90 protein-coding genes and 5 pseudogenes are annotated in these 93823 nt (G+C 62.0%); 48 read left to right on the top strand and 47 right to left on the bottom strand.

Translation table 11 applies throughout. The annotated features are described in order from the left end of the window. From G0Q01_RS11125 to G0Q01_RS11115, 3 genes are all read left to right on the top strand, one after another. Window positions 1-251: histidinol dehydrogenase (locus G0Q01_RS11125; protein WP_203594984.1), on the top strand; the 251-nt coding region annotated here is incomplete at its 5' end. Window positions 252-379: 128 nt separating this feature from the next. After that, window positions 380-1435, top strand: a complete 1056-nt coding sequence (locus G0Q01_RS11120) for a LacI family DNA-binding transcriptional regulator (protein WP_164198151.1) — start codon at window positions 380-382, stop codon at window positions 1433-1435. After that, window positions 1436-2404, top strand: coding sequence for a cupin domain-containing protein (locus tag G0Q01_RS11115; RefSeq protein ID WP_203594983.1), 969 nt, complete (start codon window positions 1436-1438; stop codon window positions 2402-2404). Window positions 2405-2530: 126 nt separating this feature from the next. Here the strand turns inward: G0Q01_RS11115 and G0Q01_RS11110 are convergent, their stop codons facing one another. The 4 genes from G0Q01_RS11110 to G0Q01_RS11095 form a co-directional block, all read right to left on the bottom strand. Then, the gene (locus tag G0Q01_RS11110) at window positions 2531-3496 is read right to left on the bottom strand and encodes a pirin family protein (protein ID WP_164213371.1); all 966 of its coding nucleotides are present in this window, start codon (window positions 3494-3496) and stop codon (window positions 2531-2533) included. A 128-nt stretch (window positions 3497-3624) separates the two neighbouring features. Then, the gene (locus tag G0Q01_RS11105; RefSeq protein WP_164213370.1) at window positions 3625-3924 is read right to left on the bottom strand and encodes a GNAT family N-acetyltransferase; all 300 of its coding nucleotides are present in this window, start codon (window positions 3922-3924) and stop codon (window positions 3625-3627) included. Window positions 3925-4038: 114 nt separating this feature from the next. Next, on the bottom strand, window positions 4039-4644 hold the full coding sequence (locus G0Q01_RS11100) for an alpha/beta hydrolase (protein ID WP_164213369.1): 606 nt from the start codon (window positions 4642-4644) through the stop codon (window positions 4039-4041). A 5-nt stretch (window positions 4645-4649) separates the two neighbouring features. After that, the gene (locus G0Q01_RS11095; protein WP_164213368.1) at window positions 4650-5582 is read right to left on the bottom strand and encodes a VOC family protein; all 933 of its coding nucleotides are present in this window, start codon (window positions 5580-5582) and stop codon (window positions 4650-4652) included. Between the two features lie 114 nt (window positions 5583-5696). Here G0Q01_RS11095 and G0Q01_RS11090 point away from each other — a divergent pair, with 114 nt between their 5' ends. From G0Q01_RS11090 to G0Q01_RS11080, 3 genes are all read left to right on the top strand, one after another. Then, the gene (locus G0Q01_RS11090; protein ID WP_164213367.1) at window positions 5697-6602 is read left to right on the top strand and encodes a LysR family transcriptional regulator; all 906 of its coding nucleotides are present in this window, start codon (window positions 5697-5699) and stop codon (window positions 6600-6602) included. Between the two features lie 746 nt (window positions 6603-7348). Continuing rightward, on the top strand, window positions 7349-7588 hold the full coding sequence (locus G0Q01_RS11085) for a hypothetical protein (protein ID WP_164190818.1): 240 nt from the start codon (window positions 7349-7351) through the stop codon (window positions 7586-7588). Between the two features lie 111 nt (window positions 7589-7699). Continuing rightward, window positions 7700-8239 (top strand): DUF421 domain-containing protein, encoded by a 540-nt coding sequence (locus tag G0Q01_RS11080; RefSeq protein ID WP_164213366.1) that lies wholly within the window; start codon window positions 7700-7702, stop codon window positions 8237-8239. A gap of 56 nt (window positions 8240-8295) precedes the next feature. On the opposite strand, the gene G0Q01_RS11075 is transcribed toward G0Q01_RS11080, so the two are convergent. From G0Q01_RS11075 to G0Q01_RS11055, 5 genes are all read right to left on the bottom strand, one after another. Then, complete coding sequence (locus G0Q01_RS11075) at window positions 8296-8919, bottom strand: exopolysaccharide biosynthesis protein (protein WP_164213365.1); 624 nt, start codon at window positions 8917-8919, stop codon at window positions 8296-8298. Further along, window positions 8920-9276, bottom strand: coding sequence for a hypothetical protein (locus G0Q01_RS11070; protein WP_164213364.1), 357 nt, complete (start codon window positions 9274-9276; stop codon window positions 8920-8922). A 63-nt stretch (window positions 9277-9339) separates the two neighbouring features. Further along, a complete protein-coding gene (locus G0Q01_RS11065; RefSeq protein WP_164190978.1) occupies window positions 9340-9765 on the bottom strand; it encodes a CBS domain-containing protein in 426 nt (141 codons plus the stop codon). A gap of 23 nt (window positions 9766-9788) precedes the next feature. Then, on the bottom strand, window positions 9789-10055 hold the full coding sequence (locus G0Q01_RS11060) for a hypothetical protein (RefSeq protein ID WP_164213363.1): 267 nt from the start codon (window positions 10053-10055) through the stop codon (window positions 9789-9791). Window positions 10056-10204: 149 nt separating this feature from the next. After that, window positions 10205-10540, bottom strand: coding sequence for a hypothetical protein (locus G0Q01_RS11055; protein ID WP_164190814.1), 336 nt, complete (start codon window positions 10538-10540; stop codon window positions 10205-10207). A gap of 139 nt (window positions 10541-10679) precedes the next feature. Between G0Q01_RS11055 and G0Q01_RS11050 the strand changes: the two genes are divergently transcribed. After that, window positions 10680-11189, top strand: coding sequence for a superoxide dismutase family protein (locus G0Q01_RS11050; RefSeq protein WP_164190970.1), 510 nt, complete (start codon window positions 10680-10682; stop codon window positions 11187-11189). Window positions 11190-12233: 1044 nt separating this feature from the next. Here G0Q01_RS11050 and G0Q01_RS11045 read toward each other — a convergent pair. The 10 genes from G0Q01_RS11045 to G0Q01_RS11000 all read right to left on the bottom strand — a co-directional run bounded on the left by G0Q01_RS11045 (window position 12234) and on the right by G0Q01_RS11000 (window position 24540). After that, complete coding sequence (locus G0Q01_RS11045; RefSeq protein WP_164213362.1) at window positions 12234-13919, bottom strand: alpha-glucosidase; 1686 nt, start codon at window positions 13917-13919, stop codon at window positions 12234-12236. Continuing rightward, window positions 13916-15628: an alpha-amylase family glycosyl hydrolase gene (locus tag G0Q01_RS11040; RefSeq protein WP_164213361.1), complete on the bottom strand. Its 1713-nt coding sequence runs from the start codon at window positions 15626-15628 to the stop codon at window positions 13916-13918. The genes G0Q01_RS11045 and G0Q01_RS11040 overlap by 4 nt, the downstream gene beginning before the upstream one ends. 258 nt (window positions 15629-15886) lie before the next feature. Continuing rightward, window positions 15887-16675: a hypothetical protein gene (locus G0Q01_RS11035; protein WP_164213360.1), complete on the bottom strand. Its 789-nt coding sequence runs from the start codon at window positions 16673-16675 to the stop codon at window positions 15887-15889. Between the two features lie 90 nt (window positions 16676-16765). Further along, entirely contained in the window at window positions 16766-17656 is an 891-nt protein-coding gene (locus G0Q01_RS11030; RefSeq protein WP_164213359.1) for a diacylglycerol kinase family protein, read from the bottom strand. A gap of 45 nt (window positions 17657-17701) precedes the next feature. Beyond that, window positions 17702-18547, bottom strand: a complete 846-nt coding sequence (locus G0Q01_RS11025) for an inositol monophosphatase (protein ID WP_164213358.1) — start codon at window positions 18545-18547, stop codon at window positions 17702-17704. Window positions 18548-18649: 102 nt separating this feature from the next. Then, window positions 18650-19240: an exopolysaccharide biosynthesis protein gene (locus G0Q01_RS11020; protein WP_164190950.1), complete on the bottom strand. Its 591-nt coding sequence runs from the start codon at window positions 19238-19240 to the stop codon at window positions 18650-18652. A 31-nt stretch (window positions 19241-19271) separates the two neighbouring features. Continuing rightward, on the bottom strand, window positions 19272-20402 hold the full coding sequence (gene otsB, locus G0Q01_RS11015; protein WP_164213357.1) for a trehalose-phosphatase: 1131 nt from the start codon (window positions 20400-20402) through the stop codon (window positions 19272-19274). A 636-nt stretch (window positions 20403-21038) separates the two neighbouring features. Next, on the bottom strand, window positions 21039-23069 hold the full coding sequence (locus tag G0Q01_RS11010) for a pyrroloquinoline quinone-dependent dehydrogenase (protein WP_164213356.1): 2031 nt from the start codon (window positions 23067-23069) through the stop codon (window positions 21039-21041). Window positions 23070-23382: 313 nt separating this feature from the next. Then, a complete protein-coding gene (locus G0Q01_RS11005; protein ID WP_164213355.1) occupies window positions 23383-23979 on the bottom strand; it encodes a BON domain-containing protein in 597 nt (198 codons plus the stop codon). 60 nt (window positions 23980-24039) lie between these two features. Continuing rightward, window positions 24040-24540 (bottom strand): ferritin-like domain-containing protein, encoded by a 501-nt coding sequence (locus G0Q01_RS11000; protein ID WP_164213354.1) that lies wholly within the window; start codon window positions 24538-24540, stop codon window positions 24040-24042. Between the two features lie 212 nt (window positions 24541-24752). Here G0Q01_RS11000 and G0Q01_RS10995 point away from each other — a divergent pair, with 212 nt between their 5' ends. The 5 genes from G0Q01_RS10995 (at window position 24753) to G0Q01_RS10975 (ending at window position 29100) form a co-directional block, all read left to right on the top strand. Then, entirely contained in the window at window positions 24753-24941 is a 189-nt protein-coding gene (locus tag G0Q01_RS10995) for a DUF3008 family protein (protein ID WP_164213353.1), read from the top strand. 31 nt (window positions 24942-24972) lie between these two features. Beyond that, window positions 24973-25881, top strand: a complete 909-nt coding sequence (locus tag G0Q01_RS10990; protein WP_164213352.1) for a complex I NDUFA9 subunit family protein — start codon at window positions 24973-24975, stop codon at window positions 25879-25881. 53 nt (window positions 25882-25934) lie between these two features. Then, window positions 25935-27695: a thiamine pyrophosphate-requiring protein gene (locus G0Q01_RS10985; RefSeq protein ID WP_164190910.1), complete on the top strand. Its 1761-nt coding sequence runs from the start codon at window positions 25935-25937 to the stop codon at window positions 27693-27695. A gap of 91 nt (window positions 27696-27786) precedes the next feature. Continuing rightward, window positions 27787-28215 carry a glucose dehydrogenase gene (locus tag G0Q01_RS10980; protein ID WP_164190907.1) on the top strand — a complete coding sequence of 143 codons (429 nt, stop codon included), beginning with the start codon at window positions 27787-27789 and terminating at the stop codon, window positions 28213-28215. A 153-nt stretch (window positions 28216-28368) separates the two neighbouring features. Then, a complete protein-coding gene (locus G0Q01_RS10975; RefSeq protein ID WP_370526714.1) occupies window positions 28369-29100 on the top strand; it encodes an SDR family oxidoreductase in 732 nt (243 codons plus the stop codon). A gap of 27 nt (window positions 29101-29127) precedes the next feature. Here G0Q01_RS10975 and G0Q01_RS10970 read toward each other — a convergent pair. The 4 genes and pseudogenes from G0Q01_RS10970 to G0Q01_RS10955 form a co-directional block, all read right to left on the bottom strand. After that, window positions 29128-29688, bottom strand: a pseudogene (locus tag G0Q01_RS10970) (exopolysaccharide biosynthesis protein). Window positions 29689-29750: 62 nt separating this feature from the next. Continuing rightward, complete coding sequence (locus G0Q01_RS10965; protein WP_164213351.1) at window positions 29751-30524, bottom strand: SDR family oxidoreductase; 774 nt, start codon at window positions 30522-30524, stop codon at window positions 29751-29753. Between the two features lie 13 nt (window positions 30525-30537). Then, window positions 30538-31707 (bottom strand): zinc-dependent alcohol dehydrogenase, encoded by a 1170-nt coding sequence (locus G0Q01_RS10960; RefSeq protein WP_164213350.1) that lies wholly within the window; start codon window positions 31705-31707, stop codon window positions 30538-30540. A gap of 1 nt (window position 31708) precedes the next feature. Beyond that, complete coding sequence (locus G0Q01_RS10955) at window positions 31709-32326, bottom strand: SRPBCC family protein (protein WP_164213349.1); 618 nt, start codon at window positions 32324-32326, stop codon at window positions 31709-31711. A 482-nt stretch (window positions 32327-32808) separates the two neighbouring features. Between G0Q01_RS10955 and G0Q01_RS10950 the strand changes: the two genes are divergently transcribed. Beyond that, window positions 32809-33459: a phosphoribosyltransferase gene (locus G0Q01_RS10950; protein ID WP_164190895.1), complete on the top strand. Its 651-nt coding sequence runs from the start codon at window positions 32809-32811 to the stop codon at window positions 33457-33459. Here G0Q01_RS10950 and G0Q01_RS10945 read toward each other — a convergent pair. The 9 genes from G0Q01_RS10945 to G0Q01_RS10905 form a co-directional block, all read right to left on the bottom strand. Next, window positions 33436-34698 (bottom strand): cytochrome P450, encoded by a 1263-nt coding sequence (locus G0Q01_RS10945; protein ID WP_164190892.1) that lies wholly within the window; start codon window positions 34696-34698, stop codon window positions 33436-33438. The genes G0Q01_RS10950 and G0Q01_RS10945 overlap by 24 nt on opposite strands. A gap of 380 nt (window positions 34699-35078) precedes the next feature. Continuing rightward, complete coding sequence (locus G0Q01_RS10940; RefSeq protein ID WP_164190884.1) at window positions 35079-35822, bottom strand: TIGR04290 family methyltransferase; 744 nt, start codon at window positions 35820-35822, stop codon at window positions 35079-35081. Beyond that, window positions 35819-36826: a UDP-glucuronic acid decarboxylase family protein gene (locus G0Q01_RS10935; protein WP_164190880.1), complete on the bottom strand. Its 1008-nt coding sequence runs from the start codon at window positions 36824-36826 to the stop codon at window positions 35819-35821. The genes G0Q01_RS10940 and G0Q01_RS10935 overlap by 4 nt, the downstream gene beginning before the upstream one ends. Further along, window positions 36823-37905: a glycosyltransferase gene (locus G0Q01_RS10930; protein ID WP_164190876.1), complete on the bottom strand. Its 1083-nt coding sequence runs from the start codon at window positions 37903-37905 to the stop codon at window positions 36823-36825. The genes G0Q01_RS10935 and G0Q01_RS10930 overlap by 4 nt, the downstream gene beginning before the upstream one ends. After that, on the bottom strand, window positions 37902-39002 hold the full coding sequence (locus G0Q01_RS10925; protein ID WP_164190872.1) for a glycosyltransferase: 1101 nt from the start codon (window positions 39000-39002) through the stop codon (window positions 37902-37904). The genes G0Q01_RS10930 and G0Q01_RS10925 overlap by 4 nt, the downstream gene beginning before the upstream one ends. Beyond that, on the bottom strand, window positions 38999-40108 hold the full coding sequence (locus tag G0Q01_RS10920) for a glycosyltransferase (RefSeq protein ID WP_164190868.1): 1110 nt from the start codon (window positions 40106-40108) through the stop codon (window positions 38999-39001). The genes G0Q01_RS10925 and G0Q01_RS10920 overlap by 4 nt, the downstream gene beginning before the upstream one ends. A gap of 4 nt (window positions 40109-40112) precedes the next feature. Beyond that, complete coding sequence (locus G0Q01_RS10915) at window positions 40113-41195, bottom strand: glycosyltransferase family 4 protein (RefSeq protein WP_164213348.1); 1083 nt, start codon at window positions 41193-41195, stop codon at window positions 40113-40115. Continuing rightward, a complete protein-coding gene (locus tag G0Q01_RS10910; RefSeq protein ID WP_164213375.1) occupies window positions 41192-43174 on the bottom strand; it encodes an SDR family NAD(P)-dependent oxidoreductase in 1983 nt (660 codons plus the stop codon). The genes G0Q01_RS10915 and G0Q01_RS10910 overlap by 4 nt, the downstream gene beginning before the upstream one ends. Continuing rightward, entirely contained in the window at window positions 43168-44280 is a 1113-nt protein-coding gene (locus G0Q01_RS10905; protein WP_164213347.1) for an NAD(P)-dependent oxidoreductase, read from the bottom strand. The genes G0Q01_RS10910 and G0Q01_RS10905 overlap by 7 nt, the downstream gene beginning before the upstream one ends. Before the next feature lie 248 nt (window positions 44281-44528). On the opposite strand from G0Q01_RS10905, the gene G0Q01_RS26820 reads away from it, so the two are divergent. The 3 genes from G0Q01_RS26820 to G0Q01_RS10885 all read left to right on the top strand — a co-directional run bounded on the left by G0Q01_RS26820 (window position 44529) and on the right by G0Q01_RS10885 (window position 47887). Continuing rightward, on the top strand, window positions 44529-46535 hold the full coding sequence (locus G0Q01_RS26820) for a Gfo/Idh/MocA family oxidoreductase (protein ID WP_235940069.1): 2007 nt from the start codon (window positions 44529-44531) through the stop codon (window positions 46533-46535). 272 nt (window positions 46536-46807) lie between these two features. Continuing rightward, the gene (locus G0Q01_RS10890; protein ID WP_164213346.1) at window positions 46808-47308 is read left to right on the top strand and encodes a sigma-70 family RNA polymerase sigma factor; all 501 of its coding nucleotides are present in this window, start codon (window positions 46808-46810) and stop codon (window positions 47306-47308) included. A gap of 201 nt (window positions 47309-47509) precedes the next feature. Beyond that, window positions 47510-47887: a beta-lactamase hydrolase domain-containing protein gene (locus G0Q01_RS10885; protein ID WP_370526713.1), complete on the top strand. Its 378-nt coding sequence runs from the start codon at window positions 47510-47512 to the stop codon at window positions 47885-47887. A gap of 21 nt (window positions 47888-47908) precedes the next feature. Here G0Q01_RS10885 and tnpB read toward each other — a convergent pair whose 3' ends face one another. From tnpB to G0Q01_RS10865, 4 genes are all read right to left on the bottom strand, one after another. After that, window positions 47909-48217, bottom strand: a complete 309-nt coding sequence (gene tnpB, locus G0Q01_RS10880) for an IS66 family insertion sequence element accessory protein TnpB (protein WP_255455619.1) — start codon at window positions 48215-48217, stop codon at window positions 47909-47911. Further along, entirely contained in the window at window positions 48177-48572 is a 396-nt protein-coding gene (locus G0Q01_RS10875) for a transposase (RefSeq protein ID WP_164213343.1), read from the bottom strand. Before G0Q01_RS10875 ends, tnpB begins: the two co-directional genes overlap by 41 nt. Before the next feature lie 163 nt (window positions 48573-48735). After that, on the bottom strand, window positions 48736-49593 hold the full coding sequence (locus tag G0Q01_RS10870; protein WP_164213342.1) for a DUF305 domain-containing protein: 858 nt from the start codon (window positions 49591-49593) through the stop codon (window positions 48736-48738). Next, on the bottom strand, window positions 49569-50204 hold the full coding sequence (locus G0Q01_RS10865; RefSeq protein WP_164213341.1) for a cytochrome c: 636 nt from the start codon (window positions 50202-50204) through the stop codon (window positions 49569-49571). The genes G0Q01_RS10870 and G0Q01_RS10865 overlap by 25 nt, the downstream gene beginning before the upstream one ends. A 222-nt stretch (window positions 50205-50426) precedes the next feature. On the opposite strand from G0Q01_RS10865, the pseudogene G0Q01_RS27315 reads away from it, so the two are divergent. The 4 genes and pseudogenes from G0Q01_RS27315 to G0Q01_RS10845 form a co-directional block, all read left to right on the top strand. Next, window positions 50427-50510: pseudogene (locus G0Q01_RS27315) on the top strand (metal-sensing transcriptional repressor); the annotation flags it as partial. Window positions 50511-51310: 800 nt separating this feature from the next. Beyond that, window positions 51311-51808 (top strand): hypothetical protein, encoded by a 498-nt coding sequence (locus G0Q01_RS10855; RefSeq protein ID WP_164213340.1) that lies wholly within the window; start codon window positions 51311-51313, stop codon window positions 51806-51808. Window positions 51809-51816: 8 nt separating this feature from the next. Then, entirely contained in the window at window positions 51817-52263 is a 447-nt protein-coding gene (locus tag G0Q01_RS10850) for a DUF421 domain-containing protein (protein WP_164190850.1), read from the top strand. 144 nt (window positions 52264-52407) lie between these two features. After that, a complete protein-coding gene (locus G0Q01_RS10845) occupies window positions 52408-53301 on the top strand; it encodes an SDR family oxidoreductase (protein WP_164213339.1) in 894 nt (297 codons plus the stop codon). A 491-nt stretch (window positions 53302-53792) separates the two neighbouring features. Here G0Q01_RS10845 and G0Q01_RS10840 read toward each other — a convergent pair whose 3' ends face one another. Genes G0Q01_RS10840 through G0Q01_RS10830 form a run of 3 tightly spaced genes read right to left on the bottom strand, consistent with a single transcriptional unit; the run spans window position 53793 to window position 56051 of the window. Next, on the bottom strand, window positions 53793-54944 hold the full coding sequence (locus G0Q01_RS10840) for a DUF3618 domain-containing protein (RefSeq protein WP_164213338.1): 1152 nt from the start codon (window positions 54942-54944) through the stop codon (window positions 53793-53795). Further along, window positions 54937-55332 (bottom strand): phage holin family protein, encoded by a 396-nt coding sequence (locus G0Q01_RS10835; protein ID WP_164190847.1) that lies wholly within the window; start codon window positions 55330-55332, stop codon window positions 54937-54939. Before G0Q01_RS10835 ends, G0Q01_RS10840 begins: the two co-directional genes overlap by 8 nt. Further along, the gene (locus G0Q01_RS10830; RefSeq protein ID WP_164213337.1) at window positions 55332-56051 is read right to left on the bottom strand and encodes a hypothetical protein; all 720 of its coding nucleotides are present in this window, start codon (window positions 56049-56051) and stop codon (window positions 55332-55334) included. The genes G0Q01_RS10835 and G0Q01_RS10830 overlap by 1 nt, the downstream gene beginning before the upstream one ends. A 194-nt stretch (window positions 56052-56245) precedes the next feature. Here G0Q01_RS10830 and G0Q01_RS10825 point away from each other — a divergent pair, with 194 nt between their 5' ends. The 4 genes from G0Q01_RS10825 (at window position 56246) to G0Q01_RS10810 (ending at window position 59741) form a co-directional block, all read left to right on the top strand. Continuing rightward, entirely contained in the window at window positions 56246-58351 is a 2106-nt protein-coding gene (locus G0Q01_RS10825) for a catalase (RefSeq protein ID WP_164213336.1), read from the top strand. Between the two features lie 131 nt (window positions 58352-58482). Then, complete coding sequence (locus tag G0Q01_RS10820; RefSeq protein ID WP_164213335.1) at window positions 58483-58980, top strand: hypothetical protein; 498 nt, start codon at window positions 58483-58485, stop codon at window positions 58978-58980. A 106-nt stretch (window positions 58981-59086) separates the two neighbouring features. Then, on the top strand, window positions 59087-59413 hold the full coding sequence (locus G0Q01_RS10815) for a BON domain-containing protein (protein ID WP_164213334.1): 327 nt from the start codon (window positions 59087-59089) through the stop codon (window positions 59411-59413). Window positions 59414-59474: 61 nt separating this feature from the next. Beyond that, a complete protein-coding gene (locus G0Q01_RS10810) occupies window positions 59475-59741 on the top strand; it encodes a hypothetical protein (protein WP_203594980.1) in 267 nt (88 codons plus the stop codon). Here G0Q01_RS10810 and G0Q01_RS10805 read toward each other — a convergent pair. Beyond that, the gene (locus G0Q01_RS10805) at window positions 59736-60332 is read right to left on the bottom strand and encodes a hypothetical protein (protein ID WP_164213333.1); all 597 of its coding nucleotides are present in this window, start codon (window positions 60330-60332) and stop codon (window positions 59736-59738) included. The genes G0Q01_RS10810 and G0Q01_RS10805 overlap by 6 nt on opposite strands. A 643-nt stretch (window positions 60333-60975) precedes the next feature. Between G0Q01_RS10805 and G0Q01_RS10800 the strand changes: the two genes are divergently transcribed. From G0Q01_RS10800 to G0Q01_RS10790, 3 genes are all read left to right on the top strand, one after another. Continuing rightward, the gene (locus G0Q01_RS10800; RefSeq protein ID WP_164213332.1) at window positions 60976-61989 is read left to right on the top strand and encodes a PRC-barrel domain-containing protein; all 1014 of its coding nucleotides are present in this window, start codon (window positions 60976-60978) and stop codon (window positions 61987-61989) included. 187 nt (window positions 61990-62176) lie between these two features. Beyond that, window positions 62177-63607: a trehalose-6-phosphate synthase gene (locus G0Q01_RS10795; RefSeq protein WP_164213331.1), complete on the top strand. Its 1431-nt coding sequence runs from the start codon at window positions 62177-62179 to the stop codon at window positions 63605-63607. Window positions 63608-65567: 1960 nt separating this feature from the next. After that, the gene (locus G0Q01_RS10790; protein ID WP_203594979.1) at window positions 65568-66563 is read left to right on the top strand and encodes an aldo/keto reductase; all 996 of its coding nucleotides are present in this window, start codon (window positions 65568-65570) and stop codon (window positions 66561-66563) included. Between the two features lie 40 nt (window positions 66564-66603). Here G0Q01_RS10790 and G0Q01_RS10785 read toward each other — a convergent pair whose 3' ends face one another. Continuing rightward, window positions 66604-67182, bottom strand: a complete 579-nt coding sequence (locus G0Q01_RS10785; RefSeq protein ID WP_164213330.1) for a response regulator — start codon at window positions 67180-67182, stop codon at window positions 66604-66606. Between the two features lie 197 nt (window positions 67183-67379). Here G0Q01_RS10785 and G0Q01_RS10780 point away from each other — a divergent pair, with 197 nt between their 5' ends. Continuing rightward, window positions 67380-68435 (top strand): PAS domain-containing protein, encoded by a 1056-nt coding sequence (locus tag G0Q01_RS10780; protein WP_164213329.1) that lies wholly within the window; start codon window positions 67380-67382, stop codon window positions 68433-68435. Window positions 68436-68703: 268 nt separating this feature from the next. After that, window positions 68704-68946, top strand: coding sequence for a hypothetical protein (locus tag G0Q01_RS10775; protein WP_164197071.1), 243 nt, complete (start codon window positions 68704-68706; stop codon window positions 68944-68946). Between the two features lie 228 nt (window positions 68947-69174). On the opposite strand, the gene G0Q01_RS10770 is transcribed toward G0Q01_RS10775, so the two are convergent. Next, window positions 69175-69795, bottom strand: a complete 621-nt coding sequence (locus G0Q01_RS10770; RefSeq protein WP_164197070.1) for a flavodoxin family protein — start codon at window positions 69793-69795, stop codon at window positions 69175-69177. Window positions 69796-70010: 215 nt separating this feature from the next. Between G0Q01_RS10770 and G0Q01_RS10765 the strand changes: the two genes are divergently transcribed. From G0Q01_RS10765 to G0Q01_RS10740, 6 genes are all read left to right on the top strand, one after another. Continuing rightward, window positions 70011-70223, top strand: coding sequence for a hypothetical protein (locus G0Q01_RS10765; protein ID WP_164197069.1), 213 nt, complete (start codon window positions 70011-70013; stop codon window positions 70221-70223). A gap of 20 nt (window positions 70224-70243) precedes the next feature. Further along, window positions 70244-73396 (top strand): molybdopterin-dependent oxidoreductase, encoded by a 3153-nt coding sequence (locus G0Q01_RS10760; protein ID WP_235940063.1) that lies wholly within the window; start codon window positions 70244-70246, stop codon window positions 73394-73396. Window positions 73397-73399: 3 nt separating this feature from the next. Continuing rightward, complete coding sequence (gene fdh3B / locus G0Q01_RS10755; RefSeq protein ID WP_164197068.1) at window positions 73400-73996, top strand: formate dehydrogenase FDH3 subunit beta; 597 nt, start codon at window positions 73400-73402, stop codon at window positions 73994-73996. Next, window positions 73993-75216, top strand: a complete 1224-nt coding sequence (locus G0Q01_RS10750; RefSeq protein ID WP_164197067.1) for a formate dehydrogenase subunit gamma — start codon at window positions 73993-73995, stop codon at window positions 75214-75216. The genes fdh3B and G0Q01_RS10750 overlap by 4 nt, the downstream gene beginning before the upstream one ends. Window position 75217: 1 nt before the next feature. Continuing rightward, window positions 75218-75388: a hypothetical protein gene (locus G0Q01_RS10745; protein ID WP_164197066.1), complete on the top strand. Its 171-nt coding sequence runs from the start codon at window positions 75218-75220 to the stop codon at window positions 75386-75388. Between the two features lie 94 nt (window positions 75389-75482). Next, a complete protein-coding gene (locus tag G0Q01_RS10740; protein WP_164197065.1) occupies window positions 75483-75728 on the top strand; it encodes a hypothetical protein in 246 nt (81 codons plus the stop codon). 58 nt (window positions 75729-75786) lie between these two features. On the opposite strand, the gene G0Q01_RS10735 is transcribed toward G0Q01_RS10740, so the two are convergent. Beyond that, window positions 75787-76038 (bottom strand): hypothetical protein, encoded by a 252-nt coding sequence (locus G0Q01_RS10735; protein WP_164197055.1) that lies wholly within the window; start codon window positions 76036-76038, stop codon window positions 75787-75789. On the opposite strand from G0Q01_RS10735, the gene G0Q01_RS10730 reads away from it, so the two are divergent. From G0Q01_RS10730 to G0Q01_RS10670, 13 genes and pseudogenes are all read left to right on the top strand, one after another. Then, window positions 75982-76758, top strand: coding sequence for a formate/nitrite transporter family protein (locus G0Q01_RS10730; protein WP_164197064.1), 777 nt, complete (start codon window positions 75982-75984; stop codon window positions 76756-76758). The genes G0Q01_RS10735 and G0Q01_RS10730 overlap by 57 nt on opposite strands. A 390-nt stretch (window positions 76759-77148) precedes the next feature. Next, window positions 77149-77640, top strand: a complete 492-nt coding sequence (locus tag G0Q01_RS10725; RefSeq protein WP_164197063.1) for an MgtC/SapB family protein — start codon at window positions 77149-77151, stop codon at window positions 77638-77640. Window positions 77641-77765: 125 nt separating this feature from the next. Further along, entirely contained in the window at window positions 77766-78692 is a 927-nt protein-coding gene (coxB, locus tag G0Q01_RS10720; RefSeq protein ID WP_164197062.1) for a cytochrome c oxidase subunit II, read from the top strand. 7 nt (window positions 78693-78699) lie between these two features. Next, the gene (locus tag G0Q01_RS10715; RefSeq protein WP_164197061.1) at window positions 78700-81255 is read left to right on the top strand and encodes a cbb3-type cytochrome c oxidase subunit I; all 2556 of its coding nucleotides are present in this window, start codon (window positions 78700-78702) and stop codon (window positions 81253-81255) included. Beyond that, window positions 81255-81671 (top strand): hypothetical protein, encoded by a 417-nt coding sequence (locus tag G0Q01_RS10710; RefSeq protein WP_164197060.1) that lies wholly within the window; start codon window positions 81255-81257, stop codon window positions 81669-81671. Before G0Q01_RS10715 ends, G0Q01_RS10710 begins: the two co-directional genes overlap by 1 nt. Then, complete coding sequence (locus G0Q01_RS10705; protein ID WP_164197059.1) at window positions 81665-82243, top strand: cytochrome c oxidase assembly protein; 579 nt, start codon at window positions 81665-81667, stop codon at window positions 82241-82243. The genes G0Q01_RS10710 and G0Q01_RS10705 overlap by 7 nt, the downstream gene beginning before the upstream one ends. Continuing rightward, window positions 82240-83349 (top strand): c-type cytochrome, encoded by a 1110-nt coding sequence (locus tag G0Q01_RS10700; RefSeq protein ID WP_235940061.1) that lies wholly within the window; start codon window positions 82240-82242, stop codon window positions 83347-83349. The genes G0Q01_RS10705 and G0Q01_RS10700 overlap by 4 nt, the downstream gene beginning before the upstream one ends. A gap of 18 nt (window positions 83350-83367) precedes the next feature. Continuing rightward, complete coding sequence (locus G0Q01_RS10695; RefSeq protein WP_164213372.1) at window positions 83368-84426, top strand: IS5 family transposase; 1059 nt, start codon at window positions 83368-83370, stop codon at window positions 84424-84426. A 286-nt stretch (window positions 84427-84712) separates the two neighbouring features. After that, window positions 84713-86812 carry a catalase gene (locus G0Q01_RS10690; protein ID WP_164197058.1) on the top strand — a complete coding sequence of 700 codons (2100 nt, stop codon included), beginning with the start codon at window positions 84713-84715 and terminating at the stop codon, window positions 86810-86812. A 128-nt stretch (window positions 86813-86940) separates the two neighbouring features. Further along, complete coding sequence (locus G0Q01_RS10685) at window positions 86941-87810, top strand: Ku protein (protein ID WP_164213328.1); 870 nt, start codon at window positions 86941-86943, stop codon at window positions 87808-87810. A 1-nt stretch (window position 87811) separates the two neighbouring features. Further along, complete coding sequence (gene ligD, locus G0Q01_RS10680; RefSeq protein WP_164197056.1) at window positions 87812-90244, top strand: DNA ligase D; 2433 nt, start codon at window positions 87812-87814, stop codon at window positions 90242-90244. A gap of 171 nt (window positions 90245-90415) precedes the next feature. After that, a pseudogene (locus G0Q01_RS10675) lies at window positions 90416-90562 on the top strand (IS256 family transposase); the annotation flags it as partial. A 131-nt stretch (window positions 90563-90693) separates the two neighbouring features. Next, window positions 90694-90939 (top strand): annotated as a pseudogene (locus G0Q01_RS10670) (IS21 family transposase); the annotation flags it as partial. Here G0Q01_RS10670 and G0Q01_RS10665 read toward each other — a convergent pair. The 4 genes and pseudogenes from G0Q01_RS10665 to G0Q01_RS10650 form a co-directional block, all read right to left on the bottom strand. Further along, a pseudogene (locus G0Q01_RS10665) lies at window positions 90938-91303 on the bottom strand (transposase); the annotation flags it as partial. The pseudogenes G0Q01_RS10670 and G0Q01_RS10665 sit on opposite strands and share 2 nt — an antisense overlap. Before the next feature lie 139 nt (window positions 91304-91442). Next, window positions 91443-92411: a YihY/virulence factor BrkB family protein gene (locus G0Q01_RS10660; RefSeq protein WP_235940058.1), complete on the bottom strand. Its 969-nt coding sequence runs from the start codon at window positions 92409-92411 to the stop codon at window positions 91443-91445. Window positions 92412-92466: 55 nt separating this feature from the next. Further along, on the bottom strand, window positions 92467-93624 hold the full coding sequence (locus G0Q01_RS10655; RefSeq protein WP_164196789.1) for a DUF3618 domain-containing protein: 1158 nt from the start codon (window positions 93622-93624) through the stop codon (window positions 92467-92469). Continuing rightward, window positions 93617-93823, bottom strand: a 207-nt coding sequence (locus G0Q01_RS10650; RefSeq protein ID WP_164213327.1) for a phage holin family protein, incomplete at its 5' end; no start/stop codon positions are given. The genes G0Q01_RS10650 and G0Q01_RS10655, both read right to left, overlap by 8 nt.

The raw sequence follows: 93823 nt of genomic DNA, 5'->3' as shown, positions 1-93823 counted from the left end.
CGTTGCCCACCAAGAAGGCCGGGCGATACACCGGCGGGCTCTGGGTCGGCAAGTTCCTCAAGACCCACAGCTACCAGCGCGTGACCACCGACGCGGCGGCGACCCGGGTCGCCGCGTATGGCTCGCGCCTGTGCATGCTGGAGGGCTTCGCGGGTCACGCGGAGCAGTGCAATCTGCGCGTGCGGCGTTATGGCGGGATCAGCGTGCCCTACGCCGCGGCCGCCCCTGTTCTGCCCGAGGCCGCCGAGTGACCCAGCGTCGTCCAACAAGCCCTTCCGGCCACAAGACAATCGGGGCACCCGTGCCTATGATGCGCGGGCCCTCCCGGACCTGTGGCCGGGACGGCGCAACGTTGGACGACACGCAAGGGGCGCAGACGATGACGATCGAGAAGGTGACGATGGCTGACGTGGCCGAAAGGGCTGGCGTCAGCCGGTCGGCGGTCAGCAGGTACTTCACTCCGGGAGCCTCGGTGTCGAAGAAGACTGCCGAGAAGGTCCGCATCGCCGCAGAGGAGCTGGGCTTCCGGCCCAACGTCCTGGCGCGGTCGCTGATCACCGGGCAGAGCCGGATCATCGGTCTCGTGATCGCTTACCTCGAGAACTACTTCTACCCCGAGGTGCTGGAGAAGCTGTCCAAGGCGCTTCAGGCGCGCGGCTATCACGTACTGGTCTTCATGTCCTCGCAGGGCTCGGAGACGGTAGATGACGTGATCCAGGAAATCCTCGATTACCAGGTCGCTGGCCTTGTGACGGCCTCGGTGTCGCTGTCGTCGGAACTATCTACTCGCTGCGCCGGTCTCGGCGTGCCGGTGGTGCTGTTCAACCGCGCCCAGGATGGGGCGGGCGTAACCTGCGTGACCTCTGACAACGTCGAAGGCGGCCGGCAGGTGGCGCGGTTCCTGACCGAAGGCGGGCATGGCCGTATTGCCTATGTCGCGGGCTGGGAAGATGCCTCCACCCAGCGCGACCGCGAGGCCGGCTTTCTCGCGGGGTTGACCGAGGCCGGGCAGACGCTCTTTGCCCGCGCGGTCGGCAACTACGAGGCGGGCGCCGCCAAGGCGGCGGCGCGCGCGCTCTTTGCTGGCAAGTCCGAGGCGGAACGGCCCGACGCGGTCTTTGTCGCCAATGACCACATGGCTTTTGTGGTCATGGACGTTCTGCGCTTCGAGCTGGGTCTGAAGGTCCCGGGTGACGTCTCGGTGGTGGGGTTCGACGACGTGCCCCCCGCTGCCTGGCCCGCCTATGACCTGACCACCGTGCGGCAGGATGCCGAAACCATGGTGGCGCGTACCGTAGACCGTCTGCTTGCACAAATCGAGACGCCTGACACGGCGTCTTCGGAGCCGATCCGCGTGCCCGCACCGCTCGTGCTGCGCGCATCGGCACGCATACCGAAGGGTTGGAGCCAACCCGAACCACCACAGGAGACTTGAATGACCACCCCCCTGGACATGGACGCCCGCCTCGTACGCTACGGTGAGTTGCAACCCTGTCGCACCGCCTTCATCGACGCCCACACGCCCGGCTCGGACCAGAAGGAAAACTTTACCATCATCGGCGGCGGCGTGTCGGAAAGTGCCGACCAGCACGTGCACATCAGCCTGCCGCACGGGTTCAACATTGGCGCGGCAGGCCAGCCGCCGCATTGCCGCAACTCGCTGCACTCGCACCGCACAGCCGAGGTGTTCTTTGTGCTGTCAGGCCGCTGGCGCTTCTTCTGGGGCCGCTGGGGCACCGCCGGCGAGGTCATTCTCGAGCCGGGCGACATCTTCAACATCCCCACCGGCATCTTCCGGGGCTTCGAGAACGTCGGTACGGACTACGGGATGATCATGGCCGTGCTTGGGGGCGACGATGCGGGTGGCGGCGTGATCTGGGCACCGCAGGTGATCGAGGACGCGCGCAACCACGGGCTGGTGCTTGGCGAGAATGGCAAACTTTACGACAGCAAGAAGGGCCAGAGCCTCCCCGAAGGTGTGGCGCCGATGCCTCTGTTGGGCGAAGAGGAGCTGAAGACGTTTCCCGAGCCGGAGGCGGCAGAGGTGCTCCCGCGTCACGTGGCGCGCTACCTGGACCTCTCGGCGATGGCGGCCAAGGCGCCGGTCAAGGTGATTGGGAAGACGGGGCGGCTGCCCGACAAGCCCGGCTTCGAGGTCGACCTGGTGACCCGTGGCTCTGCGCTGAGCGAGCCGACCGCCGAACCCTTGCCGTCTGTGCTTATGCCGGTCTTCGGTCACTGGGCGGTGACCTGGGAAGGCGGCAGCGCAATCCTCGCGCCGGGGGATACGCTGAGCGTGCCCGAGGGCCTCGCAGTGACAGTCGAGCCGAGCATGTCGGGCGAGGCGGGCCTTTACCGCATTCTCGGTACGGAAGACCCGGCCGGCGCGACCTGGAGGAGCTGACCCTTCATCGGCGCGGCCCCTCGCCTTGGGGTCGCGCGACCCGCTTCAAGGCGAAGGCGATCTGCGCGTCGTCAACCCTGAAGAGCCTCATCGATCTCCCTTGCTATGCATAGTCATGCGCGGAAATTAGTCCCAGCCTCTCGGACGGGTGCGGTCCAGTTCTGCGGTGATCGGGATGAACTCTTGCTCGTCTCCGGGCGGCAGACGGAACGGTCCGTTCGCCCAGTCGGCGGCCTTCCAGTCCTCCTTGGCTTGTTCGATCCGGTCCTTGGACGACGAGACGAAGTTCCACCAGATATACCTTGGTCCGTTCATGGTCGCGCCGCCGAGCGCCATGAGGCGGGCGCCCTGGGGACCGGCTTTGACCGAGATCCGGTCGCCGGGGCGGAACACCATCATGCGGCCGGCCTCAAAGATGTCGCCTGCGACTTCGATCGCGCCTTCGGTGACGTAGATTCCGCGGTCTTCCTGATCCTCGGGCAAAGGGAACCCGGCCCCCGGCTGCAGCACGACGTCGAGGTAGAAGGTTTCGGACGGCATGGTCACCGGGCTTTTCTCGCCATAGGCGGCGCCGAGAATGAGCCGGGCTTCGCTGCCACCGTCAGAGATCACCGGAAGCGCCTCCTTGCCGTGGTGCTCGAAGCCGGGGTCGCTTTCCTCGAGGTGCTCGGGCAGGGCGATCCAGGTCTGGATGCCAAAAAGGCTGTGGCGGGTGCCGCGGGTCTTTTCGCTGGTGCGTTCCGAATGGGTCACGCCGCGGCCCGCGGTCATCCAGTTGACCTCGCCGGGGTAGATCATCTGGTGGCTGCCGATGCTGTCGCGGTGCTCGAACTCGCCCTGGTAGAGGTAGGTGACCGTGCCGAGCCCGATATGCGGATGCGGGCGCACGTCGATGCCGCCCTCGGTGATGAACTCGGCCGGGCCCATCTGGTCAAAGAAGATGAACGGTCCGACCATCTGCCGCTTAGGCGAGGGCAGGGCGCGGCGGACGTCAAAGCCGCCGATATCGCGGGCGCGGGGGATGATCAGCGTCTCGAGCGCGCCGCAGCCGAAGTCGGGGCATTCAGGGCTATGGGTAGGGTTCCAGCTCATCTCGGGTCTCCTCTGGGGTGGCCGGCGTTACCGCCTCTGTCCTGTGTGTCGTCCTGCGACGGGCGATGCCTCGCCCGCAGGACTTGCGCACGGCGGCGCTGTGTTCGCGGGCCCGGCGACCGGCAGGGTCACCACTGGATGACGTCGGCGGTCTCGTCGCGGTGGCGCATCGCGTAGCCACGCACGAAGGGGCAGAGCGGCACGATCCGCTGGCCCTTGCCGCGGGCGTCCGCGAGAAGGCGGAGCACCAGTGCCTTGGCGATCCCCATGCCGCGCATGCTGTCGGGCACCCCGGTGTGGTCGGCGATGATGAGGGTCGGCGAGACCTTGGAGATGGTCAACTCGCCTTCGCCCGCGACACCCTCCACCGTGGCGACGTAGCGCGCTTTGCTGTCGGTTTCGCTGTAGCTGATGATCGGATCGGTCATTTCGATGTCTCTTGCATGGGTCTGGGAGGAGCCGGACCGGCGCCGTGACGGGAGCGTCCGGGGCGGTACGGCAGGAGAAGCCTCCGGCGCCCGGGGAGAGGGCGCCGCGGCAGGTCATGCGGTGAGCAGCTCGGCCAGGGCCGCGATCTCGCCCTGCCGGATCTCGTGGCCGCCGTCGTGGATCTCGGTCCGGACGTCGGCGCCACTGTCGACCAGCCACGTCAGCAGCCCTTCGGTGAGCGGCCACGGGCAGATCGGATCTCGGCGCCCGGCGGTGACCAGCACGCGCCGACCGCCGAGATCGACCGGCGCCGGCTGCCACGGGATCAGCGGGTGCAGCAGTCCGATCCGATCGAAGAGATCGGGTTGCGCCATCACCACCGAAGCGAGGATGTTGGCGCCGTTGGAATAGCCGAAGCCATAGACCGGAACGCCCGGATTGGCGGCTTTGTGCGCGGCGACGAAGGCCGCCATCCGCGCGGTCCGCTCGGCGAGGTCCTCCATGTCGTAGACGCCCTCGCCGGTGCGCCGAAAGAAGCGCGCGGCGCCGCCTTCCGAGACGTCGCCCCGGGGCGAGACGATGCCCGCGTCGGGGTGGATCTGCCGCACCAGTTCGAAGAACTGGGTCTCGTCTCCGCCGGTGCCATGAAACGCGAAGATCAGCGGCGCCCCCGGATCGGGGGCACGGGTGCGGGCGTGGTAGCTCAGGGTCTGGGTCATGGCGATTAGGCTCCAATTGCGGGCAGACGCCCTTCGATCTGGCCGCGGTACGGCTCGTATCTGGTCGGCAGCTTCAGCGCCTGCCTGAGGTTCGCGGTGTCCTCGTCCCGGTCGAAGCCGGGCTCGTTGGTGGCGATCTCGAAGAGCACGCCGCCGGGGGTGCGGAAGTAGATCGCCCAGAAGTAGTCGCGGTCGATCACCGGGGTCACCTGGTAGCCGGTGTCGAGCAGCGCGTCGCGCACCCGCAGCTGCGCCGCGCGGTCCTCGACTGCAAAGGCGATGTGATGCACCGATCCCGCGCCCTGCGCCGCGGCCTGACCTCCGGGCACCGCCTCGAGGTTGATGGTGTCGGCGGCGTTGCCGCCCTCGATGCGGTAGCGGGTCACGGCGCCGTCGGTCTCGTCCTTCTGGTAGCCCATGAAGCTCAGCAGCTCGGCGGTGGCGGCGCTGTCGCGCAGCCGCATCCGGGCGCCGTGGAAGCCGAGGATTCCGGCCTCTTCGGGCACGCCGGCGCCGGTCCAGACGGTGCGGCCCCGATCAGGGCTCTCCACCAGCGCGAAGCCGTCGCCGTCGGGGCCGGCGAACTCCAGCCGGGTCTCGCCGAGGAAGCTGCTTTCGGTGAGACCCGTCACGCCCTTGGGGGCGAGCCGGTCCTTCCAGTAGCCAAGCGCGCCCTCGGGTACGGCGAACTCGGTCACGCCGACCTCACCGGTACCGCGACGCCCGCGGGGCATCTGGCCGAAGGGAAAATAGGTCATCACCGAGCCAGGGGTGCCGATCTCGTCGCCGTAGTAGAGGTGGTAAACCTCGGGCGCGTCGAAGTTGACGGTCTTCTTGACCCGGCGCAGGCCGAGCGTGTCGGTGAAGAAGCGGTTGTTCTCGGCCGCGTCCGCCGCCATCGAGGTGACGTGGTGCAGCCCTTTGATGTCCGTGATCATCTCGATCTCCATCGAGTCTGTGTCTGTTGCATTCAAGATAGGGGCTAGGATAATTTTCAAGAATAGAAACTCACGGGCATTTACTATTACGCCGGATCGAAACAATCTGGCGCGATGCAGACCATCAAGCCGATCCGGGTCTTTCTTGAAGTCGTCGAGCAGGGCAGTTTCGCCGGGGCGGCCCGCAGCCTTCGGATGACGCCGGCCTCGATCACCAGGATCATCGCCCAGCTCGAGGAAGACCTCGGCCAGCAATTGCTGCTGCGCACGACGCGGCAGGTCTCGCTCACCGGCGCAGGGGCGATGGTCGCGGCGCGCTACCGCCCGGTGCTCGAAGAGTTCGACAGGGTGACCGAGGAGGTCACGCGCACCACGAGGCCCGACCGGGGGCGGCTGGCGATCAACGCGCCGATGTCGTTCGGCATGCGGCTGATGCCGGGTCTGGTGGCGAGCTTCCGGCTGGCCTATCCGCATATCGCACTCGACGTGCATCTGACCGATGTGCTGGTCGATATCCTTGACGCCAACTGCGATCTCGCGATCCGCATCTCGGATCCGCCGGCGGACAAGTCGACGATCTGGCGGCGGATCTGTCAGGTGCCCCGGCAGGTGGTCGCTTCGCCCTCGCTCTTCGAGCGCATCCCGCGCCCGGAGGCTCCCGACGACCTGCTGCCCGAGCATTGCCTGTCCTATGGCCATGGGGGCGCGGCCGAGACCTGGACGTTCACCCGCGGCGGCCAGCGCCGGACGCTGCGCGCCGGGACCGGAGTCACCTCGAACAACGGCGAGTTCCTCTACGAGATGGCGCTGTCGGGGAACGGCATGGTCAACCTGCCCGATTTTCTGGTGCGGGACGGGCTGGCCTCCGGCGCGCTCGAGCTGGTGTTGCCGGAATGGCAGCTGCCGCCGCTCAACCTCATGCTCTACTATCCACCCTACGAGAAACTGCCGCCGCTGGTCGGCACCTTCACCGACTTCTTCGAGGCCTACATCCGCGACATCGACAGTTTTGATTTTTGATCTCCGCGCCCGGTTCAGTTTCGATTGGAAATCGGCAACCCCAAAAAGGGGGTCGGGCTACGTCGATCACTTCAACTTGCTGGCAGAACGGCTGACGAGGCAGCGCTGTGTGCGCACATATCCGACAGCGCAGGTGCTGTCGCCCTTGCGAGCCTGCCCGAGCCTTGGCTTCGCCGAGGCCGGCACCACGTCTGGCCCATTTTGGGAACCGGAGAACCGGCAGTCTTGTGCGGAGCAGGTATGCGCCAGAGGAAGAAAGCACCGGCTGCTTTCCGTTCTCATGGCAAAACGAATTTCGTTTCGTTTTCGCTTTTCGAATTGCTCCGGCGCGCAACCGCTCAAACGTCCGATATGACATAATTTCAGATTATCCGATCCCAGTCACCAGTCACCAGTCAGGGAAAAGGTAAGCGCGGCCCAGTCTCCGAAATTCCGGGCCGAGGGGAATGTGGCCTGCAATCCTGAGGACCACGCACATGCGGACGCTCTCGCGGGCCGCGCTCGACAAAAGGAACAGACGTGCCTGAAATATGTTCCAAGGATGGCTCAGACCAACAGATCGAGAGCGCTTCTTCAAGTGGCGGTCTGGCAGCAGTGCCCTGTGGCGGCATGCGATCGGGAACATAGTTGCACTCGCATTGTTAAGGGCCCTGAAATGGAATGGGATAGAAAACATGGCAAACGCGGATCGGAAATCGTATGGCCCTGGGCAACAGGATCAGGGGAAGGGGAGTGGAGAAGGCGGGATGTCTCCCGCCGAGGTGGAGCAGCGCAGGAAGAGCGAGGTGTTGTCGAACCGCGACACCTCTCGGCATTCCGAGCAGCGCGGATTGGACAGCCGCCATGTTCACACCCGTCAATTGCATGAGCACGTCGATAATCATGCGGAAGGCAAAGGTGAACCGGGCAAGGCAGCGGCCGGTGAGAAGCTGGCTGATGAGCGTCCAGGTCCTGAGGACAGGGTCACCGGGGGTGACCGGGAATAGCGAAACGTCTCATTGGGCAAAATCAAGCGCGCTTGGGAAAGAGAGATTTCTTAACCCGAGCTGCGCCGTCGGACTTTGAGGTGACCAGTACGCGGACAGAGAATTACGCGCATGCAGTGGGCAAACATGTTTTTCCAAAGTTGGGATGGCATCATCCGCACCCTCATTGTGGGAACTTTGGCTTACGCGTTCCTCGTGGTCTCGCTGCGAGTCTCGGGAAAGAGGACCCTTGCGAAACTAAACGCCTTCGATCTTGTCATAACAGTGGCTTTCGGCTCGACGCTGGCGTCGATCCTGCTGAGCGACGGTGTTGCCCTTGCGGAAGGTGCTGCGGCTTTGCTGCTTCTGATATTCCTGCAATATGGGGTGACCTACACGTCGGTGCGTTCAAAGTCCTTCGCGCGCGCGGTTCGCTCCGAACCTACTCTCCTTCTGCATGACGGTGTCCCATTGACCGAAGCCTTGCGCCGCGCCCGCGTCACAGAAGCTGAATTGGAGACCGTGGTGCGCACGCAGGGACAGGACGGTTTCGGCGCGCTGTCGGCGGTCATTTTGGAGTCTGACGGATCCTTCTCTGTCATCAAGAAAACTCAAAAGGGTGGGTCAAACGATGACGAGCCACGCGCCCGGGCCTTCCGGAACGGGCTCTGACTGGGGGCCTAGGGTCAGTCAGATAGCAGGGTGAGTCAGATCCCGCCTCTGTGCTCTCACCCTTGAGTGCCGCCTATGATCCATATGCCGATGCCAGCCAACAGGATCACTGCATATCCCGCCGCGACGATTACGCCGTCCCGTGCCAATAGTCCAACTGCGAATAGCGTAACCGGTATACCGACCAGTGGCACAGCTATCGGTATCGCTCCGAGCACTAGGAGCGATGTGCCTGTTGCTATCAAAAAAAGTGCGATGAGCGAGATTGAGAGATTCCCGCCGGACAGGCGCTCCCATCTTGGATGCAAATGCCAGCTTAACCAATCCGCGACCGGCCGCACTTTGTGCGCCACCGCTTTTACGCGGCGCGCCTGAACCTCGCGTTTTCCTAGAAATGGCGGAACCCACAGGCCGGTGCGGCCTAGCAGCATCTGCAGGCCGATGACTGCCATGATTGCGCCTAGGGCTCCGCCGATGCCCGGTATCATCCCGATGGGCAAGATGAGAAAGGTGGCGACGATCAAGAGAAGGGGTGCGTGGCCCTGCGCGCCGATCTCCTTTGCCAAACTTTGGAGCGTCACCGTGTCCTGACTCTCGGCCAGCCCCCGCAACCGCTCGACCAGCCTTGGCACCGCCTCTGGTCCCGGATCCACAGCGAGTGTGCAATCCTTCCGGCCCATTTACCTGCTGTCCGACTGCGAGGAGATCTGCGCAAGAGATTGCCCGAATTCACGAAACTCCTCGGCGATGCAAAGCGGGAGCGCGGCCATTGCAGTGGGGACCGCGCCCGGATCTTCTTGACCATCGCGGAGCACTTCCCGTACCGAAAGCCATTCCTCCAGATGCTGCAGCTGCGAGCTGTCCAAGGTCCTGATGATTTCCAGGAGCAGCCGTCGATGCGCGATGCTGCGCGCCTCGAGCATCACAAGCACGGACTCAAGTTCTCTAGGATTTGAGCCATCCATGATAAGTCCTTCCAAATCAGTATCTCCGGGTTCGTCCTTGGGGAAGCGCTCGTGCTCCCGGGTCAGGGCCATTTTTCCTCTGGGCAGGAAACGGCTGGCGAGTGTGTGTCTGCCTCACGAATAAGTGGACGTCGTTCAATTGTGCCTGTCTCCCGGCTGTGCGACCTCGGCGAGTGCCTCACCGGCCGCGAGGGCATCTCCCCGTCCGGCGAGATCACCAAGTGAGAGGACGCCTACAAGGCGCTTCTCCCGATTGACCACTGGAATCCGGCGGATTTGCTGATCGCCCATGTTCTGAGCGACGGTCGTCACGTCGTCGTCTTCGAAGCAATAGCAGACATCTTGCGTCATTGCCTCGCCCACCATGGCATCCGGCCCCCTGCCTGCGCCGATCCCGCGGATAGCAATATCGCGGTCGGTGAGCATACCGACGAGCTTGTCGTCTTCGCCAACAGGGAGGAAGCCGGCGTCAATCTGTGCCATGAGGGCGGCCGCTTCGGCCAATGTCTGGCGCGGCGAAACCGTGACCGGATCGTTCGACATGATTTCCGAAACTCTCATTTTTACCTCCTAGGTTTTATAACTCATCGGATGCGTCTCGCGGCAGGATGCCCGCGCAATCGACGCGGAGGGAAAACTTTCAACAGGCGGCGCATCGCAATGTTCCAGATTTTCAAGCTTTCCTGGGTCCATTCTGCAGATTGGGCAATTCGACTCTTGGCATAGGGCGTGGTTGTCGTGCGGTGTACCACGATCGAGAGGAGGACGACCAAACTGGCGGCCGGCCAATCGGCCGCAAGATCAGTCCGTTTGGTGATGACCAGGCTGTAGTCGACGGCAGCTTTGTCCATCGGCTCGAACCAGCAAAACAGCCGGGCTTCGCGCGACCGCAACCCGTTCTGCACCAGCGGCGACCGTCTGGGCCATGTTTGGCCTCGATATTAGGTCTAGTTGGCTTTGGGCGTACGACGACGATCATTTGGGGCGGAAATCGCTCGGCTCACACGAACGCGACAAGCGCAACAATGCCCGCGAGAACAACCAAGAAAACGAGGAAGATGCCGCGCCGTCCGGATGAACTGTTTTGCAATTCGGCAGGAGTGTGCGGAGGGGAGCGTTTCTTCTCGCGTTCGGGGACGGACGGAGCCACCGTGACTTTACCCGCTGGGGTGGCTGAGGGCCCCGCTCCAGCCTCAGCGTCGGTGCCGAGAGGTGCCGCCGCTGGATCAGAGAAATTGACCTTGTCGCCCGTCTCGCCGTGGTCGATGCGCTGGCGGAGCCGGTCTGGCTCGGCCGATTGACTTGGGTGGACTCTGCGTCGTTTGCGATGTGCCATGCTGAACCTCTCATTTGGCCCCATCAACATGACGCGCATCGGGATGTTCCCCAGAAATCTGGGAACATTGGTTTGTTGTGGTGGTTGCAGGGGGCGTGTTCCCTTCGAAGGGAATGGGATACTTTCAAGGAGCAACGCCATGAAAACTCATTTCTGCGTGGCCTTACTGAGTGCAATGCCTTTCGCAACCGGATGTTGGGCGGCGGAGGTCACCGCGAATATACTTGACCGCGAGGGTAATGAACTCGGCGCCGTTCGCGTTCGGGATACGCCTTCTGGGGTAGCGGTGGCGACCGTCACGCTCATCGAGTTGCCCGAGGGCATCCACGCCATTCACCTGCACGAGACGGGCGATTGTGAGTCAGATGATTTTTCTTCAGCAGGGGGCCACGTGGCTGGCGAACATGTGCATGGGGTCATGTCCCCTGAAGGGCCACATCCGGGCGATATGCCCAATCTGACGGTCAAGGAAGATGGTGTCGGCGAGGTCGAAGTCTTCCTGCCAGCCTTCGACGTCGAAAGATTTCTCCTCGACGCGGATGGTGCTGCCTTCGTTATGCATGCTGGCGTCGACGACTACGAGAGCCAACCCGCTGGCAACGCCGGCGACAGGATTGCCTGCGGAGCGTTTTCCCTGCGATCGGAGTGATGACAAAATTCTGGCTCCTGCAATTGGAATTCGGGGCAAAGGAGTATCGACGAATGTTCTCGTAATCGCGTCGCTTTCGGTCGCAAGTTTTAGGTCGTCCGACCTGCACCTGCAGTGCCAGTCCCATCGCGCCAGATACGCGCTGAGATCTCCCCGATGGGAGGAGTCCCGGAGGGAGTGGCTAAGACAATTGGATGCTGCGGCGGGGCCGCGTGTGTCATGCTCGCAGCGCTTGCCTCCGGCTCCGGTCAGAACGAGCGCTTCCGGCCGCATGATCGGCGCGGCCGCGACCCGAACATGACCGTTGCACCTCCCGCGCAGCCTGAGAAGAAAAACCACCTTCTTGGTGAGCGGCCGTCCCATCTCACCCAATCCATGATACACTGTCATATCGGGGCAATGGAAAAAAGTCGGGACAGAATGCGATATGTACACTACGCCAACAAAAGAAGAGCGTGAGGACCACCTCAAGCCTAAGCTCGAGAATTCAATTGGAGTGGCCTGCGAACAGGAGGTTCCGGAACAGTTGCGCGAACTTGCGCGTCAGCTGCAGGCTCATCTGAGGCATAAGCAGATTTACGGGAAGTAGATGCCCGCGCGCGGTCCGATCCGTCCTGAGTCTGGGTTGATAGTCAGCTCGGCGGCAGCCCGGCCATCCTGAGGCGCAGGCAACAACTTGCCGGTGGTCCGCCGGGTCGTGACGTCAGCGTGTCTTGGGGACGCCAAGCTGCGGGAAAATCGCGGTCGCTGTGCGGGAACATTCCGGATGGCATCCGGTTTCAAACCGGAACCGGAAAGGAGCCGAAAGATGGCAAGATCGAAACAGGGGAAGACTGATGATCCCGAGCGGCCGGCCGAACGTCTGGACCGAATCCGGCCCGACCATGAGGACCGCCGGGTCTCGGAACAGGGAGCGATCGAGCAATCAGGAGAAGGCGGCCGTCCGCGTCCGCCGAACGAAGGTCGCACGACGCGAGGCTCGTCCTCAGAGGACTCGCGCGGCTGATCGCCATTAGTAAGACACTCAGAAACCTCCGCGGCAGATCAGCTGTCGAAAAGGACGGCGAAACTCTCGAAAGGTGCCATCTCGAGGTCGGGATCAATCCGCCTCCGTGCGCGATGTGAAGAGACGAGACAGCGCCCTTCGCCGCAAGTATCTAGCGGCAGGCAGACCGCTTGCCGATTGGCGGTGAAATTTGCCAGTACGAGAACCCGCGCCGACCCCAGCCTGCGTTGAAATGCCATGATCGCTGAGCTGTCCGGAAGCAGCGGTTCGGTCTCGCCGAAGGCGATGACGTCGAGTTCTCGGCGCAGCCGGACAAGGTGGCGGTAATGTGCGAAGATGCTTTCCGGATCGGACCTGTCTTGGGCGACGTTGATTTGGTCTGCGTTGGAATTGACCTCGATCCATGGCGTGCCTGTGCTGAAGCCGGCCCCGTGGCCCGCGTCCCATTGCATGGGCGTGCGGGCGTTGTCACGGCTGTTCCGGTTCGCCCCGGCGATGAATTCTTCCGGCGCAACGCCGCGCGCGATCTGATCTTCGAAGTGGTTCAGAGTCTCTAGGTCGCGGTATTGGTCGATCCGCTCGAAGCGCGCATTCGTCATGCCGATCTCCTCGCCCTGATAGATGAAGGGCGTCCCCTTGAGCATGTGCAGGACTGTTGCAAGCATTCGCGCCGAATTGCGCCTGTGCTTGCCGTCATCGGCGTAGAACGAGACCTGTCTTGGCAGGTCGTGATTGGTCAGGAAGAGCGCATTCCAGCCCTCGTGGCGGGTTAGCTCTTGCCATTCGAAGAGCGCACGCTTGAAGCCGACCAGATCAAATGGTTTCGGGGCGAACTTGCCCAGTTCGGGGTGCCATCCCTCACGGATGTGGGAGAACTCGAAGACCATATCCAGTTCTTTGCGTTCCTGTGCGCAGTAGAGCAGCCCCGTTTCCGGCGAGACGGACCAGCTTTCGCCGATGGTGACGATCTCCCGCCCGGCGATCACTTCCCGGTGCATCTCCTGCAGGAAGGGGTGCAGGTCGGGTCCTTCCTCGTAGATCCGCTGATCGATGTCCTTGCCGATGAGGCTAATGACGTCCATGCGGAAGCCGGCGATCCCTCGATCAAGCCACCACCGCATCATGTCGTGGACCTCGGCCCTTAGGGCAGGGTTCTGCCAGTTCAGATCGGGCTGCGCGGGGCTGAAATAGTGGAAATAGTAGCGCTGCACTTCCTCAACCCAGGTCCAGGCTGGCCCACCGAAGACGGCTTCTTGGTCATCAGGGGGGCCGCCACCCGGCGCAGCCTCGCGCCAGATGTAGTAGCCGTGCTCGGGGGCGTCGCGCGACGCGCGTGCCGCCTTGAACCATGCGTGCAAAGACGAGCTGTGGTTGACCACGAGATCCATGACAATCCCGATTCCCAGGTCACGGGCCTCAGAGATCAGTCGATCCAGGTCGGCGAGCGTGCCATATTCTGGCGCGATGGCACGGTAGTCGGAGATGTCGTAGCCATTGTCGACCATCGGAGAGGCGTAGATCGGCGACAGCCAGATGAACCCGACGCCCAGATCGGCGAGGTGTACGAGTTTGCCGATGATGCCGGGAATATCGCCCACGCCGTCGCCATTGCTGTCGGCGAAGCTGCGGGGGTAAATCTGGTAGCCGGTCGCTCGATGCCACCAATGCTCCAACCGCTCGGGAGCTTCCGCTGGGGCAGGGGCGTGGGATTTCTGGCAACTCATGGCGGGTCCTCTCTTTCGTGTCCGGGCAGGGCTGCTACAGCCAGCGGACCCAGCGTGAGCCGGTTTCCCTCAACACGCGCGGTTCCTGCCTGGAAGTCGATCCGCACTGCAATCTGTGGCAGCGGGATCGCGACCTCTGATTGTCCGAAGTTCGCGAAGCAGAGAAGCGAGTCGCCATTCTTCTTCCGCTCGAAGCCTATGACCCGGCGGGGCAGATCGTTGAGGATGGTCTCTGATGCCGTGCGCAGAAAAGGCACGCCGCGCCGCCAGCGCAAGAGCGCGCGGCTGAAATGCAGCACCGAACGGGGATCGCGCTCCTGCAGTTCAACCGCCTGCTGGCGATGACTCTCGGGTACCTTGTGATATGGTCGCGGCGCCGAAGTGAAACCGCAGTGTAGCGCGGTCGAATCCCAAGGCATCGCGCACCGCACGCCGTCTCGTCCGGGAAAATCCGGCCAGAGCGCCTTGGCCCAGGGGTCCCTGATCTCTTCGGGGGCGAGTTCGGGCTGCTCGAGCCCGAGCTCCTCTCCTTGGAACAGGATCGTGCCGCCGGACAGCGTCGCCTGGAGAAAAAGAAGCAACTTTGCTGCCTCCCGGGCTCGTCCTGCCGCACAGGCGCGCGGCATTAGATTCGACACCGCTCGCTCGGAGTCGTGGTTGGTGAAGACGTTATAGCTGGAACCGGGGACGAGGTAGCGTGACCGGACCTCAAGCATGTTCGTCCAGTCCAGCAAGGTGTCCGAGCGGTTGATCAGGTCGAAGTCATACACCGCGTGCAGCCTATCGTCGCCGACCGTGTACTTCGGCGCGAGACGCGAACTGTCGACATCTGCCAACTCTCCGATCAGCACCCGCTGTGGTTGGTACTCGTCCGCGATGCGCCGGATTTGGTGAAGGATCGGGATGGCCTCGGGAACGTCCCGGTCGAAGAGGTGCATCTGCTTCTTGAATGGATTGTTCGGCCCGCCACCGACCGAAGGGTTCTCGGCGGGGCGCGCCGGTGGATTCGAGCGCAAGTCCCGGTCGAAGCTCAGGCACTGCACCGCGTCGATCCGGAAACCATCGATGCCGATATCCAGCCAGTAGCGCAGAATATCCATCATCTCGGCCAGCACTTGCTGGTTCGATAAGTTGAGCGCCGGCTGACTGCGTAAGAACGGGCGATAGCAATATTGGGCCCGTCGCGGTTCCCAGCGCCAAGCCCGGCCGCCGAAGGAACTTATCCAATTGTTCGGCGGCCCTCCATCCGCAGCAGGGTCGGCCCAGACGTACCAGTCGGCCTTCGCATTGTCGCGAGACGACGCGCTTTCGACGAACCATGGGTGCTGATCCGAAGTGTGCCCCAAAATGAAGTCGAGCATCACCTTGAGACCAAGTGCGTGGGATTTCGCAACCAGCGTGCGAAGGTCATCAACGGTTCCGAAGGGCGGGTGCACAGTGAGAAAATCGCTCACGTCGTAGCCGCTATCCTCGTGAGGGGAAGCATATGGCGGTGTCAGCCACAACCCATCGACGCCTAGTCCGTGCAGATATTCCAGCTTCTCTGCGATCCCTGGGATGTCGCCGATGCCGTCGCCGGTGGCGTCGTTGAAGGACGGCAGATAGACCTCGTAGAAAACCGCTCCGCGCCACCATTCGGGCGGCTCCGGCGGCTGACCGAGGTGGGTCATGGCGTAGACCAGTTCGGCGTCGCGCTCGGTCGCTGACATGACAACTCCTTTTGATCTCCAGCGGGGGCAAGAATAAAATCGGTCCTGCCTTGTTACTGCTTCTATGGATAAACGGTCGAAGAGGGACGATGTTCCAGAGGTCCGAGGCAGGAGGGAAAGGCCGGCCCCGGTGTCGGTTCGTTTTGGTTTAAGACTAACCGATACCTACCTGATGGCGCTGAAGGGCTGGGATGCACCAGCCGCGACTGAGATGATCGAACTGGACAGCTGGTCACCCCAGTCTGGGGATGAGCCCGCTCACTGGGTGTCTAGCTCGGTGAGGAGCGCCTCAAATCTTCGACGGTTCAATGGACCGCGCAGTTGGCGGGTGGTAACGCTGTCGGCGCGAAACCGCCTTATTTGTTGGCAGCGCGATATATTGAACCGCTTGTAAGCGCCAACAAGCTTCTGGGCCTGGTTTGAGGCTGCAATCGCGGTCACTGCGACGCTAACGAGATCATCAAGAACGTTGACCTGCGCGTCCGACCCGCGTGTTCGATCAGTCAAGTCGTTGAAACTTCCGATATCAAGCGCTTCTCCGCTTCCAAGGGGCCCCTTGGTCGTGCGTTCAAGAGGCCTGTTGGCTTCCTCGACGGGCATCTCCTTCCGATCGGTGACAATGAAGCTGTGGGTGGCGCTCGAATAGCAAAGCTCAACCACGATTGCCGCGATGTAGATCGGCTCAGAACCCATATTGGTGAGAATGCAGCGTGCGTTTTCGTCCGTGGCAACGCCAAGATCGAGGTGTAGAACGCTGCGACGCTGCCTGGCGAAGCTTACGAGCAAGAGCTGCAAGTAAATGACCCAGACGAGGACCATCAGCCCGTTCAAAAGGACGTTGGCGCCGTCTGCGTTCTGCTGAATCCAATTCCATACCGTCACGGCGTGAAAACCTTCGTGATTTCTCTTGCAATCTTGGTGTTGGCCTTGGCACCGTCGGTGGAAAACCCACCATCCGCTGCCCCGCATTGCATGAACCGGCGACGGTGCGTCCTGTTCCTGAGTGACGTGCTGCCAAATTTTTGGCGCGGAGATTTTTGCCACCATTTCACTTCCGAAGACGGAGATTCGAGAAAAAAGATCTTCAAATTTCTTTTCTCGATTCCGCCCACTCAAGGCGCGGGAGCGTCCCGGGGTTTAATACTTAGATCGGAATTTTTGTGGTTTTGACCGCGGGACCATTGTATTTATGTGGAGTGGGTCAAATTTTATCTCAACTCTTCTTTTCGCTCCGGATGGGACAATAATTTGGTCGTCTACGCGCAGATCATGGTTATTTTTACACTCGAAAGCAGCGTAGGAGGTGGATTTGTGTATTCCGGGGGCAGGACAGTTGAGGTCGCTGCGAAGCCACGCGATAAACGCGTTTCGTTGGGCCGCACGGATGGAATAGATATCGAATAGCGCGCGTGTTGGCGTGGCTTTCGGTGAGAGGGGGAGAGAGGGGCCCGCGATGCCTGCGTTCAGAAACTCAACTGCCAGAAAGTCTCCGTCGAAAGATCCGCCTTCCGTCTCAACCTGAAGATAAAAGGGGACCATTTCCGCAATCATCTCTGCAAGGTGTTCACGACCCCTGCGCAGCTTTTCTTGTCCGAAATCAGGTCCAGAAGATTTCTTTATCATAGACGCCAAAGCGCCGATCCCGACAGACTCGCAGAAGAGTTTCGTTTTGCCACCGCAAAAATACTGTCCAATGTTAAACGGTGATGTGACAGCATCGACATGCAGCGCGTCATCCAGATCCAAGATACCCATGGAGCGAGCCACGTTATTCGCGGTACCAGACGGAAGTATGGCAAACTCGCCTCCCCCCCAGTTCCTCAGCTGTGGAAGGAGCTTTCCCAACGTACCGTCCCCGCCAGCTATGGCAATGAGATCACTCTGCGCCGTCCTTAGGTCGACCGGCCCTTCCTCCAAGCAATGATATCTGGGCTCATAACCATGCTTACGCAACAATGCTTCCAGGAACCTTCGAGAGAGATTACCGCTTCCCGCACTGACCCTGTGGATGAGAAAAGCCGATTTCATGAGATTTGTCCTAGGTGCCCGTGGCCAGATTCGTATTGAAGCTCTTCATATCAATGAGTCTCGGGCCGCGGCGTCGCTGTGGATGAGGGCGGCTGTCGCGTCTTTTTTTCCCATAACGAGCTGGGAAGACCACAATCTGAGGTCGCCCGACATCGATGCGAGCTCGAACTTCTCGAAGGCGTTCCACCCGTTCCCACGCTGCTGTAGAAGTTCGAGGCCGCAGGCTTTTACCAGGACGACGCCCGCAGCGACGTCCCAGAGATTGGGCGAAAGGAAATGAGCGCCGGCAAGCAGGCCGGCCGCCACGAATGCGCACTCAAGGGCCGCGGACCCAGTTTTTCGGGAATGGAACCGAGGACTATCTAGGTCTGCGACACCTGGCAGACCGAGGAGGCCGGCTCGGAGGTTCGCATTTCGTTGCCGAACCATGGGATTTCCGTCGAAATTCAGCGTCCCCCCAGTGTGGGCTGAATAGACACCTGGCCGCAGTAGATGGCTGGTGGAACACCACACAGCACCGACCTCTGGCGTGCCATCGATCAGCAAGCCGATCGAGCTTGCGAAGAGTGGCAGGCCGTTGACGAAATTCGCGGTACCGTCCACCGGGTCGACCGCCCAGACGTGGGAGTGGTGACGGCCTGGTCGCTCATCAATCTCCTCTCCAATGATGTCGTGCTCTGGGTATTGCTCGCCTATGCGGGCGCGCAGAAGTATCTCGACAGAATTGTCGACCTCCGAGACGGGATCACGTGTTGAGGCAGGGGTCCCTTTGTAGTCGACCGCAACCGTGCGGTTCATCGCAGCTTCGATTTCGGCCCCTGCAACTCGGGCAAGTTCGGTCGCTAGGATCTCGAAGTCTTTGAGTGGGACTGAATCTGGTGGCGGGCTCATGTCTGCTCTTTTCTAGGTATGTGGATGCCTTTGGTGGATGGGCCAAGCAACACTCAGGCAAGTCGTCTCGGACTGCGTCGCCGATCAGACCTGGTCTGCCGGTTATCCTGCGAAGCCTACTCGGTAGATAAGAACCGGTACGATAAGCAGTGGGATCAGAGAGATGGCGATTAGTCCGCCATCTCTGGTCAGAAGACCTGCGGAAAAGAGCGCAATAGCAGCTGATGCTATTGAACCAGATGTCGGGATTATCTCCATGAAGGGCATCAACAAAGTTAGGCCAAGTGTGAGGAGCAGTGGGACCAAAAGCCAAGGCCGATGGCACAGAAAGGTCAGGCGTGGCCTGAGAAGCCGTTCGATAAGCTCGACAGGCCGACGAATCCAACCAATTCCCTTACATATCTTTTCCGAAGACAAGTTTCGTCCGGTAATGAACTGCGGTAACCAGACGTGCTCGCGACCGAAAATCATCTGTATCGAAAGTATGAACACGATGCCGGCGACCACAGCCGTGACCCCCGGGATCGCACTCGCCGGTGAGGTTGAAATCAGCGAGAATGCGAGCATGAGGGCCGCGAAGGACTTTTCTCCGAGCGTCTCTACAATATTTTCAACTTTAATGCTCTCACCTTGAACGGAGCTTTCCAGCTTGTCCAAGAGCTCACTCAGCTTTTGTGTCTTCTGATCGGGCATGTTTTTGCTCCGGTTTCTCTTGGCTGTAGTGTCAGAGCGATGCTGCCAGCCAGGAAATAGCACTAGGCCGGTCCTTGAATCGATACCTGGCACAAGTACGGTCACTGCCAATCCGTGCGCCGAAGCCGCCAATCGATTGCGCCATTTCGAAACCGTCTTCGTCAGTGGTGTCATCGCCAATCATTACCGGTACACGTCCGGAAAAGGGAGCTCGCTTCATGAGGTGCATTATGGAAGTGCCCTTGTTGATGCCCTGCGGCGTGATCTCGCTCACCATGTGCCCATTCATGCTTTTCAGCCCGAGCATAGATGCAATTGACGATACGGAATGTCGAACGCGCGAGCCGACCTCTGGTCGGTCACGGTAGTGCACCGCGACCGCGCCAGGCTTTCGCTCCATAAGAAGGTTAAACTCGGCGGCCAAGGAGCTCAGCGCGTTGGCTGCTTCCACCAATGGACCGGTGTATTCAAAGCTCTGTAACACTTTCCCTTCCGCGCCACGAAGTTCTAGGCCGTGCGATCCGACCAAGGTGAGATGCAAATTTGGGAGGTTGGCTTCCAAGTCGGAAAGGCTTCTGCCGGAGATGACGGCCGTTGCGCCACCCGTTGCCTGGGAGAGACGAATGAGCAATTCGCGCGTTCCGGTGGTAAGGCATACGAGTTCTGGTCGATCCGCTAAGGCTACGAGCGTGCCATCAAAGTCCAAGAAAAGGGCGTGACAGCTCCAATCCAACCTTTCGGGCGGCTGTGCGGGTCCGCTTCGCATCAAGTCTTCCTCTAATTGCAGCGTAAAGAAATTGGAGCGGGATCTTCGGCTCCTTTCCACAAAAACAGGCAAGACTTCCAGATGTTCCTGGGGTGCCGAGAAGCAAGGCAAAATTGACGAGAAGAAAGGCAAAATTTGGTACCAGAAGGTTTTCGAAGCGGAATTTGCGAGGCGGTAGCGTCTGCCTAAAAATTCGATAACCATTGGAGGTGAGCGCGACGCGATCAAGTGCCTGTAAGTCCCCCTCGAGAAGCCGCTGACTGTTGCTCCTGATGCCGGGGATGCGCCGCGCTCTCTAATGTAACCAGAAATCCGAGTAAATGTTCCTGCTCGTGATTTGGATACAGTGAGCGCGGTGCTAAAGGCTCTCCCGGGTTGATAGATTTCCGGCTTCATGAACCTTTTCGGATGGAGCCGGACGTTGCGCATGTCCGGATATCCAAGGACGTCGAATAAGCACCGCGCTCCCAAGCGAAACAGTCAGGATCGCTATATGTTCCAAAAAACCAGAAAACTCTTTTAGGAACGAACTTGGATGACTGGCCTGAACTCACATGCCGTGCGTCAGAGTTCAGATAGCTGTGCCTTCTCAAAGAAATCTCTGTACCGCGCGGCCACGGGGCAGAGTATTATGCCAGTGTTGCGCTAATTCTCCTACATAAAGGTATGCCCTTGGTCCATACCGGCGCTACAGAGACAAGAAAGGCGGTGGGGTCGACCAAACCTTACCCATCTTTTGGAGCGCATTTTTCATGGATGGTGAACGTGGCTCATTCCGCCAAGGAGTGCAGAGGGGACCTCTTCCCATGGACGGTGAGGAAGAGGCCTGTCCTAGGCTGAAGACCACGCTCGTTTCGAAAACCGGGGCAAGAGGGAAATGTTCCAGAAAATCTCTGGACGATGGTTGCCACTCGCGAAAGCAAGGCAGCCCAGACAGAACATCACTAGCCGATCTTGCCTAATGCTAGAACAGATTATGCCGAAAGAGGCGGCCGAACTACGCAGCTCAGCCGCGATCATGGCTCTCAAGCTCTAGGGAAGCGCATAGGCGATCAGGTAGTCCCCGATCGGAGTTTCCATGAAATGATGCCCCGTCGCTGCGATCATCACGTATTGCCTGCCCTCAACCTCGTAGCTGATGGGGTTCGCCTGTCCGCCCGCGGGCAGTTCGGTGCTCCAGACGGTCCTGCCGGTCTCGATGTCGATCGCGCGGAAGAGATTGTCGGTCGCCGCGGCGATGAAGACCAGGCCTCCGGCAGTGATCACCGCGCCGCCGTTGTTTGGCGTGCCGATCTTGATTGGCAGCATCGACGGCACTCCGAACGGCCCGTTTTCGCGCGCGGTGCCAAGTGGCGTGTCCCAAAGTGTTTCGCCGGTAGACATGTCGATTGCCCGAATCCCGCCATAGGGCGGCTCGACGCAGGGCATGTCCGTGAGCGCACTCCGCCAGCCCGCGTTTACGTCGATGGCGTAGGGGGAGCCGATCTGGGGATCGCCCGCGCCCTCGGCGTTTTCGCCCGCGGTGTCGCCGGTGTCCTGTTCGTGGATCGCTTGGAGATTTCGCGCATCCGCCTCTTCGCGGGTCAGGAGACGATTGTAGTTCGGAATATCGTTGTAATTGGCCACGATAATCCCGCGCTCGGGGTCCACGGCCACGGAGCCCCAATCGGACCCGCCGTTGTAGCCCGGATACTGGATCCACGGGCGCTCGCTCGAGGGCGGCGTGTAGAAGCCTTCGTAATCGGCGCGGCGGAACTGGATGCGGCACCATAGTTGATCTAGCGGCGTGAAACCCCAAGCATCCTTCTCCTCCAGCCTCGGCCGCCGCAGAGTGTGCCACTCCGAGACGGGCTGAGTGTCCGAGATGAACTCCGGCTCGATTTTGCCTTTCGGAAGCCCGGTCAATTCTCCCACCGGGGTGAGCGGCTCGCCGGTTTCTCGGTCGAGGATGTAGATATCGCCCTGCTTGGAGGGCAGGATGATTGCGGGTGTACCTTCGTAGTCGATCAGCGTCGGTTGGCTGCCGAGATCATAGTCCCAGACGTCATGTCGGACGGTCTGGAAGCTCCATGCGACCGCCCCGGTAGTGACGTCAAGCGCGACGAGCGAGGTCGCGAATTCATTTTCCGCCTCAGAGCGGTTGGAGCCGTAGTAGTCGACCGAGGAATTGCCCATCGGCAGGTAGACGTAGCCTAGCTCCTCATCGGCTACGGCCGTGGTCCACATGTTGGGGGTGCCGCGCGTGTAGACCGCGCCCTCAGGCGGCCCCTGCCGGTTGGCCTCGGCCGCGGCGAGGTCCCAGGCCCAAGCCAGTTCCCCTGTGCGGACGTTGTAACCTCGGATCACACCGGAAGGGGCGTCCTCAGCCTGGCCGTCTTTGACCTGAGCGCCGGTCACCAAGATGTCGCGCACAATTACGGGTGGCGCGGTGACGGCATACCAGCCGGGGACTCGCTCGCCGATGTCCTCCCAGAGGTCAACCGTGCCGTTCTCGCCGAATGTCTCGCAGGGAACACCAGTCTCGAGATCGACGGCGACCAGCTTCGCATCGAGTGTTCCTTCAATCACCCGTGACGCACAGGTGTTCTCCGCCGCGGCCTCGGGGTCCCGATAGACGGTGACTCCACGGCACGTCGCGCCGTAGGGAATCGCGTCGTTCGGAACGCCGGGATCGAAGCGCCAATTCTCGTCGCCGGTGCGCGCGTCGATCGAGATCAGGACATTCATCGCCGAGCACATCAGCAGGTCGTCGCCGACTTTCAGCGGTGTCGTTTCGGGAGAGTATTTGCCCTTCGCCGTGCCTTCCGGCATGTCGCCAGTCCGGTAACTGAAGACTTGCTCAAGCTGATCGACGTTGCTTCTGTTGATCTGATCGAGCGGAGAGTATCGTGTCGCATGCGCGCCGCCGCCGTAATAGGGCCAGTCGGCGCCTGCGTGGGTTGCCACCCGAGAGGGTTCCGAAGCGGCGGCTTGATCGGAGCTTTCATCGGCTGCTTGCGGCGCCAGGGAATTGTCTGTTGATCCGCCGGAGTCCAGTGACGGCGTCTGTTCGGCCCGAGGCATGCTGGGCGTTTGCGTTGTCTGGTCTTCGGTTGGTTCGCCGGAATTTTGCTCCTGTTGCGACAGACTTGGTCAAAGGGGTTCTGAAAGTCATCTGATATCCTGTTGGCTGGCGGGCGGTGTGGCGAAGCATTTCAGAATTCAGTCGATACGCGCTCCAAGCTTCGCCCTCTCACGGGGACCGGCCGTGATGCCGGTCCCCGCCCCTTCATCGTCTGCGGTCGAACGGTCGGCAGTTCCCGCTACCTCCACTTCCAGGAGAGACCGTTCGCCACGCTCGTCACCCGACCGCCGCCTACGGCGGGTGGCGAGGCTCTCAGACCGGCGCGGCGTCGCTGCCCGCCCGCCTGATGCGCAGGTTGTTCTGGACGTGCTCGACGCCCATCACTTCCTCTGCGCAATCCTCGGCGCGACGTTTTTCCTGTCGCGAAGACACTTCGCCAGTCAGCGTCACCTCGTTGTCGCTGACTTCTACAGTGATGTCGGAGGCGTCGACGCGTGAGTCATGGGTGAGGTGATCGTTCACATCTTCAAGGATGCGCTCGTCCGACCGCCGGTAGCCCTTTGGTCCTCGCCCGCGGTGATCCTGTTCGCGGCGCCTTTCGGCCTCATCATCGCCGAACCACGAGGCCACCTCGTCGCCGGCGCGGTCCCAGAAATCACGGGGATTGTCACGATAGCGATCGCGCCAATCGTCCGGCCTTCCGTAGGGGCCAGTGCCGAAGGCGCCGGGGTAAGGTGCGTAGGGCACGCCGCCCCAAGCCGTCGGGTCCGATGCCGCGTAGGCATCGTAGTCCTGACCATACTCTCTGCCCCAGCCGCTTCTGCGCGGATCGCGCTCGTCATGCGCGCGAGTTGGTGCAGCACGGCGACCGGTGCCCATGCGAATGTTTTCATCATATTGGCGTACCATTGGAAGTCCTTTCACGCTGGCCTGCGCTCCGTGGGTGGAAGCGTCGCAGCTTCTTTCGGTTCAAGCCGCTTCGTTGAGGCGGTTCTCGGCGATGTGGGTGAGTTTCTCGTCCGCTTCGCGCTCTTCCGCGAGGGTCTGCTTGAGCAGATCGGCGCAGTCTTCCCGGCCCATCTCCTTAGACCAGGCAATCAGAGTTCCATACCGCGTGATCTCGTAGTGCTCGACCGCTTGGGCCGCCGCCGCCAAGGCAGCATCTAGAACCTGACTGTCTGAGACATCCGAAGAGATCTCCTCGGCCTCCTCGATAATTCCGTCGATCGCTGGGCAGGTCACGCCCTTGGCCTCGGCACCGATCATCTCGAACACTTGTTCGAGCCGCTGGACGTGATCGTGGGTTTCTTCCAAATGCGCGGTGAAGGCGTCGCGAAGCTTCCCCTCGGACGCCTTGTCAATCATCTTCGGCAGCGCCTTCTCGATCTGCTTTTCCGCATAGTAGATGTCCCTGAGCGTATGCAGGTAGAGATCTTCCATCGTGTCGATGTCCTTCGAGAAAATCGCCATTCGTGGTCTCCTTTTGATTCCCGTGCAGCGCCCTCCTCTGGTGCTGCTTCGTGGGCCAACAAACAGTCAATTGTGGCTTTTGTTCCCGCCCGCCGGACGAGTTTCGGGCAATCTCTGAAATGCGCGGCGCGCGGTCGCCGCGAACAATTTTCCGATCTGTCTGTTTGAGTTCGCGAGAGGGCTATGGCCCTCAGCAGTGAGAGGAGAAAACCATGCCGGCAAAATCGAAGGCACAGCAAAAGGCCGCGGGTGCTGCGCTGTCAGCGAAGCGCGGAGATACGCCGAAAGACGATCTCAAAGGCCCTGCGCGTGAGATGTTCGAGTCCATGTCTGAGGACGAGCTCGAGGCGATAGCGTCCACCGAACGCACCTCAAAACCGGACCACGCCGATGATGGCTGACGGTGAGCGTGGGGTGCGGAGTGAGGCAGGGATGGATGACCGGCGCCCGCCTAAGGGCCTGATGACTGTGATCGGGGGCACCGGTTATCTCGGGCGGCGCATCGCGCGGCACCTCCTAGACGACGGGTGCCAGGTCCGCGTGGTGGCCCGCAACGCCAGCGGAGCGGGCCTGCCCGTGGCGGAGAGGCTGGAAACCGTGCAGGCCGACATCACCGACAACGACGCGCTTGCAGGAGCGGTGGCCGGATCGCAGGCCGTGGTGAACGCGGTCAGCCTCTACGTCGAGAAGCCAGACCTGACCTTCGAGGACGTGCATGTCGAAGGCGCGGCCCGTCTCGCGCGGCTCTGCGCGACCGACGGCGTCGAGCGTCTTGTGCAGGTATCGGGAATCGGCTCGGACCCGACCGATCCCGATACCTACATCAGTGCGCGCGGGCGAGGCGAACACGTTGTGCGTGAGATGTTTCCCGGCGCGGTGCTGGCAAGGCCCGCGGTGATGTTCGGAGCCGGTCGCGGGATTGATGCTGAGATACTCAAGCCCTTGAAGACGCTTCCGGCTTATCCACTTTTTGGAGATGGAGATGACCGGCTGCAGCCGGGACATGTGGGGGACGTGGCCAGGGCGATCGCCAACGCGATGCAGCAGGACGACCCTTGGGCGAGCTACGATCTCGCTGGGCCGATCGTCTACCGATATCGCGACCTCGTCCGCGCCGTGGCAGCCAGCGCCGACATCCGTGCGCACCTGGTCTCGGTGCCCTATGGGCTGTGGTCGCTCGCCGCCGCGCTGGCCGAACGGCTGCCAAGCCCGCCGCTGACTCGGCACCAGCTTGCCCTCGTGCGGAAGGGAAATGTCGCCGTGAATGACGGAATGGCGGCGCTGTCGGTCTCTCCGCGCAGGCTTGAGGACAGCCTGCGCGAAAAACGTGCCGCCGGATAACCTACATCGGGCCGGCAAGCCACGCGCCCGTGCGAGCGCAGAAAGGACAAGACATGACCGAAACGGTATCGGACTTCCTGCTAGCCCGCCTGCAGGACTGGGGCGTCAGACGCGTCTTCGGCTATCCTGGCGATGGCATCGGCGGGCTCATCGCGGCGATTGGTCGACGTGAGTCGGGCCCGGAATTTGTCCAGGTCCGTCACGAGGAGGAGGCGGCCTTCATGGCCTGCGCCCATGCCAAATGGACCGGCGAGGTCGGGGTCTGCCTGGCGACTTCGGGACCTGGAGCAATCCACCTTCTGAACGGGCTTTACGACGCGAAGCTCGACCACATGCCTGTTCTGGCAATTGTCGGCCAGCAAGCGCGGGCAGCGCTTGGCGGTAGCTACCAGCAGGAGGTCGATCTAGAAACCCTGTACAAGGACGTGGCCTCGGCGTTTCGTGCAACTTGCATGGTGCCAGCGCAGGCGCGCCACCTTTTGGATCGCGCCCTGCGCATTGCCCAAACTCGCCGCACGGTGACGGCGCTGATCCTGCCCAACGACGTACAGGAAGCTGAGGCGGTCGCAGAGCCTCCACATGCGCATGGAACGGTGCATTCAGGGATTGGGGCGCCCACGCCGCGCGTGCTGCCGCGCGAGTCCGACTTGGCTCGGGCAGCCGAAATCCTCAACGAGGGCAAGCGTGTGGCGATTCTGGCAGGGGCCGGGTCGCTCGCAGCGTCCGAGCCTTTGCAAAGGGTCGCGGAAACATTGGGCGCCGGGGTTGCCAAGGCGCTGCTCGGCAAGGCGGCGTTGCCCGACGACCTGCCCTATGTCACCGGCGCAATCGGGCTGCTTGGCACCGCGGCGTCGGACTGGATGATGCGCCATTGCGACACGCTGCTAATGGTCGGATCGAGATTTCCTTACTCGGAGTTTCTGCCCGAGGAAGGGCAGGCGCGTGCGGTGCAGATTGATCTAGATCCGACCATGCTGTCGATCAGATATCCGATGGATGTCGCGCTGACCGGTGACGCGAGCGAAACGCTCGAGGCACTCTTGCCGCTTCTTCGCGAGAAGGACGAACAGGGATGGCGCGAAGATCTTGAAAAGCAGGTCGCCGAATGGCACGAGGCCGAAGAGGCGCGTTCGCTACAGCAGGCCAATCCGGTCAACCCCGAACGTGTCTTTCGTGAGGCCTCGATCCGGTTGCCCGAGGGGGCGATGATCGCGGCGGACTCCGGGACCTCAGCCAACTGGTTTGCGCGGGCGCTGCACCTTCGGCGGGGAATGCAGGCGACGCTCAGTGGCACGCTCGCGACGATGTGTCCGGCCGTCCCATATGCCGTTGCAGGGAAATTTGCCTTTCCAGACCGCGTCGCCCTGGCCTTCAGTGGAGACGGGGCGATGCAGATGCTTGGCAATGCCGCACTGATCACGGTCGCGAAGTCCTGGCGTGCCTGGAGCGATCCTCGACTGATTGTCTGCGTCCTCAACAACGGCGATCTGAGTCAGGTGACATGGGAACTGCGCGCCATGTCCGACAGCCCGCGCGTCCCCGAGACACAGGACGTGCCGCCCTTTGACTACGCGGGGTACGCCCGTTCGCTCGGGTTAGTGGGCCTGCGGGTGGAGACGCCGGAGGCACTCGGGGCTGCGTGGGACGAGGCGCTGGCCGCCGACCGTCCGACGCTGATTGATGTGGTGACAGATCCCGACGTTCCGGCCTTGCCGCCGCACGTGACCTTCGATCAAGCGCGCAGCTTTGCGCGCTCATTGCTACACGAAAAGGATCCCAAGGGCTTGATACGTAATACCTTCCGCAGGCTCTGAACGGCGAAGCGCGATCGCGGGCCAAGAGGCCTTGGAACATCGACGGCGTTCCGCTGTTCGCAGATGGCAACGGTTGGAAAGGAGATCTCTGATGCAAGCCAAGGACGCAAGGCACAGCCCGCCCACCGCCAATGCCAAGGCGCCGAACCGCGGCGGCAGAATCGCTACCACGATCCTCGCAGTGGTGCTGCTGGTGTTCGGCCTCGCGCTGCTCGGCGGCGGCATTTGGCTGATTTCTCTGGGCGGCAGCTGGTACTACGCCCCCGCAGGACTGGGGCTCTGCGCGACCGCCGTCTACCTGTTTCGCCCGTCGATCATGGCGCTCTGGGTATATCTCGTCACCTACGGGGCCACCCTGGTCTGGGCGCTCTGGGAGAAGGGATTCGATGGATGGGCGCAGGTTCCGAGATTGGTCGCGCCGACCGTGGTGCTATTGCTCGTCTTCGCCACGATCCCGGTGCTGCGTGCCGGCAGCCGCGCGAGGCAGGAGGACGCTGCGACCAGGCTTCGCCCGGCGTGATCCGCCGATCCCAAAGACACCGAGAAAGGCCTTGTCATGACCCAGTTCTCTGATGACCGCGTGCAGGAGAGGCAACCCGGCCTCGAACACGAGATGTCCCCGCGACCTGATTTTGCCCCGCGCTTCGCAGGCTCCTGCCGGCTGAAAGGGCAGGTGGCGCTGATCACTGGAGGGGACTCCGGCATCGGTCGCGCCGCGGCGGTGCTTTTTGCGCGTGAGGGGGCAGACGTTGCAATTCTCTACCGCGATGAGGATCAGGACGCGAACGAGACGCTTGAGGCCATTCGCGCCGAGGGGCGCGCGGCAATGGCGATCCGCGGCGATGTCGGCTCGAAGGCATTCTGCGTCGACGCGGTTGGGCGGGTCGTCGAGAAATTTGGGGCTCTTCACGTCCTGGTCAATAATGCCGCCGAACAGCATGCGCAGGACAACTTTGAGGATGTCACAGAGGCGCAGATCGAGGCGACCTTCCGCACGAACATCTTCGGCCAGATGTTCATGGTCCAGGCCGCGCTGCCGCATCTGACCGAGGGAGCGAAGATCATTTGCCTCACTTCCGTGACCGCCTACCGCGGTCAGGACTTGCTGATCGATTACGCCGCGACCAAGGGGGCGATCCTGACCTTCGTCCGCGGGCTGGCCCACAAGCTGGCCGGGAAGGGGATACGGGTCAACGGCGTAGCCCCCGGCCCGATCTGGACGCCGCTCATCCCGGCCTCCTTCCCGCCCGACAAGGTCGAGTCGTTCGGCAAGAGCAGCACTCTGGGCCGTCCGGGCCAGCCCAACGAGGTGGCGCCTTCGATCCTCTTCCTCGCCTGCGCGGATTCCTCTTTCATGACAGGACATGTGCTGCATCCGGACGGGGGTGAGCCGGTCGCGGATTGAGACGCGTCGCTGATACTTGCCTCAGGCCTAGACCAAGCCGATCACGGTCGCGATCGCCGTGGCGATGATAGAAAGTCCCGCGAGCGCAAGAGCGCCGTCCCTGACCAGCAACGTCAGGGAGAATAGGCCTACCGCGCACCCCAAGATGGAAGAGGCAAAAGGAACGAGTTCAAAGACCGGCATCGCGAGGCCGGAGGTCAGACAGACCAGCTCCACAAGACGATCCGCAGGGGGCGCGATCAGGAATGTCAGACGCGGACGCGTGACCTTGTCGAGCTAAGCAGCAGGCCCGCGAAGACAACCGACGGTTTGCTTCAGTCGCTTGCCGGGGAGCCTTTGCTGCAGCAGTGCCTTGGGCAGCCAAAGGTGCCGCCGCCCGAGCAGCACCTGAGACGCGACAAGGGCGATGAGGCAGCCGCAGAGGCTTGAGAACAGCCGGACCCCCGAAAGCGGTGTCACGACAGCAAATGCTGGGACCATCAGCATCGGCGCAAAGCTGGCGCGGCCGACCTGTTCCAGCAAAGTCCGCACAGTGACCTCGCTATCCGTCTCGCCGGCGTGGGCCATTCGGTCGACGATCTCCCGCATAGAGCGGGGCGCCTCTATCGCGGGATCAGCCGCCAAGGTCTCTGTTTGCGTGTTCCGGCATGTCAGCGTTCTGGACGGGCCATCCGCCGGTGCATTCGTGCCAGGAGCGTTTCCGGCAACAGGCCCGCGAAGACCGTCTGGACCTTGTTCATGAAGCCCGGCACGACGCCGCTTTCGCCTTGGCGCATCGCGGCATATCCGGTGCGTGCGACCTTGGCCGGGTCATCCTTGTCATTGCTCGAGCCAATGGGCGTGTCTGTCATATTGGCGCGGTCGAAGAACTCGGTGTCGGTCGGCCCCGGCATGAGACAGGTGACGGTCACGCCGCTATCCAGAAGTTCGTCTCGCAAGGCATAGGAAAAACTGTCAAGAAAGGCCTTCGTGCCATTGTAGACCGCCTGAAAGCTGCCGGGCATGTAACCGGCGATGGATCCCGTGATGAGGATGCGGCCTTCGCCCGCGCGGCGCATCTGGCGGCCGACCTCATGCACCAGCGCAAGCGTTCCGCCGACATTGGTATTGATGACGTTGAGCGCGGCGGCGATGTCCTGGTCCAAAAATTTCTCGCCAAGCCCGATGCCGGCATTTGCCATGAGAAGCGCGGGGGGCCGATTGCCGGATTGCGCCAGCAGGCGTGCGACCTCGCTGCGTGTCGAAAGGTCCGCCTGAACCGCCTCAACCTCTGCGGCTGCGTTGGCTCGCAGCATTTCGGCGACCTCGTGGATCCGCGGATCATCAGCGCAGATCAGCAGTGCGTAGCCGTCACTTGCCGCACAGCGCGCGAGTTCGAGTCCGATCCCGCTCGACGCGCCGGTAATGATTGCCAGATCAGACATGGCTAATCCTCTCTCAGGGTTTGAGAACGACTTTCGTCCACTCGTTCTGGTTCGTGCTGAAATTCCTGTAGCCGGTCGGCGCCTCCTCGAGCGCGAGCCGGTGCGAGATGAGGAAGGTGGTGTCGATTTCCCCTTCCCCGATCCGCCGCAGCAGGTCGTGCGAGTAGCGTTGCACGTGGGTCTGCCCGGTTCTGATTTGCAAGCCCTTTTCCATCAGAGCGCCCAGTGGAAACTTGTCCGCAAGGCCGCCGTACACACCGGGGATCGACACGCGGCCGCCCTTTCGCACGGCGGTGAGCGCCATGCGCAGGGCATGTGCACGGTCTGCACCGACACCGATCTTTTGCTTGACTGTGTCGAGGATGTTGTCTGGCGAAAAGCCATGGCTCTCCATGCCAACCGCATCGATCACCGCGTCCGGACCAATGCCACCGGTCATGTCCATCAGCGCCTCGAGCACATGCGTACGGGCATAGTCAATGACTTTGGCTCCGAGAGTGCGGGCCATGTCGAGCCGGTTCGGATGATGATCTATCGCTATGACCTCGGCTGCGCCCATGCGTAGGGCGCTTTGCACCGCAAAGAGCCCCACTGGTCCGCACCCCCAAATCGCGACGATGTCGCCGGGTTCTAGCTCGGCGTTCTCCGCGGCCATCCAGCCAGTCGGAAGGATGTCGGAAAGAAAAAGGACCTGCTCATCTGCCAACCCATCGGGGATCACGATCGGACCAACGTCGGAAAACGGGACTCGAACATATTGCGCCTGCCCGCCGGGATAACCGCCGGTCAGGTGCGAGTAACCGAAGAGCCCGGACATGGCATGACCATAGAGCATCTCGGACGCGTCCTGCGTCTCGACGGGGTTGGAATTGTCGCAGGCAGAGAACTGACTCTTTCGGCAGAAGTAGCAGTTCCCGCAGGAGATGGTGAAGGGCACCACCACCCGCTGACCTTTCGTCAGCGGACTGTCGCGCCCGGTTTCGACGATGCGGCCCATGAACTCGTGCCCGAGGATGTGGCCCGACTTCACGCCGGGGATGACCCCGTCGTAAAGATGAAGGTCGGAGCCGCAGATCGCGGTGGCGGTCACCTCGACGATGACGTCGCGCGGGTTGAGGATTTCGGGATCGGGCACCGTGTCTACACGGACGTCGTGGGTGCCATGCCAGGTCAGGGCTCGCATTTCAGGCCTCCGTTCGGGTTCTGGTGGTGGCGATCTCCCCGGTCTCCACGAGCATCTTGAAACGTTTCAAGATATGGCGCGCACGTGTCTCCGGATCGCGGCGCGCAAGTTTGGCAAGCCAGTGTCCGGCCGTGCCGGCGCGAGGATCATGGGCGACATGGGCGCTGACCTCGGTTCCCCGCTCGCCTGGTGCGTCCCGCAGCAGGACCTTGCCTTCCATGTCGAGGTCCGAACCGGCGACGGTCCGCCATGCGAGAAGCTTGCCCGGCCGTTCCTCTATGAAGCGCGTCCGGAAACTTGCCGAGCGGCCCGCGACCGTGTCGAGTGTCCAATGCCATAGCCCGCCGTCGCTTGCGCTGACCCTTCCGGCACCGGCCATGAGCCGCGTGAGGATGTCCGGATCACGCAGCATTTCATAGAGCCTGTCGCGCGGCGCGTTGATGCTCACCGTGCGTCCGGTGACAAGGTAATCACCAAAGCGGTGCCGCCGTGCCGTGCGGCCCGGGGCGCTGTCGGGCGGATGGCCCGGCGTGGGCTGTTTCATCGCGCGCCACGACGTGAAGGCGACGGCGGCAACGCCAAGCAGGGGCAGAACGAGCCGCGAAGGGGACTGTCTCATGGCAAGCCTCGCTTCTTGGGAGGTGAGGGTTGCAGCCGGAAACAGCCGCTCCGGAGATTTGTTCCGGGCAATATCTAAAGGGCGGCGGAGGAAGCTGCCCGGTCTGTTCAGCCGCGCAGCCGCAGGCGGGAACAACGGGGCCTACAGGTTGTTTCGCTCGGGAGATTGGTTCGGGTGCGAAACGTTTGGCAAACGAGCCTTCTCCAGCCGAATTCAACTTCTTCTTGGCCTAGGCGAAGAAGACACGAAACACGAGGAGTTAGTATTACCATGGCGCGTTCACCCGACGCTGAAATCGTCGTTCTGTCGCGACGGGGAAGTCGTCAATTGTTCCCTCGGTCCCAGCTCCCGCGAAGGCGCGACCTTCGGGTCTGCGCGGACCGTACCCAGGCGAGGACACCAATGGTTGTTCGTCAGGCGGGCGTACCCCTGCGGGCCGCGGTCTGGCGCGCGCCGGAACACACCCATCCGGGAGCCTCCACATGACCCCCTTCCGCGATCGAGCCGAGGCCGGGCGTCGCCTCGCCGAACGTCTGGGTCGGTATCGGGAAAGCGGCGCGGTCGTGCTCGCGCTTCCGCAGGGCGGCGTCCCGGTCGGCTTCGTGGTCGCGCAGGCGCTGAACCTCAGCCTGGATATCATCCTTGTGCGGAAGATTGCTACGCCTGGAAATCCCGAAGTCGGCATTGGTGCCATTGTCGATGGGCCGGATCCCCACGTTTTCCTCGACGGCGCGGCGATCCTGCGCTCAGAGATCACGATGGAGCACGTCGATAGCCAGCGCGCAAAGGAACTCGCGCTACTTGCGGGGCGGCGCAGTCTCTATCGCGGCTCGCTCCCTGAGCAGGCGCTTGAGGGGCGCACCATCATTCTCGTCGACGATGGCGTTGAGACGGGCAATACCGCTCGGGCCGTGCTGAACGTGTTGCGCCAAAGGAAGGTGGGGCGCCGCGTTCTAGCCGTTCCCGTCGCTCCGGCACGCGCACTCGAAAGGTTGCGCAGCAGCGCAGAGGAGGTTGTCTGTCTCGCAACGCCAGAGCCGTTCCGGGCGGTGGAAGATCACTACCAAAACTTCGCGCAGACACGGGAAGAGGAGGTCATCGACCTTTTGTCACGGGCCGGGATGGCGTCCTGAGATGCGAACAAGAAGGCCATCGCGTGGCAGTGGCGGAAATTCGTTGGGGCGCATGCCCATGTCCTGCTCTGGTACCGCGAGATCCACTTCTAGCATGAGTTCGATCGCCTCGGTGAGCAGGGCACGGGTGAGTGCCTCGCCGGGGCAGCGGTGTCCGGCTTGCATGCAGCCACCGCCTTGCGGGATCATCGCGGCCGGCTCGTCGGGCGCAAGATGACGCGTCGGATCGAACTGCGTAGCACGCCCCCATGAAGCTTCTTCCCGGCAGGTGCCGTAGAGGTCGAGCAGCACCCAATCCCCCTTGCCGAAGTGATGCCCGTGCCAAGTAAACTCTTGGAGCACTTTTCCGCCGATCGCGGGAAAGAACGGGTAGAGCCGTCTTACCTCGTCGCCGAACGCCCGGCACATATCCTCGGTTGGCGCAGCGCGGAGTTGCAGCACCGCTTCTTTGTGCATCGCCATCGCGTGAACGGCAAAGCCGACATAGCGCCCCACCGCAACGATCGCCCGAAGGATGTTCAGCAGTTCTACGCCCGCGTCGCGATCATTTAGGCCTGTTCCGCTCGCGTCACGATGCGCGAGGAGATGGTCCACCAACCAGCCGTTCGCACCGGGTTCGGCGCGCGCCGCAGAGATTAGTTCGCGCGCCCATCGTTCCGAGCGAGCGCGCAGCCATGCAGCGCGCACACGTTTCGGACCGAAGCTGCCGGCGGAGGTGAACATCGCCTGGAATTCCTCGGTACGCTTTTCCACATCTTCGCCCGAGAAAGGCATCCCGCTCCAATGGAACGCTGTCCGGCAGAGCACCGGGCCGATAAATCGGTCGAAGCGGACGACACGCTCGCTGCTGGCGGTGCTCGCCAACCTGAATTCCCGCGCGTAGAACTGTCGCGCGCAGCGCAGTCGGTCGGGGGACATGACATCAAGAAATATCTTCCTGCGCTGCCGATGTGCCTCGCCGTCGAGGGTCTGGACGCTGCCGTGATCTTGCAGAAGCGTCATGACGCTCCGCGGCATGGCGCCTTTCCGGCTCATTCTCCCGGGCTTGTAGAACATGGCGGCGGCGCTCGCCCCCCGCACGCAGGTCACCGGGCGCAGCATGAGCCGCGTCGTGAAGGCATCAGTCCCGAGTTTTTCGCAGCGATGCGAGATGAACTCATATCCTTCCCGCAGAAACGCCAGCGTGGCATCCGGTTCGGGGCTTCTGGGGAGCGGTTGTCCCGCGTCAGAAAGCTTCATTTCTCCCTCTCCTTCTGCCTCTTACCCTTTCCCTGAAGGTGCCAGCGTCCCGAACGAAGCTGGGGCCCCGCGAAGGCGCAACCTGACGCAATGGGGCCACAAGGCGTCCGTAGTCAGACCTCATTGCTTGGGAATGTGATCCAAGAGCGCGGCTCACCCGTATAAACTGAACTATCAAGTCCATCTCCTCACCCAGTCGAAGTGAAAAAATGAATACTGGAAAAGAACAGAGCCAAGATTCGAAACGTATTTCAGAAGAACTCGAAAAGACGCTCGAAGAGATCCGCAACGAGGACATTCCAGAGCGGCTCCTCGAACTTGCCCACGAGCTTCAGACGCAACTGCGGCGAAGAGGCCACTTCGAGAACTGACGAGCCAGCTCATTCGCCGCGAACCCTGATCGAGGGAGACGGTGCACCCTCTTGCATATCGGAGGTCCGGCAAAGATAGACCTCGGGCTCCGGCCGCTGCAGGATCGTGAATCCCGCGCTCCGCAGCATTGCTTCTACCGCAGCAGCATTTGGTATAAACCAGTTTGTCGGATCGCCCGCGTATCGGTGTTCGACAAAGTGCAGGCGAGGCCAGTCGGGCCGTTGGAAAGGCGATGAATCTTCGAAGGGATAATCGGCAGATACCGGAAGGGGGTGCGCGTCGCCTCGCTGCATCGACTGGAATAGCAGGTGCTCTCGGGTCACGTAGGTCCGAAGCAGGTCGAGCGCCAGCAACGGGTGGCGCAGGTGATAGAACACGCCCATGAAAAGAACGAGGTCGAAACGTTCTTGCAGGTCCGCCACCTCGTAGACCGACATCTGCCGCAAGTCGATCTTTGCGCCAGTCACCTCCGCCGCAAGCCTCGCCTGCGCCAGATAACGTGGATCATTGTCGATGCCGAGCACCCTATCCGCACCCCGGCGCCACATCTCGATCGCGTAGAACCCGGCATTGCAGCCGATGTCGAGAACACTGCGCCCCGACAGGTCGTCGGGCAGGACGGACTTGAAGCCCTCGAACTTGAAACTCGGGTAGTCGCCGAGCGGGTGATTTGGCGCGGTCTCGATCCCATCGAGGTTCAGGTTGTGAAACCATGGCCCCAGCTCGGCGATGCGTGCAGCGACGTCGCTCATTCCGCTGCCCTCGCCACCTCTCCCTCGCCGCTCCTTGTGCCCGGCAAACGCTGCGCAGAAAACCAGGCGGCGGTCTCGGCAAGGCCGTCGCGGAGCGGCACGACGGGGGCCCAGCCAAGGAGATCTCGTGCGCGATCGATCGACGGTCGCCGCCTTTTGGGATCGTCCTCGGGTAAAGGTCTGAGCACAACTTCCGAGCGCGAGCCGGTCACTTTGCGCACGATGTCGGCAAGTTCGAGGATGGTGATCTCGCTTGGGTTACCCAGGTTGACTGGTCCCGGCAGCGCTCCCTCATGAGCCATGAGCGCGACCAGGCCCCGGACGAGATCCGACACGTAGCAGAATGATCGGGTTTGTGTGCCGTCGCCGTAGATGGTGAGCGGCGCGTTTCCCAACGCCTGTGAAATCAGGTTGGATACGATGCGCCCGTCGTCGGCGCACATCCGGGGGCCATAGGTATTGAAGATCCGCGCCACGCGCACCTGCGCACTTCCGGCACGCATGTAGTCGGCGCAGAGGGTTTCAGCCACGCGTTTACCCTCGTCGTAGCAGGCGCGGGGCCCCATGGGATTGACGTGGCCAAGGTAGTTCTCGTCCTGTGGATGCTGCTCGGGGTCGCCGTACACCTCGCTGGTGGAAGCCTGCAGGAAGCGGGCTTGATGCTTGCGCGCGACCTCGAGCAGATGGTGGGTGCCGAGGACGTTGATCATGACCGTGCGAACCGGGTCCTGCTGGTAGCGGCGCGGCGACGCGGGTGAGGCCAGATTGAAAACCCAGTCTAGACGGGGCAGAGCGAGCGGCGGCAGGTCGGTGACGCTTGCCTCGATGAGCGCAAAGCGCGGGCTGTTCGCCAGAGGCCTGATGTTCTCGCGGCGGCCAGTGCTGAAGTCATCAAGGCAGATCACCTCCATCCCTCGATCGAGCAGGGCGTCGCAGAGGTGAGAGCCGACAAAGCCGCCGCCACCGGCGACGAGCGCGACGGGCTTTTGTGCCGTGAGCGTCATGCGGAAACCTTCCTTTTGGCAGAGAGGGAACGGATCACTGAGGCGAGTTCGCGGGCTCGCACGTCTCCGGTGTGCCGGCCGCGCACCGATTGATAGGCGCCGCGCGCAAGGACACGTCGCTGGGCCTCTGGTAGTGAGAGCGCGGCAACCACATCTTCTGGGCTGTCGACGATCTTCACCGCCTCGTCCTCGGGCAGCACCTCTCCAAGTCCCGGCCACCTGTCCGAGAGGATGGCGGTGCCGCAGGCCCCGGCTTCGAACAACCGGACCGAGGGCGAATGGCCAAGCTCGCGCATTGCCCTGCGCGTCAAATTGAGCGTGAAACGTTGGCGGTTGTAAAATTCTGCGTGCTGCGCCGGCGGGATGTGCTCGATATACTCCACGTTGGCGGGCCAGTTTGTGTCGTCGGGGTACTGAGCGCCGGCGACGACGAAGCGGAAGTCCGGAAGTCGCCGGGCCGGTTCCAGCAGCAGCGCCTCGAGGGCCGGTTGCCTGTCAGGACTGAAGGTGCCGAGATAGCCAAGGTCCCATTTTGCGGGCAGATCCAGAAAACGGTAGAGATCGGCGTCGACCGAGCAATAGAGCTCTTCACTTCGCGTCGCGCCACGTGACTGCAGGCGCTCCAAGGCTGCACCGCCGGCGAAGGACAGATAGAGGTCGAGTTCCGGCAGCTGGCGTTCCTCGAGGTAAGTGCAGGTTCCCTCACTGAGCGCTGCCAGCGTGACGGGGGTATCGATGTCGTAGAACAGCAGTCGGCGCGGTGCCCAGGACAACAGCAAGTCGAGAAGCGCGGCGCCTTGCGGCACATAGGAGCCCACGATCACCGCGTGCGCGGCCTCGATCCGTTCGCGCCAGGCTGCAATATCCGAGAGGCTTTCGTAGAGCGCGAGCTCGCAATAGGGTGGCTCTTCCAAGTCGCGGCGGCCCGCGTACCAGGGCTGGTCACATTCGAGGAAAAGCGCGCGATGATTTTCATGCGCAAGCCCCTTGAGCAGCGCCCGGTAGGTCGTTGCGTGGCCATTTCCCCAGGAGGACGACAGCGACAGGCCGAAGAACACGAGATCGAGCGATGAGCTCATAGGGGTGCCTCCCTCTTGGTTTTGTTCGCAAGGCCGCGCATGAGCACCGCGCTGATCTGGTCGGCGCGGTGGGTGTAGGTGTGCGCCTCGAGAAGTCTGGCGCGGGCGCGTGTGCCGATTGCCGCGGCTTGCTCCGGCCGCAGGGCTTCGAGGATTTCGAGGACATCGCTTCCGTCTCGCGCGACCAGCACCTCCCGTCCGGGTTCTAGGAACTGCTCGATCCCGTCCCAAGCATCGGTGACCAGGCACGCGCCGGCCCCGGCGGCCTCGAAAACGCGGGTAGCCGGTGAAAAGCCGGCTGCGGCCATACTGTCCCGGGCGATGTTGAGCACCGCGAGCGGCGTTGCATTGAAGGCGTTGTGCAAAGCGGTGCCGACGTGCCCCAAGGCGGCGACGTTTGGCGGCAGCGACCGGCCCTCCCAGCCAGCCCCGCCGAGCAGGAAGCGCCGGTCGGGTAGCCTCGAAGCTGGGTCAAGGAAAAAGTGATCCACGCGGGTCTCCCTGTCCGGAAGGCGGTTGCCCAGGAAGGCGAGGTCTGCTGCGAAGCGGGGATCACCGGGGACAGGGTGATGTGTTTCGGGATCGAGCGCGTTGTAGATCGGCATGCAGGCCGATGCGTTCAGGGCAAGGTAGGCATCGACCACCGGCGTGCCGCCGCCATAGGTGAGCACCTGGTCGAACGCCGGAAGGTCCCGCCGCAAGGGATGCAGAGGCTGTGCCTGAAGGGTCGCGAGTGTGGCCGGCGCATCGACATCCCACCAGACGCGCAGCGCATCCGGGCGCGCTGCGCGCAACACCTCTTGTCGCAGCGCGCTATCCTCGTAGCCAATTCCGGACGCCACGACGACCACCTGCGCGCGCGCCGCCTCGGCCGCGGCATTGCGCAATCCCTCGGCGCTGCCTTCCCAGATGTTGACCCTGCACCAGTCGGGCGGATCGATATCCCTATGCCGGCCGCGCTCCCAGACGTCGGGTTCGTGGAAAGTGACCTCCCATCCGCGTGCCGCGAGCGCCTTAATGATGCCGCGATAGTAGGTCGCGGCCCCGTTCCAGTAGCTTGAAAGCAGGCTCGATCCGTAGAAGGCCAATTGGCTCATGACACAACCTCCTTTTGCGGCAGCGCCAGTCCGTTGACGATCTTCAGAAGCTCGCGCGCGCGGTGGCGGCAGGTGTGGCGCGCGGCGATGGTCGCGAGCCCGTTACGCGACAATTCGGCGGCGAGCGCCGGATCGTGCAGAACATCGCGCAATGCGCCGTTCATCTCCTCACCATTGCCAACCTGGAGGTAATCGTGCCCGGCGCGGAACAGGCCCTCGCTGTCGCTCCATGGCGCACAGACCAGAGGTATTCCACAGGCCAGGGCCTCGAAGACCCTGATCGTAGGAATGCCGGGCAGATGGCGCACGTAGGGGCGCCGCGGGATGTGCACGGTGACCTGGTGTTCGCCGAAGACGCGGGGTACGCTCGCATTGGCAATCGGTCCGGCGTAGCGCAGGCCCGCAGCATTCAGCACCTCCAGTGCTTCGGGCGGGTAGCGCACTCCGTAAGCGGTTGCCGTGAGGCCGAGATCGGCGACCGGACCGAGTAGAAACTCGGCCAGTTCCGCCGTGCGCTCCCCGTCGCCCCAGTTGCCCACCCAGACCAACTCGCCGCGTGTCTCTTGGCGGCTCTGCGGTCGGAAGAGCGTGTCATCCGCGGCCTCGTGCCAGGTGAATACCTGCCGCGCCCAGCCCGCGCCGAGATAGACCTCTCTGAGCGACTCGCCGAACGCGAGAACGCCATCGTAAGCCGACAGATCCAAGCCGCGGATTTCGGCATCGGCGCTCGCGGCGCGGTGGTGCGTGTCATGAAACAGTAGGCGGAACGTGCCTCCCGCCGCCCGCTTGCGGCCGAGCGCGCTGACGATCGCGGGCTCGGTCCATTCATGGACGATCACCACGTCGCTCCCGTCGACGGCGCGGTCCAGATCGTCGATGCCATGATAGGTTTCGCTGCGAAGGTCGGGAAAAGTCGCGTGAAAGGCCTCGACAGCTGCGGGGCCGCAATCCTCGATCAGATTGCGGCGCGACCACCCATCCGCCGGCTCCATGGCGCGGCAGTCGTGGCCGCGCTGCTGAAGCGCCCGCATGATGCCGCGCAGGAAATGCGCATTGCCATGGTTCCAGTCGGAGACGAGGGATTGGGTGAAGAATGTAAAGCGCATGTGTCTAGTCCCCCTGCGGCTGCGCGAGCAATTTTTCGTAGATCGTTTCCATGACGCTGGCCTGCATGGCAGGCGAGAACGTCAGCGCTCTGGCCTGTGCCGCGAGCCCGAGGTGAAGCCGCTTGTCGGGTTGCGCGAGAAGCGCGCGGATTTGCCGGGCCAGTTCATCTGGATCGCTTGGAGCAAAGAACCACGCTGCGCCGTCCCAGATCTCGCGGTACACCGGAATGTCTGCGAGAAGCAGCGGCCTTCCCGCGCGGGCCGCTTCGAGCGCAGCAAGACCGAAAGGCTCATAGCAGGAGGGGGAAACGAAGATACTGGCTCCCGCGACCCTCGCGAGCGTTTCCTCGTGCGAGAGTGCGTGCTCCAGGTGCGCATGCTTCGCGCGGAATGCTTCTCCGGCTCCACCTTCGCAGGGACCGATCAGCACTACGGGTGCCTCGACACGTGCAGCGACCGCGGCAAGTACGGCTCCGTTCTTGCCCTTGTCCCACCAGCGGCCCACAGCGACGATGCTGCCGTTTCCCATTGACGGCGCTTTGAGTGGCGCGGTCGAAGCGTTCGGCACGACCTGGATGGGTTGCGTGCGATAGACCGCCCTGGTCAATTCCGCATGCGCGCGGCTCGGCGCGACAACGGCGGAGGCCTTGACCAGCCCCCGACGTGTCAGCAGCGCGTGCCAGGCAAGCTGATCAGGAATTGTTCGGCGTTCGACAGTCCGGAACCACGTCGCCATGCAGGAGTGACACACGACCACGGATGGCGGGCTGTCCTGCGGTAAGGCAGCGGCGAGGCTCGGAAGGTTGAAATGCAGAATGTCGGGCTCGTGCCGCGCGATCAACCCGGCCAGCCAGGACGGAATGTTCGCAAGCGCCGTCCGGTCGGCGACCATCCAGTCGAGCGGCTCGTCGGACCAAGACAGGTCTCCCAACTCAGCTGCCTCTGCTCGCTGGTCCGCCGTCGGTGCCGGTCCCGCGCCAGCCAACGCCAGTTGATGCCCACGTCTGGCAAGCGCCGCGCCCAGCTCCATCGTGTAGCGCCAAACACCGCCTGCGGCGTCCAGCGTCATCAGGATGCGCCTGCTCATGCCTCAACCCTCTCGAGGAAGCCTGGAACACGGTTTCGTACAAGCCATCTGGCCAAGGTTTCGAGGCCTTCGCGCCAAGGCACGTGAGGCTGCCATCCCGTGGCCTTGCGCAGCGCCGAGGTGTCAGCGACGAACCATGCCTGGTCTCCGGCGCGCCATGAGTCTGTGCGCAGACGTGGCCGCCTTGCTATCAACCTTTCGATCTCTGCGAGCACCTCGCGCAGGCTGACGGCATTGCCCGGCCCCCCGCCAAGGTTGAAAGCCCGCCCCGACAGTCCGTCGATGCCCGCGAGAACCGCCCTGTATGCGGCGACGGCGTCCGATATCTCACAGATATCGCGCACCTGCTGGCCCGTGCCATAAATGGTGATCTCCTCGTCTTGCAGCGACCGGATTAGGAAATGCGCAACCCAGCCTTGGTCTTCGGTGCCCAATTGCCGCGGGCCGTAGATGCAGGACATGCGCAGAACCGCGGCGGGGAGCCCGTAGCTGCGGGCGTAGTCAAGCACGTATTGGTCTGCCACGCCCTTCGAGCATCCATAGGGAGTGGCAAATTGCAGCGGACGGCTCTCGTCCAATCCGCGCGCGAGCGCAGCGGTGACCGGGCGAGGGGGTGTCCCTTGAAGGGGGACGTCGTCAAGGCAGCCGTAAACCTTGTTTGTCGAGGCGAAGACCAACGGTATCCTCCGGCCGGTCGCGCGAAGCGTCTCGAGCAGGTTGAGCGTGCCCCGCGCGTTCACCTCGAAATCCTCGGACGGCGACAAGAGGCTGGTCGTCACAGCGGTCTGCGCTGCAAGGTGCACAACCGCCGAAGCCTCGCGAACAGCGTCTGACAATGCCTGCTCGTCGCGGACGTCGGCGGCCATTGGATGCAGGCGCGCGCCGTGGCGGGTTTCGAGCCAGGCGAGATTCTGTTCGACCCCCGCGCGCGACAGATTGTCGAGGACAATGACCTCCTGCCCATCGGCCAGGGAGGCATCGGCGAGGTTGGCGCCGATGAACCCGGCACCGCCGGTGATCAGCATCGGACGGACATGCCTAGCGACAGCAGGCGCCGAGAGACATGTCACTTCGCGCAGGCGTGCGAGGCCGCCATCCGTCAGCAGTCGGGCCAGCAGCTTTGGCTGGCCCTCGGCGGTGGTGGCCCCCATGTGATAGTGGCGCGGATCGAACCACAGCCCCTCCTGCACCGCCACATCAGGCTGAAGATCCTGCCAGCCATACCAGTACAAGCGATCCGCAGGGGCCCGGGTCGCCCGCTCGAAGCGGCGCGCCTGTTCCATCTGGTCGTTGCGCCAGGTCGAGTAACCCGTTTCGGTGATCCAGATTTCCGCCGCCGCATTGTGCCGGTCGAGGACTGTGCGCATTTCACCAAGATGCATATCCCAGCCCGCCCAAGTGCTCTGCTCGCTGTCCCAGGTTCCCGGAAAGCCGTGAAAGCCAACCGCGTGCATCAGCTCCAGCAGGCCGCGCGTGCCCATCAAGTCAAGCCAGTAGGGATCGAATGGCGCGGGACCTCCGAGCACCGGCTTCCAGCCCCGGCGACGCGCCCAATGTGCGGCCATCCCGATCATCTCGCAGAAGAGATCGAACCCGGGATCCATGCGCCAGTTCCAGTCCAGCAGATTGTTGGGCTCGTTCCAAAGCTCGACATGCTCGAAATGCTGCCCGTAGCGGGTCAGCACCGTGTCCGTAAAGTCAGCGAAATCCTGAAGGCGTTTGGGAGCGCCGCTGCTCTGGCCGGTCCGCGACAGCGACGGTGGCGTGTAATGCAGGCATGGTAGAAGCTCGATCCGCTGCGCGAGGCGCGGGATCAGCCAGTCGTACCATTCCCGGCCGCCGGGAGCATGATAATCGGCCCAGGACAGGTGCGTGCGCAGCCACAATGCGCCCGCATCCTCGATCTGCGGGAGTACCTGCTCGACCCGCGCTGCGTCGCCGGGGCGGAACCATTCGACGAACCCATAGCCACTCATGATACAAGGCCTCGAGCCGCAAGCTCCTGCCGCATCATCTGGTTCCGGTCCTCGGACGCCTCCTGCCGCACCCAGTCGACGAAGTCAGGCAGAGTTTCCTCGAGGCCATGGCGCGGAACGTAGCCGAGCATTTCGCGTGCTTTCTCGATCGAGGCGAAGCAGTTGCGGATGTCGCCGGCTCGGTACCGGTGCAGGAGCTCGGGTTTCAGATCTTCGCGCCCCATGGCACTTGCAAGAAGCGTAGCGACCTCGAGAATGCTCCTGGGCCGGCCGGAGCCGATGTTGAATGTCTCTCCACCTACGTCGCGCGCGGTGGTCGCAAGGACGAACGCGCGCGCGACGTCCCGCACGTGGACGAAATCGCGTTGCTGCCGGCCATCCTCGAAAATGGTTGGCCGCTCGCCGGCGGCGATGCGGGAGGCAAAATTCGCGAGGACCCCCGTATACGGATTGGAAAGCGCCTGACCTGCGCCGAATACGTTGAATAGGCGCAGTGCCACGGTTGAAACGCCATAGGCGGCTCCGAAAATCAGAGCCGATTGTTCCTGCGCGTATTTTGTCAGCGCATAGATCGAGGCGAGATCGACGCGCTTGCGTTCGTCAGTGGCCATGGGCTGCAAACGCGCGCCATCCTCGTCGACCGGGTCCCAGAGACCGGTGCGAAGATCAGCGATTCTACGGCGCGTGGTTTCGTGGCAGACCCCGTAGGGGCCACTGTAGTAGCCCTCGCCATAGACGCTCATGGACGACGCGACGACAAGCCGTCGCACCGGGTGCTCGGCAATTGCTTCGAGGAGCACGGCCGTCCCGAGGTCGTTTGCCCCGACATAGCGCACGATCTCGTACATCGATTGGCCAACGCCGACCTCAGCGGCCAAGTGGATGACCGTCTCGCAACCTCGGAGCGCAGCGGATAGGCGCGGTGCATCCTGAATGTCGCCGCGCACGACTTCTGCTTCGGGGGGCAGGTCGGATGGATTAGCGCCGCTTCCGTGGACCTGGGGGATCAACGCGTCGTAGATGCGCACTCGGTTTCCTGCGCGGATCAGTTCGGCGACAACCTGACGTCCGATAAAGCCGCAGCCGCCGGTCACGAGGACAAGGCTCATCGCGCTCTCCTTTGCGAATGTTGCCGGCGTTGAACAGGCGCAGGCTCGGTATGTTCCCGGGATCGCAAACGAAAACCTAGGCGGGCGACTTCTTCTTTTTCAATGGAGACATCTTCTTCAATCGTTTCAGCATCTTTCGATCCCGGGACGCCGTGGTGTGCCGCGCATACCGACCCGCATAGGAACAAACGCCACAGTCCGTGGTTCTGATGCCGGTTTGAAGCATCCCCAGAAGAGGAAATCGCGACATGGACGGAGCATCGACTTCCACGCAGCGCCTGGCGGCGCAGGTGATAGGTCCGGGGCAAGTCCGGATGGTCCACAAGCCGCTCCCATGGCCGGATGCGGGCCAGGTGCGGGTGCGGCTCGAAGGCTGCGGTATCTGTGCGTCGAACCTAGTGCCTTGGTCCGGGCCCGCGTGGCAGAGCTATCCCCTCGCGCCGGGCGAACTGGGCCACGAAGCTTGGGGTTGGATCGACGCGGTCGGGATCGGCGTGGACCCCGCGCGCGAGGGCGAGCGCGTGGCAGTTTTCGGAACCCACGGATTTGCGTCCCACGAGGTGGTGCCCGAGGACGCGGCCCTTCCGGTACCGAAGGCTCTCGAGGGAAAACCGGTGCCGGCCGAGCCTCTTGCGTGCGCTCTGTCCATCTTTCGCATGGCGCGGATCGGCAGAGGGGACCGCGTGGTGATCATTGGCGTCGGCTTTCTGGGGGCGATGCTGACCCGCATGGCGACCGACGCAGGGGCAGCGGTCATTGCCCTCTCGCGGCGCCAGGAAAGCCTCGATCTCGCGCGGGAGCAGGGCGCCGCGACAACCGCCCTCCTTGGCGACGAAGCCGAGGTGCATGCAGCGGTCGATGCGCTGACTGATGGACAAGGCTGTGACGTCGCCGTCGAATGCACCGGAAGCCAGGAGCCGCTTGATATTGCCGCGCGGCTTCTGCGCGAGAGCGGGCGTTTGGTGATCGCGGGCTATCACCAAGAGGGGCCGCGACAGGTCGACATGCAGCTCTGGAATTGGCGGGCGCTCGAGATCGTCAACGCGCATGTGCGCGACCGCAGTACGGTTCTCGAAACCATGCGTGAGGCGATGGACCTCTGGTCTGAAGGGGCTATCGATCCCTCCTCGCTGTTGACCCATGTGTATCCGCTGGAGCGCCTGTCCGATGGGCTCGACGCAGCGCGGGACAAGCCTCCGCGTTTCGTGAAAGGTCTGGTCATGATGCCTTTTTCGCGAAAGCGTCTGAGGCTCGCCTTTCTGGGCCTTGGCTGGATCGGACGGGACCGCATGGAACGGCTTTCCGCGAGCGGGCTGGCGGACGTGGTCGCGCTGGCGGATTCGGATCAGAATGCACTGGCCGCCTGCCAAGCCACCGCGCGCCATGCGACGCAGGCGCAAGCGCTGGAAGACATCTTTTCTGAGCGCCCCGATGCCGTTGTCATTGCCACGCCCTCCGCAGGTCACGCCGAGCAGGCTATTCGCACTCTGGAGGCTGGAATGGCGGTCTTCTGTCAGAAACCTCTGGGCCGGACGGCGGGAGAGACCGCCGCAGTCGTGGATGCGGCGCGACGGGCTGACAAGCTGCTGGCGGTAGATCTTAGTTATCGGCACACCGAGGCAGCCCGGGCGCTGCAGCGCGAGATCTCTTCGGGGCGTCTGGGAGAGCTGAGTTTCGTGGACCTGTGCTTTCACAACAGTTATGGACCGGATAAGGAGTGGTTTTACGACCGGCATCGCGCCGGTGGTGGATGTCTGACCGACCTCGGTACACATCTGGTCGACTTGGCGCTCTGGTTGCTCGACTGGCCCGAAATGAAATGTACCTCGGCGCAGGTGCGCCACAGAGGTGACCGTGTTCCCATCGAAGGGAGCGCGGTTGAGGATTTTGCTTTGGCTACACTGGAAACGCCATCGGGCCTGCCGATCCGCCTGTCGTGCTCGTGGAAGCTTCCGGCGGGACAGGATGCCGAGATCAGTGCCAGCTTCTACGGTGCAGGGGGCGGCGTGAGTATGCGCAATCTCGGCGGGTCGTTCTATGATTTTGAGACTCGTCGGCTTAACGGCTGCACATCCGAGATTCTGGCCTCGCCGCCGGATGACTGGAGTGGCCGCGCAGCGATGGCCTGGCTCGACCGATTGGCGCACGACAGCTGCTATGATCCCGCGTGTGAGCGGCTGGTCGATGTGGCCGCGGTGCTGGACGATATCTACGCCAGCGCCGGAGTTCTGCGTGACCCTTTCAGCCATGTGTGAAGCTCTGCCATTGGCGCGGGTTCTTGCTGATCGAATTCTGTGTGTTGCAGCGTCATTGACCAAGCGAGTTCCGGATCTACGATAGAAGCAAGCGCAGAGGAGTGGCGTCGCATCTTGCTTATCGATTCACGTGGTTTGGTGTTCTCAGGACGCCGCACTCGATCAATGTAATACTCCCGCAAAAGATTGTGGTCTACTCACTGCAATCTCACGCCTCCAGCCCTGCTGAGGGTTTAAGGCGCTCGGTTTGTGGGAAAATCGAGGAAGTATTTATGCCCGAAGTCGCTGACAAGATTCAAAATGAGATCAATGTTGTCCAGTACATTCCGGCGCTGCGTGCCTACGCCTGGACGCTGACCCGCGCGCAACAGGACGTGGATGACCTCGTGCAGGAAACCCTGATGAAGGCCATTGCGAATATCGAACGATTTCAAGCTGGTACCAATCTGCGCGCTTGGCTGATGACTATCATGCGCAACAGTTTCTACAACAATGTCGCCAAGCGCTCGCGCGAGCGCATGGGTGGGCAGGATTGCGCCTCCTCGATGGCTTGGGTGAATGGCACGCAAGAGTGGTCGGTCCGGGGGGGAGAGATTGCCCGGGCGATTAGGCGACTGCCGGCCCATTACCGCGAGACATTGATCCTCGTGGTCATGCTGGGCGAGAGCTACGAGACGACCGCGGCGATCTGCGGCGTGAAGATGGGGACGATCAAGAGCCGGGTGAACCGGGCTCGCGCCATGGTGCTCGAGGAACTTGGCGAGAAGGACTAACACGCACGCCAATCCTCATGACAAGCCTCGAACCCATCATCAAAGGGTGCAGAAAGGATTACACTGCAAAAAACATGGTCAGCTGCGAGGGTTCGCACGTAAACTCAAGAACCTACGGAGATTACCATTAATCGCATCGCTATAATTGACAGCAACCACATTGTCGCGCTTTTCACTCCAGACTAAGCAGCTTTGCGCAATGTGGCTACAGAGGGAATGATGACCGTTGTCAACTTCCGCAAGGCGGACGAGATCGGCGGTATGGCATTGCCCGAAGAACATCGCGTGGCCGAGGCGGTGGGGCTCAACTACTTGCATCACCCAGTGAGCGTTGAAGAACTGGACGAAGAGGGGGTCGACAACTTCCGGCGATCCATCGACGATCTGCCACAGCCGGTTTTTCTGCACTGCTCCTCCGGCGCCAGGGCTGGCGCATTGGCGCTCATGGCTCTTGCGGCGGAAAACGGTTGGGACGGAGTGACCGCTTTGCAGTATGGCGGGGATCGGGGTTTGGATCTTTCAAAGGAAAAGATCGCTGATTTCGTTCAGGCCTATGCAGATCGTAAGTCGGGAAGGTAGGCTATTGGATTTCACGGGCATTTAGACGTTCGTCTTCTTGTACTTCAATGCATCGCCGGCTCCTCTGGACGGCCAGATGAACTTCCCCGCCTCGAGCCGCTTCGGGTAGAGCGACACGCCGACACCATCGTGCCAGAGCAACTTTACCAGGTCGCCCTTGCGGCCGCGGAAGCAGAAGATCTCGCCAGCATGCGGATCGCGCCCAAGCCCCTGCTGAACCGTCAGAGCCAAGGTGTTCATCCCGCGTCGCATGTCGGTCGCCCCGCCTGCGATCCAGTCGGGAACGCGATCATCGTCCTTCCAGCACGGGCAAGAGGCGGGCCAGGGCATCCGGATCGACAGCCGGGGACACGATTAAACGCCGCCCGTTCCTGAGCACGATTTCCAACTGGACATCCTTGGCGGCAGCACGTGGCGGCGGATCGGATGACTCGGGTGCGAGAGTGAGCGGCACAAATGCCGGAACTGTCTCGAGGCCCAACTTACCGTTCCGATACTGAAGCCGCCAAGTCGTCAGAAGGGAACGCGAGATTCCATGCCGTCGCGCCGTCGCTGTGACCTGCCGGTGTTCCAGATAGCTTTCCTTCACGACTTGGAGCTTGTTCGCATCGCTCCAGTGTCGCCGGCGCGGGACATCCCCGGCTGCCAGGATCTCGATCTCGGGTGTGCATTTTAGGTCGACCATAAGGTCGGACTTAGCATCACGCCCAAATCCCGGTCAGACGGCCCTCGCCGGAGGCGTACACGGCATCCAAGCGCTATTGCGATCGTCAGGATGCCGACCAGAGCCTCGCCGTACTCCTAGACGAAACGGTGTCGAACCCAGCGATGTGCCGGAAGGTCGTTTCTCAGTCGGTCTGGCATTCATAGAAGCCGCGATAGCCGACCGTCAGACCCTGATCGAGTTCAAAGATGAGTTCGGCGTCCGAGCGCCAGTCGGCCTCATCTCCTAGCGGCCGGACGGTCATAGCGACGCCCCGCGCCGTGAACTCGAGACTGTGGTCGGTCTCAGCGTCCGTCTCGAGGGGCACGAGTACGCCGTTGAGCTTCATGGCCGCCCGTCCGCCTTTCGATGCCCACAGGATCGGATCGGTCTCGGGGCTGCGGTTGAAGACGCAGCGGGGCCCCGGCTCTAGAATTTGCTCTGCCTCAGCCTCCGGCAATGGCGACGCATCGAGGGTGGAAATCAGGGCGCGACCGATGGCATCGTCGATCGTTCCGACCTCGGCCGGCGGGTCCTGGTAGATTGTCTCGGCGACGTTGCCCTCCGAGACCTCGGCGATCAGGTAGCGCATTTCGGCGATCTCGCGCCGCTGTGCGCCGATGATTTCGTCGGCGAGCTTCCGGACGCGCGGATCGCGGATCTGCGCCCGCTCCGACGTCATCACGGCGATCGAGTGGTGCGGGATCATCGCCCGCATGTAGCTCGGGCCCGACACTGTCACTTGACTGCGTACCAGCCACAGGCTCAAGGCGAAGACGATCACGGCGCCTGCGAAGATCGCGATGTTGAGGGTCTTGTTTGAATACATGCCGAGCATGTAGGCCAGCATGATGACCGCCATCGTCGCGCCCATCGTGATCGCCATGTAGGTTCGCGTCTCGGAGAAAAAGACGTGCTCCCAAGCGTAGGTGTTCAGGTACATCAGGATGAACATCACCACCGTGGAGGTGAGGATCATCAATCCGAAACGGATATAAGACATAGGTTCTCTTGCTCCCTAGTTGGCTGACGCGGCGGGCTCCGTCCCGATGCCGCGCGTTGCCTCACCCGGGGGGTGACTGCGTCCTCGGCCACCGCGCCAGTCAGAGCGCGATACTTCTCGGGTGATAGCCCCGGCAGTTGAGAAACGAATGCGGTCAGTCCAGCAATCTCTTCTGGACCGTGATGGGTGCCGAAGGCAGGCATCCCGCTCATCTTGATGCCCTTGTCGACGATCCAGTAGATCTCCTCGGCGCTCCACTCGGCGGCCGCTTCCGTCAGATGCGGCGGCTCGGGCCGCATGGCTCGAGACCAATCTGTCGGATCCTGCCCCGGCGCGCCGTGGCAATAGACGCAGGTCTTGGCGTAGTGACCCGCGCCCTCGGCGACGAGTTCGTCAGTGAAGGTCTCCGGAAGTTCGATGTTCTCAGAGCGCCGCTCGACGGAGCGGTGCACCGCCGTGTCGAGCGTCCATCGGACCGCGTCTGCGTGCTGGTCGGATGCCGCCACGTTGTAGGCACCGGTGTAAGCGATGGTGAGTAAAGTGGCGACAGCCACAAGGACTGTCGCGATGATCCCGCAGATGATCCCAATGGCCAATGGGTGCTTTTGCATGAATGACCTCCCTGTTGACCGCTGCGACGACGCGAAATTAGTGCACGATCGCCCAAGGTACTCCTTTGCGCGTACGCTCCCTAAACAGGAGGTCGCCACCGTTGTTCCCGGAATCTTTTCAGGTCAGAGGATGGTTCATGCGGCGCGAAACGGGGTTTTGATGAGCGAAATATCACATGCAGGGAGCTCGTCAGTTGTTCGCTCGCCTAGGGCCAACCGCGCGCCGTCGCGCGGATGATCGTGCAGGGACGCTATTGCATCGACATCCTGAACCAGGTGCTCGCCGTCCATTCCGCGCTTCCATAGGTCGCAAGGCCGGTTCTTCAGGTATCGTGCGGATAGACGCGGGGAATACCCAAATCCAACCTGCAGACTCTCGTTATGAATGAGGGACCGGCAGGGGGCAGGTCAAAGTTTGCTGACAATATTGCGCTTGCCTGGAACATCTCGGCCCTTGTGATGTTGGTATTGGGGAGGAACTCATCGTGAACCATGAACCGAAGAAACCGGCTACGCGCTCTACTCCTGTCGCTGAAGGAGGGCGTCACAGTTCGTCGCGCGGGAGGTCAGAGGGGACCAGGCAAGATGTCAATGGTCAAGGTCGAAAGACCGAGGATTATGTAGAGCGTGAGCCGCGACTCCATCAAGCGCAGCGGGTTTCGCCTGGGGGCAATAAGCCCACAACGGCGATGTGCGAGAAGGAGGGAGAGCCAGGGTTGGTTAACAAAGACGAAGATTGCTAAGTCGCTGGCCAAAGGAAACCACATACAGGCCCTATGCATCTGCCCGGACTGCCTACTGCTGGTGGCGCCGGAGGCCGGAAGGCGGATGCCGCCAGAACTCGGTGATTTTCGAAACGGCGGTAGGCCGTCTGGTACGAAGTGATTGGTCACATCTTTCGTGGAGGTGAGTCTCCGCGAGCGTCTGCGAGCGAGCGGAGCATTCTTCGAGCCACGGCGCTGGACGTGTCTGGGCGCTGGTCAATGTTGCCGTTGTCGAAACTCCCAAGCTTGGGATCGTCACCGACGGTAGTCCGACACATCGTGATGGAATTCGCAACCTGAGGGGCGCTAGGGATGGAACCGTCGAAGGCTCGCGAGAGCGACATGAGCATACCTCCCATAAGACCAGACGGACTACAAATCGACGAAAAGAGGCGCCTGCAGTCTCGCTTGTGGTCGTTGCAGCGCTTGGGTTGGCTTGTGTTCGGAGTGGTGGTCGCTTTAGCGCTTCTAGGCCTGACGGGCAGCGGAGGTCCTCTGCAGAAGCAGGTTATCGAGTTCACGCAAGCACAAGTCGAGATGCCTCGGGTTTCACGATGGGAAGGGGCCGATGCGGTAAAGTTAACATTCCATACCGCCTCCGATACGCCAGAGTTTACCCTAAATCAGGCATTTATGGACCATTTCAAGATCGAGCGCATCCAGCCCGAGCCCGTAAGCAGCACACTTGTGACGGATGGGGAGCGGTTTAGGTTCGAAGCTGCGGGCGACGCGCCTCACGCGGTGAAGGTTGAAATGCGAGCCATGCATTTCGGATGGATCAGATTTGTGCTCGCGATTGGTGACGAGCGTAAAAATGCAGGCATCCTCGTTCTACCTTAGGAGGTTAGATGGATTCTGTTATCCGTGGCGTCGCAGTTTATGCGTTTCTGCTCATAGCGATGCGCATCACCGGGCGGCGAACGCTCGCGCAAGCAACTCCCTTTGACTTCGTACTGCTGCTGATTATTGCCGAGACAACGCAACAAGCCCTGCTGGGAGATGATTTCTCGATTTCGAACAGCATCATCTTGATCTTGACACTGTTCTTGGTGGATGTCCTCCTTTCCTTTGCCAAGCGCAGCTCTTCAAGCCTCGCCGAGTGGCTCGACGGAACACCGACTGTCCTGATCAGCGGTGGCAGGATCGACGGTGAGGCGATGCGCCGAGCGCGCGTCAGCGTCGCGGACATTCTGGAAGCGGCGCGCCTGCAACACGGGATAAAGACTCTCGATGATATAGAGGCGGCCGTGCTCGAAACGAGCGGGGGGATCAGCATCATTCCCAAGGAGCGATAGATTTTCGGAGCCACCAAACACGTTCAGGTTGGGCTCTTGAAAATCTTCCCAACGCCGTCGAGGTCTGGGTCGATTCTGTGCGAACATATGACGTTCGAGATTGTTGGGGGGTAGCTGACCGCAACGCCAATCCAGGAGGATCACATGCCAGACCGTCTGCAAATGCAGGATCCAAGAAAGCAGCATCCCGCTCCGCCCTTCGCGAAACAGCCCCAGCCGGCCCCAGGGCTCACCCGACGATTGACCCCCGCGGCTGACCATGGCAAAGACAGCTACGTCGGCACTGGAAAGCTCGAGGGCCGCAAGGCGCTGATCACCGGCGGGGACTCCGGGATCGGGCGGGCCGTCGCAATCGCCTATGCAAGAGAAGGGGCGGATGTGGCGATTTCCTATCTTCCCGAAGAGCAGCCGGACGCCGACGAAGTCATTGCGTTGGTGGAACAGGCGGGGCGCAAGGCTGTTGCGATACCCGGCGACGTGGCTGACGAAAGCCATTCACGGCAACTGCCAAAAAGAGCGGCATTTGAGCTCGGTGGGCTCGACATTCTTGTAGTCAACGCCGGACATCAGAAATCCTTTTCGTGCTTCGATGACGTCACGAGCACCGATTTCGACACGACTATGCGGACCAACCTCTACGCCCTTTTCTGGACGACGCAGGAGGCGGCCAAGTTAATGCCGCCGGGCGCCTCGATCATTACGACGTCTTCGGTTCAAGCGTATGACCCCTCAACCACCATCTTGCATTACGCCACAACCAAAGCGGGCATCGTTGCCTTCACGAAGGCGCTTGCCTCGGAACTGATTAAGAAGGGAATTCGCATCAATTCCGTTGCGCCAGGTCCCATCTGGACACCCCTGAATCCGAGCGGCGGGTCCTCCCAAGAGAAGGTCGAGAACTTCGGCGGCGGGAGTGCCTTTGGTCGGCCGGGACAGCCGGTCGAACTCGCACCGGTTTATGTCCTCCTCGCATCGCAGGAAGGAAGTTACATCACGGGCGAAATCTATGGCATCACTGGCGGAGCTGGCATCGCTTGACCACCCGCTTACCTCAGTGGCAATGCACATGACGTCTGGTGATCTACTCCTGCGACGGGTCAAGCCTGACTGAAATTTTCCACGAAACGTTGGGTGGGGTCGCCGTGAGGGCAATCTTTCCATTGCAGTGGGCCTCGGAGCGTCCGGGGCGCGGCGGTCCGCGGCGGAAGAAGGGCAAGACTCTCAGAATCTGCGAAGCGATATATCCAGTAGAGAAGATGCGCCTTCATCGTCATCCCTGCCGCGATGACTGGGGAGATTGCGATGACGCCGTAGTAGGGGAGCCGAGGCGATGAGGCTGATCCTCGCCTCGACGAATTCCCACCAGAACCTCGACGCGATAATTTTCGACCGGGGCCTGCCGATGTGCCGCGGGCGCTGTGCGAGCGAGCGAGCCGTCATACGCGATCTCCGCCCGACCCTTTTAGTTGTTTCGCCAGCGCCCCGTTGCGACCGACCCCTCGTGTCGCGAGGAGCCGACCCGACAGCGGTCACGGCTTCGACGGACCCCGCGACTTCGGCTGCGCGGGATCCGCATGCGTGGCACTTGCCGAAAATTGCCGATCCGCCTCGTCACGGATGCGCTCTTCCATGCGCCGCCCCGCAGTCTTCGCTGCGTCGCTCAGCGCCTGCTCCGCGGGCTTGTCTCCCGGGGTGCGAGCATCCGCCTCGGCCCGAACGTTCCGGGCGATTGCGGCACCCTCATCCAGAGCCGCATCGGCCACCGCCGCAAGTCGGTCGCGCTCCTCGGCGAAGATCTCCTCCGCCTCGGCAAACAGCGCATCGCTATACTCTCCGACGAAGGAGTCCTCAGCCCTGCTTCTGGGCAAGGCACCCCCAAAGGCGGCACCGAGCGCCATGGCTAGTGCGCCGGCGACCAGCGGGTGTTTGTCGTAGAGGTCGAACGCCTCCGCCGAAGCCCGATTTGCCTGTCGTGCTGTCCTTTCCCGCGCGATCAGCGCGCGCTCGCGCGCACCCAATACCCGACGTCGAGCGGCTTCGGACATTTGCTCGGTCCCGGCGGCGATCCGGTCGTACCCCTCCTGTAGGAAGGACTGGGCTCGGTCTGCGCGCTCGGAAAGCGCGTCGCGGGCCTCTCCCACGGTCCTGCGTGCCGAAGTGAAGCCCTCGGAGACTCCCGCCCGTTCTTGCTCGAACCTGGCCTGAAGCCTAGCTTGCGCTCGCTCTACCCGGGTTCGAAATCCTTCGCTATCGTCGTCATCACGGTGCAGATCGTCGTGGTAATGGGCCGATAGGCCCGCGCCGTAGCCGGCCCGCGGCGTGGACCATTCCGTGTCGGTATTGTCGCGGTCAAAGCCCTCACGGACGTCTTGGCGGCGGCGTACGCGGCGGCTCAGCGGATCGCCAGCAAGGCGGTTATCCTCCTCCTCGTCAAAGGAGCGGCCGAAGGCCAGGAACGCGATGCCCGCTGCGGTGAGCGTCAGGCCGATTGGGTTCTGCTTCGCCGATTTGCTTAGTGCCTGACCCATGTCCCTGCCATGGGTCTGAAGGTGTCGTCCGATCTGTACGAAGATTTCGTCAGGCGAAAACCGGTTCTGCAACTCGGAGATCGAGGCGTTCAGCGCCTGACGCTCTTGGTCGATCTCACGCTCGATTTCACTGGGGCGCTTTGGCTCAGCCATTGGTGGTCTCCCGGATTGCCGAGACATCGCGGCGGACGTTCTCGGAGGTGCGCGTTGGTGCAAGGCTGGTCAGTTTCAGATTGTTCAGACCGCTCCTGATCATGATGAGAGCCGCGATGAGGGCGATGCCCCCCACGATCAGCGCGGACCAGAATGGGTGCAGGCCGGCGGCCGACAGGGCGGCGACGATGGCTGCGGCAATGACATTCAGTCCGACGAGGCTGAAAACCACGCCGGCCACGATCACGCCGAGCGCATTTGCGACGCCTTGGGCGTTTTCGCTCATCTCGGCGCGCGCGAGCTGAACTTCCTTGCGCATGAGCGTGGCCATCTGTGAGATGATCGTGGTGATAAGGTTGGTGGTTTCCGTAGGGTACTTGGTCTTCATCACAGTCCCTCCCGGTCTGCGGCTGTTGCGGAGAAGGCGTCTCGCTCACTCGCAACGCCGGTCGTCGGGGTGTCGCTCCCGGCCGCGCCACCGACATCGCCCGCACTCCTCACGGGCCTCTTGGAAGCAGTAGAAGCGACCGGGCCGCTGGCCTTGGCAAAGCGTGCTGTTGCGACGCCCAGTCCCACGGCCGCACCGAGGTAGGCGAGCGGGTTGCGGCGCGCGAAGGCCGACAGATCTCCGGCAATCTGCGAGAGATCACGGTCCCGAATCGCATCGGACGCGTCGGCGAGAGAGGTTGCGATTTGCGATATGATGCGCTCCTGGGGTGAACCACCGTTCATGTCTTCGGCCGCCTTGCGAAACGCACTGGATGCCTCGGAAACGCCCTCGGCAAACTGATCACGCTGGGTTTCCCCGAAGGTACCGGCGTGCTCCCTGACCTCGTCAACGGTCTCGCGGGCCTTGGATTTCAGGCGGTCTCCCATGTCTCTTGTGACGTCCTGGATCGACACCTCTGGATTGGTCTTATCTGACGGTTGGGTCATGCCTTCCTCCTGTTGGATGAGTGACTTCCGGGCCTGTTCTGACCCGAGCAGCAGAAACTGGATGAGAGCGAGTTCCGTTGTGTGCGCTTGAAGGGTGGCGCCATGTTTCTCGTGTTCCAGCAATCGCGCCTCGCCTTTGGAAAATCGGACCTGAAACAGCGATGCCTGCAAAAGGTTCCTGACGGTGGCGCGGCAGGCGCTCGTGGAAGCAGTGAAAGGTGCCCGCAGCGGCGCCTGACATTCTCGGGAACACAAGGCGCTTGCCCCTGTTAGAGCGGGGCGCGCCGCCAGCGGGGTTCAGCAACTGCGGCAGGTTCAGGCAAACACGCCCGGCGCCGCCCTTTCGATGAAGAAGGACAGCTCACATGCCAGACGATCGCACTCTCTATCACCCGACCGCGCAGACCCAGAAAACTGCCGAAAGCGACACTCCCCCTGCCGAAGCGGGCAACGGCGGAGAACTGCACCAGAGCAACCCGGACGCTCCGCGCATGACTACGGCGCAGGGCTCGCCTGTCTCGGATGACCAGAACACGCTGCGCGGGGGAGAGCGCGGGCCGGCGCTCATGGAGGACTTCCATTTTCGTGAAAAGATCTTCCATTTCGATCATGAGCGCATCCCCGAGAGGGTGGTACACGCCCGTGGCTACGGGGCACATGGCTATTTCGAGTGCACCGAGGCCATTCCGAACCTGACCCGCGCGAGCCCCTTCCAAGAGAGCGGCAAGCAGACGCCGGTTTTTGTCCGATTTTCTACAGTGGCTGGCAGCAAAGGGTCCTTCGACCTGGCGCGGGACGTGCGCGGCTTTGCGGTGAAAATGTATACAGACGAGGGAAACTGGGACCTCGTGGGAAATAATATCCCGGTCTTTTTCATCCAAGACCCCATCAAGTTCCCGGACCTCATCCATTCGGTGAAGCCCGAGCCAGATCGCGGCTTCCCGCAGGCGCAGTCGGCACATGACAATTTCTGGGATTTCATCTCGCTGATGCCGGAGGCGATGCACATGATCATGTGGATCATGTCCGACCGCGCCATTCCGCGGTCATTCCGCTTCATGGAAGGTTTTGGCGTGCACACGTTCCGTCTCATTAATGCGGAAGGCGAGAGCCATTTCGTGAAGTTTCACTGGAAGCCGAAGCTGGGGCTGCAATCGGTGGTCTGGGACGAGGCCGTGAAGATCAACGGCGCCGATCCCGATTTCCATCGTCGAGACCTCTGGGACGCCATCCAGAACGGCGACTTTCCTGAGTGGGAGCTGGGCGTGCAGGTCTTCGATGAAGCCTTTGCAGATCGGTTCGAGTTTGATGTTCTGGACGCAACCAAGCTTATCCCGGAGGAGGACTGCCCGATCCGCATCGTCGGACGCATGGTGCTGACCCGGACGGTGGACAATTTCTTCGCCGAGACCGAGCAAGTGGCGTTTTGCACGCAGAATATCGTTCCGGGCATCGACTTCACAAATGACCCGCTGCTGCAGGGACGCAATTTCTCCTACCTCGACACGCAGACGAAGCGCCTTGGCGGACCGAACTTCACCCTCATCCCGATCAATGCGCCGCGCTGTCCCTTCCATCACTTTCAACAGGACGGGCACATGGCAATGCACAATCCGGCAGGCCGGGCCAATTACGAGCCGAATAGCTGGGCGCAAGGCGGGCCGCGACCGGATCCGAAGGGCGGGTTCTCGAGCTATCCTGAAGAGTTGGGCGGAGCAAAACGCCGCCTTCGACCCGAGAGTTTTGCCGACCACTACAGCCAGGCACGGCAGTTTTATCGCAGTCAGACGACGGTCGAGCAGCGGCACATTGCAAATGCACTCACCTTCGAGTTGTCGAAGTGCGTGGTCGAGAACATTCGCCTCCGTATCCTGTCCCACTTGCGGCTGGTCGACGAGGGCTTGGCGCGCATGGTGGCCGACGGACTTGGGCACGAGTTGCCTGAGGCCGCTACGCCTGCGCGCGCGCCTGTGGACCTTCGGGGCTCGGACAAGCTATCCATTCTGAAGAACGGGCCGAAGAGTTTCCGAGGGCGCAAACTCGGGATCCTCGTGACCGACGGCATGGATCGCGGTCTCTTGGACGCGCTAAAGGAGGCGGTCGAGGCAGAGGGCGGCATGATCGAGATCGTCGCTCCGAAGGTGGGCGGCGTGATCACTTCGGGTGGCGACAGGGTGCAGGCCAACCAGAAGATCGATGGCGGACCCTCGGTGCTCTACGACGCGGTTGCGATCGTGGCTGGCGAGGACGGCGCGAAGGATCTTCGCACCATGCTGCCGGGCAGGCAGTTCGTCGCGGACGCTTTCGGTCATTGCAAGTTCATTGCGATGACGACCGAGGCGGCACCGCTCTTCGAGGCGGCCGGCGTGGATATCAATGCCGAGGGTATCATGACGCTCGACGACCTGCAGTCCGCCGCCGAGTTTGTGAGATCCTGCGGTTCCCTGCGGGTCTGGAACCGTATGGTCTAATCACTTCGACCCATTTTCTGCACGTCCACAGTGGGGGCCGCGCCAACCTGCGGCATCTTGGACCCAAAGCCGCGGGAACATTCTTTAGTTGGAGATGTTCCGATGGTCCCCGCAAGAAGATGGAGGCTCTCGTGGTACGTCCTCACAGTATTCTTTTGCTAGGTCTGGCGCTGAGCCTGTTCCCGCTCACCGGTGGGGCCGATGCGCCCGGCCCGGACGTCTCGATAAGCCCAGGAGAAGGGCAGGGGCCTTACCTCGTCGGTGCGGACGGGCGTCCATTCTATGTCATGCTGACACGCACGGAGGGTGGGGACGATCTGGCGCCGCTGCAGTCCTGCGGCCCCGGATGCAGGACAGAATGGCCACCGGTGATCGTGAACGCGCCGCCGCAGGCCGATCAGGGTGTCATGTTGGAGCTGCTGGATACCGTGAACTGGCGAGGCAACCGAGTTTTGAGATACGCGGAGCAACCGTTGTTTCGATACGAGCGGGACGAGCCTGGCGAAACGCCAAGAGGGCAGGGGATCTTCGGATACGGCGGCTTCTGGGCGCTCGTATCTCCGGACGGCACCGCCATCACCAGCGACGCGATACCCGAACGGGCGGGGAATAGTGCAGAGGGCAAGTAGCACCCCCTGCGCGGGCGCAACGTACACGGCAAGGTCGAATGAGGAAATGCCAATGGCAGGTAGTCATGATCGAAATGCGAAAAGGCGATTGGGCCCTGGGAAGGGAATGGAGACGGTGTCGTCCTACCTTGCCGAACCGAGCCGGCCCAAAGGGGAACACGGCCCTCGTCAGCCCATTCTGCCGGAGCCACCCGTCTATCCGCCGGTCGGGCGCAGTGACGACAAGGCGCTCGCAGTGCAGGTTCGCTCTGTGCTTGAAGCCGACGGGCGGCTGGCAGAGCATGCGCGCCTCGGCGTGCAAGTCGAAGACGGCGTTGTTCACCTGACAGGAACCGTAGAGCGCGAATTTCAGCGCACGCTGGCGACGGCTCTGGCGCAATCGGTTCCGGGCGTTCTGAGCGTTCAGAACGCGATAATTGCCAGCGAGACTTGATATCTTCCAAATTGTCGACGGCCTCGCATGAGGCGTGTTCCCGTAAGGAAAGGAAACGACATTGTCACCTCCCGATACCGACACTCGCAAGGAGGCGCGCCGACACTGGCCGCCGCTGCTGGCACTTCTTTTGGTCGTCGTATTTGGCGTCGGCCTCATCCTCTACTGGGTTGCCGAAGAGATCGCCGAGGCTCCCGACGAGGACGCGCCGACCACAACTGCACCCTCGGCAGAGGAGGTAGAGGACGGTGACGTCGCTGTACCTGATGGGGCGCCGGAGCGCGAAGCGGAGCCAGAGCCACTCAACCCTGGAACACCCGAGCTATGAGCCGCGCACCGGCTCTTCAGTTGCCGCAGCCAACTGCCTGAGAAGCCAGTGAGGATAGCTTTCGCACCGGTGCGACTCCAGTCCCAGAACCTGGCGGAGGCTCTCAATGGGAGCCGCCAACTCGGCTTCAATGCAAACTGTCTCAGCCGGGCCACCCGGAGCGCCGTTGACGTGCGCGATCTCAATCTCGGCCCCCGGTGCGCTCAGGTGCACGCGGAGCTTGTGCATGGTGATCGCCGCATGACCGAGGTCGCGAAACGCCGCGATCATATCCTCGGAAGCGTAGACCTGATGCGCCTGGAGCACCGGAAATTCGTCCGCGCCGCAAAATGTGCCGGTGAGGTCGACACCCCGAGCAGGAAGTGGCACCGAGCCTATGGGGTGCCAGCGCTCAGAGCCTCCCGCTTGCCCGAGATGCAGCTTCAGTTCGAGGTTCTGCCCGCCGCGGAGTTTGAAGGACTGTCGGCACGAGCGGTGCTGGAGGTAGATGTCCGTCCGCCGCTCTTGGGCCCGGATGTTGTAAAGGCCGAGAAGCCTCTGCCGCAGCGCAGGAAGTCTCTGTGCAAAGAACCGAAATTCCAGCCGTCCCATGTTGCCCTCTTCGCAGCCCAGCCATTGTGATTGACCGCGAACAACTCGCGCACTGCTCTGTTCCTGACGCCCGGAAAAATTTTCCTATGACCACCGTCCGCTCCGACGGGGGAGAGAGGTTCGGATCGTCTTTTCCGGATGCCCTTCGGTCGGACTTCGGCAGCGCGCGCCGGTGACGTTGGTCGGTTTCTTGGCTGAGTCTCGGCGGTGCATGACTACTGGCTGGGAGCGCGAGGCATGCGGTCGCCATCACCTACTACTGCACCCTGACTTTTTGACTGGTTTCGGGAGAGCATGCCGCGCGCATCCACGCGGGGCTATCACGAGCGAGACCGAGTTTCTCGCGCCCGGGCTGGTTGTCTTTGCGAAAGATGATGTCAAGTGGGAGCACCGGTGCCAACTTCAGGTTCGCCACTTCGAACGGGGTTCCCGCTGGAGTTGGCGAGCCGTGGCTCGCGCTGACCCTGGCCTCTCTGTGCCAATCGTCCTCCGCCTTCTGACGCTCTTTGAACGCCGTGCGGATGCAGATGTCGGCGCGTCGGATGGAAAGCGGCAGAGTTCCGGGCTGGAACAGTCTGGCTCCTGAGCTGTTCAGAAGTCCTGCGCTGTTGCGCCAAGACGACAAACGAGAGGAGATGACGGTATGAAACGAAAGTTCTTGATGACGGTGGGATCTGCAATGCTTGCGGCGCTGCCGGTCGCGGCACAGGACTCGGGCGCGATGTTCCTCACCCAGACGGGTGAGGACGCGGTGCTCGCGACCGAATTGATGGATATGCGTGTCTACCGCAGTGACGAGCCTGCCAGTCAGGAGGGTTACGAAGGTGTGCAGGAGAACTGGGACGACATCGGCGAGGTCGGCGACATCGTCTTGTCGCGCGAAGGTCAGCTGCAGGCGGTCGTGCTCGACATTGGCGGCTTTCTCGGAATGGGGGAACATCCCGTCGCCGTGGACATGACTTCGCTGACCTTCGCGCCGGACACTGCGACCGATGCAACTGAGGACTTCTTCCTGCTGCTGAATGCAGATCAGGCTGCCTTGGAAGAGGCCCCTGCCTTCGAAGGCTGGAACGCCGCAAGCGGCGCCGAGCGCGAAGCCATGTCGGAGGATCGAAACGAGCCGGGCGACATGAAGGAGATGAACCCGGCGGACCAGGTCGGCAATGCGGCGACCAATACACCGGAGCCCACCAATGGGACTGGCCAACAGGCGGGCGGCACGCCTCTGAGCACCGACCCCGCCGCGGAAAACACCGACCGGGCAGCGGGTGCGACTCTCCCCACGACGGAGGGCAATCCGACATCCGCGGAGACCGGCGGGACGGACGCGATGGATGGTGACAGCACGCCGACGGCGCGCCGCGACTACGTGGCCGCGGGGGAAGAAGACCTCACCGCGGAAACCCTTACCGGGGCCGCAGTCTACGGCAGCAACGACGAGGATATCGGTGAGGTGTCGGAAATCATCCTTGATGACGATGGGACTGTACGCGCGGTGATCGTCGATGTCGGCGGCTTTCTCGGTCTCGGGGAAAAGCCGGTGGAACTCCAGCTCTCCGATCTGCAGATCGCGCGCTCCGAGGACGCTTCGTCGGTCGTGGTTTACGTGCCGATGACCGAGGATGAGCTGGAGGCGCTTCCCGCCTACGAGGGCTAGGCCCGACCACCACGACGGTTGGCGGAGACCAGACATTTCGCGGGTGCCCGGAGTGAGCGCCCGCGGATCGGTCGCGCCTGCCGGGCCGTGCCGAAACGCGGCGTCACATGCGCGAGCACAGGAACATCAGGGCGCTGAGGTTGTTTGTGTCTCCGCCGGAGCTGATGCCGGTCCAGGGAGAATAAAAATGCCGTCAAAACTGATCGTGGTGTCAAACCGGATCCCGATGGGAGATTCATCTTCCGGGGGGCTCGTGGTGGCACTGCACGATGTCCTAGCGAGATCAGGAGGCCTGTGGGTTGGAGCGCATCCCGATACGGGGTCGGACGACGGAACGCTGGAACTGGTCGGCAGCGAGCCCTACCGTCGGCTGGCCTTCAGACTAAGCGAGACGGATCTGAAGAACTACTATCTTGGCTTTTCAAATTCGGTCCTCTGGCCGCTCTGCCACCGGCGCGGCGATTTGGTCGACCATCAACCAGGTTTTGAAGAGGCTTATAGGGCGGTCAATCGGAGGATTGCTCTCAGAATTGCAGAACTCGCCGATCCGGATGACCTGGTCTGGGTCCATGACTATCACCTGCTCCCGCTCGCTTACGAACTCCGCAGCCTAGGGGTCAGGAACCGGATCGGGTTCTTTCTGCACATTCCCTTTCCTGCGCTAGGCGATCTTTCGATGCTGGCAAACCCGGAGGATTTCGCGGAGTGGATATCGCATTATAACCTCCTCGGGCTGCAGACCCGAGGTGATGTCGCTCGCTGCCTCGAGATGTATCGGGCTGACCCTCGGGCCGAGTTCCTTCCATCTGGTTGCGTGCGATTTCGGGATAGAATCACGAGCATAAGGAGCTTTCCGATTGGCATCGATGTCGAGGGGTTTCGGGCCGGCCTTTTGGAGGAGGAGGATTGCCCCTTTGCGCAAGAAAAGCCGGAAGCTTTGATCATCGGCGTCGACCGGCTTGACTATACCAAGGGGCTTCTCAATCGTTTCAGAGCTTTCGGAAGATATCTTGAGACCCGGCCCGAGGGGACGCGGCCCTGCTTTCTACAGATTGCGCCACCCTCGCGAGAGAAGGTCCAAGCCTATCAAGATATCACGCGCGAACTTGAAGAGATTTCGGGACATATCAACGGGGCTTATGCAGAGATCGACTGGACTCCGATCCGCTACATTCACCGGAATGTGGAGCGGAAATCTCTGGCACGACTGCACAACATGGCGCAAGCGTGCCTCGTTACGTCGCTCGCGGATGGAATGAATCTTGTCGCCAAGGAGTTTGTCGCCGCTCAGGACCCCGGGGACCCCGGCGTTCTCATCCTGTCGCGCTTCGCCGGAGCGGCGGAAGACATGACCGAGGCTCTCCAGGTAAATCCCTATGACGTCGAAGATATTGCCGCCGCAATCCGGCAGGCCCTCGCGATGCCGAAACTTGAACGCGTTGCGCGTCACCGCGCATGTATGGATGTTGTCGAAGACACAGAATCCTCCGTATGGGCAAAGACCTTTCTCAAGGTGCTTGGCAAGTGCCCTCTCTCTTTGACAGAGAAACTCTTGACGCCGGGCAAGGATTCGAGCGGTACCGAAGAAGCTGAGTCCGATGCGGAGGTTCACCGGTAGTGCGGCTCGGACCGGATCGGCCATCAGGCGAAGCTTGGCTCGGCAGTGACGTTGGTCAGAATAGCCTCGTGCGCTCTCCAAAGCCTCTGCTAACGGGTAATCCCCCGAATTTCAGAAGCTCACTTTCGTAAGTTTCTGTCGGCGCTCGAAATCGAGGGGCTAAGAAATCGGTTCCGTGCATGCTTGCGTTTCGGCTTGCTGAGCATCTTCCGGAACGGTCGTATGATTTCACGTCCCTCCGACATCCCTGCCTGGTACATTTTTGGTGTCGGATCTCGGTGTTCCTCCAGCGTTTCCTGATCACGCCTTCGCGAACCTATCGTAGTCATTGAACGAACAAACCGGAATATGCTCGGGCAATTCCCTGACCGTGTAGACTCTTTTGGTAAACTGCGTCGCCGCATCCCCGTTGAATTTGTCGTTGAACTTGCTGCGCGTCCATCGGTCCCCTTTGGCACACTCAATTTCTACGGAGTCGTGACATTAAATGCGGCAGCACGCCTGCCCCCATCACTTGCATAAAAGGGCTTCGACCAGGAGGACCGATACAAGGCTTCAAACAGCATGCCGGGGGAGGTGAGGTGAGTTGGGTTGAACCACGCCGCGCGCGCACGGAACCGATAGCCCTTTCCGGGGTTTAGTCTCCAAGACCTGGCCGCATGTCAATCGGACGCGACGGTATAGCCAATCCGGTGGTTTTTCCGATTTCTCACCGGAGCCAACGAAACGGCAGGCGAGGGTTTGTCCCGTCTGCGGCCAGGCATTTCCCCGAACCGGCGTCGCTCACTACTTCAAGAATCGCATGACAGTCAGGTGCCAAGACAATATGTGGAGCCACTGCGACAGACGCCCAGCCTGAAGCCCGATCCGTGCCACACGACGCCAATGTCGCTGAACGCAAAGGCGATGTCAGCGAGATGGATAAGCCTCTTCATTTCTCGGCAGATCTGACGGCCCGCGTCCACCGCATAAATGACATTCCTTTTGATCGACACGCCATCCGGCATAATACTCTATGCTACGTCTGCGTCCGTGGTGTTTGTAGCGGGCTCTGCCAGCTCACGTTCCGCCTGACAACCTTCTGCCATCTGCTCGAGGCGCGGCTTCGCTCAGAAAGCGAAGCTGGAGTTGGGTACGAGCCAAATACCCTATCTATGTTTAGGTAGGCTGCGCGTCCGACCAATGCTTGGTGGCGCTCCTGAACACCCTAAATCAGTGGACAATCCCCGGCGCGCCGGCACCTAGGCGGTGCGCGCCGGGAACACACGAGCGTCATGCCTGTTTCAAGACAGCCGCAACTTTTCGAGGAACCCATGAACAACCTCAACACGACGCACCATCCTTCGTCCGCCGATCGCCTCCTGCGCTCGGGAGTACCGGACTCGCCGCCAGCCCCTCCCGGCAAGGTGCCACCCAACATCCCGCCGTCGCGGCCGGACGAGGTACCCGAACCGCCCGGCGGTCCCGAGTACGAACCGCCGGGTCCCGACGACCTGCCGCAGCCCGAGACGCCACCGGAAGAGAGCCCTGATATTCCGCCCGAGCTGCCGCCGGATCGGGTGCCCCAGCGCGAGTTATCAGTGGCGAGGGTGTTGTTGGTGCCGCCGCCGGGGGGCGGGGCGCGCCCGAGGCAGAGGCTCGTCGCTACGAAGCCGAGGGCAAATGGCATCGTCTCACCCAGCCAAATCGCCACCAGTTGGACCGGCGTGCGGGCAGCTTCTCGCATGAGTGGCTCGGCCTCGAGACAAGTCAACCAAAGGGTGAAGCATATGAACAGGGAGGCGAGCCCGATACCCGTGAGCATTTGCAGGAAAAGGTGGCGAAGCATCGCAAACCGTCCTTTCCGCGGCCCAGGCTGGAACACGCAACTGGAAGAACATCAGCCTGCGGAAAATGTTCCGGAAAGTTCCCGGTGTTGTGTTTCGCGGGGCGGAAACACTGCGGGCGGTGGGTGGCCAGCATGACCGCGCGCCCGAGTGACAAGAGCCGCGAGCATCGTCATCCGGCGTCGGGCGGCATCGACCAGCGCGCCCAGCAGATTGACCCGGCGGGCCATCACCGCTTGGATCTCAACGCCTCTGCGAAGGGCACGATGAAGCAGCCGGGCCGCGTGGAGGCGCGGGACGAGGACCGCTCTGGCACGATGACGACGATTGCGCCCTCCGCGCGGCGGGAGTTGCGCACCGGCCGGACGATGCCACTTATCGGGCTTGGAACCTGGGGCATGGGCGAGGATGTGGCGCGGGTCGTGGACGATGCGCTCCGTGCAGATTACGCGATGATAGACACCGCCCGGGATTACGGCAGCCAGCCAGGGATCGGAGATGCGCTTCGCGGCGCGGCGGCGCGCCGGGATCAGGTATATGTCGTGACCAAGATAGAGGAAGCGGACAATCCGCGGGAGGCTGTCGAGAACGACTTGAAGGTCCTGCGCCTCGATCATGCCGATCTTACCCTAATCCACCGACCGCCGCCGAATGGCGTCGGCGAGCGGCTCTGGGAAGGGCTGGCTGCCATACGCGATGAGGGGTTGGTGCGTGACATCGGAGTCTCCAACTATTCTGTGGCGCAGATCGACAAGCTGATCGAGGCAACGGGCGAAGTCCCGGCCGTGAACCAGATCGAATGGAGCCCTTTCGGCCACAGCAGTGCCTTGCAGGCGCATCATCAGACACTGGGGATCCTGATCATGGCATATTCGCCACTGACCCGCGGCCAGCGCCTGAATGATCCAGTGCTGCGGGATATCGCGGCCACCAAGAACAGGTCCCCCGCGCAGGTTCTGCTGCGCTGGAATCTTCAGCGCGGCACCGTGCCGATCCCGAAATCTTCCAGTGCTGACCATGTCGTGGAGAATTTCGCGCTCTTTGATTTCTTCCTCTCCGGAGACGACATGGAGCGGCTGGACGAACTGAACGAGGGTTGGTCGGCGTTGGGCGGACTTTCCTATGCCTAAGGTCGCGCACTTGCAGGGGAGTAATGCGCGGGGTTGGCCATCAGAGCAGGTGGTCCCGTCCCCGAAGGAGGAATTCATCCTCGAGCAGGTCGAAGAGCCAGGGAACAATGTCCGCTGGAAGTTCATCCCTGCCGACGGCAGCGATGGCGGCCTTCAGTGCGGCCTCTACCAGCCTTTCTGAGGAGGCTTGGTCGGGCATGAGCTTCTTGGCGCGCGCCAGAAGAAATGGCAGCACGGCCTCTATGGATCCCACGGGAACGGTCTGCTGTGGACCCCACCGCTCGCAGAGATCGTCGAGGACGATATCGGCCTCGCAAGGCTTCGTGAAGAACGTGTCAAAGGCGAAACGGAGTGGAACATCGCGAGTTCCAAACGCAGAGATGAAAACAAAGGGTTGGAGCATCTGCTTGCATCGATCCGCGACTTTGAAACAAAGATCGCCCTTGAGCCTGATGTCCAGGATTGCCGCGTCCGCGCGATGGATATGTGGCATCGCCTGCGCACTCGAAGAAAAGGGGCCGACAACCTTGTCGCCTCTTTCGGAAATGGCAATCGCCATTCGTTCTGCCTGAAAATAGTCGTCTTCAAGTACCAGAATATGGCGCGGCAATGCATACATCAGATCGCTCCTTCGGCCTCAAAATAGAAGTTGGTCTCACGTGCGCCGGAGACCATGGTAATCGAAGGACGAGGGACCGTCGCAGTACGACTGGTCACACTCGCAGTCTCGCACCCACATGATCGCGCCACAACTCTGAATGTCCAATCGGAAAGTATATTTTCAGCGGGCCACACTGATTTGGAAGGGGGCACAATATGAAGCGTGAAACGGAAAAGACGTACCCAGGACAGGTGTCGGCGGGTGCCACCAAACAGGTAGCAGGGGACGACCCGCGGTCCCTCGCAGCGCACATCGTCGAGACGATCCCGCTTCCACTCATGGTTCTCGATAGCGCGCTCGGTGTGCTGGCTTGCAACCCCGCCTTCACCACGGCTTACAATCTGCAGCAGCAAGACGTTCTCGGGAAACGACTTCCCGACGTCGGAGAGGGACAGTGGGATAGCCCGGATTTTCTCGAACGGCTCCACGAAGTCCTTCCCGAGGGACAGCCACTCAGGCCTTGGGAGGCGGAGCGGGAATTCCCCGGACGCGGAATTCGGGTGCTACGGATGCAGGGACGACGTCTGGACCATGTTCAGATGATCCTGCTGATCGTCGAAGACATCACGCAAAGGCACCGCAAGCAGCGCGAACAGGCTATGCTGATACAGGAACTCGCACACCGGATGAAAAATGTGTTCGCCGCAATCGAGGGTCTTGCCGAAAAATCGTTGCTGAGATCAGATGCCGCTGACCCGCACCTGTCCTTCCTGTCACAACTGCGGGCCTATCTCCGCGTCCAGCACCGCCTGTTGACGGACAGAGGAGCGTGCGACATCCGCGATTTGGTGCAGGAGGCGCTGGAGCCGCATCTTTTCGACACCGATAGGCTCGCGCTGCATGGCGATCCAATCGCGCTTGATCAGGACACGTGCACCGTGCTTGCGCTTGTATTACACGAACTCCAGGCGAACGCCTTGAAGTTTGGGGCGCTCTCGGCGGATGACGGCACCGTGGAGGTAAGCTGGCGACGGGACCATGATGAGCGGGTCTGCCTGTGCTGGAGAGAGCGGGCGGGTCCGGCGCCGGAGGTGCCTGTCGTCGACGGTTTCGGCATCAGCTTTGTCCGCGATTATGTTGCCTACCAGCTCGATGGCGAGGCAACTTTCGATTTTCTGGCAGAAGGGCTGCGCTTCCAGTTGAGGTTTCATCAGATTCCGCGATCTGAAAGTCAGGAAAGGCAGGCAGAAGAAAGAACCTCGGGCGCGTGAAGACCGCTTGGTGATCCCTTTGCGAGTGCTGCGGAACGTTGGTGGCCTGCGGGCCTGACCCCGCGGTTTCGAAGGCCGCGCCCCAGACGTGTCGGCCCAACAATTTCCATGTCCCAGCGCTCCGGGGCGGCACCAAGGGCGCAGGCTCTCATCATCTTCTGGCCCTTTCCGGAAAGCGTATACACGGTCTGTTCTGACCCGGAACAATTTCAGGGTTGGCCTGTTTCCTTGCTCACCCGGATCTGACCGGGGAATGCGAGGAAACGACATGTCCAAAGGGCAGGGCCGTCAGGGCCAAGAAGAGAAGCCGAGCTCAAAGGCCCAGAGCAAGGCCCACGCCGAGCAGGACGCCGAGGCGGCACCTCACTGGTGGTTGGCGGCTCAAACTCCTGACTTGGAAGGGCTCGAGCGGCGGCGCAGACGCATCGAAAGCTATATCGGACGGAAGCTCGAAGACCATGAATGCCGCCCGGTCTGGTGGCCACATCGGAAGTCAACGGACAAAGGATGATCCGGTGAGGGCCGAAATACGACTTGATCCAATACGTGATCAGGGTCGGGCATAGCCAATGCAGCCTGCGGTACGCAGGACCAGACGCGGACGGATTAGAGGTTGACCAAGGCGATTAGAGAAGCGCTGGGGCACTACTCTCGAGGTAGGTTAGGAATCTCGTACTGGCGTGGAAGCCGCGTTTGCTCGCGGAGGTCATGAGGCGTGACAATTCCCCCGCGAAGGCGCTCAGGCAACGCCCGTGAAGTTAGAGTTCCTGAAATATCGAGCCAGATTTTGCGCGTTACTTGCGGCAAGCTTCAGAGACTGTGCGATTTTCTCCGGCGGGGCCGGATGATCTGCATAGTCGACGGATCCCATCGCCTCTCCGACCCAGTAGCATCCGGCATTGCCCGGTATGGTGAATCCCACATCGATCAGCGCTTGGAACAGCGCCGCATGGCAGGCATGAGCGCCATCCTCGTTGCCGACGACACAGGCGAGGCCCACCTTTCCGAGCGCTGGCATGCGACCAAGCTCGTCGGCCTCGCCAAGGAAGGCATCCATTCGCTCGAGCACCCTCTTTGCAATACTCGAAGGTTGCCCGAGCCAAACCGGCGTACCTAACACGAAGATATCTGCGGACAAAAGCCTATCCCGCAACCATGGCCAGTCATCATCTGGGCCCTCGTCCGAGCTCACACCCGGCATGATGTTGAAATCCGCTGCATGTGCACTGTCGCAGCTGACCCCCAGATCGCGAAGCTCTTTGAAAAGGTCTTCAACCATACGGTCCGTCGAGCCGGGTTTTCCCTCTCCCGAGCGGCGGAGCGAGCAGGTGATCGCAAAGGCGCTCACATTTTCGGACATTTGACTGCCTTTCTGTTTCGGTGGGCACATGGGCTTTCAAGCCCGGGATCGCGAGAGCGGCCGCGATGGTCACGGTGAGATGAACCGCGGCAGAGCCGCGATGTTCCAGCAGCGCTTTGGTCAACACCATCACGGCCAGGAAATTCCGCGCTTATCAGGAACATTCCCCGCCCAAGCCTGTTCTTGTGGGCTCGATGTGAGATGGGAGACGCGTCATGACGCAGCGACGGGAAGACTCCGTCGACGGCCGGGCAGGAGACTGGAAGGTGAGCCGCCGCGCATTCCTCGGCGGCAGCGTGATACTGGCTGCGGCCCCTCAGCCTGGAGAGACGGCAGAGCCGACGCAGCAACGTCCCGCAACCAAGCGCGACGTCGTCTTCGGGGAGACCGATCACATCCGCACCTATTACGCGCTGGCGCGCATGTAGCACGGTCGAGGGAGAGGCATATGCTCCGCAGAAAAACAATAGGCGGCAGGAGGGAATTGCGAGACGCGTTCGCCCCGATGGCGTCGGCACCAAGGGGGACCTCCGGTCTGGATCGACGGACCTTTCTCAGGAACTCGGGTCTCACGGGGATTGGCCTGACCGGATTTGCCGGGGCGGCCGGGACAGTAAAGGCGCAGACCGCTCCGCCTGCTAGCGCGGACTACAGCTACCACAAGACAGTCTGCCCGTTCTGTTCAGTGGGCTGCTCGATCTGGGCAGAAGTGTCAAACGGGGTATGGATCGGTCAGGAACCTGCCTTCGAAAGTCCGATCAACCAAGGCACCCATTGTGCCAAGGGTGCATCGACGCGAGAGATCGCGATCGGTGACCGGCGCACCAAGTATCCGCTGAAGAAGGTTGCCGGAGAGTGGACGCGGATCAGTTGGGACCAGGCGATCGAGGAGATCGGCGGGAAGCTTCTGGACATCCGCAAGAACTACGGTCCCGACAGCGTCGAATGGCTCGGCTCAGCCAAGTTTTCTAATGAGGCCGCTTACCTTTTCCGCAAATTCGCCGCATTTTGGGGCACCAACAATGTGGATCATCAGGCGCGGATCTGCCACTCCACCACTGTGGCGGGGGTGGCGAACACCTACGGGTATGGCGCCATGACCAACACGTACAACGATATCCGCAATTCGAAATCGATCATCATCATCGGTGGTAACCCCGCCGAGGCGCATCCGGTTTCCATGCTCCATGTATTGGGCGGAAAGGAGAACGGCGCGCCGCTGATCGTCGTCGATCCCCGTTTCACACGCACCGCCGCGCACGCGGACGAGTACGTGCGGATCCGGCCAGGGGCGGATGTGGGGTTCCTGTGGGGGCTGGCGCGGATCATCCTCAGCAACGGCTGGGAAGACCGTGAATTTCTCGAGACCCGGGTTTTCGGCATGGATCGCGTCCTAGAGGAGATCATGACCTGGACCCCGGACGAGGTCGAAAAAGTCTCCGGCATCCCACCTGAACAGCTGGAAAAGGTAGCGCGCATTCTCGCCGAGAACCGGCCCGGAACGCTGATCTGGTGCATGGGCCTGACGCAGTCGACGATCGGCAACAACAAGACCCGAGCGGCCTCGATCCTGCAGTTGATCCTTGGCAATATCGGAAAGTCGGGTGGCGGAGCGAATATCTTCCGTGGACATGACAACGTGCAGGGCGCGACCGATCTAGGAGTTCTTGCCGATACGCTGCCGGCCTACTACGGCCTGACCGAGGGGGCTTGGCGTCACTGGGCACGGGTGTGGGATGTGCAGTATGACTGGCTGCGTGGGCGCTTCGCCTCGAAGGAGATGATGGAAGCACCAGGCATTCCCGTGAGTCGGTGGGCAGATGGCATTCTCGACACCGAGGGTGTCGACCAGCCCGCACCGCTCAAGGCCGTGTTTTTCTGGGGCCACGCCTCAAACAGCCAGACTCGCGGCCCCGACCGCAAGGCGGCTCTCGAGGCCGCAGAGCTTTGCGTTGTGGTCGATCCCTTTCCCACACAAACGGCTATCGAAAACGAGCGAACGGACGGAATCTACCTCCTTCCCTCCGGCACCACGATGGAAATGGCGGGGTCAGTGACGAACTCCAACCGATCCATCCAGTGGCGCGAGAAAGTCATAGACCCGATGTTTGAGGCCCGAAGCGACTACGAAATCATGTATCTGCTGGCGGGGGCCCTGGGCTTTGCGGACGAGTTGTTCAAGCACGTTGCAGTCGAGAATGGCGCGCCGTCGCCAGAGGACCTGCTGCGCGAAGTGAACCGGGGCACCTGGACGATCGGCTACACCGGCCAGAGCCCCGAGCGCCTGAAACAGCACATGGCCCAGCAGGCCCGGTTCGATGGCCTGACGCTGAAGGGAATGTCGGGCAATGTCGAAGGAGATTATTACTGTCTACCTTGGCCGTCGTGGGGCCGGCCCCAATTGGCGCACCCCGGCACTCCCTTGCTCTATGACCAGTCGAAGCCCGTGGCCGAGGGCGGTTTGCCCTTCCGCGCCCGCTGGGGCGTCGAACACGAGGGTGCCAACCTTCTGGCGGAAAACAGTTTCCCCGTCGGCTCCGACATCGAGGATGGCTACCCGGAAGTCACCGTCAACATGTTGGAGGCGCTTGGTTGGGCGCACGAATTGAGCGATCGCGAGAAGCTGATGATCGTTGCTGTCGCGACGGACCGGTTTCGTCACGAGATGTTCGGCATGACCGAGGAAGAGGCTGCCACCGCTATGCAGGCGCTGGAAGACGCCGTGCGCTCGTCTTCAAGCGAGGGGGAGGGTACGAGCATAGAGGAATCCTGGCAGGACGGGACTGAGCGGCAGAACGGCGAGGGTGGTGAGCGGGGCAACTTGCGTACGCGCTTCCCAAGCTACCCAGACAACGCGGTCACGGCCATCGAAGCCTATCTTGCAGCCAACCCGCAAGACGAGGCGCCGGATGATCAGCCGTTGGCTGAGAAGATCGCCCGCGTGAACTGGAAGACCGACCTCTCCGGTGGGCTCCAGCGGGTTTCTATCGAACACGGCCTCGCACCGTTTGGCAACGGCAAGGCCCGGGCGATCGTGTGGAATTTCCCGGATCAGGTGCCGTTGCACCGCGAACCGCTTTACACGCCGCGCCGCGATCTGCTTCCGAAGTATCAGACCTTCGAGGACCGCAAAGTGTGGCGATTGCCATCGCTTTATCGCTCGATCCAAGAGCACGACTACGCAAAAGACTTTCCCCTTGCGCTCACCTCAGGGCGCCTCGTCGAGTTCGAAGGGGGCGGCGACGAGACCAGGTCGAACAAGTGGCTCGCGGAGTTTCAGCAGCAGATGTTCGCCGAGATCAATCCCGCGGACGCCGCGGCGGCGGGTATCGGTGACGGCGAACCTGTCTGGGTCGCAACGCCCGAGGGCCGCATACGCGTGCAGTCGATGGTGACTTCTCGTGTCGGGCCGGGGACGGTCTTCGTGCCGTTCCATTTCGCGGGCATGTGGATGGGCGAGGATATCTCCGAGCGCTACCCCGAAGGGGCGCGCCCCTATGTGATCGGCGAAGCCTCCAACACCGTGCAGACCTACGGATACGACGTCGTCACCCAGATGCAGGAGACGAAGGCGACACTTTGCAGGATAGAGAAAGGTTGAAGCATGGCACGCGCGAAATTCCTCTGTGACACCGATCGCTGCATCGAATGTAACGCCTGCGCAACCGCCTGCAAAAACGAGCACGACGTGCCGTGGGGCATGGTTCGGCGGCGCGTTGTGACGATCAATGATGGCCTACCCGGCGAAAAGTCCATCGCGGTGTCCTGCATGCATTGCACCGACGCGCCCTGCGTCGCTGTCTGCCCGGTCTCGACCCTTTATCAGACCGATATCGGCGTCGTCCTTCACGACAAGGATACCTGTATAGGTTGCGGGTACTGCTTCTACGCCTGTCCCTTCGGCGCACCGCAATTTCCCAAGGAGACTCTGTTCGGTACCCGCGGCAAGATGGACAAGTGCACCTATTGCGCGGGCGGGCCGGAAGAGAATGGCTCGGAGGCGGAATACGCGAAATATGGACGCAACCGGATCGCGGAGGGCAAGCTGCCTCTTTGTGCTGAGGTCTGCTCGACGCGGGCCCTGCTCGCAGGCGACGGCGACGAGATCGGCGAGATCTTCCGCCAACGGGTCATCCACCGCGGCTTCGGGGCAGGTGCCTGGGGATGGAAGACCGCCTATTATCCAGGAGAGGAGTCATGAACCCGGAACGTCAGTCCGACGGACGGCCGCGCGTGCGCGGAAGCGATTTCACCGCCTACCGTGTCGGGGGTGCGATCGCCGCCGTGCTCTTGCTGGTTGTCCTTGTGGCGCAGACCTGGGAGGTGTTCGACAGTGATGCCCGGACCGTGCCCGAGGTGGGTTGGACGGCGACCGCCGAGAGCGGCGCGGGTATCTTGGCAAGCCAGGTCCTGCGGCGACGCACGCTGCTACAGGCGCAGCGCGATCGGTCGGGCCCTTCGCCAGAAGGTGCGCAGCAGGGCTTTAAGATCGATGACGGGATCTTGCTAATCGGCAGGCCGATCGATGAGCCGACCGGAATGCTAACGGAGACATGGTTGCGCCCCACCGGCGATACCGTCAGCCTTCTCGGCGCGCCCCGAGAGATTGTCGGGTCGACTTCGTTGCCCTACCTCAACGCGGCCCTCTTCGAACGACCCGCAGGCCGGGACTGGCGCCACGGGATCGCCGATATAGCCACCCATCTCGGTGCTTACCTGATCCTCGGCTTCGCATTCGTTCTGGCGCTCATCCTTGCAATCCGCGGGCGCGTACCTATCGCCGAGGGGATCTCGGGGCGGTCCGTCAAACGCTTCGGCTTTATAGAGCGGGCTAACCACTGGATGACATCCATCTCGTTTCTTATGCTAGCTCTCACCGGAATCATCCTCGCCTATGGACGTACTCTGATACTGCCCTTTGGCGACGAAATCCTCGGCGATGCCGGGTGGTTCGCGACCTGGGGGCACGCGATTTTCTTCCCGTCGTTCGCTCTCGGAATTCTGGTGATGGTCCTCCTCTGGGCCTGGCGCAACGTGCCCACGCGGCTCGATTTCGAATGGCTGCGTAGGGGTGGTGGCTTCTTCTCCGACAGTTCCGACAACCCGCCCGCCCGCAAGTTCAACGCCGGGCAGAAGCTGGTCTACTGGTCTGCGGTGCTGGGCGGTCTGCTGATGGTCGGCACGGGTGTTCTGCTTCTCTTTCCGTTCTGGTTCCTAGATGTTGACGCCATGAGTTGGGTGATGCTGAGCCATGCAATCGTGGCGCTGTTCATGATCGCGATCTTCATCGGCCACATCTATATCGGCACAGTTGGTATGCAGGGTGCATTCTGGGCGATGTGGTCCGGCAAGGTGGACCGCAACTGGGCAAAAGAACACCATGAGCTCTGGTTGAAGGAAATCGAGAAAGGAGGAAGTTAGAATGGCGTCTTTTCTCATTGGCATTTGCGCCGCAGGAATCATCGCCGGCATCACCTTTGTCGGTTACGCCAAATACGACATCAGCTCGGGTCGTCCCGAGGAGCGACCTGCCGTAAAGCTAGACGCACCGACTACATTTTCGACAACGGCGCAGAAAAATATTCGGAACTGATTGTACTCCGGAACAACTTTGAAGGGTTGGCAGTAGTTGGCTCCCTCCCTTTTTTCGGCATTCCTACTTTCACGCTCACTGAATGGAGAACAAGATGGATCGTCTCGCGCTTTACCTGACTATGATGAGTTGGACCGTGATTAGTGGCGCGTTCATCATTGTATTGCTTAGCTTTGGAGTTTTTAGCTTTTGGTGGATCGTCGGTGCTGCGGGTGTTGCGCTCCTTTTGGCTTGGCCAGTCTCCTTTCTGATTTCACGCCGAATAAAAGCACGTGACAAAAGTTGGAAAGTAGAAAAGGAGCCGAGCGTTATACCCAAACCGGGCCGGCCAGAGTTATGACAGTGCCGGATTTATGATTTAGACGGTGCTTTCATCAATGTCTCCTTTTTGACGGGTTTCAGTATAAATTAAGCGCCAAACTTTTGGTTCCGCAGTTTTCGCCACCAGCGGACTGAAGATAGGCAACTCGGCGCACGATTGGATGACGCATTTTTGAGGGAGGGCTGTAGAAATCGGTCGAAAACCACAAAATGAGGATCACGACGGCGCCCTCACGAACCGCGAACAGAGCGCTGTCGCGGATCAGGAGCCAATGCGGGCGGTCGCAATTTTTGAAGCCGTCCGACGCGAGGGCGGGAACGAACTGCATCGACCGTTAGAAGCGCTCGCCATGTCGGGATTTGTCGCGGGGCTGGCTCTCGGTTTCTCTATTCTGGTCCGTGCGACAATCGAGACACATTTGCCTCCTGAGCCTTGGCGGCCACTCATATCGTGTCTCGGTTATACTTTTGGCTTTCTTCTTGTTGTTCTCGGCCAACTGCAGCTGTTTACGGAAAACACGATCAAGGCAGTCTGTCCGGTCCTCGATGAGCCTTCACCTCCAGTTTGGTTGAAACTTCTGCGTCTTTGGAGCGTGGTCCTAATAACGAATATCGCCGGCGCAATGACTTTTGGCGGCATATTGTGGCTGACTCGGGATCTTCAACCAGAAGTCTGGAAGCAGTCTCTGGAAATATCGCGCCATGCTTTGAACTTTGGATTCCTGGAAACCTTGCTACGTGGCGTTGGCGCCGGGTGGCTCATGGCAGCGCTGGTTTGGATGCGACCGACCTCCGGCACCTCACAGCCCCTGCTCGTGATCCTAGTGACTTATGTGATTTCGATTGCTGACTTCACGCATGTCGTGGCGGGATCGACCGAAGCTGCAGTTTTAGTATTCGGAGGGGAGCGATCCTTCTTTACGGCGGGGATCAAGTACTTGATACCGGCCGCTCTTGGAAACTTTTTGGGTGGAACTTGCGCGTTCACCCTCTTGGTCTGGATTCAAATCCGCAACGAGCTACTTAGGAGTAAAGCGCAGGAAAGATAGACGAAGTTATACTGCTTGAGAGAGGGTTGTATTTATTCTGGAAATTTTCAATTCTGCAATGTAAATATATGTGCAAATCGAAGTTAAATTTCCTTTCATTCTTGAAATTTTGGCAAGGGGGCGCCATGGGATGGCCGCCATGAATGTTCCGGTTGCCACGCTTTGATCATTATGGGTCAACTTCGGGAGAGGAGGCCATGAAATGTTTCCTCTCAATTCGCAATCAATCTACTCGAGAGGAGGCTAGGAATTTACAAGGTTATGGCAGGTTAAATATGAGCATATACACTTGGAAATATACCCGGCCATATTTTCCTGGCTGGTCGCTGGCACTGGTCCGGGAATGAGAAGCGTCCAAGAAAAAACAGGCCTATGTTAAAAGGTTAGCAAATGCTAAATGAAATTGCAGCAGAGTTTCGAAACACGTTCTCCATAATACCTGCAGCTGCGGCATTTTCCCGACTGGTTGCTGCAATTTTTTTGGCCGGCCTGATAGGGTTAGAAAGGGAGCGGCGCGAGAAGCCTGCGGGCTTAAGAACCCACATACTTGTCTCCGTTGCGGCTTGCCTCTTTGTCATTCTGGGTCTCGAGCTCGCTGCCATGGACTTTGGCGGCTCATCAGAGCAACGCAACGATCCTTTACGCATGATCGAAGCTGTCACCGCCGGCGTCGCCTTCCTGGCGGCGGGCCTGATCTTCACCTCGGGTGGGAAGGTCAGGAACGTTACAACTGGGGCATCGTTGTGGCTGGCTGGAGCGGTCGGCTTAGGGTGTGGTGCCGGTCAAATGCCGCTGGCGGCAATGACGACCGTTATTGTGATCATCGTTCTGGTTTCCCTCAGGTATGTCGAGAAGAAGATGGGATGGAGCGAGGAAGCTTGAGACTGTTCTGGCGACCCCTTCCTGCCACGTGGATTTGCTACGGCGTAAGCGTATTCGCATTCCGAACACTTCAGGATTTGCTGCTGTACGTTAAGAGATCCTCTATCCTCTTCTCCCTTGTTTTGATGCTTGCGGGCTGCTCGGGACGCCACAATTGGCTCACCGGCGCTGGCGAGGAGGCCCGTTCGGTCGAGACGCTGTTCTGGGTCTTGCTGGCAGGCGCGGCAGTGATCTGGACGCTGGTGATCGGCGCCGCGACCTACGCCCACCGCGCCGAGGCCAAACCCGAGCGCGAGCAGGAGGCCCGCCGGTTCATCATCTGGGGCGGCGTCGCGCTGCCGGTGCTGGTGGTTGGCGGGTTGTTGGTCTGGGGCCTGCTGATCCTCAAGGACATCACTGCCGATGACGGCGCGCTGACTGTGCAGGTCGATGGCGAGCGCTGGTGGTGGCGGGTGATCTATGACACCCCCGAAGGCCCGGTGACCACCGCCAACGAGATCCGCCTGCCGCTCGGCGAGCGGGCCCTGTTCCGCCTTACCGCCGACGACGTGATCCATTCGTTCTGGGTGCCTGCGCTGGGGGGTAAGATGGACATGATCCCCGGACGCGAGACGACGCTGGCGCTGACCCCGCGCGAACTGGGCAACTGGGGCGGGCTCTGCGCCGAGTTCTGCGGCGGTGCCCATGCGCTGATGCGCTTTGATGCCGTTGTCATGGAGCCCGAGGCGTTTGACGCGTGGCTGGCGCATGAGGCGCAGCCGGCGCAGGTGGCCGAAGGCGATCCCGGCTATGCGGTGTTCGAAGAGGAAGGCTGCGGCGCGTGCCACACCATCCGCGGCACCGATGCACAGGGGCCGGTCGGACCAGACCTGACGCATCTGGCTGCGCGCGACAAGCTGGGGGCGGGCATCTACGAGATGACGCCGGACAATATGGCGCGCTGGATCACCGACACCCACGAGATGAAACCCGAGATCGACATGCCCGCCTATCCGGGCCTGCAAGGCGAGCGGCGCGACGCGCTCGTGACCTTCCTGATGAGTTTGGACTGAGCCGCGCATGACCCAAGAGATCGACCTCTCCAAGCTGCCCCCGGCCGAGCCCTACGACAAGGCGCGCGACGAGGCGCAGCGCGCCCGGCTGATGAAGGTCTGGGAGACCCCGACCGGCTGGCGGCGCATCTCGGCGGTGAACAACTCATCGGTGGGCAAATGGTACCTGCTGACCTCTTTCGCGTTTTTCACCTTCGCCGGGTTTCTTGCGTTGCTGATCCGCGCGCAGCTGGCGGTGCCGAACAACGATCTGCTGTCGCAGAGCCTCTACAACCAGCTGTTCACCCTGCACGGCACGGCGATGATGTTCCTCTTTGCGGTGCCGATCTTCGAGGCGGTGGCGATCCTGATCCTGCCCGCGATCCTCGGGGCGCGCGACCTGCCGTTCCCGCGGCTTTCCGCCTTCGGGTACTGGTGCTTCCTGATCGGCGGGGTGTTTGTCTGCGGCTCGGTGTTCTTCGGCGTGGCGCCGCAGGGCGGGTGGTTCATGTACACGCCGCTGTCGTCCAACACAGACTACAGCGGGCTGGGGGCCGACATCTGGCTGCTCGGGCTGTCGTTCATCGAGGTGTCGTCGATCGCTGCCGCGGTCGAGTTGATCGTCGGCGTGCTGAAGTCGCGCCCGCCGGGCATGCGGTTAAACCTCATCCCGCTCTATTGCTGGTACGTGCTGGTGGTGGCGGGGATGATCCTCTTTGCCTTCCCGCCGCTGATCGCCGGCGATCTGCTGCTGGAAATGGAGCGCGCCTTCGACTGGGCCTTCTTCGATCCCGACCGGGGCGGCGATCCGCTGCTCTGGCAGCACCTCTTCTGGATCTTCGGCCATCCCGAGGTCTACATCGTCTTTCTGCCCTCGATCGCGCTCATCGCGACCATCCTACCGACCTTCGCAGGGAGGCCCATGCTCGGCCATTCGTGGATCGTGCTCTCGGCGGTGGGTGTCGCCTTCCTGAGCTTCGGGCTTTGGGTCCATCATATGTTCACCACTGGCCTGCCTGAGATCTCGCTCTCGTTCTTCTCGGCGGCTTCCGAGGCGGTGGCGCTGCCCACTGGCATCCAGATCTTCTGCTTCATCGCGACCATGCTGGTCAGCAAGGTGCGCCGCTCGGTGCCGATGCTCTTTGCCGGCGGTGCGCTGGCCATCTTCGTCTTCGGCGGGCTCACGGGGGTGATGGTGGCGCTGGTGCCTTTCGACTGGCAGGCGCATGACACCCACTTCGTCGTGGCGCACCTGCATTACACGCTGATCGGCGGCATGCTCTTCCCGCTCTTTGCCGGGGTGCACTACTGGTACCCGTTCGTCACGCAAAAGAAGATGTCCGACCGGCTGGGGCGCTGGAGCTTCTGGCTGATGTTCGGCGGCTTCAACCTTGCCTTCCTGCCGATGCACTGGACCGGGGTGATGGGCATGCCGCGGCGGGTCTGGACCTATGACGTCACCGATGGCTGGGCGGTGCTCAACATGGTCTCGACCGTGGGCGCTTTCGTCTTCGCGGCGGGCTTCGTGGTGCTGGCGGTCAACGTGCTCTGGCCGCGCGGCAAGGCGCCGCTGGTCGAGCGCAACCTGTGGAACGCGGGCACGATGGAGTGGGGCGCCGAGGTGCCGGACAAGCCGTGGGGCGTGCGCTCGATCCCTTATATCCACACCCGCTACCCGCTTTGGGAGCAGAAGGGCCTGCTGGACGAGATCGACCGCGGCGAGTGGTTCCTGCCCGACGCCAAGGAGGGCAAGCGCGAGCTGATCATCACCGATATCCTCGACGCCCGTCCGCTTTATGTTCAGCGCGTTGGCGGGCCGAGCTATCTGACCCTTGGCGCGGCGGGCTGTCTTGGCGCGGTGTTCATCCTTGCCACATTCCATCTCTGGGCGTTGACGCTGATCTTTGGCGCCGGATTTGTCGGCTTCACCCTGTGGTGGCTGTGGACCGGCACGTCGCAGATCCCGGAGGTCCCCGAAAAGGCTGCGGGGCGCGGGCTGGTGCTGCCGACCTATGCGCAAGGCAACAACTCGCCCGGCTGGTGGGCGGTGTTCATCACCATGACCGGCGACATGACCGCCTTCATGGGGCTGGTGTTCAGCTACTTCTTTTATTGGACCGCGCTGCCGGACTTCCTGCCGAGCGCGGTGAACCTGCCGGGCTTTGGCTGGCTGCTGGTCGGCCTCGCGCTGTTGCTGGCGGGCTGGGGGACGGCGCTGCTGGCGCGGACGCGGCTGGCGGGCGGCAGCACCGGGCAGGCGATGGGCCTGCTGGTCGCGGGCGTGCCGCTTGGGGCGCTGGGGCTGGGCGCATGGGGCTGGGCGGCATGGAGCGCCGGGCTGGACCCCACCGAGACCTCCTTTGATGCCACTGTCTGGATCCTGATCCTGTGGATCGGGGTGCACCTGCTGCTTGACGCGGTGATGCGCCTCTACGTGGCGGCGCGGATCTGGTGCGGTCATTGCACGCCGCGCTATCACGCCGACAGCGCCAACCTGACGCTCTTCACCCATTTCGTCGCGCTGACCGCTGTGGTGATCTTTGCGCTGCTGGCGCTGTTCCCGATGCTCATGGGGGTGGCGTGATGGCCCGGTCCCGCGACAATAAGAAGATCGTCCCGCCCGGCGAGGCGCCGCGCGTCATCGATCAGGGCTCGGTGTGGATCCTTGTCGCCGCGCCCTCGATCTGGGCGGCGCATTTCCTGCTGAGCTACTGGGTCGCGGCGATCTGGTGCGCCAAGCTGGGGCGCGGCACACCGCTGACCGAACCACGCTGGATCATTGCCGGGCTGGGCGCGCTTTGCATCGCCGCGATCATCGGGCTGGCGGTGCTGGCGGTGCGCCGCTACGGCGGCGTCTTCGTGATCTTCGAGGAAATCACTGAAAGCTCGGAACGGGCGCGGGACCGTTTCGTCGGCCACGTGGCGCTGCTGCTGTGCGTGCTTTCGGCGGTGGCCATCCTCTTCACGGTGATCCCCGGCATGGTGCTGGGCCAATGCTGAGCCCGCGCCGCCTCCTCGCGCTGGCGCTGCTGGCGGGCCTTTGGATCGGCCCGCTGCCAGATCTGGCGACCGGCTCGATGGTGCTGCATATGGTGCTCCACCTTGGCGTGACCGCCGTGGTTCCGGCGCTCTGGGCCCCGAACCTGCGGCTGCCGTCGGGCGCGATGGCGCTGGCGCTTGGTGCGGTGGCCGAGATGTTGGTGGTCTGGCTCTGGCACCTGCCGGGCATGCACCTTTGGGCGCGTCTGACCGCGATGGGCCTTGTGCTGGAGCAGGCGAGCTTTCTGCTGGCGGGGCTGATGCTCTGGGGGGCGGTGCGCGCGGCGGGCGGCTTTGGCGGCGCGGTGGTGCTGCTGGCGACGACCATGCATATGACCTTGCTGGGCGCGCTGATCGGCCTCGCGCCGCGCACGCTCTACGGGGATATCTGCGCCGGGCACCTTGGTCTTTCGGCGCTGCAAGAGCAGCAGGTGGCGGGCGCGCTGATGGCCGGGGCTGGGGGCGCGATCTACCTCGTCGCGGCGCTGCGCAGACTGGGGCAGGCACTCGAACTGAAGGAGGCGCAGGCATGAGGCTGAAGCGCTGGATTATCGGCGGTGTTGCGGCACTGGCCGTGGGCGGGGCCGGGTTCTTCTGGTTTGCACCCTATAATATCGCGGCCTCGGTGCCGCATCTGCCGGGGGTTGGCGAGACCTTGCACCAGTATCTGCGCAACGCGGTGCGGGTGCGAGCGAACCGGGTGGAGGTGCCTCAGCACGTCGATCTCGATGATCCGGCGCTGGTCCGCCTCGGCGCGGGTCATTTCGCCACCGGCTGCCAGACCTGCCACGGCGCGCCGGGCATTGCGCGCAACCCGGTGGTGCAGGGCATGCGTCCCGAACCTCCGATGCTGACCTCCGAGGACTTCGAGCCTGCGGAGTTCTGGTGGATCGCCCGCCACGGCTTCAAGTACACCGGCATGCCGAGCTGGCCGGGCGAGGGCCGCGACGACGAACCCTGGGCGCTGGCGGCCTTCCTCTCACGCTACGACAGCTTCGACCGCGCCGCTTACGAGGACGCCGCCTTCGGCCGTACCGAGGGATATCAGAGCGACGGCGTGCGCTTCGGCGGCCTGTCCGGGGCCATCCCGCAGGAGCTGGCCTGCGCGCGTTGCCATGGCGAGGACGGTCTGGGCCGCGATGGCACAGCGCCGAAGCTGGCCGGCCAGTCGGAAGAATGGCTGACGCTGGTGCTTGAGGCCTATGCCGAGGGGCACCGGGAGAGCGGCTTCATGGAACCTCTCGCCATGCCCCTGAGCGCCGAGACGCGGGCAGGCATCGCCGAACGCTACGCCGGTATGAGCGGCGCGTGGCAGGGACGGGCGCTGGACTTCGGTAATGCCGAGCGCGGCCGTGAGCTGGCGCAGCGGGGCGACGAGCACGAGGACATCGCGAGCTGCGCCTCCTGCCACGAGGGCGGCGGCGACGGTCTGTCGCCCAAGCGCGCGGACACGCCGCGCATCGCCGGGCAGGACGGTCACTGGCTGGTCACCTGGCTGCGTCTCTACCGCGACGGGCCGGTGCCCGAGACGCCGCGCGCGCCACTCATGCAGGCGGCGGCACGCAACCTCACGGATCAGGACATCAACGATCTCGCGGCCTATTACGCGTCGCTCGGTCCGGCCAGGGCAAAGAAGTAGGCTACGCAATTGCTGAGTATGCGGCGTCCGCGTCCCAAATGCGGTTTCACGAAGCATCTTTCAGAGCGCTACGCAAGCCTTGACGCCAAGAAGGATCCTTTGGTCGAACTCGATGCTGTCGTGCCTTGGGAGGACTTCCGTCCGGCACTGGAGCAGGTGTGGCGCAAGCCGGAGGCGGAGCGGAAGTCGCGCGCCGGACGCCGGCCCATGGACGCCGTGCTGATGTTCAAGACGCTGGTGCTGGCGGCGCTCTACAACCTTTCCGACGACCAGATCGAGTACCAGGTCCGCGACCGGCTGTCCTTCATGCGGTTTCTCGACCTGGGGCTGGAGGGCCGGGTGCCTGACGCCAAGACCGTCTGGCTCTACCGTGAGGCGCTCGTGCAGGCCGGCATGGTGGAAGCGCTGTTCCGCCAGTTCGACGGGCATCTCGCGCGACAGGGCTACATCGCGCGGGGCGGGCAGATCCTGGATGCGTCCATCGTGCGGGTGCCGGTCAGCCGCAACACGCGCGACGAGAACGCGGCTATCAAGCAGGGCGAGTCTCCAGAAGACTGGGCGGACAAGCCCGCCAAGCGGTCGCAAAAAGACACGGATGCGCGCTGGACGAAGAAGCATGGCAAGAGTCACTTCGGCTACAAGAACCACGTCAACGTGGACCGCAAGCACAAGCTGATCCGGCGGTATCACGTCAGCGACGCCGCCCTCCACGACAGCAAGGCGGTGGATCAACTGCTGATGCAGGGCAATACCGCCGCCGGGGTCTGGGCCGATGCCGCCTACCGCTCCGAAGAGATGGAAAGGAAGCTGCTGGCCCGGGGCCTGAAGAGCCACATCCACCGCAAGGGTCGGCGCGGAAAGCCGCTTGGTGCCCAGGCCAAGGGCAGCAACCGGACGAAATCCACCGTGCGGTCCCGGGTCGAACATGTCTTCGGCGCGCAATCCAATGACATGGGCGGCACGTTGGTGTGCACGATCGGCCTGCTGCGCGCCAAGGCAAAGATCGGGATGAAGAACCTCGTCTACAACATGCGCCGCCTCGGCCAACTCCGCCGCCTGAACCCGAACCCCGCTTGATCCAGGGCAGCGAAAGGGGTCGCGCGCGCTGCCTCGCGGCAAGAGCCGCAGCAGAACAACCCAGCCTCTCGGAATAGCGGGACAGAGGATGGTGGTCACAGGGCCGCTTCAAGCCGCCGATCCCCTCCGCGGCGACTTCAGTAAAAAATCGAGGTGCCCATAAGACAATCTCGGGAACCCCTGGAGACGCTGCTTGTTAAGACGGAGTGCAACGCCAGTGTGGCTCCCGATGCTGCTGCAAGCGCATGGCGTGTACCAACTTTCCGTATCAGACGAGGAATGCTCCATGTCAGACGATCGCAAGCTCTACGAAGCTACTGCTGATACTCAGAAGTCCGCCGAGAACGAGGCGCCGCCTGCTGAGGTGGGCAACGGCGGTGAGCTGCATCAATCCATTCCGGAGGCACCGCGGATGACCACCGCGCAGGGAACGCCGATTTCTGATGACCAGAACACGCTGCGCGGCGGGGAGCGGGGGCCCACACTCATGGAAGACTTCCACTTCCGTGAGAAGATATTCCACTTCGATCATGAGCGGATCCCTGAGCGCGTGGTGCATGCGCGCGGCTATGGAGCTCACGGATTTTTCGAATGCACTGATTCCATCCCTGAACTCACGCTGGCAAGCCCCTTCCAGGAAAGCGGCAAGAAGACCCCGGTATTCGTCCGCTTTTCCACGGTCGCCGGGAACAAAGGTTCATTCGACGTGGCACGAGATGTACGCGGCTTTGCAGTGAAAATGTATACCGACGAAGGAAACTGGGACCTGGTTGGCAACAACATCCCCGTGTTCTTCATCCAGGACCCGATTAAATTCCCTGACCTTATCCACTCTGTGAAGGCCGAACCTGATCGTGGCTTCCCTCAGGCCCAATCCGCGCACGACAATTTTTGGGACTTCATCTCGCTGATGCCCGAGTCGATGCATATGATCATGTGGGTGATGTCCGACCGAGCCATTCCGCGCTCTTTCCGTTTTATGGAAGGCTTCGGGGTTCACACCTTCCGCTTTGTAAACGCGGCCGGTGAGAGCCATTTCGTCAAATTCCACTGGAAGCCCAAGCTTGGACTGCAATCGGTGGTCTGGGATGAAGCTGTCAAAATCAACGGTGCAGACCCCGATTTCCACCGTCGTGATCTTTGGGACGCGATCCAGAATGGAGACTTCCCGGAGTGGGAACTGGGGGTCCAGATCTTCGATGAGGAGTTCGCCGACCGTTTTGATTTCGACGTGCTTGATGCTACCAAGCTGATCCCGGAGGAAGACTGTCCGATCCGCATCGTCGGCCGGATGGTACTCGACCGAACGGTCGACAACTTCTTTGCTGAAACCGAGCAGGTGGCTTTCTGCACGCAGAACATCGTGCCCGGGATCGATTTCACCAATGATCCTCTCCTGCAGGGCCGCAACTTCAGTTATCTCGACACCCAGACGAAACGTCTTGGTGGACCCAATTTCACCCACATTCCCATCAATGCGCCTCGGTGTCCGATGCACCACTTCCAGCAGGATGGGCACATGGCGATGCACAATCCCTCGGGCCGAGCAAACTATGAGCCGAACAGCTGGGCGAAGGGTGGGCCGCGCGCCGATGTCAAAGGCGGATTCACCAGTTACCCCGAAGATCTTGAGGGCACGAAGCGGCGGCTCCGTCCCGAGAGCTTTGCCGACCATTACAGCCAGGCACGGCAATTCTACATAAGCCAAACGCCGGTGGAGCAGGATCACATCGCGAATGGGCTCACCTTCGAACTCTCGAAATGCGTCGTGGAGGACATTCGCCTGCGCATCCTGGCCCATCTCCGGGTGATCAATGAGGATCTTGCTGGGAAGGTAGCGGACGGTCTCGGGCACGATCTGCCAGAGCCTGCAAAGCCGGCCCGCGAGCCCGTTGATCTCAAGGCGTCGGACAAGCTGTCGATACTCAAGAACGGGCCTGACAGCTTCAAAGGGCGGAAGTTGGGAATCTTGGTGAGTGACGGCATGGACCGAGCGATCTACGATGCGCTTGTTGATGCGGTCGAGGCCGAAGGCGGCATGGTCGAGGTCATAGCTCCGAAAGTGGGGGGCGTGAAAACTTCCGAGGGAGATATGCTGCCGGCGAACCAAAAGATCGATGGCGGGCCCTCAGTACTCTACGATGCTGTCGCCATCGTGGTCAGCGATGAGGGCGCACGAGAACTCGCCGAGATGCTGCCGGGAAAGCAGTTCGTCGCAGATGCTTATGGCCACTGCAAGTTCATCGCCCTCACGCCTCAAGCTGCTCCACTTTTCGAGGCGGCAGGCGTCCACTCCGAAGCGGAGGGCGTGATGACGCTGAAGAAGCCCGCAGCTGCCGCCGACTTCCTCGAGGCGTGCCATGCTGTTCGCGTTTGGGACCGTTAATGCTGAGTGAACTGCCCCGCACTCAGCAAGGCTGCGGGGCTTCTCTTATCCTTCGCGGGTGAACGACGAAAGGGTAGAACCAATTCGGACCTTTCCGCGTTGATGGATGTCATCAGAAGGAGCGACCCATGGCTTCGCGCGCAGTCTGGAAAGGACAACTTCGGCTTTCGCTGGTTTCAATACCCGTGGAAATTCATTCGGCAACAAAGTCGGGTGCTCGTGTGAGCTTCCGGCAAATCCATGGCCCCAGCGGCAAGCCGGTTCGATACGAAAAGACTGTGGCCGGTATCGGTCCTGTCAAGAAAGAAGACATTCTGAAAGGCTTTGAGTACGGAGACGACGAGTATCTCCTGCTGCAGCCGGAGGAAATCGACGCCATCAAGCTCGAAACCAAGAAAACCTTGGAACTTGTGCAGTTCGTCGGCGCCACTGAGATCCCGCCGCTGTACTTCGACAAGCCCTATTACGTTGTGCCCACAGATGATCTGGCCGAAGATGCGTATCGGGTTGTTCGGGATGCCCTACGGCAGTCCGAAAAGATAGGGCTCGGGCAACTCACGATGCGGGGCAAGGAGCACCTTTGTGCCTTGAAGCCCTGTGGCGACGGGCTGTTGCTCGAGACCCTACATTATGCAGATGAAATTCGGGAGGCCGATCCACTTTTTTCCGGTATCGAAGATGATCCAGCCGACAAGGAACTCCTCTCGGTCGCCATGGAGCTCATCGACCGAAAAACTGACGCTTTCAATGCTGCCGCGTTCGAAGACCGCTACGACGCTGGCTTGCGTGATCTGATCGAACGCAAGCGGCGCAGCAAGTCGACACCCCGCGCAAAGACTGGGGGCGACCGGCCGGGCGGTTCGGATGAGGGCAACGTCATCGATCTGATGTCGGCTCTCAAGCAAAGTCTGGACCGCGACAAGTCTGACTCGCGCACAAAGTCTACGAACAAACGCACCCCGTCCAAACGCGGATCAAGTTCAAAGAAGTCGGCCTGAGATGGGAGGGCTCGAGCGGTATCTGGAGCGCCGAGACTTCAGCAACACACCAGAACCCTCGCTGGGTGATCATTCTCCCGCGCTCGCCCTGCGCTACAGTATCCAGAAACATGCCGCCACCCGGACCCATTTCGACCTGAGGCTTGAGCATGAGGGCGTTCTTCTCAGCTGGGCCGTGACTCGAGGACCCTCTCTGCAGCCAAGTGATAAGCGTCTGGCTGTACGCACGGAAGACCATCCGATCTCTTATCTCGATTTCGAGGGAACTATTCCGCCAGGAAACTATGGCGCCGGAACCGTGATGCTATGGGACATAGGACATTGGGAGCCCCTCGCTCCGATCTCTGCGGGGCTCAGGAAAGGGCATCTGAAATTCCGTCTGCATGGCGTCCGGCTATCAGGAGCATGGCATCTGCTGCGTATGAAGACGCGGGATAAGCGAGAGAACTGGCTTCTCACGAAGGACGAAGACGAGGCTGCGGGCCGCCGGGATCCGGTGGCGCGGTATCGGCGTAGTGTATCCAGCCGTCGAACTTTGGCAGGAATCTCACGTGAAGTGGAGCCGCCTTCTTCGCATGGCGGGACGCGCCCGAGCTTCCGCAAGCCGCAGCTGGCCACTCTGTGTGATGAGTTTCCACAGGGAAGCGCTTGGTGGCACGAGCTCAAGTTCGATGGGTACCGCGGCTTGGTCATGCTTGGGAAGGGCGGAACCAAGATCTACACGCGCTCCGGGAACGACTGGACGGGGCGGTTCGAGAGCCTGCTCGCTGCATTCGACGACGTGAACTGTGACAGCGCGCTGATTGATGGAGAGATCGTGGCTGGCGCGGGCCTGCAGGGGTTCTCATCATTGCAAAAGGCTCTGAAATTCGGCGGCCCGTACCGCTTCTTTGCATTTGACCTGCTTGAGCTGGATGGCCGGAGTCTGACGGAGCAGACGCTCGCGGATCGGCGCTCTGCACTTGAAGGCGTCTGGCGAAATCTGCCCCCGCTCGGTCTGGCGCAGCTCTCGCCTATTATCGAGAGGGAACCCGCGCGCATTTTCAGAGATATTTGCTCAGCGGGAGGCGAAGGGCTGATTTCGAAGCTCAAGCATGCTCCCTATCGCGGAACGCGAACGCAGGCTTGGCTCAAGATGAAATGCGAGCGACGGGATGAGTTCGTCGTCATTGGGTGGCAGGAGAGCAATAAGCGTGGGCGGCCTTTCTCGTCGCTTCTTCTTGGAACCGCGGAGGAGGGCGGACTCCGCTATGTCGGTAAGGTCGGGACCGGGTTCGATAATGACGAAATGGAGGCACTGATGGTCGCGATGCGGCCGCTCGCTCGCAAGACACCCGCAGCAGAAGTTAATGGCAGCGAAACCAAGGGAGCCCAATGGATAACGCCTCGTCTGGTCGCCGAAGTGCAATATGCCGAGCGGACCCCGAACGGGCTACTTCGGCACTCGCGATACATTGGCTTGAGAGAAGACAAACCCGCCCGGGAAGTCCTGCTCGACAATGATCACCCGAGCGTGGCTGGCGAGGTCAACGTGGTAGGGGTACGCGTCAGCAGCGCCGGACGAATGGTTTACCCTGAAGCGCAGGTGACAAAGGGCGAGGTGGCTGAATACTACGCTGCGATTTCGGAGCGCATTCTTCCTTTCGCGGCCAATCGCCCTCTCTCGCTCCTCCGTATGCCCGAGGGTCTCAAGGGTGAGCGCTTTTTTCAGAAACATACGGGCAAGGGATTCCCAAAACAAATCAAGTCGATGCTAGTTGAAGAGGCCCCGGGCCGAGACACGCGCTACATGTATGTCTCCAATACTGCAGGCTTGGTTGCCGCTGTGCAGATGGGCACGCTTGAATTCCATATCTGGGGTAGCCGACGCGATAGGTTGGAGCGCCCAGATCGCATGGTGTTCGATCTCGACCCGGACGAGGCACTGGACTTCAGCGCTGTGACCTCGGCAGCCCTTGATATCCGCGGTAGGTTAGAGGACCTCGGCCTCCCGTCGTGGCCGCTTCTCTCGGGCGGTAAAGGCGTACATGTAATAGTCCCTCTTCGTCGGGTGGCTGCTTGGGATACCGCGAAATTGTATTCGCGCGTGTTCGCGACGATGCTTGCTGAGCGAGAGCCCAAAAGGTTCGTTGCAAGCATGTCGAAGTCCCGTCGGGCGGGTAAGATTTTCATTGATTGGCTGCGCAATGAGCGCGGCGCAACCGCCATAACCCCTTTTTCGCTGCGGGCACGTCCAGAGGCGCCGGTCGCCGTGCCAGTGCGGTGGGACGACCTCGCCAGCTACCGCCAAGCGCAGTCCTTCGACGCGCGCCGCGTTCTTAGAGGAGATATCCCTGATGTTCGATATCCGGATGCGGTCTCCCTGACGAAAGATCGAATAGCTGCTCTTGAGCGAGCACTGCTCGCGACCAAGCCAGCCGGAGCAACCTCGTAGTGCGTCCCGCGCCGTCGCTTCCCCGCTCGCTGTCTAGGTACTCCGAGACGATAGTGCCCCGCGTCGTGGTGTAGGAAGCCGCGAGCGTCGCTGATCGCGAGGCTGGCGTTCATCGTCGATCTTCGGAGTAGGTTTGGGTTGCGACACCTGAAACCTGAGACGGAGATGACGATGACCGACGACAGAATGGCTCTGATGGAGCGGGTTGAGAAGCAGGCTGATGGCGATCTCGTGCGCGAGATGCTGGCCTTTGCAGCCGAGCGCATTATGGAGGCCGAGATCGAAGCGCTGAGAACGGCGGTGAGAAAGTCGACCACGGTAGCGGCGGGATGAGCCCGCTGCGGGCGGCGCAAAAGTCGTGCACCTTTACCCTTTCTGGCGACAGGGAGGGCGGGAGGACTTTCACCGTGGATTTGTATCGGAAGGTTCGCCTGGCTTGTTCAGAAGGCATGAGCCAGCGCGAGGCTGCGCGTCAGTTTGGGGTTTCCCGCGACAGCGTTCGGAAGATGTTGGCGTTCTCGGTTCCGCCTGGATACCGGCGGACGGCGCCGGTGAAGCGGCCGAAGCTGGATGGGTTCACCGAGATCATCGATGGCTGGCTGGAAGGGGATCGCGAGGTCCATCGAAAGCAACGGCACACGGCGAAGCGGGTATTCGAGCGGCTTCGCGATGAGCATGGCTTCACCGGCGGCTACGGGACATATCCGTGGTCAGCAGCCGGTCGCGGTTCTTCGTGAACACCGTAGGAACCCACACCGCGTCGACGATCCCGAGGCCCACGAACCAACGGAACAACAGGTTGTAGTCCATCTGTTCCATGAGTTGCCGCTCCGATCGGATCGAATAGAGGATCTGCAGCAGGCTGGCCCTGATCAGCCGCTCCGGTGCGATCGAGGGGCGACCCTCATGCGCGTAGAGCCGATCGAAATCGGCATCCAAGGAGCGCAGCGCATCGTTGACCACGGACCTGATCTTGCGCAGCGGATGCCGGGACGGGATGCGCTCCTCGAGATCGACATAGCTGAACAGCGATCCCGTCACCTTGTCCGATCCACGCATCGCCACCTCCGTCCTCGCCGTTGTTGCGGTGAATCATGTTCCGCGAGGGGCGTCGAGGTCGGAGTTTTTCAGCAGCCGGCTAAATCCCAACAGAATTCAGGCACGGGAGTGCAAAGCCGATCCGCTCAGATCATGGGCGTTAGCGTTCACCGCTGCCCCTGAACTCGTCGGCCTTCACCGCCCCGCGCACGCCGCGCGGCATGTCCTTGGCGGTGGTCGTGTCATGGCTCGTCTGCGCCTCCATCTCGGCATTGATCTCGGCGCCCAGCAGAATCACGTAAGCCGAAATCCACAACCAGAACAACAAGATGATAACGCCAGCCAGTGATCCGAAAGTTTCTTGGTAGGACCCAAAATGCTCGGCGTAGAGAGAGAAGGCGAGCGACCCGGCGAGCCACAGCAGGCAGGCGACGAGGGCGCCGGGGGTGATCCATGCCCAATCTGCCGCCTTTCGGGAGGGGCCGAACCGATAGATCAGCCCTATGCCGGAAACGATCAGCAGGAGCAGCACGCCCCAACGCGCCCACGACGCAAAGGCTTCGAGCGCTGGACCAAGCTCGAAAATCGCGAGCATCCCGGGCAGAACGACGAGCGCCCCGATGGCCAGGAGAAGTCCGGCAATCAGCAGCAGCGTGAGCGACAGTGTGGTCAGCTTGAGGCGGATGAAGCCGCGCTCTTCGGTTTCGTCATAGGCGACGTTCAGCCCCTCGATCAGATGGGCGACGCCTTGCGAGGCGGAATAGAGCGCAAGTAGCACGCCCAGAACAGCCGCAAGTCCAAGACCCCCGCTCTGCGACCCCGCGACAGATTTGGCCTGCTCTATCAGGATCTCGGCGGCACGCTGCGGCAGCACCTCGGTAATCTGCTGGATCTGTGCAGTGACGTCGGCGGGGGTGATGAACAGCCCGGCGATCGCCATGAGGGCTGTGATTGCGGGGAAGATTGCCATCAGCGCATAGAATGCGACACCCGCTGAAACCAAGCTGATCCGGTCTGCAGCCAACTCGGATTTCACGCGCATCGCGATGGCTTTCCAGCCGGTCAAGCTGATCTGGCGTGGCCGTGTGGCAAAGGATCCATCGTTTGGCATCCACTCATCCTTGATCATATCAAAGTCGCGCAGGTGCCACCCGGCACCGGCGCGAAGTCTCGGTCAGCTGATTTCAGCCCTGCTTCGGCGTATCCGATTTCGGCGTGTCCGAGGTCACGTGCGGACGGCCCAGCTTCTGCGCCTCCGCTTCGTCCCGTACCCGATCCTCGATGCGCTCGCCGGCAGATTTCACGGCGTCTGCAAGTGCGTGCTCGGCGGGCTTGTCGCCGGGAGTGCGCTCATCAGCCTCTGTGCGCGCCCCGCGGGCGATGCTTTGACCCTCGTCGAGGGCGGCATCGGCAACCGCTGCAAGCTTGTCTCGCTCCTCGTGGAAGATCGCTTCAGCCTCGGCGAACAACGCTTCGCTGTACTCGCCCATGAGGCCGTCCTCGGCTTTGGTGCGCGGTGCCGCTCCGCCGAGGGCGGCACCGGCCGCGATGGCAAGGGCGCCTGCAACAAGGGGATGCTCGCCGAAGAAATCGGCGGCGCTTGCACCGGCTCGTTGCACTCCCTTACCTGCACGCTCGCGGGCGATCAGCGCGCGTTCGCGGGCTTCGATGACACGGCGCCGGGCGCTTTCCGACATGCGTTCGGTCCCCGCGGTGATGCGACCGTAGCCGTCTTCAAGCACCGACTGCGCCTGAGCCGACTTCGCCGAGATGGAGTCGCGTGCAGCGCTTCCGGCCTCTCCGACCTTGGCGCGCGCTTCGCCTGCGGTGGCGGCCGCGTTTTGGCGACCCGCCTCGAAGCCCGCCTTCAGTCGAGCTTGCGTGCGATCGACGCGGTCACCGAAGGTCTCGCTCTCCTCCCCGTCATCAAGGTGCAGATCATCGTAGTAGCTTGGACGGTAGCTGGTGCCGTAGCCCGGCTTACGGGTGGCCCAGTCCGGTCCAGCCGACGCGCTTTCAGCGCGGGCCGCCCGGCGGCCCTTGCGGATTTGGCGGCTCAGAGGGTCCCCCGCTAGACGCTTATCCTCGTCATCATAGGAGCGACCGAAGACCATCCACGCGAGTCCGGCGGCGGTCAGCGTGAGCCCGATGGGGTTTTGCTTGGCCGACTTCGAGAACGCCTGTCCCATCTCGCTGCCGTGGGTCTGCAGGTGGCGGCCCACCTGTGCCACGATTTCGTCTGCCGAAAAACGGCTCTGGAGTTCAGAGACGGAAGCGGTCAAGCCCTCGCGCTCACGTTCGATTTCGCGCTCGATTTCTGCCGCCGTTTTGCGATTAGCCATTGGTCGTCTCCCTGATTGCGGACACGTCGCGACGGACGTTCTCGGTGGTGCGGGTCGGCGCAAGGCTGCTTGCCTTGAGCTTGCTCATCCCGCCCTTGATCATGATCAGCGCTGCAACGAGGGTGAGCGTCACGAGCTGGCCGCTGTCGACCGGCCTTGACGGGCGGATCGCTCTCAGCGGAAGGACTTTGCCCTGCGC

Origin of the sequence: Salipiger sp. PrR007 (assembly GCF_010499845.1) — a bacterium.
Classification (GTDB): domain Bacteria; phylum Pseudomonadota; class Alphaproteobacteria; order Rhodobacterales; family Rhodobacteraceae; genus Salipiger; species Salipiger pacificus_A.
The sequence above is the reverse complement of the archived record's forward strand: the minus strand, read 5'-3'. Positions and strand labels throughout refer to the sequence as shown.

Excerpts from the sequence above, each read along its gene's own strand:
- G0Q01_RS11120 (WP_164198151.1), top strand. The coding sequence starts at position 380 with ATGACGATCGAGAAGGTGACGATGGCTGACGTGGCCGAAAGGGCTGGC.
- G0Q01_RS11115 (WP_203594983.1), top strand. The coding sequence starts at position 1,436 with ATGACCACCCCCCTGGACATGGACGCCCGCCTCGTACGCTACGGTGAG.
- G0Q01_RS11110 (WP_164213371.1), bottom strand. The coding sequence starts at position 3,496 with ATGAGCTGGAACCCTACCCATAGCCCTGAATGCCCCGACTTCGGCTGC.
- G0Q01_RS11105 (WP_164213370.1), bottom strand. The coding sequence starts at position 3,924 with ATGACCGATCCGATCATCAGCTACAGCGAAACCGACAGCAAAGCGCGC.
- G0Q01_RS11100 (WP_164213369.1), bottom strand. The coding sequence starts at position 4,644 with ATGACCCAGACCCTGAGCTACCACGCCCGCACCCGTGCCCCCGATCCG.
- G0Q01_RS11095 (WP_164213368.1), bottom strand. The coding sequence starts at position 5,582 with ATGATCACGGACATCAAAGGGCTGCACCACGTCACCTCGATGGCGGCG.
- G0Q01_RS11090 (WP_164213367.1), top strand. The coding sequence starts at position 5,697 with ATGCAGACCATCAAGCCGATCCGGGTCTTTCTTGAAGTCGTCGAGCAG.
- G0Q01_RS11085 (WP_164190818.1), top strand. The coding sequence starts at position 7,349 with ATGTCTCCCGCCGAGGTGGAGCAGCGCAGGAAGAGCGAGGTGTTGTCG.
- G0Q01_RS11080 (WP_164213366.1), top strand. The coding sequence starts at position 7,700 with ATGCAGTGGGCAAACATGTTTTTCCAAAGTTGGGATGGCATCATCCGC.
- G0Q01_RS11075 (WP_164213365.1), bottom strand. The coding sequence starts at position 8,919 with ATGGGCCGGAAGGATTGCACACTCGCTGTGGATCCGGGACCAGAGGCG.
- G0Q01_RS11070 (WP_164213364.1), bottom strand. The coding sequence starts at position 9,276 with ATGGCCCTGACCCGGGAGCACGAGCGCTTCCCCAAGGACGAACCCGGA.
- G0Q01_RS11065 (WP_164190978.1), bottom strand. The coding sequence starts at position 9,765 with ATGAGAGTTTCGGAAATCATGTCGAACGATCCGGTCACGGTTTCGCCG.
- G0Q01_RS11060 (WP_164213363.1), bottom strand. The coding sequence starts at position 10,055 with ATGGACAAAGCTGCCGTCGACTACAGCCTGGTCATCACCAAACGGACT.
- G0Q01_RS11055 (WP_164190814.1), bottom strand. The coding sequence starts at position 10,540 with ATGGCACATCGCAAACGACGCAGAGTCCACCCAAGTCAATCGGCCGAG.
- G0Q01_RS11050 (WP_164190970.1), top strand. The coding sequence starts at position 10,680 with ATGAAAACTCATTTCTGCGTGGCCTTACTGAGTGCAATGCCTTTCGCA.
- G0Q01_RS11045 (WP_164213362.1), bottom strand. The coding sequence starts at position 13,919 with ATGAGTTGCCAGAAATCCCACGCCCCTGCCCCAGCGGAAGCTCCCGAG.
- G0Q01_RS11040 (WP_164213361.1), bottom strand. The coding sequence starts at position 15,628 with ATGTCAGCGACCGAGCGCGACGCCGAACTGGTCTACGCCATGACCCAC.
- G0Q01_RS11035 (WP_164213360.1), bottom strand. The coding sequence starts at position 16,675 with ATGGTGGCAAAAATCTCCGCGCCAAAAATTTGGCAGCACGTCACTCAG.
- G0Q01_RS11030 (WP_164213359.1), bottom strand. The coding sequence starts at position 17,656 with ATGAAATCGGCTTTTCTCATCCACAGGGTCAGTGCGGGAAGCGGTAAT.
- G0Q01_RS11025 (WP_164213358.1), bottom strand. The coding sequence starts at position 18,547 with ATGAGCCCGCCACCAGATTCAGTCCCACTCAAAGACTTCGAGATCCTA.
- G0Q01_RS11020 (WP_164190950.1), bottom strand. The coding sequence starts at position 19,240 with ATGCCCGATCAGAAGACACAAAAGCTGAGTGAGCTCTTGGACAAGCTG.
- otsB (WP_164213357.1), bottom strand. The coding sequence starts at position 20,402 with ATGAAGCCGGAAATCTATCAACCCGGGAGAGCCTTTAGCACCGCGCTC.
- G0Q01_RS11010 (WP_164213356.1), bottom strand. The coding sequence starts at position 23,069 with ATGCCTCGGGCCGAACAGACGCCGTCACTGGACTCCGGCGGATCAACA.
- G0Q01_RS11005 (WP_164213355.1), bottom strand. The coding sequence starts at position 23,979 with ATGGTACGCCAATATGATGAAAACATTCGCATGGGCACCGGTCGCCGT.
- G0Q01_RS11000 (WP_164213354.1), bottom strand. The coding sequence starts at position 24,540 with ATGGCGATTTTCTCGAAGGACATCGACACGATGGAAGATCTCTACCTG.
- G0Q01_RS10995 (WP_164213353.1), top strand. The coding sequence starts at position 24,753 with ATGCCGGCAAAATCGAAGGCACAGCAAAAGGCCGCGGGTGCTGCGCTG.
- G0Q01_RS10990 (WP_164213352.1), top strand. The coding sequence starts at position 24,973 with ATGGATGACCGGCGCCCGCCTAAGGGCCTGATGACTGTGATCGGGGGC.
- G0Q01_RS10985 (WP_164190910.1), top strand. The coding sequence starts at position 25,935 with ATGACCGAAACGGTATCGGACTTCCTGCTAGCCCGCCTGCAGGACTGG.
- G0Q01_RS10980 (WP_164190907.1), top strand. The coding sequence starts at position 27,787 with ATGCAAGCCAAGGACGCAAGGCACAGCCCGCCCACCGCCAATGCCAAG.
- G0Q01_RS10965 (WP_164213351.1), bottom strand. The coding sequence starts at position 30,524 with ATGTCTGATCTGGCAATCATTACCGGCGCGTCGAGCGGGATCGGACTC.
- G0Q01_RS10960 (WP_164213350.1), bottom strand. The coding sequence starts at position 31,707 with ATGCGAGCCCTGACCTGGCATGGCACCCACGACGTCCGTGTAGACACG.
- G0Q01_RS10955 (WP_164213349.1), bottom strand. The coding sequence starts at position 32,326 with ATGAGACAGTCCCCTTCGCGGCTCGTTCTGCCCCTGCTTGGCGTTGCC.
- G0Q01_RS10950 (WP_164190895.1), top strand. The coding sequence starts at position 32,809 with ATGACCCCCTTCCGCGATCGAGCCGAGGCCGGGCGTCGCCTCGCCGAA.
- G0Q01_RS10945 (WP_164190892.1), bottom strand. The coding sequence starts at position 34,698 with ATGAAGCTTTCTGACGCGGGACAACCGCTCCCCAGAAGCCCCGAACCG.
- G0Q01_RS10940 (WP_164190884.1), bottom strand. The coding sequence starts at position 35,822 with ATGAGCGACGTCGCTGCACGCATCGCCGAGCTGGGGCCATGGTTTCAC.
- G0Q01_RS10935 (WP_164190880.1), bottom strand. The coding sequence starts at position 36,826 with ATGACGCTCACGGCACAAAAGCCCGTCGCGCTCGTCGCCGGTGGCGGC.
- G0Q01_RS10930 (WP_164190876.1), bottom strand. The coding sequence starts at position 37,905 with ATGAGCTCATCGCTCGATCTCGTGTTCTTCGGCCTGTCGCTGTCGTCC.
- G0Q01_RS10925 (WP_164190872.1), bottom strand. The coding sequence starts at position 39,002 with ATGAGCCAATTGGCCTTCTACGGATCGAGCCTGCTTTCAAGCTACTGG.
- G0Q01_RS10920 (WP_164190868.1), bottom strand. The coding sequence starts at position 40,108 with ATGCGCTTTACATTCTTCACCCAATCCCTCGTCTCCGACTGGAACCAT.
- G0Q01_RS10915 (WP_164213348.1), bottom strand. The coding sequence starts at position 41,195 with ATGAGCAGGCGCATCCTGATGACGCTGGACGCCGCAGGCGGTGTTTGG.
- G0Q01_RS10905 (WP_164213347.1), bottom strand. The coding sequence starts at position 44,280 with ATGAGCCTTGTCCTCGTGACCGGCGGCTGCGGCTTTATCGGACGTCAG.
- G0Q01_RS26820 (WP_235940069.1), top strand. The coding sequence starts at position 44,529 with ATGGACGGAGCATCGACTTCCACGCAGCGCCTGGCGGCGCAGGTGATA.
- G0Q01_RS10890 (WP_164213346.1), top strand. The coding sequence starts at position 46,808 with ATGCCCGAAGTCGCTGACAAGATTCAAAATGAGATCAATGTTGTCCAG.
- tnpB (WP_255455619.1), bottom strand. The coding sequence starts at position 48,217 with ATGCCCTGGCCCGCCTCTTGCCCGTGCTGGAAGGACGATGATCGCGTT.
- G0Q01_RS10875 (WP_164213343.1), bottom strand. The coding sequence starts at position 48,572 with ATGGTCGACCTAAAATGCACACCCGAGATCGAGATCCTGGCAGCCGGG.
- G0Q01_RS10870 (WP_164213342.1), bottom strand. The coding sequence starts at position 49,593 with ATGTCTTATATCCGTTTCGGATTGATGATCCTCACCTCCACGGTGGTG.
- G0Q01_RS10865 (WP_164213341.1), bottom strand. The coding sequence starts at position 50,204 with ATGCAAAAGCACCCATTGGCCATTGGGATCATCTGCGGGATCATCGCG.
- G0Q01_RS10855 (WP_164213340.1), top strand. The coding sequence starts at position 51,311 with ATGAGCATACCTCCCATAAGACCAGACGGACTACAAATCGACGAAAAG.
- G0Q01_RS10850 (WP_164190850.1), top strand. The coding sequence starts at position 51,817 with ATGGATTCTGTTATCCGTGGCGTCGCAGTTTATGCGTTTCTGCTCATA.
- G0Q01_RS10845 (WP_164213339.1), top strand. The coding sequence starts at position 52,408 with ATGCCAGACCGTCTGCAAATGCAGGATCCAAGAAAGCAGCATCCCGCT.
- G0Q01_RS10840 (WP_164213338.1), bottom strand. The coding sequence starts at position 54,944 with ATGGCTGAGCCAAAGCGCCCCAGTGAAATCGAGCGTGAGATCGACCAA.
- G0Q01_RS10835 (WP_164190847.1), bottom strand. The coding sequence starts at position 55,332 with ATGAAGACCAAGTACCCTACGGAAACCACCAACCTTATCACCACGATC.
- G0Q01_RS10825 (WP_164213336.1), top strand. The coding sequence starts at position 56,246 with ATGCCAGACGATCGCACTCTCTATCACCCGACCGCGCAGACCCAGAAA.
- G0Q01_RS10815 (WP_164213334.1), top strand. The coding sequence starts at position 59,087 with ATGGAGACGGTGTCGTCCTACCTTGCCGAACCGAGCCGGCCCAAAGGG.
- G0Q01_RS10805 (WP_164213333.1), bottom strand. The coding sequence starts at position 60,332 with ATGGGACGGCTGGAATTTCGGTTCTTTGCACAGAGACTTCCTGCGCTG.
- G0Q01_RS10800 (WP_164213332.1), top strand. The coding sequence starts at position 60,976 with ATGAAACGAAAGTTCTTGATGACGGTGGGATCTGCAATGCTTGCGGCG.
- G0Q01_RS10795 (WP_164213331.1), top strand. The coding sequence starts at position 62,177 with ATGCCGTCAAAACTGATCGTGGTGTCAAACCGGATCCCGATGGGAGAT.
- G0Q01_RS10790 (WP_203594979.1), top strand. The coding sequence starts at position 65,568 with ATGACCGCGCGCCCGAGTGACAAGAGCCGCGAGCATCGTCATCCGGCG.
- G0Q01_RS10785 (WP_164213330.1), bottom strand. The coding sequence starts at position 67,182 with ATGTATGCATTGCCGCGCCATATTCTGGTACTTGAAGACGACTATTTT.
- G0Q01_RS10780 (WP_164213329.1), top strand. The coding sequence starts at position 67,380 with ATGAAGCGTGAAACGGAAAAGACGTACCCAGGACAGGTGTCGGCGGGT.
- G0Q01_RS10775 (WP_164197071.1), top strand. The coding sequence starts at position 68,704 with ATGTCCAAAGGGCAGGGCCGTCAGGGCCAAGAAGAGAAGCCGAGCTCA.
- G0Q01_RS10770 (WP_164197070.1), bottom strand. The coding sequence starts at position 69,795 with ATGTCCGAAAATGTGAGCGCCTTTGCGATCACCTGCTCGCTCCGCCGC.
- G0Q01_RS10765 (WP_164197069.1), top strand. The coding sequence starts at position 70,011 with ATGACGCAGCGACGGGAAGACTCCGTCGACGGCCGGGCAGGAGACTGG.
- G0Q01_RS10760 (WP_235940063.1), top strand. The coding sequence starts at position 70,244 with ATGCTCCGCAGAAAAACAATAGGCGGCAGGAGGGAATTGCGAGACGCG.
- fdh3B (WP_164197068.1), top strand. The coding sequence starts at position 73,400 with ATGGCACGCGCGAAATTCCTCTGTGACACCGATCGCTGCATCGAATGT.
- G0Q01_RS10750 (WP_164197067.1), top strand. The coding sequence starts at position 73,993 with ATGAACCCGGAACGTCAGTCCGACGGACGGCCGCGCGTGCGCGGAAGC.
- G0Q01_RS10745 (WP_164197066.1), top strand. The coding sequence starts at position 75,218 with ATGGCGTCTTTTCTCATTGGCATTTGCGCCGCAGGAATCATCGCCGGC.
- G0Q01_RS10740 (WP_164197065.1), top strand. The coding sequence starts at position 75,483 with ATGGATCGTCTCGCGCTTTACCTGACTATGATGAGTTGGACCGTGATT.
- G0Q01_RS10730 (WP_164197064.1), top strand. The coding sequence starts at position 75,982 with ATGCGGGCGGTCGCAATTTTTGAAGCCGTCCGACGCGAGGGCGGGAAC.
- G0Q01_RS10735 (WP_164197055.1), bottom strand. The coding sequence starts at position 76,038 with ATGCAGTTCGTTCCCGCCCTCGCGTCGGACGGCTTCAAAAATTGCGAC.
- G0Q01_RS10725 (WP_164197063.1), top strand. The coding sequence starts at position 77,149 with ATGCTAAATGAAATTGCAGCAGAGTTTCGAAACACGTTCTCCATAATA.
- coxB (WP_164197062.1), top strand. The coding sequence starts at position 77,766 with ATGCTTGCGGGCTGCTCGGGACGCCACAATTGGCTCACCGGCGCTGGC.
- G0Q01_RS10715 (WP_164197061.1), top strand. The coding sequence starts at position 78,700 with ATGACCCAAGAGATCGACCTCTCCAAGCTGCCCCCGGCCGAGCCCTAC.
- G0Q01_RS10710 (WP_164197060.1), top strand. The coding sequence starts at position 81,255 with ATGGCCCGGTCCCGCGACAATAAGAAGATCGTCCCGCCCGGCGAGGCG.
- G0Q01_RS10705 (WP_164197059.1), top strand. The coding sequence starts at position 81,665 with ATGCTGAGCCCGCGCCGCCTCCTCGCGCTGGCGCTGCTGGCGGGCCTT.
- G0Q01_RS10700 (WP_235940061.1), top strand. The coding sequence starts at position 82,240 with ATGAGGCTGAAGCGCTGGATTATCGGCGGTGTTGCGGCACTGGCCGTG.
- G0Q01_RS10695 (WP_164213372.1), top strand. The coding sequence starts at position 83,368 with ATGCGGCGTCCGCGTCCCAAATGCGGTTTCACGAAGCATCTTTCAGAG.
- G0Q01_RS10690 (WP_164197058.1), top strand. The coding sequence starts at position 84,713 with ATGTCAGACGATCGCAAGCTCTACGAAGCTACTGCTGATACTCAGAAG.
- G0Q01_RS10685 (WP_164213328.1), top strand. The coding sequence starts at position 86,941 with ATGGCTTCGCGCGCAGTCTGGAAAGGACAACTTCGGCTTTCGCTGGTT.
- ligD (WP_164197056.1), top strand. The coding sequence starts at position 87,812 with ATGGGAGGGCTCGAGCGGTATCTGGAGCGCCGAGACTTCAGCAACACA.
- G0Q01_RS10660 (WP_235940058.1), bottom strand. The coding sequence starts at position 92,411 with ATGATCAAGGATGAGTGGATGCCAAACGATGGATCCTTTGCCACACGG.
- G0Q01_RS10655 (WP_164196789.1), bottom strand. The coding sequence starts at position 93,624 with ATGGCTAATCGCAAAACGGCGGCAGAAATCGAGCGCGAAATCGAACGT.